This is a genomic window from Enterobacter sp. T2, from assembly GCF_010692925.1.
Classification (GTDB): domain Bacteria; phylum Pseudomonadota; class Gammaproteobacteria; order Enterobacterales; family Enterobacteriaceae; genus Enterobacter; species Enterobacter kobei.
Map to the genome: position 1 here is coordinate 2,345,685 of NZ_CP048736.1, position 115,343 is coordinate 2,461,027.

Here is a 115,343-nt window from a genome sequence, read left to right on the forward strand (position 1 = left end):
GATGATCATCACCGTCATCGGTACCATCAGTTTCAGCTTCTTATTGGCATGTTCGAGAAGCTCAAATTGTCCGGAGAAAGACACGCTGGTACCTGGCATCAGCTTCACGTTCTGACTGATGGCCGTCTTAATGTCGTTCACCACCGATACCATATCCCTGCCCCGTGCATCAATGTAAATCCAGCTGGCTGGCCGGGCATTCTCCGTTTTCAACATCGTGGGGCCGGAAACAACCTTAATATCAGCCACATCGCCCAGCGTGATCTGCTGTTTCATCGGCGTCAGGATAGGCATCTGTTTTAACGCATTCGGGCTGTTCCGGTAGTCCTGAGGATAACGAATATTGATCGGGTAGCGGGCGACGCCTTCCACCGTTTCACCTACCGTTGCGCCGCCAATGGCCGAAGAGACAAACAGCTGCACATCGCCCACCGTCATTCCGTAGCGGGCGGCTTTTTCCCGGTTAATATCCACATCAATGTAACGCCCGCCCTCCAGACGTTCCGCCAGAGCAGACACCACGCCAGGCACCGTTTTGGCGACCGCCTCGATGCGCTGCGCCGTGGCGTCGATATCAGACAGAACGGTACCGGACACTTTGATACCTATCGGGCTTTTGATCCCGGTGGAGAGCATATCAATGCGGTTACGAATAGGCGGAACCCACAGGTTAGCCAGGCCTGGCAAACGAACGGTGTTATCCAGTTCGTCAATAATCTTGTCAATCGTCATGCCGGGCCGCCACTGATCCTCTGGTTTGAGCTGAATCGTGGTTTCCACCATTTCAAGCGGTGCGGAATCCGTTGCCGTTTCTGCCTTACCTGTCTTGCCGAAAACAGACGCCACTTCAGGCACCGTTTTGATGAGTTTGTCCGTGGTTTGCAGGAGCGCCGCCGCTTCTGCCGGAGACACACCGGGCAAGGTCGAGGGCATATACAGCAGGTCGCCTTCGTTGATCTTCGGTAAAAACTCACCGCCAACCTGGCTCAGCGGCCAGATAACAGTGAAGATAGATAAGGCTGCAACCAACAGGGTGGCTTTTGGCCAGTGGAGAACCCTGATCAGCAGCGGATGATAGGCGTTAATCAGCAGTCGGTTCAGCGGGTTACTGTTCTCTGCGGGGATTTTTCCGCGGATCCAGAAGCCCATCAGGATGGGGATAACGATGATGGCGAGCATGGCCGCCCCCGCCATGGAGTACGTTTTCGTGAAGGCCAGTGGACCAAACAGTCGCCCTTCCTGTCCCTCAAGGGTAAAGATGGGAATAAACGATAAGGTGATGATCAGCAGGCTGATAAACAGTGCGGGCCCCACTTCCACAGAGGCATTGGTGATCACCTTCCAGCGGGTGGCATTGTCGATCTGCTCTTCCGGATGCTGATGATCCCACTCTTCCAGCCGTTTGTGCGCGTTTTCAATCATCACAATGGCCGCATCCACCATCGCACCGACGGCAATGGCAATGCCCCCCAGCGACATGATGTTGGCGTTCAGTCCCTGAAAATGCATCACAATAAAGGCAATACACAGGCCGAGCGGCAGAGAGACAATCGCCACCAGCGCAGAGCGGACATGCCAGAGGAACAGCGCACAGACGATGGCCACCACGATAAATTCTTCAATCAGCTTGCCGCTCAGGTTATCGATAGCTCTGTCGATTAACTGGCTGCGATCGTAGGTCGTCACAATCTCGACGCCTTCCGGCAGGCTGGCCTTCAACGTTTCCAGCTTATCCTTCACCGCCGTAATGACTTCACGCGCATTTTTGCCCGAGCGCAGGATCACCACGCCACCCGCCACTTCCCCCTGCCCGTTCAGCTCAGCAATACCGCGGCGCATTTCCGGCCCCGTTTGTACGCGAGCAACATCGCGCAGGTAAATCGGGACACCGTTCTCACTGGTTTTCAGCACGATATTATTGAAATCGTCTATCGTCTGTAGGTAGCCGCTGGCCCGGACCATATACTCTGCTTCCGCCATTTCAACCGACGATCCCCCTGCTTCCTGGTTCGACGACGCAAGAGCCTGCTTAACCTCCGGCAGGCTTATGCCGTACTGGGCCAGTTTTAACGGATTGACCTGGATCTGATACTGCTTAACCACGCCGCCAACCGATGCCACTTCAGCCACGCTGGGGATGGTTTTTAACTCAAATTTCAGGAACCAGTCCTGCAGAGAACGCAATTCTGCGAGATCGTGCTTACCGGAACGATCGACCAGCGCATATTCAAATATCCAGCCCACCCCCGTGGCATCCGGGCCGATTTGTGAACTCACGCCAGCAGGCAGTTTTCCCTGAACCTGGTTCAGGTACTCCAGTACGCGCGACCGGGCCCAGTACAAATCAGTACCGTCTTCAAAAATGACATACACATACGAATCACCAAACTGAGAAAAACCGCGCACCGTTTTGGCACCGGGTACCGACAGCATGGTGGTAGTGAGCGGATAGGTCACCTGATTTTCAACTATCTGTGGGGCCTGGCCAGGATAGCTGGTTTTGATAATCACCTGAACGTCAGACAGGTCGGGCAAGGCATCGACCGGTGTGTTGATGATAGTCCATGCGCCCCAGATGCTAAGAAACAGCGCCCCCATTATCACCAGGAAACGGTTGGCGACGGACCGCCGGATAATCCATTCAATCATCATCGTCCCCTTAATGACCTGAATGCGTGTTGTCTGCTGTTTCAGCGTGACGCATGCGCTCCAGCGCGCCGGTAATATTGGCCTCGGAGTCAATCAGGAACAGGCCGCTAACCACCACCGTCTCCCCTTCGTTGAGGCCGGAACCAATACCGGACTGCTGCTGAGATTCATGCAGAACGTGGATCGGTTTCGGCACAAAACGCCCCTCTTCATCGACGGTAATCACGCGCTGTTCCTTGCCGGTATCAATAACGGCCTGGGACGGGATCAACAGCATCTCCGGACTTTGCGTATTCAGTTTGAGATACGCATTCATGCCCGGTTTCAGACGCTCGTCTTTGTTGGAGACCTGCAGGCGCACCTGCAGCGTACGGGTGCTGGGATCCACGCTCGGCAGAAGGTTCCATTTTTCAACCGGGAAGGATTTATCAGGGTAAGCGGGTACTGAAATCTCAAACTGCGACGTGTCTTTCAGCAGATAAGCAATAGACTCAGGAACCGCCGCGCCGATCCAGACCGGATCCATCCCCTGAATTTGAGCGACCACCTTATCTTTTGAAATATTCATGCCGGTGCGCAGGTCAAACGCCGTGATCACCCCGTCAATGGGAGCCTTGATGGTAAATCGGGTCTGGATAGTTCGGGTCGACCGTAGCTTCTGAATATCTTCATCCGGCATCCCGGCCAGCCGAAGACGTTCAAGTACGCCTTTGATTTGCACAGGCGTTCCACCGGTACCGGATAACAGCAAAAACTCACTCTGCGCCTCTACCCAGTCAGGAATGGTGATATCAATCAGCGGCGTGCCTTTCCTGACATGGTCGCCGGTCGTCAACGGGTATACTTTCTCAACGAAACCTTCCGCCCGCGCCTGCACAATAACAAACTGATAGTCGTTATAACTGACATTGGCTGGGATCGTCTGGCTATAATTCAGCGTTCCGCGGGTGACTTTTTGCGTTTTTAACCCCAGGTTCTGGACCTGCGTGGGGTCAATGCGTATTCCGGCACCGCTTTTATCATCATTTTCATCCGCATATTTTGGCACCAGATCCATATCCATAAACGGTGATTTGCCAGGTTTATCGAATTTAACGTCTGGCTTCATCGGGTCATACCAGAAAAGTACCTTTCTTTCAGAAACCTGATTTTCAGGTTTTACAGAGGCGTGAATATGCTGCCATGCCGTGACGGATATCAGCCCTCCTGCAATAAGGCTGCTGACTATCATGGCAGCGTATTTTATTTTTAAAGATGCCATGCTACTTCTCGCTATTTAATGCTCTTCAGTAAAGAGATATTGCCCTGCTGGACAAACGAAAAATCAACGTGGCTACCGACTTTCAGGGCCGAAATACTCTCGTCAGCCTGAAGAAAGGTGAAGCGCATCGTCATCGCGGGCCAGCCCACCGCCGGGATAGCATCATGGGCAATAGTGACTTTTTTACTCGTGAGATCAATATCCTTGATAATGCCGGTCCCCTTAATAATCTGCTCTGAGGTTCCTTCACTGGCAATATTCATTCCTGCGTGCTGATGAACCTCGGCCTGAAGGCTGGCAGAAAACATTACGGCGATCGCACCGAGGACAACGGTTTTAAGTGAATTACGCATTTTTACTTTCCTGTTTAATTAAATGAATTTATTCGACCCAACCGCCACCCAGTGCGGTGAAGAGCGTAATTTCATTCACCTGTCGGGCATAAATAAGGTCGAGAAGAGTTTGCTGCGTGGAGAACAGAGAACGTTCTGCATCAAGCACTTCGATATAGCTCACCGCACCGCTGGAATATAACCCTCTGGCACGTTGCAGGGTGATATTTAGCGAATCAAGATACCGCTGCTGGGCATTAATTTGCTGGTTAATGCTTTCCCGCAGCGCGAGCGCGTCAGCAACCTGTTTAAAGGCGGACTGAATTTTTTGTTCGTAATTCACAACCGACTGCTGCTGGCGAATTTCAGCCAGCTTCAGGTTGGCTTTATTTCTGCCTGCATTAAACAGTGGGATATCAATTTTAGGGATAAAATTCCACATCCCACTGCCCGTCGTGAAAAGGCTGGAGAGTTCCGTGCTGCCCGTTGAAAGTCCGCTGGTCAGTGAAATGGACGGGAAAAAGGCAGCACGTGCCGCACCGATATTCGCATCGGCCGCTTTAAGCTGATACTCCGCCTCCATAATATCCGGGCGCTGCAGCAGTATCGCTGATGAAAGATGAGGCGGCAGCCTGACCGGCGCAATATCGCTGGCGTTCATGCCGCTGTTGCCCGGCAGTGCGCGATACGTTCCGAGGACCAGCTGCAGGGCATTATTGGCCTGCGCCAGCTCACCCTCTCTTTTGGCTATCTCTGCCTGAGTGCTTTCAATCTGCCCCCGGGCCTGCTCCAGCGCCAGGACGTTTGTGCTGCCGGTCACCAGCTGTTGCTCAACGAACGCGTAAGACTGCTGGTAATTCTTCAGCGTCTCCTGCGCAATACGGCGTTGTTTATAGGCCAGCTGCTGGTTGAAATAGCTCTGCGACACGTTAGAGATGAGCAGAATATGCACCGCTCGATGGGCTTCTTCGCTGGCAAAAAAGTTTTGTCGGTCCGCCTCGCTCATGTTCCTGAGCTTGCCGAAGAAATCGAGTTCATAGCTTACTGCAAGACCTGCGTCGTACTGCTGCGAGACAGGTTTGTCACTTTTCAGACCGCCGCTATAGGTGATACCCGAGGAGGCATTCAGCTGAGGATAACGATCCGCATCCGTCACCGTGAACTGCGCCCGGGCTTCTTCAACCTTCAGGGCAGCCATTTTTAAATCGCGGTTGTTTTCCAGGGCTTCGCTGATCAACCCAACGACCTGGGGGTCGACAAAAAAGTGACGCCAGCCGGTATCCTGATACCCCGCCACCGCAGGTGTCAGGCCATTTCGGGATAACGAAAACTGCTGGGGCACCGGTGACGCGGGTCGCTGGTACTCAGGCGTCAGCGAGACGCAGCCTGTCAGGAAAAATACCGTACTGATGCTAAGTCGTTTTAACAGGAACATAATGGTTCAAATGAAGTCCAGAGTATTTTTAGGGTCACTCTACTGAACGCATCCTGTTTGACGGGTGACAGGATAATGACAATGTTGTCATTTTTAACGTAAGTCATTGTTAACGGCCGCGAGCACAATAGAATGTCGTCAGCAGCCAGTCAGGGGAGCAAGATGAAAATACTGATCGTCGAAGACGAAATGAAAACCGGTGAATACCTCAGCAAGGGGCTGACTGAAGCGGGGTTTATCGTCGACCACGCTGACAATGGCCTCAACGGTTACCATCTCGCCATGACTGCGGAATACGATCTGCTGATTCTGGATATTATGCTTCCCGACGTGAACGGCTGGGATATTGTCCGCATGCTGCGTTCGGCCGGGAAAGGAATGCCCATATTGCTCCTCACGGCGCTCGGCACCATTGAACACCGGGTCAAAGGGCTTGAGCTGGGTGCGGATGATTATCTGATTAAGCCTTTTGCCTTTGCTGAACTTCTCGCCCGGGTAAGAACGCTGCTGAGGCGCGGAAATACGGTGATTGCGGAAAGCCAGCTTCAGGTGGCTGACCTGACGGTTGACCTCGTGTCGAGAAAAGTGAGCCGGGCGGGGAATCGCATCCTGTTAACCAGTAAGGAGTTCAGCCTGCTGGAGTTTTTCCTTCGTCATCAGGGAGAAGTGCTGCCCCGCTCCCTGATTGCCTCCCAGGTGTGGGACATGAACTTTGACAGCGATACGAACGCCATTGATGTGGCGGTGAAACGGCTTCGGGCAAAAATCGATAACGACTATGAACACAAGCTGATCCAGACGGTGCGCGGTGTGGGCTATATGCTGGAGGCGCCGGATGCGCATTAAGCCTTTCAGGCGCCCTTTTTCGCTGGCTCTTCGGCTGACCTTTTTTATCAGTCTCTCCACGATCCTGGCGTTTTTCGCCTTCACGTGGTTTATGGTGCATTCCGTTGAAAAGCATTTTGCTGAGCAGGACATCAGCGATCTGCAGCAAATCAGCACCGCGATGCACCGTATCCTCCAATCTCCTGCCGAACCCGAGCGGAAGAAAATCAGTAAACTCAACGAGTCGATCGCCAGTTACCGCAACGTTGCCGTTCTGCTTGTGGATCCGCAGGGAAATACCCTGTTCAGCTCGGCACACGGGGCAGCATTACGCCCTGCGATGAATACACCGGATTTTAACGTGCACCGTCGCACCCAGGATGTCTTTCTGTGGACGGTGGAGGACTCTTTTGCTTCCATGCACGCGGGGCCCGACATGAAAATGGACACGTACCGGATTATCGCCTCGTCAGGCACGGCGACATTGCAGGGCAAATCGCAGGACTACGTGATGCTGATTGGCCTCTCCATTAATTTTCATCTGCACTACCTGGATGCCCTGAAGAAGAATCTCTTCGCGATTGCCGCGGCAATCAGTCTGCTGATTATTGTTGTCATTCGTATTGCGGTTCGCCAGGGCCATCTGCCTCTGCGTAACGTCAGCACCGCCATTAAAAATATCACTTCAGAGAATCTCGACGCGCGACTTGAACCGTCCCGCGTGCCCGTTGAGCTGGAACAGCTGGTGATCTCTTTCAACCATATGATTGAAAAAATAGAAGATGTCTTTACCCGCCAGGCCAATTTTTCCGCCGATATCGCGCATGAGATCAGAACGCCTGTTACCAATCTGGTGACGCAAACGGAAATTGCGCTGAGCCAGAACCGTTCTCAGAAGGAGCTGGAAGATGTGCTGTATTCCAGCCTTGAAGAGTACAACCGAATGACCCGGATGGTCAGCGACATGCTGTTCCTGGCGCAGGCGGATAATAATCAGCTCATCCCGGACCGGGCGATCTTTGATTTGCGCGCTGAAGTCATGAAAGTGTTCGATTTCTTCGAAGCCTGGGCGGAAGAACGTAACGTCACGCTGAAATTTAACGGAATGCCCTGCCTGACAGAAGGCGATCCGCAGATGTTCAGAAGGGCGATTAACAATCTGTTATCCAATGCCCTGCGCTATACGCCTGAAGGAAAAGCGGTGACCGTCTCACTCCGAGAGCAGGAAAACAATGTTGAACTGGTGGTTGCCAACCCCGGCGCGCCGATCCCGGAAGAACATCTGCCAAGGCTGTTTGACCGCTTTTACCGGGTGGATCCATCAAGACAGCGTAAAGGCGAAGGCAGCGGCATCGGCCTTGCCATCGTGAAATCCATCGTCAGCGCCCATCACGGAAAAATCCGTGTGGAATCCGATGCGGTATCGACGCGCTTTATACTTTCCGTGCCGAAGAAAACCGTTTAAGCAGTCAGCGAACCGGCCGACATACTTCCAGCACCTTCTCCCTGAGCCACCGGTGCGCGGGATCCTTTTCCATGCGCGGATGCCACATCTGTGAGACGGTAATGCTCCGGGTTTTAAACGGCAGTTCAAAGACGTGTACGCGTTCTGACATGGGCTGATTGAGCAAATACAGCGCCGGGACCATGGCAATCAGATCGGAAGCCAGCGCCACGGATAACGCCGTCGGGAAACCGGGCACAACGCTGGCGACGTTACGTTTCATCCCGCGTTCCGCCAGCGCGTCATCGACAAAACCGTGTAACGAGCCGTCGGGCGAGGCCACCACATGCCCCCAGGAGATATAATCCTGCAGGCTAACTGACGGGCGCGAAGCCAGTGGATGCCCCTGGCGCACTGCGCCAACAAACCTGTCCTGAAACAGCCGTTGCAGACGTATTTCAGGCCCCATATTGCTCTGCACGCCGATTTCCAGATCGACAAGCCCCTCTCGCAGATAGCGCGATGTTTTTTCAGGTTTCGGGGAGAAACGGATACAAACGTCGGGGGCAACACTCGCGACTGCGGCAATAAGCAGTGGCCCAAACGCCACCACAAAACCGTCGTTGGCTCTGATGGTGAACAGGCGCGCCAGATTCTCGACCTTCAGCGTATCGCTGGAGGGCTGGAGCACCGCCCTCGCCTCGTGTACGGCGTTGCGGGCGCGATCCCGTGTGGCTTCCGCCCAGGGGGTCAGCACCATCTGACGACCCGCCCGAACCAGAATAGGATCGCCGGTGACCTCCCGCAGCCTGCTCAGGGTTCGGCTCATGGCGGAGGTGCTCAGGTTTAAGCGTCGCGCCGCGCCCGCCACGCTGGCTTCGGCCAGCAGGACATCGAGCGCGACAAGCAGATTAAAGTCAGGATCGGTCACGAGGAATCCTCAGATAAGGCGTTATATGCAACGATTAAGTGCAAATGCTGCGTCTTCCGCCCTGTATACCTGATGATTATAGTTTCGTCATTACTATTCTTTTCTGGAGTAACGACGATGACGCTATTTTCAAACCTGCCCGGCGATGAAGGTTTATCCGGGCATGAGCGCGCCCGGGTCCTGGCCGCCGTGATGACCACCACGCTGATGGGGGTCTTTGACGGAACGATGATCAACATCGCGCTCCCCTCCATGGCAAGCGCAATGCAGGTTCCTGCCAATGTTGCTGTCTGGTTCGCCAACGGTTATCTGCTGTCAGCGGCCATGACCCTCGCCATCTTTGCCGCGCTGGCGGCGCGCGTGGGCTATCGCCCGGTGTTTCTGACCGGGCTTGCCACCTTTACGCTTACCTCTCTCGGCTGCGCGCTGGCGAAGACCCCGGATGTGCTGATCGGAATGCGTATTCTGCAGGGCATCGGCGGCGCGGCCACCCTGAGCATCGCCCCGGCAATCCTGCGATCCGTTTTCCCCGGCAGACTGCTTGGCCGCGTTCTGGGGCTGCACGCCCTGCTTATTGCCTCCAGCACGGCGATAGCCCCGGTGCTGGGCGGAACGATTCTGAACGCGCTGAGCTGGCAGTGGCTGTTCGCCATTAACCTTATTCCAGGCTGCATCGCCCTGCTGCTGGCATGGCGCGCTTTACCGAAGGAATCAGCAGGTGATAAATCCTCCTTTGATGCGCCAGGCGCGGTGCTCTCCGCAACATTTCTGGGAGCCACGATCATGACGGCCAACAGTCTTCAGCGCGTCACGCAGCACATTAATCACGAAGCCATCGGCTGGGGACTTCTCGCGCTGATGAGCGCCCTCGCCTTTACCTGGCGGATTCGGCGGGCAAGTCACCCTTTATTGCCGCCCGTCATATTCAAAAACGGACGCTTTACCCTCGCTGCGCTAACCTCGCTGGCCTCGTTTGTGAGCCAGGGCATCACCTTTGTCGCGCTGCCGTTCCTGTTTCAGAGCGTGTATGGCTACAGTCCGGTGGTTTCTGCGCTGCTCTTTACCCCGTGGCCGATAGGTATTGTGCTAATTGCGCCGCACGCGGGGCGTTGGGCTGATACGATTTCCGCGCCGCTGATTTCGACCCTTGGGCTGATGATATTTGTCGGTGGGTTGGTTCTGCTGGCGACCCTGCCTGAAAGCCCATCCGTATGGAACATCTGCCTGCGCAGCCTGGTTTGCGGGATAGGGTTTGGCTGCTTCCAGAGCCCCAATAACCGGGAAATGCTCGCTAACGTGACGCGGGACTATGCCAGCTATGCCTCCGGCGTGTTGTCTATCGTCAGGACATTCGGCCAGTGTCTCGGCGCCGCTACGGTGGGCGTGCTGCTGGCGGCAACACCCGGCCAAAACCTTGATGACCGGATCGTGCATGTTGCGCTGTGGATCGCCGTCATAGCCTCGACGGGCGCCGTGTTGTTTAGCGCGAGCAGGCTGCGCCCGGCGGCGCTATGCTTGCACGGGCCTACAAGATAATATGCAATATATTGATTTTAATGAACAATGTAGGCCGGGTAAGCGCAGCGCCACCCGGCAAGAAAGGCGTCTCGTTTATTTACTCCAGCGCCAGCAGCGCAAAGCTCGCCAGCCAGTGCCCGCCGCTGTAGTGGCTGCCGACAACATGCTCTACGCTTGCCATCAGGTGTTTCGCCACCGAATCACGCAGCGCCTGCTGCGCCGGATGGTTTGCGGGAAGCGCTTTTGCGATATGCTTCATACACCAGGCGCGGCTCAGGTTTAACCCGTCCAGATGGGCAATTTTCGGGTCGGTACGGTCACTCACTTGCGCCGGGCTCATCAGGGCTGCAACGGCGCCTACCTCCGGCAGAAACGCGTCGAACCAGGCCGGGAAGTCCTCTGCCACCTTGCTCATCAGCAACGCTTCTGTCAGCGCACCGGAAATATACTCATCACCGCCCGGCTCGTAGTGCGCCGGGTAGCGCGTGTCGGCGAGATAAAACCGTTCCGCTGATGCCAGAATAGCCTGCTCAAGCCCGCTGTCCCCCACTGTACGCGCATAGTCGAGCGCCAGCGCCAGAGCAAACGCCGTGTTGTAATGCGTCCCGACGCGGATCGGATAGGTGAGCTTGCCGAGGTAATCCACCAGACGATTGCGAATATCCTGCGTTAACGGTTCAAGCGTCTGATACCAGCCTGCGGCCTGCGGCAGTGAAGACTGTTTCAGTTCCTGGGCCAGCGCCAGCAGCCAGCCGTAGCCATACGGGCGCTCAAACGAGGCGCGGAACGGCGCAGTAAAATAGACCAGTTCCTTAGCCACGTTCTCTTCGGTCAGGTGCTCGTCGAATAGCGCGACGATTTCATCCCGGCACGGCAATTCGGGATAGAGACGCACGCAGCGCAGCAGCAACCAGTAGCCGTGCACGGCCGAGTGCCAGTCAAAACAGCCGTAGAAAATCGGGTGCAGTTCGCGAGGCGGCAGAACATCACCATCATCATTCAGCAGATGCATGATGTGGTTCGGGTATTCCTGGCGCAAATAGGTTAAAGGCATTCGGGCAAACGCGTCAGCCTGTTGTTGCGTTAATTCCATAACCGCTCCTTAGCGAAAAACGAGGAAATACATTAAGAACACGTTCACCACCAGCAAGGTTAACGCGGTCGGGATCTGGATCTTGATCACCTGATATTTGTCTTTCAGCTCCAGCAGCGCGGCGGGCACGATATTGAAGTTCGCGGCCATCGGCGTCATCAGCGTGCCGCAATACCCTGCGTACATACCAATCGCCAGCAGCGGTGCCGGGTTACCGTGATGCACATTAATCAGGAACGGCAAGGCGATACCGGCACTCAATACCGGGAAAGCGGCAAAGGCGTTACCCATGATCATGGTAAACAGCGCCATCCCCACGCAGTAAATCACCACCAGCATGAAGCGGTTATCCGGGTTCACAAACAGGCTCACTACCTTTTGCACGGAGTCACCGGTATTGGCCGCCACGAATACCCCACCCAGCATGGCCAGCATCTGCGGCAGGATCACCGCCCAGCCGATGGTATCGACAAGACGGCGAGACTGGCGAATCGCGTGCAGCGGCGTGCCCTTCGTCAGCCACCAGCCGGTGAGGATCGCCGCGACGCAGGCCACGCACAGCGCCGCAAGGGTGAGCTGTTTCTGGTCGAGAAGATAAACGCCGCCAATCGACACGCCCTTCAGGAACAGCGTCCCGATCACCGTCACCACGGGGATCATCAGCGCGGGCAGGAACAGCCAGTTTTTGAGCCGGTTTGACGAGGCAACCCGTTCCTCGTCAGAGGCCATTTTGTAGTGCCCCTTTCCGACAAGACCAAAGCCCGCCAGCAGCGCGATAACGATAACGCTGCCGCCGATGATTCGGTACGCCAGCGATTTGCCGAGCTCCTGAACCATCAGATCACCGAACAGGAAAATCCCACCAAATAAAAACCAGAAAAGCGCGGTGGTGAAACGCTTCGGATTCGCACGATCGCGCAGGGTCATGACCACCAGCAACATTACGACGAAGCCAATCAGGTAGTACACGCGGTTAATGGTGATAAGCGTCATCATTGCGCGGCCCCCTGCGTTGCCTGCTCTGCACGCCAGGCCATCACGTCACGACGGATACTGGCATCCAGGCGCAGCAGGCGTGTCATATGAATAATCAATGCCGCAATGGCCGTCGGAATGGCCCACAGGCCGATATGCAGTGGTTCAATCCCCTGAATGCCGTTCTCTTTCAGGAACGCGTCAATCAGCAGCACTGCACCAAAGGCGATAAAAATGTCTTCCCCAAAGAAGACCGCGATATTGTCACACGCGGCGGCATGGGCTTTGATTTTGTCGCGGATATGCTGCGGCAGTTCACCATACTCGTTCAGAGCGGCCCCTTCAGCCATCGGCGCCAGCAGCGGGCGTACCGTCTGGGCATGCCCGCCCAGCGACATCAACCCCAGCGCGGCCGTGCCTTCACGGGCGACAAAGTAGAGCATCAAAATGCGCGCCGAGGTGGCGCTGGCGATCTTCGCGACCCAGGCCTGGGCGCGCTCTTTTAGCCCGTAATATTCCAGCAGACCAATGACCGGCAGGATCAGAATGAAGGTCGCGAGCGATCGGCTATTGACGAACTTCTCGCCAAAGGTCTCGAGCAGCATGCCGAAATCCATACCGACCAGCAGACCCGTCGCCAGCCCCGCCACCACGACAACCAGTAGCGGGTTGAAGCGCAGAGCAAAACCAATAACCACGATCGGTATCCCGATCAGCGGCAACAGCGTAGAACCGTCCATAACGTTTACCCTATCGAAAGTGAGCGTTGCGCGCCGACGGCTATTTTTTTAATTTGCGGCGAGCGATGTTGTGTTTTCGTCAGGCTTTGCAAAACCTGCGCTAAAAAGCTATATCTGAACCTCAAAAACATGTAAACAATTTATCAATAAAATGTTCTTATTTTATCGATGAGTTTACATTTCTGACTAAGGAACGTTATGACCTCAGAAAAGCGTGCTTCACCCCATCACGACGACATCAATGATGGCCGGATCGTCTCGTCCCGCCATCTGGTGTCCGAGCGCTGCGCGGAACTGTCAGAGCTGGAATACGCGCTGATCATGACCAGCAACGCGTTCAACAAATGGATGGTGCGCTGCATGACGGCTGCCGGCGAGCCCGATATGGGCGCCTTTGATGTCTCACTTCTGCACCATGTGAACCACCGCGACCGCAAGAAAAAGCTGGCTGATATCTGTTTTGTTCTCAACGTGGAAGATACGCATGTGGTGACTTATGCCCTGAAAAAGCTGGTTAAAGCAGGCTACGTGACAAGTGAGAAAGCGGGTAAAGAGCTCTTTTTCTCCACCACGGAGGAAGGTAAAGCGTTATGTATGAAATACCGCGACGTGCGGGAGGCGTGTCTGATCGCGATACATGCGGAGAGCGGCATTGCCGGAAAATCCATTGGCGAAACCGCGCAGCTGTTACGCACGATTTCCTCTCTGTACGACACCGCCGCCAGGGCGGCGGCATCACTGTAAACTCAGGGCCGTCGGAAAAGAGTAATGCTGCGTCCGGCCAGCTCGAATTCTACCGCTTCGGTGATCGCCTTCCCGGTCACGGCGTCATCGGCTGTAGACAGCTCCAGCACCCATCCCCCTTCACCAAACTGTGGGATATGGAATGCCACGCTGCCTTCAAACGGGTTGAACAGCATGAGCACATCGTGCCAGATCCCCTCTTCCTGTTTGAGATCGGGCCTGCTGATGGACACCCCGAGCGTCGAGCCCTCATCCCACTGCTCTGCCTGCTGCGGGCCGCCGCCGGCGTTAAACCAGCGGATCTCCAGCCCGTCGCGCCAGCTTTCACGACGCAATAACGGTTGCGCGGCACGAAGCGCAATCAAACGTCGGGTAAACTCGCGCAGCGCGGCGTCGTTCTCGGAGAGTCCTTTCCAGTCGATCCACGAGATCTCACTGTCCTGGCAGTAGCCGTTGTTGTTGCCCTTCTGCGTGCGGCCAAACTCATCGCCGGCCAGCAGCATTGGCGTACCATGGGAAAACAGCAGCGTGGTCAGGAAATTACGCTTCTGCCTTTCGCGGGTAGCAATAATATCCGGGTTCTCCGTCGGCCCTTCTTCGCCATAGTTGTATGAACGGTTATCGTTATGGCCATCATTATTGTCTTCCCCGTTGTCGGCGTTATGCTTCTCGTTGTACGACACCAGGTCATTCAGCGTAAAGCCGTCATGGGCGGTGATGAAATTAACGCTGGCCCAGGGGCGACGCCCGCGCAGATCGTACAAGTCACCGGATCCCAGCAGACGGGCGGCAAAGTCGTTAGAGACGTTGTCCCCCTTCCAGTACTCGCGTACGGTGTCTCGGTATTTGTCGTTCCATTCACCCCAGCCAGGCGGAAAACCGCCCACCTGATAGCCGCCGGGGCCGATATCCCAGGGTTCACCAATCAGCTTCAGTCGGGATAAAACCGGATCCTGGGTCATGGCGTCGAAAAAGCCGCCGCGCGGATCAAACCCTTCCGGCTCGCGGCCCAGTATTGTTCCCAGGTCGAAACGGAAACCGTCAATATGCATCGACTCCGCCCAGTAGCGCAGCGAATCCATCACCATCTGCAGCACACGCGGGTGAGAGGTATTGACCGTGTTCCCCGTTCCGGTGTCGTTGATGTAATACCGGTGCTGGTCAGGCAGTGTGCGATAATAGCTGTAGTTATCAATGCCTTTAAACGAGAGCGTGGGGCCAAGCTCATTGCCTTCCGCCGTGTGGTTATACACCACGTCGAGAATCACTTCGATGCCAGCATCATGATAAGCGCGCACCATATCGCGAAAGCCCTGGATCCCCGCCGGGCCGAAGTAGCGCGACGCCGGCGCAAAAAAGCCCAGCGTGTTATAGCCCCAGAAGTTTTTCAGACCGCGGTCGAGAAGATGTTGATCGTCCGGGAACCAGTGAACAGGGAGCAGCTCCACCGAGGTGATGCCGAGGCTTTTGATGTAGTCCACGGAGGCTTTATGCCCCATCCCCTCAAAGGTGCCCCGCAGTTCGGGAGGAATTGCCGGGTTCATCTGGGTAAACCCTTTTACGTGGCTTTCATACACCACGGTGTTCGGCCAGGGGATAGTGGGTCGGTTAGTGTCCTGCCAGTCACAGGCGTTCGGGTCGATAACCTTACATTTTGGCGTGAACGGCGCGCTGTCACGGGTATCAAAACTCAAGTCTAATTCGTCATGCCCCAGCGCATAGCCGAAATGGGCCTCGTTCCAGTCGATATCACCCACCAGTTCGCGGGCATAGGGGTCGATAAGCAGTTTATGCGGGTTGAAGCGATGACCGTTTTCCGGGTAATAGGGGCCGTAGACGCGATAGCCGTAAAGCGCACCGGGCTTCAGATCCGGCACATAGCCGTGCCAGACTTCGTGGGTATATTCAGGAAGCTCCAGCCGGGCGATTTCCGTTTTCCCGGAGGGGTCAAACAGACAGAGCTCCACCCGCTCAGCGTGAGCGGAGAACAGCGCGAAGTTGACCCCCTTCCCGTCATAGTTTGCACCCAACTGCTGGCCATGACCGGCCCGAATTTCAAACGTTGTATCCTTTGCCATTTTCGTTCTCCACGATTATTCGCAGGTAAGCAGAACCAGTACACATCCCTTTTCTGACGTTAAATCCAGCGTCTCTTGCAGCATGCGGCTTTCACCGCTGAACAGATCCCGATAGCGTTTTCCTGCCAGCGCCTCGGGTATCGCCACCGTGGTATTGCCCCACAGCGTGCGGTTATCGGTGATGCCAAAAACCAGTCGCGGCACGGCAACAATCAGCACCTCGCCGTCTTTCACCCGCGCATAGACAATCAGATGCTCCTCCCGCTCGCCGGACACTTTAAGCGGCAGCCAGTCGCCATAGCGAAACAGCCCGGGATAGTGTGGACGCAGACGCAGGAGCGTAGCGGTGACAAACTGCTTCACCCTTCCGTCCTGCCAGCACGCCGGGTTTTCAAACATACCGGCATTCGCCACGCTGAGGTTTTGCACCAGCGTCGGAAAGTCCGGCTCGCGGCGGTTATCCGGATCGACAAGGCTAACGTTAAGCGCCTCGCTGCCCTGATAGATATCCGGCACGCCGGGCGCCGTCAGCTTAATCACCGTCTGGCTGAGGCTGTTCATCAGTCCGGCGCGGATAAAGGGCCGCATGGACTCGCTGAAATCATGCAGAAACAGCGTGTTGTCAGGTGAAAGCAGGTGCCGGGCATAGCGCAGCACCACGCTCTCATAGCTCTCGTTGCTGTCGATCCAGTCTGTGCGCTGTTTCGCCTCGCGCAGCGCTTTTTCGAGGAAAGCGATAAAACGCGCCTCCAGCGAGGCAAGCCCGTCGGCGTCGTCCGGCGACAGCGTGGCCGGCCAGACGCCTGCCAGCGCCTGATAGATCATCCAGGTGTCGGCGGCGTTTGGCGCGGTACCGTCATTGAGAAACCGCACCTGGGTCTGGTTCATCTGGCGCCAGCGGGCCAGATTTTCGCCCCACTGTTCCGGGGCCTCCGTCAGGGTGTAAAGCCGGGCCCGGGCATCTTCCCCGCGCTTGGTATCGTGCGTGGAGGTGCCCAGCAGCGCATCGGGCTGACGGGCCAGACGAATGCGCATCTCCTGATGAAAGCGGGATAGCGAGAACGCGCGCGGCGTCGGGTCGGCGCCCACTTCATTAAGCGCCAGCTCCAGGTTATGACGAAAGAACAGCGTGTCTTCAACGGACTTCGCCATCAGCGGCCCAGTCAACTGCTGAAAGCGGGTTCTGAAAAGCGCGGCGGACTCGCGGCACTCTTCCGGCAAATCGCCGGTAAGAATGCGGACTATCAGGCTCAGGGCGGCTTCGGATGTCTCTACGCTGGCGACCACGCGGTTAAGCAGCGCGACATCTGGCGGGGTTAACCCCTCCCGGCTGCCGTAGGTGCGGTACACCGGAAAGGCGATAAGCAGCTCGCGTAACGCGTGGCGAATATCATCGCGCTGAAGCGCAACGTCATTGCGGCGGGCCAGATCGTCTGCAAGATTAAGCAGCGTGGTGAACTCGCCCTCAAAATTACGATCGGTCATCAGGCCTTTCGCATCGCGCAGTTCCGCGTGGCGATCGACCGTTACCCCCAGCGTCTCGTCGTGAATTTTTTCCAGACGCGACAGGTTATCGTCGTCGACCAGCACTTCCGCCAGCGAAGCGATAAATTCGTACCCGGTAGTACCGGAGACGGGCCACTCGGCGGGAAGCTGTTCTCCTTTAGCGAGAATTTTCTCGACCGTGATATAACAGTCCGGTCCGGTTGCCTGCCGCAGGCGCTGCAGATAGCCCAGCGGATCGGCCAGACCGTCGATATGGTCGATCCGCAGACCGTCCACCACACCCGCGTGAACCAGTTCAAGGATGAGGCGATGCGTATCGTCGAATACCGCGTCATCTTCAACCCGCACGCCCACCAGACCGGTAATCTCAAAGAAACGTCGCCACGAAAGCTGTTTCGGCGCTTCCCGCCAGGACATCAATCGCCAGCTTTGTGCTTCGTGCAGTTCCGCAAGGCTCTTATCCTCGCTGAACGTGCCCGGGTTGAGCGGATATGCGGTGTCATAATAGATCAGAGCGGCTTTGTTTGTGACAGTGTCACGTTTTAAGGTAATGGCTCCCTTCTCCAGCTCCGCCTCAAAGGTGTCCCCGAGAAACGGCAGCGTCAGCGGGCGAGACCCGTCGATATCGAAATAGCGGAAATAGCGGCTCTGCTGTCCGTACTCAATCACGTCCCGCCACCAGGTGTTTTCCAGAGAAGTCGACATATGGTTAGGGACAATATCCAGTATCAGCCCCATGCCGGCCTGCTTAAGCGCCGCGGACATGCGGTCGAAACCTTCGCGTCCGCCGATCGCAGGGTCTATTTCATTCGGGTTGGTGACGTCATAGCCGTGCGTGGAATCCGTTGTGGCAGTAAACACCGGGGAGGCATAAAGGTGGCTGATGCCGAGGTCTTTCAGATAGGGTACCAGCGCGACAACGCGATCGAAGGTCATGCCATTACGGAACTGTATACGGTACGTGGCGGAAGGGATCATAACGATGCTTCTCCATCAGCAAATCGAACGACAATACTGTTCGGCGGCAAAATGTCGGTTACCTCCGGCCAGGCGAAACGTGTCTCCCCCGAAAGAGCGGGCGGTTTGACAGATTTATTGCCGATATTGAGCGCCAGCGAAAGCGTTCCGGACGGGAAGCGCCAGCTTACGGCCACCATCCCGGGCGCCGTCCCGATCACCTTGCCCTCGACGCGACTTCCCTCATGCAAAAGCGGAACGATATATCGATGACGCAGCGTCAGCAGATGGCGCGTGAAGCGGAGCCACGTTTTGCCGTCGTCGGTGGCAATTTTATTCCAGTCAAGCTTTGAGCGGACAAAGGTGTTCACGTCATTCGGGTCCGGGACAGCGTCATCGTGCCCGGCATGGCCAGTAAACTCTTTTGCGCGCCCTTCCCGCACCGCGTCGGCCAGATCGCCGTGAAAATCGGTGAAGAACATGAACGGATGTGATTCACCAAACTCCTCGCCCATAAACAGCAGCGGGATATGGGGGGAAAGCAGCAGTGCAGCAAGCAGCACACGGGTTTTATTGGCGCCCGCGAGGGTGATAAGCCGCTCACCCTGGGCGCGATTCCCGGTCTGATCGTGGTTCTGAATAAAATCAACGAAGAACTGCGGTGGCTGTGTGTGACACTCCACCCCGCGGGACTGGCCGGTTTGCAGCGAAACCTCGCCCTGGTAGACAAACCCTTCTGCCAGCGCCCGGGCGAATTTTTTCTCTGGTTCAAACGCAAAATCCTGGTAGTACGCGTGCGTCTCACCGGTGGCAAACACGTGAGCCGCGTTGTGGAAATCATCATTCCACTCAGCGGTAAACAGCGGCGTATTGCCGTGCTCATCACGCGGATGCAGGAAAATGACGTTGCGGCTGTCTTCCGTGGTCAGGTGAACATGACGGTTCGGGATCGCCTCACGGATCTTCTCTGCAATTTCCTGGAGAATATGCGTCTTCGAGCTGTCTTTAATCTGGTCGATGGCATCAAAACGCAGGCCGTCCAGGCGGTACTCGGTCAGCCAGTAGAGCGGCGCATCGGTAATGTAATGTCTTACCGGCTCGCGCTCGTAGGCGATCCCGTTGCCCCAGGGCGTCATCCGCTCTGTATCGAAAAAGGCAGGCGACAGCAACGGGAGATAGTTGCCTTCCGGGCCGAAGTGGTTGAGTACGATATCCAGCACCACGGAAAGCCCAAGACCGTGCGCGGCATCGATTAACGCGTGGAAATCCTCTGGCGTACCGTATGCGGCGTGCGGAGCATAAAGTAACACACCGTCGTATCCCCAGCCGCGGGATCCGCCAAACTGAGACACGGGCATAACTTCAAGCTGGGTAATACCCAGTTCTGCCAGGTAAGGGAGTTTTTCAATCGCGGCCCGGAAGGTCCCCTCCGGGGTAAACGTGCCGATGTGCAGTTCATAGATAACCGTCTCTTCCCACGGCCGCCCTGACCATTCCCGGTTAACCGGCTGATAACGTCGGGGATCGATAACGATGGAGGGGCCGTTAACGTCTCTCGCCTGTGCGCGAGACGCGGGATCGGGCACCGTCATGCCGTCCTGCAGGACAAACTGATACTCTGTGCCGTGCGTAACGCCCGGAACGTCTGCCTGAAACCAACCGTTACCCACTGCCGTCATCGGCACGTCGGTGACGGCCAGACGTAGCGTAAGCGCTTTCTGTCCTTCTGCCCAGACGCGAAAACGTACAACGTCATCGGAAATAAACTCAGCACCCCACTGCTTTTGAAATGTCCTGAATTCCATTCATTGTCCTCGAATGACCCACATTTTACGCGGAACGAAGTACAAGCTTAGTTCAGGATTAAAAGTGTGTTGGCTCAGCGGATTTAACCGCTTCGTCTATTCTTTATGAACTCACTCACTACCGGGAATATTATGCAGATTCGAAAAGGATTAAATACCGACCTCGTACGCCTCGAATGTTGTGACTTCTCTTTCACCGTTAACCACATTGCTCGAGAACCTTTTCTCCATTGTGATTTGCATATTGAAGCTATCGCTGAGCCCTGGATAAAAACCTACGAGCTCGATATCCAGACACTTGAAAATCATTGTGTTAACCCGGACGCCATATTTCTTGTTGCAGAAACGAACGAGGGTGAAATAGCCGGCTTTATTACTGCATCAATTGGCTGGAATAAGTTTATCTCGGTGGATTACATAGCCGTAGATCGTACGAAACGCAGAACCGGCGCAGCACAAAAATTGATGGCCGCCGCGCACGTGTGGGCGCGAAGCGTAAACGCGCCGGGACTGCGGCTTGAAACCCAAAATGTGAACGTCTCGGCCTGTCTGTTTTACCGAAACTACGGTTTCACCCTGGGCGGATACGACCGTTATCTGTACAACGCTTTACCGGAAAAAGACGAAGTTGCCCTGTTCTGGTATTACATGCTGGTGTAGCGGAAACTCGCTGCTCTACGGCCGCTATGAGTAAGATGAGCACTTTCAAAGGAGACGCGTATGCTTACCATGAAAAAACTTGCTCTTTCCACGCTGATGTCCAGTTCACTGCTTTTCTACCCTGTGCTGCAGGCTTCGGCAGAAACGCCCCAGCACGTCGTTAAACAACCGGCGGGCGGTTACCGCGTGCAGGTCGGCGATGTCATTGTCACGTCTTTTACCGACGGAACCGTCGCGCAGGATCTGCATAAGCTGCTGCGCCGGACAACGCCGCAAAAGATTGATGCGCTGCTCGCGAAAAATTTCCAGACCAACCCGGCCGAGGTCTCCATTAACGCGTTCCTGATTGCGATCCCCGGGCATAAAATTCTGGAGGATACCGGCTCGGGCCAGCTCTTTGGTCCTGATGCGGGTGGACGCCTGGTTGAAAGCCTCGCCACGCAAGGGGTTAAACCCGAGGACATTACTGAAGTCCTGCTGACCCACGCCCACTCCGATCACGCGGGCGGTCTGGTCAAAGACGGCAAGGTGGTATTCAGCAACGCACGCGTTTTCGTTGGCAAACCCGACGTCGACTTTTTCTTTAACGACGATAATCAAAAGAAAACCGGCTACGGCAAGAACTACTTTGACGTCGCGCAGAAGACCTTAAAGCCCTATCTTGACGCCGATAAAGTGGTGCCTTTTAGCGGCACGGCTGAGATTCTTCCGGGGCTGACCGGCACGGTTCATCCCGGCCATACGCCGGGTTCAGCCTTCTACACGCTGACAAGCAAAGGCGAGAAGATCACCTTTGTCGGCGACATCATTCATGCCGGGGCGGTCCAGTTCCCGCAGCCTGGTGTGACCATCACCTACGATGAAGATCAGAACAAAGCGGCAAGCGTGCGCGAACAGGCGTTTGCGGACTTTGTGAAAAACAGAGACCTGATTGCCGCGCCCCATCTGCCGTTCCCGGGTATCGGCTATGTCACCAAAGGTGAAAACGGTGGCTATGCCTGGGTTCCCGTTACCTATACCAACCGGGACGCCAGCAGCGTGAAATAAGCGGATGACGCCGTCAGGTGTGCTCGAGGGTCACCAGAAATTTTTTAAGCACTTCTGAGCGAATAATTCGGTGGCACACCAGCGTCAGTTCGCTTTCCCTGAGACGGTCGAGAATGTCCACGTAAACGACATTCTCGACACTCACTGCCTTTGCTGACGCAGGCAGCAACGCCAGACCAAATCCCGCGGAGACCAGGCTTATCACCGTGGGAACATCCGTCGCATTCTGCACTACGTCCGGCTGGAAACCCGCCCCGCTACAGACGTCATAAAAGTACTGCTCCAGCCCCATGCCCTCCGGATCGCGCAGCGAGATCCATTTTTCATCCTTCACTGACGCGAGCGTCAGAGCGGAAGAGTCGGCCAGAGGATGCTGGCGATACAGCGCCAGCACCGTTTTTTCTGAGGTGAACGGCCGGCTTTGCAGATCGTCAGGCAGCGATGGCAGCGGTGCCCGAATAATCGCCACATCCAGCTGGTTACTTTGCACGGCGGCATAGAGCGTCTGCACATTGCCCGTCATCAAAGACATGGTTATCGCTGGCCAGCGGCTGTGCATCTGGCGCAGTGCAGCGGGCAGCTTACCGTCGAACATCGCACTCGACACGCATCCCAGGTTTAACACCCCCTGCTCGCCTCTCGCCGTTTGCCTGGCGTCCAGCACCGCCTGCTCAGTCAGGGAGATGGCGAGCCTGGCCTTCACCAGAAACGCGTCGCCCGCGGGCGTCAGGGTTAAGCGACGGTTCGCCCGGCTAAAGAGCGTGACGCCTAAACGTTCTTCAAGCGCCTTTATCTGCTGGCTCAGCGCCGGTTGCGCCATGTTTAAACGCTCGGCGGCACGGTGCATGTGGAGTTCTTCGGCAACGACAATGAAATGGCGCATCTGACGAAACTGCACGGGAGACTTCCTTTTTTGATAATAAATTTATTATTAATTTAACAGTAATGATGCAATTGATGCTATGGGTCATTGTCGTAAAAATGGAGGTATTCAACCGAGGGAGGAAAATATGGAAAATCCAGTCAACGATCTCAGAAGTGCCATCGCCTTACTGCAGCGCCACGAAGGCCAGTATATTGAAACCGATCATCCCGTCGATCCTAACGCAGAGCTGGCAGGTGTGTATCGTCATATTGGCGCGGGCGGTACGGTAAAACGCCCGACCCGCACGGGGCCGGCCATGATGTTCAACAGCGTGAAGGGCTATCCGGGCTCGCGCATTCTGGTGGGCATGCACGCCAGCCGTGAACGCGCGGCACTTTTGTTAGGCTGTGCGCCTTCTGAACTGGCAAAACATGTCGGTCAGGCGGTGAAAAAACCGGTCGCACCCGTTGTCGTCCCGGCCTCGCAGGCCCCTTGTCAGGAGCAGGTCTTCTACGCTGACGATCCGGACTTCGATCTGCGCAAACTGCTTCCAGCACCAACCAATACGCCGATTGATGCAGGCCCGTTCTTCTGCCTGGGACTGGTGCTGGCAAGCGATCCGGAGGACAGCTCGCTGACGGATGTCACCATCCACCGCCTTTGCGTGCAGGAGCGCGATGAGCTATCCATGTTCCTGGCCGCCGGTCGCCATATTGAAGTCTTTCGCAAAAAAGCGGAAGCGGCCGGAAAACCGCTGCCGGTGACGATCAACATGGGGCTCGATCCCGCTATCTATATCGGCGCGTGTTTTGAGGCCCCCACCACACCGTTTGGTTACAATGAGCTGGGCGTCGCCGGGGCGTTGCGCCAGCAGCCGGTCGAGCTGGTACAGGGCGTGGCGGTAAAAGAGAAAGCCATCGCGCGGGCGGAAATTATCATTGAAGGCGAACTGCTTCCCGGCGTGCGCGTAAGAGAAGATCAGCATACCAACACCGGCCACGCGATGCCGGAATTCCCGGGCTACTGCGGTGAGGCGAATCCGTCTCTGCCAGTGATCAAAGTGAAAGCGGTGACCATGCGCCACCAGGCAATCCTGCAAACGCTGGTGGGCCCCGGAGAAGAACATACCACCCTGGCCGGTTTGCCGACGGAGGCCAGCATCCGCAATGCGGTGGAAGAGGCGATTCCGGGCTTCCTGCAAAACGTCTATGCACATACCGCGGGTGGCGGTAAATTCCTGGGTATTTTGCAGGTGAAAAAACGCCAGCCGTCAGATGAAGGACGCCAGGGCCAGGCAGCACTTATCGCTTTAGCCACCTATTCGGAGCTGAAAAACATTATCCTTGTCGATGAAGACGTGGATATTTTCGACAGCGACGACATCCTGTGGGCGATGACCACCCGCATGCAGGGTGATGTCAGCATCACCAATATTCCGGGGATCCGCGGCCACCAGCTGGATCCGTCTCAGTCGCCGGATTACAGCACCTCAATTCGCGGAAACGGCATCTCCTGCAAGACCATCTTTGATTGCACGGTGCCGTGGGCGCTGAAGGATCGCTTCGAGCGCGCGCCGTTTATGGAGGTGAATCCGACACCGTGGGCGCCTGAGCTGTTTAAAGACAAAAAGTAAACGAACGTTCCTCTTTCTTCACCCCTCGGGGTGAAGAATTTCACGCTTAAATTGCCGCTTCCCCTGCTTTCTTGTACCCTTTCATCGGTAACTCCACCCCCACAAAAAATGAGACATCCGGACACCTATGACTGCACACATTTCTAACGATCCTTTGCATGGCGTCACGCTGGAGATGATGGTCAACGCCCTGGTGGCGAAATATGGCTGGAGCGAGTTGGGTGACCGCATCAAAATTAACTGTTTCAGAAAAGATCCCAGCGTTAAATCGAGCCTGAAATTTCTGCGCCGTACCCCGTGGGCACGCGCGGAGGTCGAAGCCCTGTATCTGGATTCCCTCCACGACGAGGGACATAAAGAACAGGAGGCGCCCGCCTTTAATCCCTGGGCTAACAGTCGGATTATCAAGAGCTAATACGCAAATGACGCGACACGTAAAACGGATCGGTGCGCTGGCTGGCTGCGCACTTTTACTTGTAAGCTGCTCCTCAAAACCACCAAAATCATTAGTTACCCCGCTCCCCACCGTCAGCAAACCGACCCAACAGGCAAACGAGCCGATGCGCGGGATCTGGCTTGCGACCGTCTCTCGCCTCGACTGGCCGCCGGTGGCCTCGGTGAATGGCTCCAGCGCTGACCAGCGCATCGCAATGCAAAAGCAGGCGCTTATCGCCAAGCTCGATAACCTTAAACACCTTGGGATTAACACGGTATTTTTCCAGGTAAAGCCGGACAGCACGGCACTCTGGTCATCAAAAATATTACCGTGGTCAGATATGCTGACGGGCAACATCGGCGAATATCCGGGATACGATCCGCTTCAGTTTATGCTGGATGAAGCGCACAAGCGCGGTATGAAAGTCCATGCCTGGTTCAACCCGTACCGCGTGTCGACCAACACGAAGCCGTCAACCATCGCTGCCCTGAACCGGACGGCGTATCAGACCCCGTCGAGCGTCTATGTCCAGCACCCGGAGTGGGTACGCGTCTCGGGCGATCGCTTCGTACTCGATCCCGGCATTCCGGAAGTGCGCGACTGGATAACCCGTGTCGTCACGGAAGTCGTGGCGAACTACCCGATAGACGGCGTGCAGTTTGATGATTACTTTTATGCTGAATCACCGGGATCCGCGCTGAATGATTCTCAGACTTACCGGCAGTACGGACAGGGATTTGCCTCTAAGGCCGACTGGCGAAGACACAACACGCATCAGCTGATCGTCCAGGTTTCCCGCGCGATAAAACAAACCAAACCCGACGTTGAGTTTGGCGTCAGCCCGGCTGGCGTGTGGCGTAACCGCTCCTTTGACCCGGCAGGCTCGGACACCCGGGGTGCCGCCGCCTATGATGAATCCTACGCCGATACGCGTCAGTGGGTGCAGCAGGGCCTGCTGGACTACATCGCCCCGCAAATTTACTGGCCCTTCTCCCGGGATGCCGCGCGCTATGACGTGCTGACCAAATGGTGGGCCGACGTCGTGAAGCCGACCCACACGCGTCTGTACATCGGCATCGCGTTCTACAAAGTGGGCGAACCGTCGAAAAATGAGCCGGACTGGACGGTTCAGGGCGGCGTGCCGGAACTGAAAAAACAGCTCGATCTCAATGATTCACTGCCCAACGTCAACGGCACCATCCTGTTCCGGGAAGATTACCTGAACAAGCCGCAGACGCAGCAGGCGGTCAACTATCTCAAAGGACGCTGGGGTAGCTAACCGGACGGCCGGGCAGAAACGTCCTGTTTCTGCCTGCGTTCTTTACGGCTTCGGCCCGAACATCGCTTCAAGCTGCTGCGCGTCCGGCATCCCGACAACCTGCTGCAGCTCGTTTTCCGCGTTCATATAGTAAATGGCCGGGGTGGCGTTGGCCCCCAGACTGTCCATCAGCGCCTGGTGTTTCTGCAGGATCGCTACCGTTTCGCGAGACCCTTCCCCCTCAGGCTTCGGTAACTTTTTGCCACCGGAGAGCTCGTACTCGCGCCAGGCCGAGACCGGATCTTTCGCATTCAGGATCGCGGCAGCGTTACGTCCGCTGTTAGGGTTAAGAAACGCCACCAGCAGCGTATTCAGCTGGACCTTGCCCGCCTTGACCCACGGCTGCGCCTCTGACCAGAACTGCTTGCAGTACGGACAGAACGGATCGGCGAAGACGAAGACTTTGCGCGGCGCGTTATCCGCCCCTTCCTTCAGGGGATGCGCCGCGTTGAGCGTCTTCCACATTTCGCGTCCCATCGGGGCATAGATCTCTTTCTGGAAATACCCCTCGCTGAGGTTTTTCCCTTTGTCATCGTACAGATAGCCCGAAATCACGTGCTTGCCGTTCGGGGTTAAAAAGAGCGTCACCCCCATGTCCTGATATTGCCCCAGCCAGGCCGGCGCGCCGCCGGGAGCATCCAGCTTCTTGATGATTGTAATGTTCTGCTGCTCACTGAAGTGCTTAACCACATCCGGTATAGCGTCAGCAGCCTGGACCAGCCCTGAGGTCGCCAGTGCCGAAAGTAACAGTAATTTTTTCATATCCCTCTCCGGTTTATCGGGGGCATCACGCCCCCTTCAGGTTAGCGGTTTTTCAGCGCGTCGCTGACGATTTCATCGAACTGTTCAAAAGGCACCCAGCCGGGCAGCAATCCCTCACCAATCAGCGTGGCGGGCGTACCCTGAATGCCCATTTTTTCCGCGACAAGCATGCTGCGCTTGATCGTCATCAGACTCTCCTCATCAGGCGTGGTAACGCTGACCCCTGCCCGTTTTTGCGCTTCCTGAATGCTGGCGTCATCGTGGTACCCCTTTTTGGCCATCAGGGTATGGTTCAGTTTCATAAACGCCCCGGGATCCTGACGCCAGAGCGTGAGCGCATCGCGCGCGGCGGTCAGCGAACTTTCCGAGCGGTAAGGTAAAAACTTAAACACCACGGCGACATCGGGATGTTTTTCTACGATCTTCTCCAGATAGGGGTCGAATTTCTTGCAGTACGGGCAGTTGTAGTCGGTAAACACCACCAGGGTGAGTTTCGGATTTTTCGCGCCGATACGCGGGGAATTCGGATCGTTAAACAGAAAATCTGCGATCATCTTCTGCGCACGTTGCTCCTGATCTGGCGTCAGCGGCTGAGCGGCCATCACCTGAGCCGAGGCCAGCAGGAGCATCAGCGTGATAAGGAATTTTTTCATAATACGTTTAGCCTTTTGCATTGTTCAGGGTGGTGACCAGGGTGCGTTTATCCAGCAGCGGTGAGAGGATTTCGCCCTCCGGCAGACCAGGGCCATATACCGCATTAAACGGAATAGCGTAGCGGTTTCGCTTCGCCAGAAAATCCGCGATAAAGGCGGACGGCTGGCTCCAGTCACCGCGCAGCGCCACTACGTCCGGCTGACTCAGCGCGGAAATGATGTCTGGCTGATTCAGGACCCGATGCTCGTTAACTTTGCAGGTCACACACCAGTCCGCCGAAATATCCACAAACACCCGTTTCCCCTGAGAAAGCGCCTGCTGGATGGCGTCTTCACTCAGTGGCTGCCACGGGATGGTCTCAGCGATATGTTGCGCCGGAGCGTCCGGCGGCGAGGTAAACACTCCGCGCAGCTGATACCCGCCAAACGCCGACAGCGCGATGACCACGATCCAGAACAACGGCGAGGAGGTTTGCCCCTTCAACGCGAACAGCACCAGCGCGACAACAATCAGCACCAGCACCACGATCTGACTCACCATTGCCCCCAGATGCAGGCTCAGCAGCGTCGCCAGCCAGAGGCTGGAGGCCAGCATCATCAGGCCCAGGATCGCTTTAAGCGTGTTCATCCAGCGGCCAGGCTTCGGCAGCAGCATGGCCGTTTTGGGCACCAGGGCGACAAACAGCCACGGCAGGCTCATGCCCACGCCGAGCATCAGGAAGATGAGCCACAGGGCGTGCAGCGGCGCGCCAAGGGCAAAGGCAACTGCGGTACCGAGGAACGGTGCGGAGCACGGCGTGGCCAGCAGCGTAGCAAACATCCCTTCGCAGAAACTGCCGCCAAGCCCCGCCCCGCCTGCCGTAGCCAGTCGCCCGGTAGCGGCAGAAGGCAGCAGCATCTCAAACGTTCCAAACAGGTTCAGCGCAAAGAGGAAGGTCACGGTAACCATCAGCCCGATAAACCACGGGTTCTGGAACTGAATGCCCCAGCCCAGGGACGCCCCGGCCAGCTTCAGCCCGGTGACCATGGCGGCCAGCAGCATAAAGGAGGTGAGGATCCCGGCGCTGGTTGCCAGGAAGCGCAGCCTGATGACGCGTCTGTCCGAACCCGCCTGCAGAATACTGTTAAGCTTCATTCCCATCACCGGCAGCACGCACGGCATCAGGTTGAGGATCAGCCCGCCCAGCAGGGCAAAGAGCACCATTTTGCCCGTCCCGGCTGGGGCGGAAGGCTCGGCGGGCGTAGCGCCAACGGTCATCGTGGTTTGCTGTGCGTCACTGCCATTGGTCAGCACAAATGACAGCCTCTTTCCTTCCAGCGACGTGGGCTTATCGCCCCATTCGTCGGTGACGGGCACCGTGACCCGAAGCGTATTGCCATCGTGCTTAATGGCCGGCTCGCCGGGCAGAATATCCCCCTCCAGCGGGTCAAAGTAGATCCCCGGATTATCCCATTTCCCGTCGGTCGTTCCCGTCACCACCAGGTTGCCGTCAGAGAGCCAGGCGGACAGATCGGCGGAAACGCCAGACGTGCCCGGCACGGCCTGCATCGCGCGGTCAAAGGCGTGATGGAAACCGTCATCCACCGGCTGCGTAAAATCGAGGTGCAGCGGGTAGTCCGTCAGCAGACAAACGTTACTGCACGTGGAGAGCGTGAGCGTGCCGTCGAGCGTATCGCCCTTCACGCCGTCGAGCACGATGGGGATCGTGACCTTATCGTGATAGCCCTGCGTGGTCATACCGGAGATATCGAATCGCGACGGTACCGGCCAGGACCAGCTATCCGTAACGCCCTGCGGCCAGGTGATTTTTGGCGCGACGCCACCCTCCCCCGGCGACCGCCAGTAGGTTTTCCAGCCGGGCTTTAGCTCAACGGTGAGCAGGCCTGTAATGTGCGTTTGTTCCCTTTCCGCCTGAAAGCGGATGCGGGCGTGATCGTTTTGTGGGGAGACCAGCCAGCCGGTGTCCGCCGCATGGACAATTCCGATGCAGGACAGCCACAGGAAGACGAATCCCCTGAAGAGGTTAACCATGTTTTACTCCGTGAACAGTGAAAAATTATCGTGTGATGACGATGATTTTCATTCACGGAAAACGCAGTTTTTAAGGTGTATTCGGGGAGGCGGTGCCTGAACGGGCTGTTCCACGGGCGCAAATGCCCGCCCTTGCGTAAACAGCTGCAGCAGCGCGAAGAAGATAATAATGGCCGGTAGCGCGCCGTCGAAGAACAGTGGCTGCGCGCAAAGCAGGGAGTGCGCGCCTAGCTGACAGGGTGAAGGCCCAGACTCCCCGGCGTTGCTTTGCGACGGGGCGTCTGCACTCAGGGCGATCTGCGGCTCCAGTCCCTGTAAAAAATGGTTGAGCATGACCGCACGCTGCACGAGGCAAAGCGCCATCGCGAGACAGGTAACGATCAAAAGCCATTTTCCGAGGAGCTGACGGTTGCGCATAACATTCCAGAGTGACAAGACGCCCCGATCATAAACGATAGTGATGAATCTACAAGTACCGGAAGTGTAAGGTTTTGTCTGAGGCCGCTATTCGCCCGTCAGGGCATCATAGATATCCCGCAACCGCGTGCGCAGAAACAGCACCGCCTTGTGCTTGCGGGATAACAGCGCCTGTTCGCTGGCCCCCGTCTCCTCTGCCAGCATTTTAATGCTGTAGCCGTGAAGCTCGGTCTTTTCAAACACCTCGCGCTGCGGCGGCGGCAGTTCAGACAGGGCCTGCCCCAGCTCTTCCCACAGCAGCGTTTTGAGATACTCCTCTTCCGGCGTCTGCGGGACACCGAACAGGGTTTCGGCCAGCTCGTCCTCCGGGAAGCCCTCCTCCTCTTCATCCGTAAAATAGCCGGAGAGCGACACCTCGCGTTTCTTACGCGCCCGGTCGGTCATCTCGTTACGCGCCGCGCGGAACAGCCAGGCGGCGACGTTTTCGACCGGCTGCTCCACCTTCATCAGCTGATAGGTCACTTCCTGCAAAATGTCGTCGGCGTCGTCGCGCACGGACGTTCGTCCGCGAATGAAGGCCTTCAGCCGGGCACGGCAGGCGTTGAGCGGCGACATCAACAGGGATCCGCCCACCTCTCCGGCTTTCATCTCGCTCACTCTGCGTCCGGCGCTTTTGGCGTAGCGTCATCGCGCTTATCGTCACGATGACCGTGCCAGCCGCAGTGGCCGCGCCCGTGGCGACCAAAGCCTTCGCGGCGCTGCTGAATAAACGCCTCGCGCTGCTCGGGCGTCATGTTCATCCAGCGCTCGTGCATCCGGCGGTGTGCGCCAAACATGCCGGGACGGAAGCCCAGTCCGCCAAACAGAATGCGGCTCAGCACCAGAATGCCCAACGCCTGCCAGAAACCAATGGCTTTCACGCCAAGGATTGCCGGGAGCAAGGCGTTCCACAGGGACATCACCAGCAGGCCGAGCACGATGAAAATCACCGCGCCGATGACTAAGCCCTTGCCCATACGGTGACGACCAAATCCGCGCCCGTGACCTCTGCCGTGCAGTTCAAAATCTCTCATGGTGTTTACCTCGTTTATTGTAACTGATTATGGCTTGTGATGAGGTAGACGGATAAGGGAGGGAAATATTGCTGAGGGGAATGAAATAATTTTACGGATGCGCAATCGCAGCGAGTGCCCGGCGGCGCTAACGCTTGCACGGGCCTACAGATTTCGTAGGCCGGGTAAGCGTCAGCGCCACCCGGCAGATTCAAAGAATTACGCCTGCACCGGCAACCTAAAACTCGAAATACTCCGTGAAAGCTGCTGCGCCTGCTCTTCCAGCGAGGCAGCCGCCGCAGCGGACTGCTGCACCAGCGCGGCGTTCTGCTGGGTCACGCCGTCCATTTCGGTCACCGCCTGCCCGACCTGGCCGATCCCACGGCTCTGCTCTTCCGAAGCCACGGAGATCTGCTCCATCAGCGTATTCACTTTGTTCACCGATGAAATAATCGAGTCAATCACCTCGCCCGAGCGGTTGACCAGCTCCGCACCGTTTTTCACGCTGGAAACCGACTGCGCAATCAGACTTTCAATGTCTTTGGCTGCCACCGCGCTTTTCTGCGCGAGGGTGCGTACTTCACTGGCCACTACCGCAAAACCGCGGCCCTGCGTACCGGCGCGCGCCGCTTCCACCGCTGCGTTCAGCGCCAGAATGTTGGTCTGGAAGGCAATGCTGTTAATCACGCTGGTAATGTCTTCGATGCGCTTCGAATTCGCCGCGATGGTATTCATCGTGTCGATCACCTCGCGGGTCACCGCTTCGCCGGTATGGGCATTGTGCACCGCATCCTGCACCAGTTTTCCGGCCTGATACACGTTATCGGTATTGTTCGCCACCGTCGCGCTCAGCTCTTCCATGCTTGCCGCCGTCTGGGTCAACGCGGAAGCCTGCTGCTCGGTACGTGATGCGAGGTCGATATTGCCGGAGGCAATCTCCTGCGCCGCGTGCGTCACGGTGTGGCTCGCATCGCGCACCTGAGCAATAGTGGCCAGCAGTGCCTGACGCATCTGCTCCATCGAGCCCATCAGGTGGTCGATTTCATTATGCGAACTCCCCTTCACCGGCACCGGAATGTCGAGCTTGCCCGCGGCGATCTGGCTGCAGTGCTCGCGCGCCAGGTTGACCGGTGCAAAGACGAAGCGCTTCATGAAGAGGCTGACGGCAACAATCACCAGCACAAACAGGAAGGCGATAACGGCAATCATCACCAGGCCGGAGACGAAATTACTGCTCGCGTCTTCGTTCAGGCTTTTGGCGTATTTCTGGTGGACGGAAAGGACCTGGTCGAGAACGATTTCGTACTGGCGGTCGAGGCGGGAAACTTCCGGGATCAGCGCGTTAAATTTAGCAACATCATGTGCCTCGGCGGCATCGATCAGCGGCGCCAGCCCCTGGTTACGGTAGTTTTGCCAGGCATCCTGATAGGCACTCACCAGCGGCGCTTCATCCGTGAGTCGCGGCGAAGCCATAAAGGCCGCAAAGGCGTGGTCCGCTTTGGTCAGCGCCTCTTTCACGGCGGCAAGCTTCGCCGCCCCGTCTGCCGAGTTGCCCGCTTCCACCATCTTCACATACTTCATCACGCGAACGCGCAGCGTACGGCTATGGTTGATGGGGTCAATAATCGACAGCACAACCTGGATCTCTTTGTTGACGTTATCCAGGGAATTATTACTTTTAATGATGAGGCCAACGCTGGTGACGGTGCTGACCACAAAGAACAAAAGCAGTGAGAACAGGACAATCAGGGATGACTTTTTCAACGACATAAACCAATACCTCAAGGAGAATTATTCCTTATGGTTATCGGCGCATCCAAAACTTAAATTAATTAAAGTTATTGATGTATCGAACGAGGCTATACCGCTGACTTATAGCGCCGCTGCAGGGAGGCATTGAGCTTGCGCTGCAACGGCTGCGGCGTCTCCCCTTCGATCAATTTGCCAATCAGATCAAAGCAATGCCACGCCAGCTGGCGATTGTCCTGGCGAATGGTATCCACCGGGATCGTCAGCGAATCGTAGAGATAGTGATCGTCAAAGCTGGCTAATCTGATATCACTTTGCATCAGGTTATGTTGACCCATATAGCGCAGTACCCCTTCCAGCAGCCCGCAGGCGGCGGTGAACAGGGCTTTCGGTGGGCGTCCCAGACGGGCGCAGAGTTCGGCGAACATTTCGTAGCCGGAGCTCGGGTGGTAGTTGCCGTGAATGATCCACTCGGGGCGCAGTTCCACACCGGCCGCTCGCAGACCTTGCTTAAACCCTTCCAGACGGTCGCGAGTCGGAGAAAGGCGCGGCTGTCCGCCCAGAAAATAGAATTCATCCGGATGCTGGCGGGCAATATCCGCCACCAGTTCCGTCGTTGGGGTGATGGAATCGGTGATCACCAGCGGCAACGTGCTGTCGTTCATATGGCGATCAAAAAGCACCACGGGCAGCTGCTCGCTGAGTTTCAGGTAGTCCGCATCATTAAGCATGCTGGAGGCGACAATCAGTCCGTCGACCTGACGCGCCACCATGTTATTGACGACCACCGTCTCCTGCCCCGGATTTTCATCGCTACAGGAGATCAGCAGTTGGACACCCGCCTCGCGGCACAGCGTTTCCAGCTCGTGAGAAAAGACGGCAAAGCCGTAGTTGGTGATCTCCGGCACCACCAGACCAATGGTGTGGCTACGGTTATCGCGTAGTGACCGGGCGTGAATGCTGGGCTGATAGTGGTGCTCTTTCGCAATCGCCAGCACGCGTTCACGCGTCTCTTCCGCCACGCGAAGCTCTTTGCTGCGCCCGTTCAGGACCAGGCTGGCGGTGGCTTTTGACACACCCGCCAGCTCCGCGATGTCTTTAATGGTGACGCGTTTTGTTTTTCTCACAACGACTTAGATCCGGCTGCCAAAACCCTCATTCTATCATGCAGGCGCGCAGCGACCAGTAGCGTAATGTGATATCGGACGCACCTTCGAAGCGCACCCAGGCCGGATGGTCAGGAAAATAGCGGCTGCTCATCACCCCTTCGCCATGATTGATGAAAATTTCAACGCTGGAGCGGTCGCACAGGACGCGTAAATGGTGGACGTCCCCCTGCCAATAGCGGGTCAACGTCTCACCAGTTTTCAGGCTCGCGCGTTCCAGCCGCACGCCCTGCTCATCAACCGTGAGGCGCAGCGCGCCCGCAAAATCGACGTTCACCTGCGAGGCGCTTAACTCAAACTCCAGTCGCGCGGCATCCAGAACGGGCGCATCGCTGGCACGTCCCTGCCAGTGCTGCTCCTCTTCACGCAGCGCCGCCAGCTCACGCACCGGAGTCTGCCAGAGCTTGCCGTCGCGATACTGCAATTCGCGCGGGCAGGTCATCTGGTGCATCCAGCCGTGCGACCGCGTCGGCTGAAGCATCTCTTCCCCGTCCGGTACGCCCATCCAGCCAATCAGAATGCGTCGTCCATCTTCCGCCAGCGTCGTTTGCGGGGCGTAAAACTCAAAGCCCGCGTCAAGCTCGTGCAGCTCGCCGTGCGCAAACGTGCCGCGTTCATAGCTAAACGCCCCACTCATCCAGGCGGCCGGATAGGTGTTGAGATAGCGATACGGCTCGCGCGCCAGCCCCTGCGGACAGCAAATCAACACGTGCGTACCGTCGAGCGCGAACAGATCCGGGCACTCCCACATATAACCTGCGTCCTTCAGGCCGTTGACCCCGTGACCAGCGATTTCACCGCAGGAAGCCCAGGCATGTAAATCAGCGGATTTAAACAGCAGCACTTTGCCGCGCTTTTGCAGATCCTGCGCGCCCAGCACCATGTACCACAGCCCGTCGTGTTGCCACACTTTCGGGTCACGCACGTGACCGGTGTAGCCCCCCGGCAGCGCCAGCACCGGCCCCTGCTTTTTAAAGGTGCCGTCCGGCTGTTCCTCGGCCAGGCACTGCCAGGCGGTACGGCTGCCGTCATCGAACTTCACGTTGCCGGTATAGCACAGCGTCAGCACGCCCTGGTTATCCACGGCGCTACCGGAGTAGCAGCCGTTGCGGTCATACTCTTCGTCGGGCATCAGCGCCAGCGGCTCATGCTGCCAGTGGACCAGGTCCGCAGAACTCCAGTGCCCCCAGCATTTAAAACGATGCTCACAGTCCAGCGGATTCCACTGATAGAACAGATGGTAGCGACCGGCAAACCAGATAAACCCGTTGGGATCGTTCATCAGCCCCGTCACCGGTGCGGCGTGCCATTGCGGATAATGGCTGTCAGCCTGCGCGCGCGGCTGCCCTTTCATAACGGCCTGCAGAATCGCAGGCCAGCGGGAAGGTAACGTCATTATTCAGAGTCCGTTTTATATTTCAGCAGCAGCGAGACGGTAAACGCCACGCCGAAGGCAATCACCATGCCGATAATATAGTTGAGCAGCGAGCTGGCCTGCACGATGGCCATACCCGGAATGGCGGTCAACCCGACGGCAGTCATGTAGACATGCACAGAGACCACCCAGGCGCCCCCCACCGCGCCACCAATCAACGCGGCAATAAACGGCTTAACGAAACGCAGGTTGATACCAAAAATGGCCGCCTCGGTGATGCCCAGCATCGCAGAGAACGCCGACGGTAACGTAATGGCTTTGATTTTGGCATCGTTGGTTTTGAACCACACCGCCAGACAGGCACCGCCCTGCGCCACGTTCGCCATGGCCCAGATCGGCAGCAGGAAGTTCACGCCAATCGACGGGTTGCCCAGCAGCCCCGCTTCAATCGCGTGGAAGCTGTGGTGAATACCGGTGATCACAATCACCGAATACAGTCCGCCAAACAGCAGCCCGGCCAGCCAGCCCGCGTGGGCGATAAGCGTGCTCAGGATAAAGGAGATACCATCCCCTAAGGCGCGTCCCGCCGGACCAATAATCAGCAAGGCGATAAAGCCAGAGATCACAACGGTGAGGAACGGCGTCAGGATCAGGTCCAGCGCATCCGGAATCACGCGGCGCAGGTTTTTCTCCACGATGCTCATAAACCAGACGGCCAGCAGCACCGGAAATACCGTGCCCTGGTAGCCAATCATCGCGATCTCCAGGCCGAAGAAGTTCATGGTGTGGAAACCGGACGCCACGCCCCAGGCGTTAGTCAGCGCCGGATGGGTCAGGATGCCGCCCAGCGTCGCGCCCAGGTACGGGTTACCGCCAAACTCCCGCGCGGCGGTAAAGCCGATCAGGATCGGCAGAATGATAAACGCCGCCGAACTGCACATGTCCAGCATGATATAGATAGCGTTGTCCGCATTGACCCAGCCGTAGGTTTTCACCATGCCGAGCAGACCCATCAGCAGGCCGGACGCCACAATCGCAGGAATGATCGGCACAAAGATATTGGAGAGCAGACGCGCTATGCGCTGGAACGGGTTCAGCTTGCGCGCCGCCAGGTCCGCCGCCTCAGACTTGCTGGACTCGCTAATCCCCGCCGCCTGAATAAACGCGGCGTAGACTTTATTCACCACGCCCGTACCAAAAATCACCTGCATCTGCCCGGCGTTACGGAAACAGCCTTTAACGCCGTCGACCTTGCCGATCGCCTGTTGATCGGCCAGCGCGTCATCAACCAGCACCAGACGAAGACGCGTTGCGCAGTGCGCCGCGCTGGCGATATTTTCCTTGCCACCCAGCAGCGGAATAAGCTCGCGGGCGATTTGATTAAAATCCATAGATACCTCTGCCTGACTTCTTTTTTATGATGTGCGAAACGCCCCCGCCAGGCGGGAGCGTGATGGGTTAAAACCAGGTTTCCATCTGGACCCCAAAGTTCCATTCCCCGCCGGCGTTGAAACCGCTGCTGCCAAAGGCATCATCGCTGGCGTAATTATCCAGTTTGCTGCTCCAGTCCATCCAGGTGGCGAACAGGCGAAGCTCCGGGCGGCTGAAGAAATCGCCGATTTTGCTCGCTTTTAACGTCGGAGCAAAGGTCAGCTTGTAGAAACTGCCGTTGACGGCGTTTCGGTCTTTATAACCTTCCGGGTTTAAGTCCATATACTGATAGCTTCCCTCAAACGCCAGCGCGAAATTCTGGGTCACCTCTTTAATCAGGCGGGTGTTGAGCGTGACCCACTCATAGCTGTCGCCTTTGACGTAGCGATCTTTACTACTCTGCGCCAGAACGGCAGGCGCAACGCTCCAGCCACCGCCAATTGGCGTGACACCGTAACTTGCAAAGCGCCAGGTATCCGCCTCGGACAGCAGTGCGCCATCCGAGCCGATGCTTTTCACTTCCGCCCCCAGCCCGTGACCATACAGCAGCGCGGTTTTGGCCGTGCCTTCCCGCAGGCCGTAGAAGCTCTCGTTGTGCAAGCCCACCAGGGCATGAACGCCCGTGTTAGCGGCATCCGTTTTGATGAGATCGCCGTTCGCGTCTTTACGATCGTCATTATCTTTAGCCCGCAGGCCGCTCACCATCAGCTGGAGCGGTCCGGCGAAGTGGTTCATGCTGAGGATATAGTTCTGAACGTTATTGTCGGTCTGCTCCACGCTGCCGAAGTTGCGGCCATAGAGGGAGAAGTTACTGCGCAGCGAATCGTTCCATTTCACGTCGTAGACGCCACCACCGGTACCGGCCAGGAACACCACGTCGGAATCCAGCCAGTGAATATCAAAGTTATCGCGGTCGAAACGTTTACCTGCCCAGAAGGTACTGCCCTTCAGCGCGCCGGTGAAATCAGGGAGATTGCCCAGCTCGGCAAAGGCCTGACGAATATTGAGATCGCTGGTATCAGCTGACCAGTCGTTATAGGTTCTCTGGCCGTCGGCCAGCATCGCTTTAAAGCGCGTCGTCGCCCCGTTATCCAGGGTCTGTTTGTGCTCCAGGTTCAGCTCAACGTAGGTGTCGGCTTCATTGCCCAGACGCCCTACTGCACCACCGGTTTCGCCGGCTGGGGTCAGATAAGGACCGCTTTTGCTGCTGGAGGCCGCGTCATTCATCAGCAGGCCGGAACGAGCGTAGCCGTGGAACTCAAACCCGCTGCTTTGATCCGCTTTCTTCTCCAGCGCAGTGGTGCGCTGCGCCACCGCCTGGGTTGTCGACTGCGTCTGCTGCTGCGCGGCAACGAGCTGCTGCGTTTTTTGTTCTGCTTCCGTGGCGCGTTTCTCCGCCCTCTGCGCGCGCGTCTCTGCGTCCTGAAGGCGTTGTTCCATTGCGGCAAGCCGCGCTTCGATACTTGTCATATCCGTTTGGGCAAAAACAGAGGTACTTCCGGCCAGCATGCCTATCATCACGGCAAGTCTGCGTTTTTTATACATTTTGTCGCATCCCTCAAAGAAGTCATTAAACGTGCTAAATTGCTAAACCGGTTTAGGTTGCTGATACTAAACTGGTGAATTTTGGATCGGCAATCTTTTTTGCTAAACCGTTTTAGTAAGTGTGATCGGGGCGACAATTCAGGCCGTCGACCGACGGCCTGTAAAGGGAGAAATTAAAGGTCGTGCTGCCAGGGCAAGGCGGTCATCGCCCCTTTCGCAGTGGTGGCTAGCGCGCCGCAGCGCTGGGCTAAGGTGATGGCGGGAACCAGTTCAAGACCGGCGGCCAGCCCGTAGAGCAGTCCGGCGACGAAGGCATCCCCCGCGCCGGTGGTATCGACACACTTAACCGGGGTTGCCGGATAGTGGTTCACGGTGCCTTCATGCCAGGCAATAACGCCCTCTTTACCTTGCGTGACGAGCACCCGCCGCGCCGGACAGCGGCGCATGAGTGCAGCCAGACCGGCGTGCACCTGCTCCTCGCCGGTTAAAAATGCCAGTTCCTCGACGGAGAGTTTCACCACATCAGCACGTTGCAGCGCCTCTTCAAGGCTGCGACGAAGTGCGGTTTCATCCGGCCAGAGATCCGGGCGTATATTGGGGTCAAAACTGACGTAACCGCCCGCCTTCCTGATGGCATCCATTGCCTGAAAGGCCGCACTGCGGCTGGGTTCAGCGCTTAGCGCGATGGAGCAGACGTGCAGCCATTCACCCTGACTGAAGGTAGGCAGATCGGCAGGTTCCAGAAACAGATCGGCGCTCGGGCGCACCATAAAGGTAAACGAACGTTCGCCCTGTTCGTCGAGATCGACCACGACCGTTGAGGTGCGGTGTGCCGGGTCAAGGCGCATCCACTGCACATCGACCCGCTCGTCAGCCAGTGTGTGAGCCATAAAGCGCCCGAAAGGATCGTCTCCAACTCTGCCGATAAACGCGCTACGCCCCCCCAGGCGGGCAATACCGACCGCAACGTTTGCCGGGGCGCCACCCGGACATTGCAGTAATCTCCCTTCTCCATCAGGCAGCAGATCCACCACCGCATCACCCAGTACCCAGATTTTTTCCATGTGAACCTCGAAGCTAAACTATGTTAAACCGTTTTAGCTATTTAAGCACAGGCAGGACGACGGGGAAATAACGCGAGTGGAAAATTGCCTTAACGCGCCAGGTGCGGCCAGTGAATATCACCGACGCCGTTAAGCAGCGGGCGGGCAAACAGGAAGCCCTGGAAGCGGCGGATCCCGGCAGATTCGAGCCAGCACCACTCCTCTATTTTCTCGATACCTTCCGCCACCAGGGTGATTTCGAGATCGGAGCAGCAGCTAATAATCGAGCGTACAATCGCCTGTTTCGGACCGCTCAGGTGAATATCGCTGATAATCTCGCGGTCAATCTTAATTTTATCCGGCTGGAAGCGCGTCAGCAGAGAGAGACCGGCATAGCCGGAACCAAAATCATCAATCGCCATGCCAACCCCCTCACCGCGAAGTTGTTTAATGGCGCTGTTGAACTGATTCAGTCCGGATATCATCTCGTTTTCAGTGATTTCCAGCACCACCTGCTCTGGCTGAAGCCCGTGTTTTTTAATCTCACCGACCAGAAATTCCACTGCGCCAGGGACATTCACCAGCGACATCGGCAACAGGTTGACCGCAATTTTGTGGCTGCCAATCCCCAGCTTTTCCGCCAGCGCAAAGGCATAGGCTTTCGTCTGGAGATCGACCTGATAGAGGGTGTCCGGGTCAAGGGCGCGGAAGAACTGCTCCGGACTGCCGCCGTCATTGCTGCGGATAAGGGCTTCAAGGGAGCTGATCTTACCTTCCGAAGGCTCAACAATCGGTTGAAGCGCAAATTGACAGGTTTGCCCGGCAATCAGGCCCAGAGATTCGCCAAAGGGTAAGGTTTCGGGTTCGAGCGCCCACTTTGCCGGATCGTAACGTCCACCCGACGGGTTCGGACGCTTATCAGTAATAAACGTCTGAATAAATTTGAATACGCGGTCATCGGAGGCCAGGTAACTGTCGAGTTTGCTGTAACGCAGCACCGATTGCAGCACCTCTTTCGGCGACTGCGTCTGCAGATCGAACAGCAGCATCCCGACGTTTTCAAATCGTCTGCGCGGGCCATAATCCCGCATCAGTTCAACCACTCCGCTGTGCCGCTTGTCATCACGGATTTTATTGAACAGCCTGACCACGCCCTCTTCGGAACCTTCAAGAATTTGCAGAACGTCATCCCCTTTAGAGAGGAGCACACCGGTTATATTCAGCTTCGCGTTACGGCGTCTGGCGCGCTCCACCACCTCCCGGAGTTCGGTTGACGGGTGGGATAAATTCAACTGGCTTCGGTAAATGAGAGTCGTCAGCACAAAACGGGTTCCGATGAGAGAGGTGCCTTGAAGGTATTATTTAACATACTTAATCATTGCGACCTAACATATTCACACAACAGAAGAACGTTACTTTTTCTCATCCCCGATTCGGCTGTTGATCCTCTCCTCCATGTAGCCGTAGAACGGGTTTGAGGTGACCCGCATAAGCGCCTCTTTCCCGACGCTCAATACAGAGGTTTCCCCCCAGAGCGCTATCGTCCCCAGGCTAATGCCGTAGCGGTTTTTCACGTCAGGCTCCCGGCCATAGAGATCGTCATTCGGCGGGAACGGCACCGCAACGTGCGACAGGGAATAGACATCCTGCGGCCAGGACTGCCCAAGCGGCACGACCGTCTCGTGAGTGCTTCCTGCCGGGGTGATTTTCGCTACCGTTGAGAAACTGTGTTCATTCGCATTGGTAATAATCGTGACAGTGTAACGTCTATCGGCAGTAGGCAGCAGCGCTGAGGTGGCCGTCCAGGACGAGGGCTTGAACAGCGGACGGAAGCTCGCCGCCTGGTTGATATCAAATACCACCAGCTCGCTGCCATTTGCCGGAAGCTGATCAAACAAGCCGTTCACCACCGCGCGGGTGCTGACGGTGGAATCCATCACCGACTGGAATGCCAGAACCGGCGGCAGCGTTGCCAGCCTGTTTTCCCGCGCCTCCCGGCCAATCTGCTCCTGCAGCGCCTTCGTCAACAGCCACGACTGGCGGGCGGCGTTCACCGGGAACGAGTTGTATTTATACGGGTTATATTCCGGGGAAATATTCAGCCACGCCGCTTTGGCAAACGCCGGGAGCAGCGCCGGTAACCCGGCGAAACCGGCGAATCGCGCGAATGCCGTCACGCCGATCATCGGCGACAGCAGCACCAGCTGCTGCGGTTTACGCAGCGATGGCGCGTCAAGTGCATCGAGGGCATATTTCATCGCCAGCGCCCCGCCGTTGGAGTAGCCCACCAGATGCAGGGGCACATTTTCTCCCGCCAGACGCGTCGCTTCCCGAACGGCAAGGCGCGTCGCCGCCAGCCACATCTCCCAGTCAACGTCCGTCAGCGCGCCAGGCGCGGTGCCGTGTCCGGGCAGGCGCGGAACCACGGCCACAAAGCCGTGGGCCTGATAATTCTGAGCAAGATGTCTGACGCTATAGGGTGAATCCGTCAGTCCATGAAGCAACACCACCGCGCCGCGCGGCTTTCCGGCTGGCATGAGTACAAAAGAGCGGTTGGCATCCGGTGAAAACTGACCCGGCCAGACCAGGCTCTGGCGGTAATAGCGGTTTAGCGGCGTTTGTTCCTCATGCTCTGTTTTTGCCGTCACCGCGGTATTAAGATCGGCGAAAATGGCATTTTCGCGGGCAACATACCCGGCAAAGTCGGCGCCATCGAGCTCGCGTACGGACATCTCATCTGCCCGCCAGGTATGCCAGAGATGCAGTTCAGGCCCCTGCTGCGAGAGATAGACCCGCACTGCCAGCAGGACGACCAGTACGATCCCCACCACCATCGCTATTTTCTTAACAAGCACCATCAGATGCTCGCTGACTCGCCAGGGCCAATTCGCCATGCCGGGATCCCTTTCATGTCTACTGTGTTTCTATCTTATCAAAAATGTGATCGGGCTGACGTATTCACCAAATTCATACGTGCAGATTCTGTCACTGCACCAAAAGTGAACTACGCTGCACAAATGTTGATCATCCGTTAACTAAATATTGCATGAAGTTTACAGCAGAGCAGGCATTCCCTCGCCTGTGTTCCTGGCACGCGTCATGCATTGTTAACGAGGTAACACAAGATCGGCTTTTGACAGCGTGTTAACAGCGAGGCGGTATGACGACGAAACCTGAGATGTTGAGCCGTATCGAAACGATGTTTAGCCAGTTCACGCCCAGCGAAAAACGGGTCGGAAGCTGGTTGCTTGCCCACGCCGCGCAGATACCGTTTGAAACGGCTGAAAGCGTCGGTCAGGCGAGCGGGACGAGCGGGATCACCGTGGGACGCTTTCTGCGCAAGCTGGGCTACCGCAACCTGGAGGATGTCAAAAAGAGCCTGCGCGATCCGTATCAGCCCTGGGGTATGAACGAACGTCTGGACTCCTGGCAACAGCAGCGCCCCCTGCCCAACCGCCTTCAGCACGCCCTTTCGCTGGAAGTGGACGCCATCACGCAGGTGTATCAGCTCGCGCAAACGGACGTCTTCCGCCAGGTCGTACACAACCTGGCCCATGCGGATGCGGTGTTTGTGCTGGGGATCCAGTCCACCCGCGGGATCGCCAACGCCTTCTTCAGCCACCTTGAGTACCTGCGCCCGCGCGTGAGCTATTCGGAGGGGGCATCCGGAAGCTGGGTGGAATCCCTCAACTCGGGGTTTTCGCACCCTTATGTCGTGCTGACCGATACGCGCGCCTACTCCGCGATGGCCCGCCAGTACTGCCGCGTCGCGAGCGAAAAAGGCATTCCGCTGGCCTTAATCACCGACATCTGGTGTCCGTGGGCGCGGGATTATCCGATGGACTTACTGCAGGTGAAAACCGATACCGGTCATTTCTGGGATTCACTTGCCCCCGTGAGCTGTTTGTTCAACCTGCTGCTGTCGGGCGTGGTGGAAGCGTTGGGTGATGCGCTCCCGGCACGTCTGGCGGTAAACCGGCAATTACAACAAGAGTTTGGTCAATTCGAACGCTAAAGGAGCGGAGCTATGCCCGAAGAGAGTGAACTGATTGATGTGGCGAAGACATTTCCCACGCTGCATATCGATCTGAAGTACGCCACTGCCGACAACATCACCGGTCGCCCGATCTACCAAGAGGCGCTGTGCCTGCTGCATACCGACGCCGCCACCGCGCTGGCAAAAGCCATCAGCATTGCCACGCTGGCCGGGCTGAAGCTGGTGGTGTACGACGCCTACCGACCGCAGCAGGCGCAGGCCCAGCTGTGGGATGCCTGCCCGAACCCGGAGTATGTGGTCGACGTGGCGATTGGCTCCAATCACAGTCGCGGCACGGCCATCGACGTCACGCTGATGGACGAACACAATACCGTGCTGGATATGGGCGCCGGTTTTGACGAAATGCACGACCGCTCGCATCCGTATCACCCTTCCGTACCGCCGCACGCCCAGCGCAACCGTCTGCTGCTGAATGCCATCATGTTCGGTGGCGGTTTTGTCGGTATCAGCAGCGAATGGTGGCACTTTGAACTGCCGAACGCCGCCAGCTACCCGCTGCTTGATGACCGTTTTGCCTGTTTTCCCCTGACGCACACCCCTCTTTAAACCTGGAGCACTGCCATGAAAACATCGCTTCTCACGACCCTGATCGCCGCCACGCTGGTAATGAACGCTCCGCTGGCGCTGGCTGCCGTCCCGAAAGACATGCTGGTGATTGGTAAAGCCGCCGACCCGCAAACGCTCGACCCTGCCATCACCATTGATAACAACGACTGGACCGTCACCTATCCGTCCTATCAGCGTCTGGTCAAGTACAAGCCAGGCTCTACCGAGGTGGAGGGCGATCTCTCGACAGGCTGGAAAGCGTCCGACGACCAGAAAGAGTGGACCTTTACCCTGGCGGATAACGCGAAATTCTCCGACGGCACGCCGGTCACCGCCGAAGCGGTAAAACGCTCTTTTGAACGCCTGCTGAAGCTCGGCCAGGGGCCGTCTGAAGCCTTCCCGAAAGATCTGAAAATTGATGCTGTAGATGACCATACGGTGAAATTCACCCTCAGCCAGCCGTTTGCCCCCTTCCTTTACACGCTGGCAAATGACGGGGCATCCATCATTAACCCGGCAGTGCTGAAGGAAAATGCCGCGGACGATGCGCGCGGTTTCCTGGCGCAAAACACCGCCGGTTCCGGGCCGTTTATGCTCAAAAGCTGGCAGAAAGGCCAGCAGCTGGTGCTGGTGCCTAACCCACACTGGCAGGGTGAAAAACCGCACTTTAAGCGTGTATCGGTAAAAATTATCGGAGAGAGCGCCTCCCGCCGATTGCAGCTTTCCCGCGGCGATCTGGACATTGCCGACTCCCTGCCGGTCGATCAGCTCTCGGCCCTGAAGCAGGAAGGAAAAGTCGCCGTCGCGGAATACCCGTCCCTGCGCGTGACCTATCTCTACCTCAACAACAGCAAAGCGCCGCTCAATCAGGTGGATTTACGTCGAGCCATTTCATGGGCGACGGACTACCAGGGCATGGTGAAGGGCATTCTGAGCGGCAACGGCAAGCAGATGCGCGGCCCGATCCCGGAAGGCATGTGGGGCTTTGACGCCACGGCGATGCAGTACAGCTTCGATGAGGCCAAAGCGAAAGCGGCCCTGGAGAAGGTCAAAGACAAGCCCGCCAGCCTGACCTTCCTTTACTCGGATAACGATCCGAACTGGGAGCCTATCGCCCTCTCAACCCAGGCCAGCCTCGGCAAGATCGGCATTAACGTCAAGCTGGAGAAACTGGCGAACGCCACCATGCGCGACCGCGTCGGTAAAGGCGATTACGACATTGCGATCGGTAACTGGAGCCCGGACTTTGCCGACCCCTATATGTTCATGAACTACTGGTTCGAATCAGACAAAAAAGGGCTGCCGGGCAACCGTTCATTCTATGAAAACAAAGAGGTCGACTCGCTGCTGCAGGCCGCGCTGAAAACCACCGATCAGGCAGAACGCACCAAAGATTACCAGCAGGCGCAAAAAGTGGTGATTGACGAGGCGGCCTACGTTTATCTGTTCCAGAAGAACTATCAGCTGGCGATGAACAAAGAGGTTAAAGGCTTCACCTTTAATCCGATGCTTGAGCAGGTGTTCAACATCGCCACCATGAGTAAATAACGAATTCGCCGGGGGAAAGTGTATGACGTTCTGGAGCATCGTGCGCCAGCGCTGCTGGGGATTACTCCTGGTGGTGGCCGGTGTCTGTATCATTACCTTTATTATTTCACACATGATCCCCGGCGATCCGGCCCGTCTGCTGGCCGGAGACCGTGCCAGCGACGACATCGTGCAAAATATCCGCCAGCAACTGGGGCTGGATCAGCCGCTGTATATCCAGTTTGGTCGCTACGTCGATGCTCTCGCCCATGGCGATCTCGGCACGTCCATTCGTACCGGACGTCCGGTTGCACAAGACCTGAAGGCCTTTTTCCCTGCCACGCTGGAGCTGGCCTTTTGCTCCCTGCTACTGGCGCTGGTCATCGGCGTGCCGTTGGGGATTTTGTCGGCGGTCTATCGCAACCGCTGGCTGGATCATCTGGTGCGATTAATGGCGATGACCGGCATTTCCACACCAGCCTTCTGGCTCGGTCTGGGCGTTATTGTGCTTTTCTACGGGCACCTGCAGATCCTGCCGGGCGGCGGCAGACTGGACGACTGGCTCGATCCGCCGACGCACGTCACCGGGTTTTACCTGCTGGATGCCCTGCTGGAGGGCAACGTCGAGGTCTTTCTCAATGCGCTTCAGCATCTGATTTTACCCTCGCTGACGCTGGCGTTTGTTCACCTGGGCATCGTGGCGCGTCAGGTGCGTTCCGCGATGCTGGAGCAGCTTAGCGAGGACTACATCCGCACGGCGCGCGCCAGTGGCCTGCCTGGCTGGTATATCGTCCTGCGTTACGCTCTGCCCAATGCGATGATCCCGTCGATTACCGTGCTCGGGCTGGGGCTGGGCGATTTGCTGTACGGTGCAGTACTGACCGAAACCGTCTTTGCCTGGCCGGGGATGGGAGCCTGGGTGGTGACGTCCATTCAGGCGCTCGATTTCCCTGCGGTGATGGGCTTCGCTGTCGTCGTCTCTCTGGCCTACGTATTGGTGAATCTGGTGGTCGATCTGCTTTATCTGTGGATTGACCCGCGAATTGGGCGCGGAGGTGCCGAATGATGTTAACGCAGGAAACGCCCGTCCCGGTTAAAACGGCCAGACAACGTATCAACTGGGCAAAACTGTTCTGGATGCTGCGTCAAAGCCCACTCACGATGGTGGGCGGCGTGATTATGATTGCGATGCTCCTGGTGATGGTGACCTCACCGTGGATTGTGCCGCATGACCCGAACGCGCTGGATCTGACCGCCCGTCTGCAGGCACCGTCCGCACAACACTGGTTTGGTACCGATGAAGTGGGACGCGATCTGTTCAGCCGCGTCCTGGCAGGCAGCCAGCAGTCGATCGCCGCCGGGCTGGCGGTGGTGGTGATTGCAGGCGGCATTGGCTCGCTGCTGGGCTGTTTGTCCGGCGTACTGGGTGGGCGCGGTGACGCCATCATCATGCGGGTGATGGACATCATGCTCTCTATACCCTCTCTGGTGCTGACCATGGCGCTGGCTGCCGCGCTCGGCCCGAGCCTGTTTAACGCCATGCTGGCGATCGCCATTGTCCGCATTCCGTTTTACGTCCGTCTGGCGCGCGGCCAGACGCTGGTGGTCCGCCAGTTTACCTACGTGCAGGCCGCCCGCACGTTTGGCGCATCGCGCTGGCATTTGATCCGCTGGCATATTTTGCGCAATGCCCTGCCGCCGCTGATTGTGCAGGCTTCGCTGGACATTGGTAGCGCTATTCTGATGGCCGCGACGCTGGGGTTTATTGGCCTGGGTGCACAGCAGCCGACCGCAGAATGGGGGGCGATGGTGGCCGTTGGCCGTAACTACGTTCTCGACCAGTGGTGGTATTGCGCCTTTCCCGGTGCGGCCATTTTGATTACCGCCGTGGGTTTTAACCTGTTCGGTGACGGTATCCGCGACCTGCTGGATCCGAAGTCAGGAGGGAAACAGTCATGACCGAATCGGTATTACGCATTGAAGACCTGCACCTGAGCTTCCCGATTTTTCGCGGTGAGGTCCACGCGCTGAATAACGTCTCGCTGGAGATCAAAAGGGGTGAGATCGTCGGCGTGGTGGGCGAATCGGGATCGGGGAAATCCGTGACCGCAATGCTCGCCATGCGGCTGCTGCCGGAAGGCAGCTACCGGATCCATCAGGGCCAGGTGATGCTACTGGGTGAAAATGTCCTCGCGGCATCTGAGAAACAGCTCCGCAAGTGGCGCGGCGCCAGAGTGGCGATGATTTTTCAGGAGCCGATGACCGCCCTCAATCCGACGCGACAGATTGGCAAACAGATGGTGGAGGTGATCCGCCAGCATCGGCCACTTTCCCGGCAGGAGGCGCAACAAAAGGCGATTACCCTGCTGGAAGAGATGCAAATCCCGGACGCGCACCAGGTGATGGCGCGTTATCCGTTCGAACTCTCCGGCGGCATGCGCCAGCGGGTGATGATCGCCCTTGCCTTCTCCTGCGAGCCGGAGCTGATCATTGCCGACGAACCGACCACCGCACTGGACGTTACCGTCCAGCTGCAGGTACTGCGCTTGCTGAAGCATAAGGCGCGGGCCAGCGGCACCTCTGTGCTGTTTATCAGCCATGATATGGCCGTGGTATCCCAGCTCTGCGACAGAATGTATGTGATGTATGCCGGTAGCGTGATAGAGAGCGGCGCCACGCAAACGCTGATCCATGCCCCTGTTCATCCCTACTCCATTGGCCTGCTGAAGTGTGCGCCGGAGAACGGTCAGCCGCGCGATCTGCTTCCGGCCATCCCCGGCACCGTCCCCAACCTCAGCCAGCTTCCGCAGGGATGCGCATTCCGCGATCGCTGCTTTGCCGCCGGGGCGAAATGCAGCGAAACCCCGCGCTTACACCCCCATGGCGCAGAAGGCCAACAGGCCGCCTGCTGGTATCCGCAACAGGAGAAACCCCATGTCTGATGTGCTGCTGGAACTGGATAGCGTACACGTAAACTTTGCGGCACGTAAAAACTGGCTGGGCCGCGTCACCGAGCAGGTGCATGCGCTCAACGGACTCGATCTGCAGATCCGCCGGGGAGAAACGCTGGGCATTGTCGGGGAATCCGGCTGCGGTAAAAGCACGCTGGCCCAGCTGCTGATGGGCATGCTTAAGCCCAGCGCCGGGGCATACCAGCGGGTAAACCACGCGGGCGGCATGCAGATGGTGTTTCAGGACCCGCTCTCGTCGCTCGATCCGCGCTTGCCGGTCTGGCGCATCATCACCGAGCCGGTGTGGGTGCAAAAACGCAGCCCCGAACGGGAACGCCGACAGATGGCGGAAAACCTGGCGTTGCAGGTTGGCATTCGTCCGGAATATCTCGACCGGCTACCGCACGCCTTTTCCGGCGGCCAGCGCCAGCGCATCGCCATCGCCCGGGCTCTCTCGTCCGATCCGGACATCATCGTGCTCGACGAACCGACCAGCGCGCTGGATATCTCCGTGCAGGCGCAAATCCTCAATCTGCTGGTGACCCTGCAACAGCAGCGTAATCTGACTTATGTGTTAATTTCGCATAACGTCTCGGTGGTCCGACACATGAGTGACCGCGTGGCGGTAATGTACCTCGGGCAGATTGTGGAGCTGGGCAGCGCCGCCCAGGTGCTGGGGGAACCGCGCCATCCTTATACCCGTCTGTTGCTCGATTCGGTTCCCCGCACCGGTGAACCGCTGGATGAAACGCTGGCGTTACGCAAAACGGAGCTTCCCGGAAACCGTCACCTGCCCAAAGGCTGCTTTTTCCGCGACCGTTGCCCGCTGGCCACGCAGGGGTGTGAAGATCCCCAGGCTTTACAGCCCTCTCACGAGGGCCGTCACGTTCGCTGCTGGCGCAACCTGGGTTAGATTTGCGCCATCCCGCCGTCCACAAACAGCTCGGTGGCGTTAATAAAGCTGGCCGCATCGGAGGCCAGAAACGCCACCGCTTTCCCTACTTCACCCGGCGCGCCTAAACGTCCGAGCGGGACCTGCGCGGCCAGCGCATCGTACAGCCCCTGACGGTGTTCTTCCGGCACCAAATCACCGAGACCCGGGGTTTTGATTGGGCCCGGACTCACCACGTTGACGCGGATCCCGCGGCCCTGCAAATCCAGCGCCCAGGAGCGGGCAAAGTTGCGAACGGCGGCCTTACTGGCGCTGTAGACGCTAAAGTTTGCCGTCCCCTTAATGGAGACCGTCGAGCCGGTCAGAATAATCGACGATCCGGCGGATAAGAGCGGCAGCGCCTTCTGCACCGTAAAGAGCACGCCGCGGACGTTAGTACCGAAAATACGGTCAAACTGCTCTTCGGTGATCGCGCCCAGCGGCAGCATATCACCGCCCCCCGCATTGGCGAACAGGATATCCAGACGGCCTTCCTCTTTTGCAATCCGGGCATAAACCTCATCCAGATCGCCGAGTTTAGAGACATCCGCACGAATGCCCACTGCCGTTGAAGCAATTTCAGCCACCGCCGCGTCCAGCTCGGCCTGACGACGTCCGGTGATGTACACCTTCGCCCCCTGAGCCGCCAGCTCCTGCGCCGTGGCAAGACCAATACCGGTGCTGCCCCCGGTTACCAGTGCAATTTTTCCTGAAAGAGTCGTGTTCATGTCATTTACCTTTTGTTGGGTTTGATTTGCGCGCTTTCGCTCGCGTTGAACAAACTTTAGCCCTTGCAGCATTAATGAAAAATGGGCAAAAATGAAAATGACTATTCACATACAGAAATAATCAGAGGGCCTGATGGACCAGTTAATGGCAATGCGTGCCTTTACGCGGGTGGTGGAATCCGGCAGTTTTACGCGCGCGGCGGATTCGCTGAATATGCCGATAGCCACCCTGAGCAAACTGGTGAAATCTCTCGAAACGCATCTTGAGATCCGCCTCCTGCACCGCACCACCCGCCGGGTCGTCACCACGCCTGAGGGGGCGGAATACTATGAAAAAGCACTCAGGGTGCTGATTGATATCGAAGATATTGACACCTCTTTTCGCGTTTCTCGCGCGACGCCAAAGGGGCATCTGCGCGTCGACATCGGCGGCTCCACCGCCCGCGACGTACTCATCCCCCTGCTACCAGATTTCATGCAGCGCTACCCGGATATCCGGATCGATCTTGGGGTGGCCGACCGGCCCGTAGACTTAATCAGCGGTAACGTAGACTGTGTTATTCGCGGCGGCCCGCTGAACGACTCAACACTTATTGCCCGACATCTCGGCAATGCTGAAATGGTTACCTGCGCGACGCCGGGTTATCTGAAGAATCATGGCGTCCCGGCCTATCCGCAGGAGCTGCGCAACGGCCACAAATTGATAAGCTATCTCTCTCCGGTCACCGGGCGGGCCTTTCCGTTTCGCTTCAGACAGGATGGCGAGGCGCTGGAAATCAGCATTCCACACTATCTCGGCGTCAATGAAAGCAATGCCCATCTCGCTGCTGCCGCGGTGGGACTTGGGATTGTTCAGACTTTTGAGTATTCGGCAAAGCACTATTTGCAGACGGGAACATTGACGGCAATCCTGAGCGACTGGCGCCCTGCTGCCTATCCGTTTCATGTGGTTTACCCCCAAAACCGGCATTTAACGCACCGCCTGAAGGTATTTATTGCCTGGCTGGCGGAGGTATTCCCCGCCGCGCTGAAGGGATAGCCGGGCGCGAGCCCGGCTGGGGCTTAGTTGAGTTTGTAATCGAGCGTGATGTCGGCTTTCAGCAGCTGCGACACCGGGCAGCCTGCTTTCGCTTTCTGAATGATGCCGTCAAACTGCTGAGGCGCGATGCCGGGAACAGTCACCTTGCTTTTCAGCGCAACCTTTGTGATAGCAAAACCGCCGTCGGTTTTATCCAGCGAGACGTCTGCAGTGGTATCAATGGAATCGGCGGTATAGCCCGCCTCACCCAGCATCAGCGAAAGCGCCATCGAGAAACAGGCGGCGTGTGCCGCGCCAATCAGCTCCTCAGGGTTGGTCCCCTTTTCACCCTCAAAGCGGGTGTTAAAGCCATAAGGCTGCTGATTGAGAACGCCGCTCTCGGTAGAAACCGTTCCTTTCCCGCGTTTAATGTCGCCAGACCAGTGTGCTGAACCGTGCTTATGAATAGTCATTCTTGCTCTCCTTTTGGCTTACAAAGGGTTAAGTATAGAAGGCTACTCAGATTCTGCGGCGAAGACAGAAGAGTCTTAGCCACTGAACACATGTTGCGCCAGTGCATCAAGGAATGCGCGCAGTGCGGCAGGTTGATATTCCCGGGACTGGTAAATGCCATGGATGGCAAGCGGTTTCGGCTCCAGCACGCTCAGAACCGGCACCAGTAATCCCTGCGCCAGCGCGTCAGATGCCTCACGCTCCGGCAACATGGCGATACCGCAGTGGTTAATCGCGGCGTCCATCAACAGCGATGAGATGCTGGCGCTCAGGTTGCCGCTGACGGCCACGCTCAGGCTTTCACCTTCCGGCGTAAGAAAATGCCAGGACTGCCCGGCGAAAAAGCTGTAGTGCAGGCAGTTATGCTGCGCTAAATCTTCGGGACTGACGGGCGTTCCGTGCTGAGCAAGATAGTCCGGCGAGGCGCAAAGGACTGAACGACACTCCCCCAGTCGGCGGGCGATCATGCCCGGTTCGGGGGTGTCGGTAATGCGCACAGCGACATCAATACGCTCCCCTACCAGGCTCACCGGGTGGTTGTTCACATCCAGCTCGATGCGCAGCTGCGGGTAGCGCGCGAGCAGCCCGGGGAGCACCGGCGCAATCAGGTGCATGGCGGTAAAGTGTGCACAGGCGACCCGCAGCGTGCCTGACGGCAAATCTTTCTCCGACTGGCCCTCAATCTCCTGCGAGAGCTGCGAAAGCGTCCGCGTTTTCTGCAACACTTTTTCGCCGGCTGCCGTCAGCGTCAGCTTGCGCGTGGAGCGGTTAACCAGCCGTGTTCCCGCCCACTTTTCCATTTGTTCCAGGTAGCGGCTCACCATCGGTCGCGAGATCCCCAATGCGCGGGCCGCCGCGCTCAAACTTCCCAGCTCGCATATCCGGTTGTAGACCTGAGCGGCAATAACGCGATCCATATACGCTCCATTTGCTCGATTTATGAAACTAAGCATGTCTTGTTTCAGGAATTCTGGCAAATACGAATATCCGTACAATAGAGACTTTCCTGAACCACAGAGACATGATGATGAAGCTTACTCGCCTTGCACTGCTTTGCGCCCTTTTCACACCGGCTGTTTTTGCCGCGCCGTTGACGATTGAAACGTATAACCCGCAGGAAAAAGGCATTTTCGCGGTCTCTTCCACGCTGGTCTCTGGCCCGAAAGAAGCCGTTCTGTTTGACGCTCAGTTCAGCGTGAAAGATGGCGAAGCGCTGGTGGAGAAAATTCGCCGCAGCGGTAAAACGCTGAACAAGATTGTGATCACTTCCGGCGATCCGGATTTCTATTTTGGTCTGCAACCGCTGGTAAAAGCCTTCCCGAATGCCAAAGTGGTGGCCACGCAGCAGGTGGTTGACCATATTAAGGCCACCAAAGACGCCAAACTCGCCTTCTGGGGCCCGCAGATGAAAGACGGCGCGCCAACGACGCTGGTCGTTCCGCAGGTGCTCGCCTCAACCACGTTTATGGTTGACGGGGAAAAGATCGACATTGAACAACCAGACAGTTACGCGGCTTACGTGTGGATCCCGTCTGCGAAAACGATCCTCGGTGGCACCGGTGTCTCCTGGGGTATTCACGTCTGGACGGCAGATACCCAGACGCCTGCTCGCCGCCAGCAGTGGCAGCAAACCCTGGACAATATGGCTGCGCACAAACCTGAACGCGTGATCCCGGGTCACTATCTTGGGACTCCGCCTGCCGGAACGGGCGCGATTGATTTTACGCGTGGCTACCTGCAGCATTTTGAACAGGCTTTATCCGCACACAAAGACTCCGCGGGCGTTATCGGCGCGATGAAAAAACAGTACCCGGATCTTGCCGAAGAGAGCTCCCTGGAATTAAGCGCCAAAGTAAATACCGGCGAAATGAAGTGGTAAGTTAAAAACGGCTCCTGCTATATTTCCCCCATAGCAGGAGCACCGCCCAAATATCCTCGTTGCCCAACGTCCATTTATCCCCACGTTTTAAAAGTGCATAAAAGCATGCACTTATGACATTTTCGTTTCTAAGATGAATCTTAGCCACAACGGGTAAAATATTTGCCATTCTGTTTATGAATTACATTTTTTGCGAGCCGTACCATTAAACAGACAACGACACGGAGGCAGCATGTTTACTTATTACCCGGCTAATACTACAGCAGCACAACCTGAGCTCGTTAACGCGATTGCGCAGGGTCTTCACGCCGAACACGGTGCTGTGACTGAAGATGACATTTTGATGGAACTGACCAGGTGGGTGGAATCCACGGATAATGACATCCTCAGTGACATCTACCAGCAGACCATTAACTACGTCGTCAGCGGGCGAAACGCACCTTTGTAAAAACCTGCTAAGCTGGATCTGCAACCTAAGGGGTTACATTTCGTTTGCGTAAGCAAACTGGTCCTTAAAACTATCAACAGGATTGAGGAGTTAACATGAAATCGAACCGTCAGGCACGCCACATTCTGGGACTGAACTACAAGCTTTCTAATCAGCGTAAAGTGGTGATTGAAGGCGACCACGTAACGCAAGTCACTCACGCCACCGGCAGAAAACGCCACGCGGGCAAGTAAGTTCCAGACTGAGACAGAGAACACCATCGGCAAAACCGATGGTGTTTTTGTTTATGTGTTGCGGTAATTAATATTCAGCTCCTTTATAATACCGCCCGACCGCACCCCATCGCACAGGCCAGAAAGATGACAAACAGCAGTGTCAGGGACGGATCTTCAAAAAAAGAGTGAGTGACATGGACAACAAACTGAAAAAACATCGTTCCTTATATATCCCTTATGCCGGACCGGTTTTACTCGAATTCCCCCTGCTCAACAAAGGTAGCGCCTTCAGCATGGAAGAGCGCAGCAGCTTCAACCTGCTGGGTTTACTGCCCGAAGTGGTTGAAACCATCGAAGAACAGGCAGAGCGCGCGTGGATCCAGTATCAGGGCTTCAAAACCGAAATCGACAAGCACATCTACCTGCGCAACATTCAGGACACCAATGAAACCCTCTTCTACCGCCTGGTGCAGAACCATCTGGAAGAGATGATGCCGGTGATCTATACCCCGACCGTGGGTGCTGCCTGCGAGCGTTTCTCTGAGATCTACCGTCGCTCCCGCGGGGTATTCATTTCTTACCAGAACCGTCACAACATGGACGATATTCTGCAGAACGTGCCTAACCACAACATCAAAGTCATTGTGGTCACTGACGGCGAGCGCATTTTGGGTCTGGGTGACCAGGGCATCGGCGGGATGGGTATTCCGATCGGTAAGCTGTCACTGTACACCGCCTGTGGCGGCATCAGCCCGGCGTATACCCTGCCGGTGGTGCTGGATGTGGGTACCAATAACCAGCAGCTGTTGAACGATCCCCTGTATATGGGCTGGCGTCATCCGCGTATTACCGACGAAGAGTACTACCAGTTTGTCGACGATTTCATCCAGGCCGTGAAACACCGCTGGCCGGACGTGCTGCTGCAGTTCGAAGACTTTGCGCAGAAGAACGCGATGCCGCTGCTGAACCGCTATCGCGATGAGATCTGCTCCTTTAACGACGATATCCAGGGCACCGCAGCCGTGACCGTGGGTACGCTTATCGCCGCCAGCCGCGCAGCCGGCAGTCAGCTGAGCTATCAGAAAATCGTCTTCCTCGGGGCAGGCTCCGCAGGATGCGGTATCGCCGAACAGATTATTGCCCAGACGCAGCGTGAAGGCCTGAGTGAAGAGCTGGCCCGCTCCCGCGTGTTTATGGTTGACCGTTTCGGCCTGCTGACCGACGGTATGCCGAACCTGCTGCCGTTCCAGACCAAACTGGTGCAGAAACGCGAGAACCTGAAAAACTGGGATACTGACAACGAAGTCCTCTCCCTGCTGGACGTGGTGCGCAACGTGAAGCCGGATATTCTGATCGGCGTTTCCGGACAAACCGGCCTCTTCACGGAAGAGATTATTCGTGAGATGCACAAGCACTGCGAGCGCCCTATCGTGATGCCGCTTTCCAACCCGACCTCCCGCGTGGAAGCGACGCCGCAGGACATCATCGCCTGGACCGAAGGTAACGCGCTGGTTGCGACCGGCAGCCCGTTCGATCCGGTGGTATGGAAGGATAAAACCTATCCGATTGCCCAGTGCAACAACTCCTATATCTTCCCGGGTATTGGTCTGGGCGTGATCGCCTCCGGCGCGTCTCGCATTACCGATGAGATGCTGATGTCCGCGAGCGAAACCCTCGCGGGCCACTCGCCGCTGGTCAATGATGGTGAAGGGCTGGTACTGCCTGAGCTGAAGGACATCCACAAGGTGTCGCGCGCTATCGCGTTTGCGGTAGGTAAAATGGCGCAGCAGCAGGGCGTGGCAGTGAAAACCTCTGCCGACGCGCTGCAGCAGGCTATTGACGATAACTTCTGGAAGCCTGAATACCGCAGCTATCGCCGTACCTCGATTTAACTCTGCGACCCAATCGCCCGGTGGCGCTTCGCTTACCGGGCCTACGGGGGCCCTCCCTGTGGGCTCAGGAATCCCAGTAATTTTTATACCGGAAGCGATGAAGGTTGCTTCATGAAAATGAATGAGTTACAGCGACGCCCTGGTCCGGCTGTAAATCGCCGAAGCGTTTCCGTAGGGCCGGGGCGAGGCGCAGGGATGCGCCGAGAGGGCGTGGCCTGCAGGGATGCAGGCTCATGCCCGACCCGATAGCCTGAAGGAATAAGCTGAGGGCACCGCGAAGCGGCGATTTACCGCCGGGAGCCCGGGTCGCCAGGGTGGTGGCGATTGAGCCACCCTGGCACGTTCACCGGTCGTGTCGTTACAGAGTAGCAAGGAACATAAAGTGAACGGAATGACCACCAAAGCCGGATGTTCCCCCTCACCCCAGCCCTCTCCCTCAAGGGAGAGGGGGTAGTCTGTGCAGGTATTATTTGGTGGGGATTCCTCAGCCCTACGGGTGAGGGCATCAGACCGCACCATCGAATCCCACTAGCCAAACCCCCTTTCCCCCGCTACACTCCTTTCATCCATTAACATACTGAATATATAAGGAGGCCAATTATGCTGTACTGTGAAATTTTCAATGTTTCACATACATTTGGTGATCGCACCCGCTCAAGCGTTATCGGTATCGTGCTGCGATAACTTCTGCTTGAGCGAAGACACCAACCCCTGAAATCCCTTCTCTCGGGCTTACTGAGTTATCGTCAGCGATGTTTGACGAGGCATAAATATGCCTGTAACTCTTGGGTAAGCAACAATGAGCACTTTACTCACTGCACAATCTTTACGTGTTGATACGGCGTTTGGCACGCTCTTCGACTCCCTTTCTTTTACGCTGAAAAAAGGCGACCGCATTGGCCTGCTGGGCGATAACGGCTGCGGAAAAAGTACGCTTTTAAAGGTGCTGGACGGCACAGAATCCCCCGCCGCCGGTACGGTAGCGCTGGCCGGGCACTGCCTGATGGCGCGCGTTGAGCAACATCTTCCGGACGCTATTTTCCCGCTGACCATGCTGGATGCCGTACTCGCACAGCTGCCTTTAGCTGAGCGCGATAGCCTGCGCTGGAAAGCCGAAACGCTGCTGGCCGGCATGGGCTTTACCCCGCAGGATATGACGCTGCGCTCCGCCACGCTGAGCGGCGGGCAACACACCCGGCTGCTGCTGGCGCGGGCGTTGATTCACGAGCCGGATCTGCTCCTGCTGGATGAACCCAGTAACCACCTCGATTTGCCGACCATGCTCTGGCTGGAACATTTTTTACAGAACTGGTCAGGCAGCTTCGTGCTGGTCTCGCACGACCGACAGTTGCTGGATGCCGTCACAAACGGCAGCTGGATCCTGCGCGATAAAACGCTGCACTACTTTGCCCTTCCCTGCACGGCCGCACGCAAGGCGCTTGAAGCAAAAGATGAAAGCGACGCGCAGCGCCACAAGGCGGAGCAAAAGGAGATCGATCGCGTGACCGCCAGCGCGAAGCGGCTGGCGACCTGGGGCAAGGTTTACGATAACGAAGACCTGGCCCGGAAAGCCAAACAGATGGAAAAACAGGTCGAACGGCTGAAGGAGAGCCAGACGGCGCTTACGGCTGGCAGCCAGTGGACGTTAACCCTGCGCGGCGATGCGCTTCGCGCCGACCGACTGCTGGAGATAGAAAACCTCGGCGTGCCGCCTGCGCCGGGGCTTTCTGAGCTGTTTAACATCGACATCGCGCGTCTGAAAAGCGGCGATCGCGTGGCGATTGTGGGTCGTAACGGCTGCGGAAAATCGTCTCTGATGAAGCTTATCTGGCGCTGTTTTAGTGATGAGCAGAGCGATACGGGGCTGAAACTTCATCCACGCGTGTCAGCTGGCTATTACGATCAGACGCTGAACCAGCTGCCGGATGACGCCACGCTGTTTGACGCGCTGGAGCCGTTCGCGCCCGACCCGCAACACAGAAAAATGGCGCTCATCAGCGCCGGATTTCCGTGGGCGCGTCACGGACAAAACGTCAGTACGCTCAGCGGTGGCGAACGCTCTCGACTGCTGTTTGTCGGCCTGACGCTTGCCCGCTATAGCCTGCTGATGCTCGATGAGCCGACCAACCATCTCGACATGGAGGGCAAAGAGGCGCTGGCGCAAACCCTGCAGCAGTTTGAGGGCGGCGTCCTGCTGGTCAGCCACGATCGTCAATTAATTAGCCAAAGCTGCAACCGTTTCTGGTTAATTGAAGAGGGAAAGCTGAGCGAATGGCATGATGCAGAATCGGTATTCGAGCGGCTGCGTGAAAGCGCGGGACTGGTAACATCCCCAGCTCCCGTCGACGCCACGACCATGCCTGTATCCCCCTCTGACGATCTGCTTGAACGGCTTGTCGCGCTGGAAACATTGCTGGAAGACGATCTCGCGCGGAAGCCAAAGCATCAAAAACCGCAGCTACAGGCACAATGGCGTAAAGAAATTAAGGAGATAGAAGCACAGCTGTAACGCTGCGCCCGGCGAGCCTCTCGTCGGGCCAGTATTTTCCCCCTTAATTATTAGAGGAACATCCTTTTCTTAATCTGAAATCACCTTAAATGATGACATTATGTTGCGGGCACCTTGCATTACAGCGCTTAAGCATTAATCCTTGAGGAGTATTACACCTGCTATGCAGATACTCATCATGAACAAGGAGATACACATGAAGGCTGCTGTTGTTACTCAGGATCATCAGGTTAACGTTACCGAAAAAACCTTGCGCCCGCTCAAGCACGGGGAAGCCCTGCTGAAGATGGAATGCTGTGGCGTATGCCATACCGATCTTCACGTAAAGAACGGTGACTTTGGCGATAAAACCGGGGTGATCCTGGGCCATGAAGGGATTGGCATCGTCAAAGAAATCGGCCCTGGCGTGACGTCGCTGAAGGTCGGCGATCGCGCAAGCGTAGCCTGGTTCTTTGAGGGCTGTGGTCACTGTGAATACTGTAATACCGGCAACGAAACCCTGTGCCGCGATGTAAAAAATGCCGGTTACTCCGTTGATGGCGGCATGGCGGAAGAGTGCATCGTCACCGCCGACTACGCGGTAAAAGTACCGGATGGCCTGGATTCTGCTGCCGCCAGCAGCATCACCTGCGCAGGTGTCACCACTTACAAAGCGGTGAAGATCTCAGGTATTAAACCGGGCCAGTGGATTGCCATTTATGGTCTGGGTGGACTGGGCAACCTTGCGCTGCAGTATGCTAAAAACGTCTTTAACGCCAAAGTCATCGCGCTGGATGTTAATGACGAACAGCTGAAGCTTGCCGCCAGCATGGGTGCGGATTTGACCATCAACTCCCGCAGTGAAGATGCCGCTAAAATTGTGCAGGAAAAAACCGGCGGCGCACATGCTGCTGTCGTCACTGCCGTCGCAAAAGCGGCCTTCAACTCCGCGGTGGATGCCGTGCGCGCCGGTGGTCGCGTGGTCGCGGTTGGTCTGCCACCGGAAGCGATGAGCCTGGATATTCCGCGCCTGGTGCTGGACGGCATTCAGGTGGTGGGTTCACTGGTTGGTACCCGTCAGGATCTGCAGGAAGCGTTCCAGTTTGCGGCGGAAGGTAAAGTGGTACCGAAGGTGACAATGCGTCCAATCGAAGATATCAACGCCATCTTCAAAGAGATGGAACAGGGTCAGATCCGTGGCCGTATGGTGATTGATTTACGCTCATAAGCGCTCATCATTTATCACCGCTCCCGAAAGGGAGCGGTTTTCATACAGCCGTACGAGCCTTAACGTGTGACTGTCTTGTCCGCAGATATCCGTACAACAGCAATGCGCTCATGGCCGAGAACGAGAGTATCGCCGCTGGTAGCGTGACGTAACGCCAGCTAAAGCCAAGGGTAATCATCATCCCGCCAAAGTACGCGCCAATCGCACTGCCGAGATTAAATGCCATCTGTCCCCCTGCCGCCCCCAGCATCTCACCGCCCTTCGCATTTTGCAGAAGCAGGATTTGCAGCGGCGCAGAGAGCGCAAACAGCCCGGCACAGCAGATAAAGCCCATGACCAGCGAGGCCGTTTTCTGTTCGCCAGTGGCAAAAAGCAGCAGCAGTGAGGCGACAATCACCATATCGGTGGTGGCGGCAATGCGCAGCGGGCTAAAGCGACCAGAGAGTTTACCGCTTAACAGATTGCCCAACACCATCCCAAGACCCATCAGCATCATGATGGCGGTCATCACCCCTTCCGAAAAACCAGAGACGTTAACCATAAAGGGCTTAACGAAGCTGAACCACGCAAACACACCGGCGTTACCAAACATAGTGGCGGCAAAAATCAGCCACGGTTCTGGTCTTTTCAGAAACTGGAACTGCTCGGTCAATTTGATTTCTGATCTGTCATGGAGGTGTGGCACCCAAAGGATAACCGACAGGATCACCAGCGCATCGAACACGGCAATCAGGAAAAAGGTATAGCGCCAGCTAAATGCGTGCCCCAGCCAGGTACCCAGCGGGACACCGACCAGGTTAGCCACGGTCATACCGGCGATCATCCCGGCCACGGCAACCGTTACCTTTCCCGGTGGTGCTATTTTAGAGAGGATAATCGCCCCGACGCCAAAAATGGCCCCGTGCGGAAAACCAGAAATTAAACGCCCCAGCGCCAGCCAGAAATAGGACGTGGAGAAAGTAAACAGAGCATTGCCGACAGCGCACATTGCCACCAGGAACAACAGCGTGGTTTTTAACGAGAACTTGCCCGAAAAGAGCGCCACAATAGGGGCACCAATCACCACGCCGAAAGCATAAAACGAAATCATATTCCCGGCCGAGGGAATAGAAATGCCGGTATCGTGCGCCAGTTCGGTGAGCACACCCATAATGCCAAATTCAGCCATCCCCAGGCCAAACGTGCCAAGCGCCAACGAAAAAATTGTCTTTTTCATACCACGACCACAGGTTAAAAACTCGCGACGGGCATTATTGAACAAACTTGTATGGTGAGCCAGTTCAAATCAGCTGGCTGACACGTTAATCCATTAATTCAGGTGGATTACACTTCATAGTGCGGCCTCGCTTTTTCCCGCGCCGGACAACCTGAGGATGACAATCATGGGAAGCAAGAAGAAAACCAGTGTCGCTGTTGATGTCGAAAAAAATGCACCGCTGAAAACCAAAGAGTACGAAAAAGAGCTTCGCCGTCTCCACGTTGAACTGGTGAAGCTCCAGCAGTGGGTCGTCGCCAAAGGATTAAAAGTGTGTATCGTTTTTGAAGGGCGCGATGGCGCCGGTAAAGGCGGCACCATAAAAGCGATCACCGAGCGCGTCAGCCCGCGCGTTTTCCGCGTTGTTGCCCTTCCCGCCCCCACCGAGAAAGAGAAAACCCAGCTCTATTTTCAGCGTTATGTTCCCCATCTGCCCGCTGCCGGGGAGATCGTGATATTCGACCGAAGCTGGTACAACCGCGCGGGCGTCGAGCGGGTCATGGGGTTCTGCACGCCGGAACAGGTGGAGAAGTTTCTCGACGGTACGCCGGTGATGGAAAAAGCGATGGTTGATGCCGGGATTATTCTGCTGAAGTACTGGCTTGAGGTGACACCCAAAGAGCAGGAACGCCGTTTACGTGACCGTATTAACGACGGTCGTAAAATATGGAAGCTCTCACCGATGGATATTAAATCGTTTAACCTGTGGGATGAATATACCGTAGCGCGCGATGCCATGTTTGCGGCAACCGATACCGCCTGGGCACCGTGGTATGTGGCCCGTTCGGAAGATAAGAAACGCGTGCGGCTGAATATTATTTCGCATCTCCTGACGAAGATCCCGTATAAAGAAATTCACGTTGAAAAGGTGGAATTACCGAAACGTAAAATTGGCAAAGTGAAACCGACGAAATACCCGTTCCGTTATGTGGAAGAGCGGTTCTGATATCATTCTTGTAGGCCCGCGCAAGCGCAGCGCCGCCGGGCAAAGCCGACGGCGCAGGTCTTACTTCATCCCTTCCGTACTTTCCTGTTTCGCTTCCAGTCGTTCCACATCGCGATACCAGCGCGGGTGATGTTTCTGCGCCCAGCGACGACTCACCTTCCCTTCAATCATCCCTTTAATCGACCCCTTCACCCAGAACGCCATATACATATGGATCAAAATGGCATGGATCAGAATAATGGCTGAGGTGGCGTGGATCAGCAGCGCGTAGCGCACCACCTGAATCGGGAAATACGAGGCAAAATACGGACGCCAGATAATGACGCCCGTCACCAGCAGCACAAAAATCATGCTCATGATGGTCCAGAACATCATCTTTTGTCCGGCATTATATTTGCCTACTTTCGCCACTTTATGCTCGTTGCCCTTCAGCACTTCGACAATTCCTTTTAGCCACGGAATGTCCTGCTTATCCGGGATATTGTGATGGACGAAGCGCACGAACATAAACATCAGCACCACGAAAATCAGCACGCCGAAGAACGGGTGCAGAATGCGTCCCATCTGCGGGGTGCCGAAAGTTTCCGTCAGCCACTGGAGCGTAGGGAAGAAGAACGAGATGCCGGAGACCGCCACCAGGAAGAAGCAAATGACCACCGTCCAGTGACAGGCGCGGTCGACAAACTTCGTGCGCACGATCATTTTCGACTTACTCATGATGCTCCTCCTCGTCGTCATCCACCTCTTTATTTGGCCCGATACCAATGTAGTGATAAATCAACCCGGCAAAGGTGGCGATAAAGCCCGCTGCAGAGAGCGGTTTGAGCGCCCCTTTCCACAGGTTGATTGAGGTGTCGATCGCCGGATCTTTCGGCAGATTGTGATACAGCTCCGGCTGGTCGTTATGGTGCAGCACGTACATAACGTGCGTACCGCCCACGCCCTGCGGGTTATAAATACCCGCCTTGTCGTAGCCGCGCGCTTTGAGTTTGTCCACCCGCGCCTGCGCCACATCAAGCATCTCTTTCTTAGTGCCGAAGTGAATCGCCCCGGTCGGACAGGTTTTCACACAGGCAGGCTCCTGCCCGACGCTCACGCGGTCCACGCACAGTGTGCATTTATAGACCCGGTTATCCTCTTTATTGAGGCGCGGAATATTAAACGGACAGCCCGCGATGCAGTACCCACAGCCGATGCAGTTGTCCTGCTGGAAGTCGACGATCCCATTGGCATACTGAATAATCGCCCCCGCGGACGGGCACGCCTTCAGACAGCCCGGATCCTCACAGTGCATGCAGCCGTCTTTACGGATTAACCACTCCAGCTTGCCGTTCTGCTCGGTCTCGCTAAAGCGCATCACCGTCCAGGATTTGGCGCTCAGATCCGCCGGATTATCGTAGACCCCGACGCAGTGCCCCACCTCGTCGCGGATATCATTCCACTCCGAACAGGCCACCTGGCAGGCTTTACAGCCCACGCAGGAAGAGACATCGATAAGCTTAGCGACTTCTGCCTTATAGTCCCGCGCACGAGGCGCGGGGGTAATCGGGTTGGTCGCGGAGCGTTTAATAATGTCTTGTGTTTCCATCGCCATTTAATCGCTCCTTACGCTTTCTCGATGTTGACCAGAAACGCTTTGTATTCCGGCGTTTGCGAGTTGGAATCGCCAACGTTTGGCGTCAGGGTATTGGCGATGTAGCCTTTCTGCGCCACCCCTTCAAAGCCCCAGTGCAACGGAATACCGACCGTCTCCACCTGCTGACCATGAACGTTCAGGCTCTGCAGACGACGGGTCACCACCGCCACCGCGCGGATAAAGCCACGCTTGCTGCTCACCTTCACGCGGTCACCGTTGGCAATCCCCTTCGCTTTCGCCAGCGTTTCGCTTATCTCCACAAACTGTTCCGGTTGGGCGATGGCGTTAAGCCGCGCGTGCTTGGTCCAGGTATGGAAATGCTCGGTCAGGCGATAGGTTGTACCCACATACGGGAATTTGTCCTTTTTGCCTAAGCGCAATTCGTCGTCTTCATAGATCCGCACCACCGGGCTGGAGACCACGTTCGGGTGCAGCGGGTTAGTGCCGAGCGGCGTTTCCATCGGCTCGTAGTGTTCCGGGAATGGCCCTTCTGCCAGCTTGTTGAGCGCAAACAGGCGACCCAGCCCTTCCGGCTGCATGATAAACGGCCCGGTGTTGCTGCCCGGCGCGGCGGTGTTGTAGTCCGGGATATCATTCCCTGCCCACTTCGAGCCGTTCCACTGGATCAGCATGCGTTTTGGATCCCACGGCTTGCCGTTCACGTCGGCGGAGGCGCGGTTATACAGCACGCGGCGGTTCAGCGGCCACGCCCAGGCCCAGCCCAGCGTATTGCCCAGCCCGGACGGGTCGGCGTTATCGCGGTTCGCCATCTGGTTACCCTGCTCCGTCCAGCTGCCGGTGTAGATCCAGCAGGAAGATGCCGTGGTACCGTCATCACGCAACAGCGCGAAGCTGTTCAGCAGCTGGCCTTTTTTCGCCACCAGGCTACCGTTGGCATCATAAATATCCGCCAGCGCAACGCCGTTGTTCTCTTTCGCCACTTCTTCTGACTCTGGACGATCCGGCTGCTTATAGTTCCAGCGCATTTTCAGCAGCGGCTCAGCGCCTTTACCGCCCGCGGAGCGATACATTTCGCGCAGACGATGGTAAATCCCGGCCAGGATCTCACCGTCATTCCGCGCTTCACCCGGTGCCTCCTGGCCTTTCCAGTGCCACTGCAGCCAGCGACCGGAGTTCGCAATGGAGCCATCCTCTTCCGCAAAGCAGGTGGACGGCAGGCGGAACACCTCGGTCTGAATCGACGCCGGATCGACATCGTTCGCTTCACCGTGGTTCTGCCAGAAGGTCGAGGTTTCGGTCACCAGCGGGTCGATTACGACCATGTACTTCAGCTTGCTCAAGCTGCGAACGACTTTGTTCTTGTCCGGGAAGGACGCTACCGGGTTAAAGCCCTGGCAGATATACCCCGTGACGTTACCCTTATCCATCATGTTGAAATACTTAATGACGTCGTACGCCTGATCCCACTTCGGCAGCCACTCGAAGCCCCAGTCGTTCTCTTTCTGCGCTGCGTCGCCGTAGAAGGATTTCATCAGGCTGACGTAGAACTTCGGATAGTTGCTCCAGTAGTTCACCTGATCCGGCAGCGTCGCTTTTGGCGTGTTGGCCTCAAGATACGTTTGCAGATTTGCCTGCTTTTCCGACGGCAGCATCAGGTAACCCGGCAGGCTGGTGGAGAGCAGGCCGAGGTCGGTGAGCCCCTGAATATTGGAGTGACCGCGCAGCGCATTCACGCCGCCCCCTGCCATTCCCATGTTGCCGAGCAGCAGCTGGATCATCGCCATGGTGCGGATGTTCTGCGCACCCACGGTGTGCTGCGTCCAGCCCAGCGCATACAGGAAGGTCGTTGTTCTGTCTGCCGCACTGGTGGAGGCCAGCACTTCGCACACTTTCAGGAAGTCCGCTTTCGGCGTACCGCAGATGTTCTCCACCACGTCCGGCGTATAGCGGGAAACATGCTGCTTCAGCAGGTTCCACACGCAGCGCGGGTGCGTCAGTGTTTCATCGCGCATTGCATAGCCGTTTTCGTCGAACTGATAGTTCCACGAGGACTTGTCATACTGGCGTTTTTCCGCGTCATAGCCGCTGAACAGCCCGTCGTCGAAGGCAAAGTCATCCCGCACCAGCAGGTTTGCGTTGGTGTAGTGCTTAACGTATTCCGCGTTAATTTTGTTGTTTTCGATCAGGTACAGCAGTACGCCGGACAGGAACGTAATGTCCGTGCCGGAGCGGATCGGCGCATAGATATCGGCCACCGAAGCCGTGCGCGTAAAGCGCGGATCGACGACGATCAGCGTCGCATCGTTGTTGTTTTTCGCTTCCATCGCCCAGCGGAATCCCACCGGATGGGCTTCAGCGGCGTTACCGCCCATTACCACCACGACGTTAGCGTTTTTGATATCAACCCAGTGGTTGGTCATCGCACCGCGACCAAATGTTGGAGCAAGACTTGCTACCGTTGGTCCGTGTCAGACGCGCGCCTGGTTATCAACCGCCAGCATGCCGAGAGAGCGCACAAATTTTTGCGTCAGCATGCCGGTTTCATTACTGGCCGCAGAGGCACATAACATACCGGTGGAAAGCCAGCGGTTGACCGTCACCCCCTCTGCATTCTTTTCAACAAAGTTGGCGTCGCGGTCGGCTTTCATCAATTTTGCAATACGGGAGAAGGCCTCATCCCAGGAAATACGCTGCCATTTGTCCGAGCCTGGCGCACGGTATTCCGGATAACGCAGGCGGTTTTCGCTGTGAACGTAGTCCAGCAGACCCGCGCCTTTCGGGCATAACGCCCCGCGGCTCACCGGATGATCCGGGTCCCCTTCAATATGATAAATCGCTTCTCTGGCGTTCTTCGCGCCATCACCCAGGCTGTACATCAAAAGCCCACAACCCACGGAGCAGTATGTGCAGGTGTTACGGATCTCTTTCGCGCGCAGCAGTTTATAGTTGCGTGCCTGAGCCAGCGCCATTTTAGGAGCGAATCCCAGCATAGCGGCTGTTGTTCCGGCCATACCGCCCGCGCAGATTTTAAAAAATTGTCTGCGGCTGACGTCCATTGTTGTCCTCGTGTTCAAATAAGACTTCGCGCCGCAAACTAACAGCAAAACCCCTTTTTTTTTTGCGTCAAATCAAGGTCGCGTGACTTCGCCCTCTTAATGGTCACCGCTCGCGCCTTCAAATAATCCTTTAGGGTTAAACACATGCGAGAATAATTCGCAACAGCGTCAGGATTAATGCTATATCTTTTTCCTTTGATTTTTTTAGCGATGAAGACGTAATGGACAGAAAGAGAGCAACGCTTATCGGGCTGGCAGCGATTCTGTTGTGGAGCACAATGGTGGGCCTGATTCGTAGCGTGAGTGAGGGGCTGGGGCCCGTCGGCGGTGCGGCGATGATATACACCCTCAGCGGATTATTGTGTCTGGTAACGGTGGGATTTCCTGATATTAAACGCTTTTCACCCAGGTATCTTATTGCCGGCAGCGTACTTTTTGTCAGTTACGAAATTTGCCTTGCCCTGTCGTTAGGCTATGCCGCCACGCGAGCGCAGGCCATTGAAGTGGGGATGGTCAATTATCTCTGGCCGAGCCTGACGATCGTCTTTGCTATTTTGTTCAACGGACAAAAATCAACGCTGTGGGTTATCCCCGGCTTAGTCATTGCACTGCTCGGTGTCTGTTGGGTATTAGGGGGTGAGCAAGGATTACACCCTGATGAAATAATACGCAATATTGTATCGAATCCACTCAGCTATACACTGGCTTTTGCCGGAGCATTTATCTGGGCCGCCTACTGCACGGTAACCCGTAAATTTGCTAACGGGCAAAACGGCATTACGCTGTTTGTTTTGCTGACGGCACTGAGCCTGTGGGTGAAATATGCGCTGAGCGATCAGCCGGAAATGGTCTTCACTGTTCCGGTTGTCGTGAAACTCGTTATGTGTGGTGTGTCGCTAGGGTTAGGTTATGCCGCCTGGAATGTTGGCATTTTGCACGGTAACGTCACGGTGCTGGCCGCCGTATCCTATTTTACTCCCGTACTCTCTGCCGCGCTTGCCGCCGTGCTGCTGAGTTCCCCCCTCTCTTTCTCGTTCTGGCAAGGCGCGCTGATGGTCTGCGTCGGGTCATTGCTTTGCTGGTACGCCACTAAAAAATAATTCCGAATCAACTGTCGGGTAATATTCATCCCGACAGCAAAAAATTAACATAAATTTAATATTTGGACGCGCGTTACGCTATTCTCCAGTTCGGTAGAGCACGCGTTTAACTTCTGTTTATATTACCCACTTGTCGTAAATTTGCGTCTCTTGATATTGACATAAACTGACACCGCCATGTGATTAATTGCCGCCAAATACTCACAATATTAATAGCACAAAGTGCAATAGTATGTTTCTGTGTGTTTCTGTCTAATCAACGGAATTTTCGTACAATTAAGGGCGCAAGGCCGCCTTTTTCGGTTAAATACACTCTGCCACCTCAACCAAAAGAACGGCATTACCGATAATTAACATATTTTATAACAACCCAATGAAACTATATTGACGAAAATAAACCCCACCCAAAATTGATTAAATACTCATCATTTCAGGCTATTTTTAGGCCATTTATCCGATCTTGATCACACTAAATGAAATTATTATTAATATTTTGAAACTTATTATTGAAAGAGGACTACAAGATTTTTAAAAATAACGTGCCATTGACGAGCAGCCTCGTTTAAAACTCGTTCAAAGTGGCTCAGGAAATACCTAAGAAAATTATAAGGAATATTTAAGATGAAACTTAAATTAGTTGCAGTGGCAGTGACTTCCATGTTGGCAGCAGGCGTTGTAAACGCGGCTGAAGTTTATAACAAAGACGGTAACAAGCTGGATCTGTACGGTAAAGTAACAGGTCTGCACTATTTCTCTGATGACGCTGGCAACGACGGCGACAAAACTTACGTTCGTCTGGGCTTCAAAGGTGAAACTCAGATCAACGATCAGCTGACCGGTTACGGCCAGTGGGAATATGAGTTCAAAGGCAACCGTTCTGAATCCCAGGGCACTGACGGCAGCAAAACGCGTCTGGCCTTCGCAGGTCTGAAATTCAACGAATTCGGTTCTTTCGACTACGGTCGTAACTACGGTGTTGCTTACGATATCGGCGCATGGACTGACGTTCTGCCAGAGTTCGGTGGTGATACCTGGACGCAGACTGATGGCTTTATGACTGGCCGTACGACTGGCGTTGCAACCTACCGTAACACCGACTTCTTCGGTCTGGTTGACGGTCTGAACTTCGCTGCTCAGTACCAGGGTAAAAACGATGACCGTAACATCACCGAAGCGAACGGTGACGGCTGGGGTCTGTCTTCTACCTATGAAATGGACGGTTTCGCTGTTGGTGCCACCTACGCGAAATCTGACCGTACTGACCGTCAGGTTGCTGCAGGTCGCGTAGCCAATACCGTTAACGCTGGCGGTGAAAACGCAGAAGTTTGGGCTGCTGGTCTGAAATACGATGCGAACAACATCTACCTGGCAACCACCTACTCTGAAACCCGCAACATGACCAACTTCGGTGACGGTTATATCGCGAACAGAGCTCAGAACTTCGAAGTTGTTGCTCAGTATCAGTTCGACTTCGGTCTGCGTCCATCCATCGCTTACCTGAAATCCAAAGGTAAAGATCTGGGTTCATACGGCGACCAGGATCTGGTTGAATACGTTGACGTTGGCGCGAGCTACTACTTCAACAAAAACATGTCTACCTATGTTGATTACAAAATCAACCTGGTTGACGACAACAGCTTCACCAAAGCAACTGGCGTTGCTACCGACAACATCGTTGCTGTCGGCCTGACCTACCAGTTCTAAGATTTGTCACGCTAAAAAGCCAGCCCATGTGGCTGGCTTTTTTTATACGGATTTCTGGCGTCAAAAAGGAGAACGCCATGCACCTGTTCAAAGGACGCTGCTTATGCGGAATGAGTCAGTTCAGCGTGAGCCTCAACCATTTTGATGTATATGCCTGTCACTGTACGCAATGCCAGAAGTGGTCAGGCGGCATTGCCATGTATCTTGAGACGCAGGGCGAGCCCCTTGTGGAGCAAGATTCCATTGCTCCGTCTCATTTCGCCTCATCCGCACGCGGAGAACGCTGGTTTTGTCCAGGCTGCGGCTGCCCGCTGTGGTTCAAACTGACCGCAACGGCGCGCTATTTTATTCCCTGGACGCTGCTTGAGATGAGCGAAGATGAACGACGCCGGCTGGTACTTGCCGCAGAAATCTATACTGAAACCCAACCCGCGTTTTTTGGCCTGACCGGGCAATACGCACGCTATAGCGGTTCAGAAATTGAAGCACGAGATGAACACTGCCTGCTAACGCCCTAAACTGCTGCCCGGCCAGCCTGCGCACCAGGCTTGTCTACTGCTTTGGCACCTTCGCCAGGCTAAACCACATTCCTGCCGCCAGCAGCAACAACATGACCCCCGCACTCCCCAGCGCCACGCTGTGGGAGGTAATAAACGCACTTTTCGCCGCCTCCGTCACCGAAGCCGCCAGTGCTGGCGTGAGATCCTGCGCCACCTTCATCGCCTCGCCGATGGATGACGAGGCTTTGTCGACGAGAGACGCATTCAGCCCCTGCGGCAAATCAATCGACGCAGAGAAACTGCGGGTCAGCAGCAGACCAAAGATAGCGATCCCAAGCCCGGCCCCCAGTTCATAAGACATGGTTTCAATCGCCCCGGCAGCGGCGGCCTTTTCTTTCGGCGCGGCGGCCATGATTGCAGAGGTCGAGGCCAGCAGCGCGCTGGCGGCGCTGAAGCCCAACAGCACCATCAGGCTCCACGCCTGCCACTGCTGCGTGCTGAAATCGAGCATCGAGAGGCCAATGAAACTGACCGCGCTGAGCCCCATGCCACCCGCAGCGACAATGCGTAGCCCCAGACACCCCACCAGTACCCCGGCGATCGGCCCGCTAAACCCGCTCGCCACCATGACCGGAAGCATAAACATGCCCGCTTCAAATGGCGTAAAGCCGTGAACGAATTGCAATTCCTGCGCCATCAGCAGCTCAAAGCCCACCAGCGCGATCATCGCCGTCATCGCCATCACCACACCGCTGAGAATGATGCGGTGACAAAACAGGCGCATGTCGATCATTGGCACGCGGGCGCGCAGTTGAATACGCACGAAAATCAACAGCATCACAGCCCCGGTAAGCAACGTACAGGCTACCAGCCACGGCGACAGCACGCCTTTCAACGCGGTTTTGGCGCTGTAGACCAGCAGCAGGATCGCAACAATCAGCATGATGGCATGGCTGATATTCAGCGGCTGCTCAGGACGCCCCTGTTGACGGGGTACAAAACGCGCGGCCAGCGACACCACCACCAGCACGATCGGGACGTTGATCAAAAACACCGCTCCCCAGTAGAAATGCTCAAGCAGGATACCGCCAATCAGCGGACCAAATGCCGCCCCACCTGAACCCACGGCCGCCCAGACGCCAAGCGCGATATTACGATCCCGCGCGTCGGTAAACAGCGTGCGGATCCCGGCCAGCGTGGCCGGAATGATCATTGCCGCACCGATTGCAAGCGAGGCGCGCGCCGCAATCAGCCACCCGGCTGACGGCGCAAAAGCTGCCGCCAGGGACGACACCCCGAACAGCATGCTGCCGATCATTAACAATCGTTTAAACCCCATGCGGTCACCGAGTGCGCCCATCGGCAGCACCATACCCGCCATCACTAGCGAGTAGATGTCGATAATCCACAGTAATTCGTTACCGCTGGCGCCCAGCGTCATGCTCAATGTCGGCGCCGCCACGTGCAGCACCGTCGCGTCGATCGCGACCGGGATATAAACCAGCACGATAATCACTAACGCTAACCACTGACGAAACATAAATTTCCTTTTCATTTTAAACATGGACACATGTCCAGGATGCGATCCTACGTAAAGTTGAACGAGTGTCCAGCTTTTTGTTACACTCGTTTCATTCCCATTGAGAGTGAGTAAACATGCGATATCTGAGCAAGGATGAACGGCGGGAAGCAATCTTACAGGCCGCCATGCGCGTGGCGCTCGCCGAGGGGCTGGCGGCGATGACGGTGCGGCGCATTGCGACTGAAGCGGGCGTCGCTACCGGGCAGGTTCATCACCACTTTGCCTCCGGCGGTGAGTTGAAATCGCTGGCATTCGTTCGCCTGATCCGCGAACTATTAGATGCCGACGTAGCGGATGAACGTGCCACCTGGCGGGAACGGTTGCACAGCATGCTCGGCAGCGACGACGGTAAGTTTGAGCCTTATATCCGACTGTGGCGGGAAGCGCAAATTCTCGCCAGCCGGGATCCCGAGATCAAAGCAGCTTATGTCCTGACCATGGAGATGTGGCATCACGAGACGGTGGTTATTATCCGTGCCGGGGCGGAAGCAAGGGCATTCACACTCACCGATCGGGCGGAAAATATTGCCTGGCGTTTGATAGGGCTGGTTTGCGGCCTGGATGGGATCACCGTATTAAATATGCCGGAAATGGACGATGCGGCACTAAATAAACATCTCGACAAACTTATCGCGCTGGAATTGTTTTAATACTCCTTCCGGAGTATTAATTCCCGCAACACTTACAATTGGTAACATATTAAGCGCTCCGCAATTTCCATTCTCACCTCAGGGGCGCGCTTTTTTATCTATCCTTTCAGATGTATCCCAAAACATCCAATAAATCCAACAGCAAATTCTCACTCATCTTTTTGTTTTTACTTCTTTTTTCTTTCCATTAAGGTAAGCAAGAGGGCGCTATGTCGCAACAAAGTGAAAAGAATAATCCGTATCTGTTGAGTAACTGGAAACCTGAAAACGCGCAATTCTGGGAGAATAAAGGAAAACATATCGCACGAAGAAATCTATGGATTTCTGTGGCTTGCCTGCTATTAGCGTTTTGCGTCTGGATGTTATTTAGCGCCATCGCCGTCAACCTGAATAAAGTCGGATTTAATTTCACCACCGATCAGCTTTTTATGCTAACAGCATTACCTTCTCTCTCCGGTGCGATATTGCGCGTCCCCTACTCGTTTATGGTACCGATATTCGGTGGGCGTTACTGGACGGTATTGAGTACCGTCATCCTGATTATCCCCTGCGTGTGGCTGGGAGTTGCCATTCAAAACCCCGCGACGCCGTACTGGATCTTTATCATCATCGCCCTGCTCTGCGGTTTTGCTGGCGCTAACTTCGCATCTAGCATGGGCAACATCAGCTTTTTCTTCCCGAAATCCAGACAGGGCAGCGCGCTGGGCATCAACGGCGGGCTGGGCAACCTGGGCGTCAGCGTGATGCAGCTGGTTGCGCCGCTGGTCATTTTCCTCCCGATGTTCACCTTCCTCGGCGTGCACGGCGTGCCACAGGAGGATGGCTCGACGATGTGGCTGGCAAACGCGGCCTGGATCTGGGCCCCCCTCCTGCTGCTGGCAACCATTGCGGCGTTTTTTGGCATGAACGATATTGCCAGCTCAAAGGCCTCCATCGCCAGCCAGCTTCCGGTCCTGAAACGTTTTCACCTCTGGCTGCTAAGCCTGCTCTATCTGGCGACCTTCGGCTCGTTTATCGGTTTCTCGGCGGGCTTTGCCATGCTGTCGAAAACCCAGTTTCCGGACGTGAACATCCTGCACCTCGCCTTCTTTGGTCCCCTGATCGGCGCGCTGGCCCGCTCGGCGGGCGGGATGATCTCCGACAAACTGGGCGGCGTGCGGGTGACGCTGATCAACTTCGTCTTTATGGCGATTTTTAGCGCCCTGATTTTCCTGACGCTTCCGGGCTCCGGTTCAGGCAGTTTCTTCGCCTTTTATCTGGTGTTTATGGGGCTGTTCCTCACTGCCGGGCTGGGCAGCGGTTCCACCTTCCAGATGATTGCGATTATTTTCCGCCAAATCACCCTCGACCGCGTCAAAAAGCAGGGCGGCACGGACGAGCAGGCGCAGCATGAAGCGGTGACCGAAACAGCGGCCGCGCTGGGCTTTATCTCTGCCATCGGCGCCGTGGGCGGCTTCTTCATTCCCAAAGCATTTGGCACCTCGCTGGCGATGACCGGATCGCCGGTCGGGGCCATGAAAGTGTTCCTCGTGTTTTACATCGTCTGTGTTCTTGTCACCTGGCTGGTGTACGGCCGCAAATCGTCACAAAAATAATAACGACCTCTTTGCCGGAGCGGGATGTACCCCCCTCCGGCCATGCTATCGAAGCAGGAGAAATGTCATGAGCAAACTGTTGGACCGCTTTCGTTACTTCAAAACAAAAGGCGACAGTTTCGCCGATGGCCACGGGCAGGTGTATCACACCAACCGCGACTGGGAGGACAGCTATCGTCAGCGCTGGCAGTTCGACAAGATTGTGCGCTCCACCCACGGCGTGAACTGTACCGGCTCCTGTAGCTGGAAGATTTATGTCAAAAATGGCCTGGTGACCTGGGAAACCCAGCAAACCGACTATCCACGCACCCGCCCTGACCTGCCAAACCACGAACCGCGCGGCTGCCCGCGTGGCGCAAGCTATTCCTGGTATCTCTACAGCGCCAACCGTCTCAAATACCCGCTGGTGCGCCGCAGGTTAATTGAACTCTGGCGAGAAGCGCTGGCGCAGCATACCGATCCGGTGCTGGCCTGGGATGCCATTCAGAACGATCCGCAGAAAGCGCAGAGCTACAGGAAAGCGCGCGGAAAAGGCGGTTTTATCCGCTCAAACTGGAAAGAACTGAACCAGCTGATTGCCGCCGCCAACGTCTGGACCATCAAAAATTATGGCCCCGATCGCGTCGCCGGTTTTTCCCCTATCCCGGCGATGTCGATGGTCTCTTACGCCGCCGGGACCCGCTATCTCTCGCTGCTGGGCGGCACCTGCCTGAGCTTTTACGACTGGTACTGCGATCTGCCTCCGGCCTCCCCAATGACCTGGGGTGAGCAGACCGATGTGCCGGAATCAGCAGACTGGTATAACTCCAGCTACATCATTGCCTGGGGCTCGAACGTGCCGCAGACGCGTACCCCGGACGCCCACTTTTTCACTGAGGTGCGCTACAAAGGCACCAAAACCGTCGCCATTACGCCGGACTTCTCGGAAGTCGCGAAGCTGAGCGACCAGTGGCTGGCGCCTAAACAGGGCACCGACAGCGCTCTCGCCATGGCAATGGGCCATGTGATCCTTAAAGAGTTCCACCTTGATAACCCGAGCGACTACTTCCTCAACTACTGCCGCCGCTACACCGACATGCCGATGCTGGTCCTGCTGGACGAACAGGCCGATGGTCGCGTCGTACCGGGGCGGATGCTGCGGGCCTCAGACCTTGTCGACGGGCTGGGTGAAGCCAATAATCCTGAATGGAAAACGGTCGCCTTTGATATTGCCGGGAACCTGGTAGTGCCAAACGGTTCCATCGGCTTCCGCTGGGGAGAAAAAGGCAAATGGAACCTGGAGCCCCGGGCGGCAGGCCATGAAAGCGAGCTGACCCTCTCCCTGCTGATTACGCACGATAGCGTCGCAGATGTCGCCTTCCCCTACTTTGGCGGTAATGAGAACCCGCATTTTCGCAGCGTGAAGCAGGAGCCGGTGCTGACGCGCCGCGTGCCGAGCAAAACCCTGACGCTCGCCGACGGTCGCGAGAAACGGGTGGTCAGCGTTTACGATCTGGTGCTGGCGAACTACGGCCTCGATCGTGGTCTGCAGGACAGTAACGCTGCAGACAGCTATGACCAGATCAAAGCCTACACTCCCGCATGGGGAGAGCAGATCACCGGCGTACCCGCGTATCTGATTGAAAAAATCGCCCGCGAGTTTGCCGACACGGCGCACAAAACGCACGGGCGGTCGATGATTATCCTCGGTGCCGGGGTGAATCACTGGTACCACATGGACATGAACTACCGCGGGATGATCAACATGCTGGTCTTCTGCGGCTGCGTCGGGCAGAGCGGTGGCGGCTGGTCGCACTATGTGGGCCAGGAGAAACTGCGTCCGCAAACCGGCTGGCTGCCGCTGGCCTTTGCGCTGGACTGGAACCGCCCGCCACGTCAGATGAACAGCACGTCATTCTTTTACAACCACGCCAGCCAGTGGCGCTATGAGAAGCTGACTGCGCAGGAGCTCCTCTCCCCGCTGGCGGATGCCACCCAATTCACCGGGCACCTGATCGACTTCAACGTTCGCGCCGAGCGCATGGGCTGGTTGCCCTCGGCCCCGCAGCTCAACCTGAACCCGTTGCACATTAAGGCACGTGCCGATGCGGCGGGCATGACGCCGCAGGACTACACCGTTCAGGGGCTAAAATCGGGTGACGTTCGCTTCGCCTGCGAGCAACCCGATAACGGCAAGAACCACCCGCGTAACCTGTTTGTCTGGCGCTCTAACCTTCTTGGCTCGTCCGGGAAAGGTCACGAGTACATGCTGAAATACCTGCTCGGCACCGAGAGCGGCATTCAGGGTGATGATTTGGGTTCCACAGACGACGTGAAGCCTGAAGAGGTCGAATGGCAAACCGCTGCCATCGAGGGCAAGCTCGATCTGCTGGTGACGCTCGACTTCCGCATGTCCAGCACCTGTCTGTTCTCCGATATCGTCCTGCCGACTGCCACCTGGTACGAAAAAGACGATATGAATACCTCGGACATGCACCCGTTTATTCACCCGCTCTCCGCCGCCGTCGATCCGGCGTGGGAATCGCGCAGCGACTGGGAGATCTACAAAGGCATCGCCAGGGTCTTCTCCGAGGTGTGCGTCGGTCACCTGGGCACCGAAACCGACGTGGTTCTGCAACCGTTGCAGCACGACTCTCCGGCGGAACTCTCTCAGCCGTTTGATATCCAGGACTGGCGCAAAGGTGAATGCGATTTGATCCCCGGCAAAACCGCGCCAAACATTGCGGTCGTTGAGCGAAACTACCCGGAAACTTACGAGCGCTTTACGTCTCTTGGCCCCCTGATGGACAAGCTCGGTAACGGCGGAAAAGGCATATCGTGGAATACCCAGAACGAGGTCGATTTCCTCGGCAAGCTCAATTACGTCAAGCCCGACGGCCCGGCAAAAGGTCGTCCGCGGATTGAAACCGCCATTGACGCTTCAGAGGTGATCCTCGCCCTCGCGCCGGAAACCAACGGTCAGGTGGCGGTTAAGGCCTGGCAAGCGCTTGGGGAGTTGACCGGACGTGACCACACGCATCTGGCGCTGAACAAAGAAGACGAGAAAATTCGCTTCCGCGACATCCAGGCGCAGCCGCGCAAAATCATCTCCAGCCCAACCTGGTCCGGTCTTGAGAGCGAGCATGTCTCCTATAACGCGGGTTATACCAACGTTCATGAGCTAATCCCCTGGCGCACCCTTTCCGGTCGTCAGCAGTTGTATCAGGATCACCCGTGGATGCGTGCTTTCGGGGAGAGTCTGGTGGCCTACCGTCCGCCGATTGATACCCGTAGCGTGAGCCATATGCGCGAGATCCCGCCGAACGGCTTCCCGGAAAAAGCGCTTAACTTCCTGACGCCGCATCAGAAATGGGGCATTCACTCCACCTACAGCGAAAACCTCCTGATGCAGACCCTGTCGCGCGGCGGGCCGATTGTCTGGATAAGCGAAACCGACGCGCGTGAGCTGGGCATTGAGGACAACGACTGGATCGAAGCCTTTAACGCTAACGGCGCCCTCACCGCCCGCGCGGTAGTCAGCCAGCGCGTGCCGCCGGGCATGACCATGATGTACCACGCTCAGGAGCGCATTCTGAACATTCCGGGCTCTGAAGTGACCGGCCGGCGCGGGGGGATCCACAACTCCGTTACCCGCGTCTGCCCGAAACCGACGCACATGATCGGCGGCTATGCGCAGCTGGCGTACAGCTTTAACTATTACGGCACCGTCGGCTCGAACCGCGACGAATTCATCATGATCCGCAAAATGAAAAACATTAACTGGCTGGATGGCGAAGGTCGGGATCAGGTACAGGAGACGAAAAAATGAAAATACGCTCACAGGTTGGCATGGTTCTGAATCTCGATAAATGCATCGGCTGCCACACCTGCTCGGTCACCTGTAAGAACGTCTGGACCGGGCGTGAAGGCATGGAATATGCGTGGTTCAACAACGTCGAAACCAAGCCGGGCATTGGCTATCCAAAAAACTGGGAAGACCAGGATGAGTGGCAAGGCGGCTGGATCCGAGGGATCCACGGCAAACTGACCCCGCGTCTCGGCGGCAAAATGGGCGTTCTGTCGAAAATTTTCGCTAACCCTGTTCTGCCGCAAATTGACGATTACTATGAACCCTTCACCTTTGATTATCAGGACCTGCATCGCGCCCCGGAGGGGGATCATCTCCCTACCGCTCGCCCTCGCTCGCTGATTGACGGCAAGCGGATGGATAAAATCGTTTGGGGGCCTAACTGGGAGGAGCTGCTGGGCGGTGAGTTCGAAAAGCGCGCCCGCGACCGCAACTTTCAGAAGATCCAGAAGGAGATGTACGGCCAGTTTGAAAATACCTTCATGATGTACCTGCCGCGCCTGTGCGAGCACTGTCTGAACCCGAGCTGCGTCGCCACCTGCCCGAGCGGTGCCATCTACAAGCGCGAAGAGGACGGCATTGTGCTGATTGACCAGGACAAGTGCCGCGGCTGGCGTTTGTGCATTAGCGGTTGTCCGTACAAGAAAATCTACTTTAACTGGAAGAGCGGTAAATCCGAGAAATGCATCTTCTGCTACCCGCGCATTGAGTCCGGCCAGCCGACCGTTTGCTCAGAAACCTGCGTCGGGCGCATTCGCTATCTCGGCGTGCTGCTGTACGACGCGGACCGCATTGAAGAAGCGGCCAGCACCGAGCACGAAACCGATCTGTACGAACGTCAGTGCGACGTGTTCCTGAACCCGCACGATCCGGCGGTCATCGAAGAAGCGCTGAAACAGGGCATTCCGGCGAACGTCATTGAGGCAGCGCAAAAATCGCCTGTTTATAAAATGGCGATGGACTGGAAGCTGGCTCTGCCGCTGCACCCGGAATACCGCACACTGCCGATGGTCTGGTACGTGCCACCGCTGTCACCGATTCAGTCCTACGCGGATGCCGGCGGCCTGCCGCAGAGTGATGGCGTACTGCCTGCTGTCGAAAGCCTGCGCATCCCGGTGCAGTATCTGGCAAATATGCTTAGCGCAGGTGACCCAGGCCCGGTGCTGCGTGCTCTGAAACGTATGATGGCGATGCGCCACTACAAACGCTCCCAGACCGTGGAAGGCGTAACCGATACTCGCGCCATCGAAGAAGTCGGCCTGACCGAAGCGCAGGTTGAGGAGATGTACCGCTATCTGGCTATTGCGAATTACGAAGATCGCTTCGTGATCCCCACCAGCCACCGTGAAATGGCGCGCGACGCGTTCCCGGAGAAAAACGGCTGCGGCTTCACCTTTGGTGACGGTTGCCACGGCTCCGACACCAAATTCAACCTCTTCAACAGTAGCCGCATCGATGCCATCAACATTACCGAGGTGCGCGAACATGGGGAGGGAGAATAATGCAGATCCTCAAGATCGTCGCGCTGCTGATTGAGTATCCCGATGACACGCTGTGGGAGAACCGTGATGAAGCGCTCTCGTTGATTGCGCAGGACGCGCCCATGCTGCTGCCGTTTGCCCGACAGCACCTGAGCGCCCCGCTGCTGGATAAACAGGCCGAGTGGTGTGAAGTGTTCGAACGCGGGCGCGCGACTTCGCTGCTGCTGTTCGAGCACGTTCACGCCGAATCCCGCGATCGCGGCCAGGCGATGGTTGACCTGATGAGTCAGTATGAAAAAGCGGGCCTGGTGCTGGACTGCCGTGAACTACCGGATTACCTGCCGCTCTATCTGGAATATCTCAGCATCGTAACCGACGACGAAGCGCGTGAGGGATTGCAGAACGTCGCGCCAATCCTCGCCCTGGTTGGCGCTCGTCTGAAACAGCGCGGCGTGGCGCATTATCAGCTGTTTGACGCCCTGCTCGCCCTCGCCGGAAGCCGCCTTTCAAGTGACAGTGTCACTAAACAGGTGTCAGGCGAGAAACGCGACGACACCCGCCAGGCGCTGGATGCCGTGTGGGAAGAGGAACAGGTGAAGTTTATCGAAGACAACGCCACATCGTGCGACAGCTCGCCGATGCAGCACTATCAACGACGCTTTAGCCAGGACGTCGCGCCGCAGTACGTGGACGTCAGTGCCGGAGGCCCAAAATGACACATTACCTGAACGTGTTTTTCTATGACATTTACCCCTACATCTGCGCCACCGTTTTTTTCCTCGGCAGCTGGCTGCGTTACGACTACGGGCAGTACACCTGGCGCGCCTCGTCGAGCCAGATGCTCAGCAAACGCGGTATGAACTGGGCCTCTAACCTGTTTCACATCGGGATCCTGGGGATTTTCTTCGGCCACCTGTTCGGCATGTTAACCCCGCACTGGATGTATGCCTGGTTTTTGCCCGTCGCGGTTAAACAGCAGTTGGCCATGATTGCGGGCGGGATTTGCGGCGTGCTGACACTCATCGGTGGGTCAATGCTGCTGATCCGCCGCCTGTTCAACCAGCGCGTGCGTGCAACGTCCACCACGCCGGATATCATCATCATGAGTATCCTGCTGATCCAGTGCATTCTTGGGCTGTCGACCATTCCGTTCTCCGCTCAGTATCCGGACGGAAGCGAGATGATGAAGCTGGTCGGCTGGGCACAGGGGATCGTGACGTTTAAGGGCGGCTCGTCGGAGATGTTAAGCGGCGTGGCACCGATCTTCCGCGTACATCTGGTGCTGGGAATGACGATCTTCCTTATCTTCCCGTTCACCCGCCTGGTCCACGTCTGGAGCGCGCCGTTTGAGTATTTTACCCGGCGGTATCAGGTGGTGAGATCGCGCCGCTGAGTGTGTCGGGTGGCGGCTACGCCTTACCCGACCTACGTTCGAACCCTTCCAGGCCCGGTAAGGCGTAGCCGCCACCGGGCTATAAGGTCAGAACGGAGTGCTTCCGCTTATGATTGAAACAACTAACATCAGAACTAAAACCGCAATGATGAGACCAAAAGCCAGTAACGCCGCATGAAAAGCGATCGTGGCCCCGGAAAAAAAGAGTGCCCCACTCACGGTCCATTTGTTCTCTTTACGCAGACCACTAATGAAAGCAAGTCCAAGGGACAAGACAGACAACACTATTCCGCTGGCGATCAGTAACTGGTCGATATCTACCGGTTTCTTTTTCGTCTCAACGATCGGCTGCTCTCCTTTTAAACCAGCCATTATTCCTTTTTTTACTGCCGAAACCTTTTCAGCCACAACAACTTCAAGTGCTGTCGACTTTGAAGAAAACGGACCGAGGGTGAACTGAGCTAAGGAGAGAAGCAGCGCAATAACACCGAGCAACATTCCCAAAGAACTAAATTTATTCCGAATCAAGATTTCCATATCAGTATGCCTTTTATGTTGGCGGGTGGCGGCTGCGCCTCACCCGACCTACGTTCGAACCCATGTAGGCCCGGTAAGGCGTAGCCGCCACCGGGCTATTTTCCTGCCTGCGGATGCGTATCAAACCCCGCCATCACCGCCGTCAATTCTGCTAGTGTAAAGCCGTGCTTCGGATCGTCAACCCCAAGACCAAACCGCGACTGCATCAGCTGATACAGCGCCTCTGCATCCGGCAAATGGATCTGCTCCTCCACATGGCCATTCTGCCAGTGGGTGAAGTTGAAGTTGGTCAGCGTCAGCTTACCGCCGTCCGGCAGATGGCGGCACATCAACAGATGATGGCGGAAATGCGATTGCGGCCAGTGCGCCGACCAGAAGTTCCCCATAACATAATCACTGAAATATTGCGTCGTCAGGTCAAAGTGATACATCGACTGCCAGTGTTCATGATGGCGGAACTGCAGCACCCAGTCGTTCCCCTCGCTCAGCAGACGATACTGCCCGTGCGGCGTTTCCTGTTCTTCGTTAGCCAGCAGACGAATCGGCGCCGTCAGCGTCTGGCCGCCAAACCCAACGTCAGCAATCCAGCGTTCACCGTTAAGCTCGACCAGCAGCAGGCGGTGCGTACGCGGCGGCATCTGCGACGGATTCGCCAGGACCACGCGCCCGAGCACGCTGCGCACCGTAAACCCGACGTCACGCAAGACTCGCTCAAAAAGGCCGTTTTGCTCAAAGCAATATCCCCCACGGCGCGCGGTCACCAGTTTGTCCTCCAGACATTGATCTTCGAGATGAATTTCGCGCGGCAGGACGACATCAATATTTTCGAATGGAATGGCGCAGTTGTGGTGTAAATGCAGCGCGCGCAGGGTATCGATATCTACCCGTGTGGGTTGCGTCCAGCCGATACGCGCGAAATAGCCAGTCAGAAATGGGGACATGCATCAGTTTCCTTTGAGGGTGATGTTCTGTTTATAAACTAATTTTGCGCATTCATTTTGATTTACGTGCTTTTTCGCCATACTCATCGTGTAGATGAGGAGATCCTATGAGCCACTTTCGCCCTGTTGAATTGCGTCATGCCAGCCGCCTGCTGAACCACGGTCCTACCGTACTGATTACCAGTCGGGACGAATCTCTCGACAGACGCAACGTGATGGCCGCCGCATGGTCAATGCCCGTGGAGTTTGAACCGCCGCGCATCGCTATCGTGGTGGACAAAAGTACCTGGTCGCGCGAGCTGATTGAGCGCAGCGGGAAGTTTGGGATTGTCATTCCCGGCGTAGCGGCGGCCAACTGGACTTACGCGGTCGGCAGCGTCAGCGGGCGCGACGAGGACAAATTCAACTGCTACGGCATTCCGGTCGTAAACGGCCCTGAACTCGGCCTGCCGGTTATCGAAGAAAAATGTCTGGCGTGGATGGAGTGCCGGTTATTACCCGTTACCTCCGCAGCGGAAAAATATGACACATTGTTTGGCGAAGTGGTTTCGGCGGCAGCAGATGAGCGCGCGTTCGTCGCCGGACGCTGGCAGTTTGACGGGGATAAACTGAATACGCTGCATCATCTTGGGGCCGGGACGTTTGTGACGAGCGGGAAGATGGTGAAGGCTCTGGATTGAAAAACCCTCTCCCCATAAGAGAGAGGGTTGACGTACTACTTCGCGCGCTTCGAAATAATCTCATCCGCAACATTCCGCGGTGCTTCCGCAAAATGATGGAACTCCATCGTATACGTCGCGCGTCCCTGGGACATCGAGCGTAATGTCGTGGCGTAGCCAAACATCTCGGCCAGCGGCACGTCAGCGCGGATAATCTGGCTGCCGTACTGCTCTTCCATGCCCTGCACCATGCCGCGTCGGGAGGAGAGATCGCCCATGATGTTACCGGCGTACTCTTCCGGTGTTTCCACCTCCACGTGCATGATCGGCTCAAGAATCACCGGATCCGCCCTGCGAGCGCCCTCTTTGAAACCAAGGATTGCCGCCATGCGGAACGCCATCTCAGACGAGTCGACATCGTGGTACGAGCCAAACGTCAGCGTCGCTTTAACATCGACAACCGGATAGCCCGCCAGCACACCGCTGTTCATGGCCTCCCGCAGCCCTTTCTCAACGGACGGGATATACTCGCGTGGCACCACGCCGCCCTTTGTCGCATCCTCAAACGTAAAGCCACTGCCAGGTTCTGTCGGCTCCAGGCTCAGGACAACATGGCCGTACTGCCCTTTACCACCGGACTGACGGACAAACTTACCTTCGATATCCTTCACCGCCTTACGCAGGGTTTCACGGTAGGTCACCTGTGGACGACCAATGTTCGCCTCGACGCCAAACTCACGCTTCATACGGTCGACGATAATCTCCAGGTGTAACTCACCCATTCCGGAAATAATGGTCTGACCGGACTCTTCGTCAGTATGCAGACGGAACGACGGATCTTCCGCTGCCAGACGCTGCAGCGCGATCCCCATTTTCTCCTGATCGCCTTTGGTTTTCGGTTCGATCGCCAGCGAGATAACCGGATCCGGGAACTCCATGCGTTCAAGCGTGATGACGGCGTTCGGGTCGGTCAGCGTATCACCGGTGGTCACGTCTTTCAGCCCAACGCAGGCCGCGATGTCCCCGGCGCGCAGTTCATCCACCTCGTGACGGTCGTTGGCGTGCATCAGCACGATACGCCCGATGCGCTCTTTTTTTCCTTTCACCGGGTTATAGACCGCATCACCTTTACGCAGCACGCCAGAGTAAACGCGGATAAAGGTCAGTTGCCCGACATACGGGTCGCTCATCAGCTTGAATGCCAGGGCGGAGAACGGCTCATCATCGCTCGGATGACGCTCCGCGTGCTGCCCTTTTTCATCCACACCATCAATGGCCGGCACGTCCAGCGGGGACGGCATCAGCTCAATCACCGCATCAAGCATACGCTGCACGCCTTTGTTTTTGAACGCGCTGCCGCACAGCATCGGTTGGATTTCGCCAGAAATGGTGCGGATACGCAGGCCTTTAATCATGTCCGCTTCCGTCAGATCTCCCGTTTCAAGGTACTTATCCATCAGCTCATCGCTGGCTTCCGCCGCGGCTGAGACCATTTTTTCCCGCCATTCCTGGGCGGTACTGACGAGATCGTCCGGCACGGGTGCATAGGTAAACACCATGCCCTGAGTGGCATCGTCCCACAAAATGGTGCGCATCTTGATGAGATCCACCACGCCAGTGAAGTGCTCTTCCGCGCCAACCGGAATCACAATCGGCACCGGGTTGGCCTTCAGGCGTTCCTGCATCATCCGCACCACGCGGAAGAAATCTGCCCCTGGACGGTCCATTTTGTTTACAAACGCAATGCGAGGAACTTTGTATTTGTTCGCCTGACGCCAGACGGTTTCCGACTGTGGCTGCACGCCACCCACGGAGTCATACACCATGACCGCGCCGTCGAGCACGCGCATGGAACGTTCGACCTCAATGGTGAAATCCACGTGCCCCGGGGTGTCGATGATGTTGATCCGGTGCGGTTCAAACCCTCTGTCCATGCCTGGCCAGAAGCAGCTGACCGCCGCGGAGGTAATCGTGATCCCGCGCTCTTGCTCCTGTGCCATCCAGTCAGTGGTTGCCGCGCCATCGTGTACTTCACCCAGCTTATGGCTCATCCCGGTATAAAACAGGATGCGCTCAGTGGTGGTTGTTTTACCGGCATCGATATGCGCGGAGATACCGATGTTGCGATAACGTTCGAGAGGGATGGGTCGGGGCATACTATTTCCTTAAGTCTTTCTGACTTGTCTGTGACGACCGGGATGGTCGTGTATTCGTTCGTTTGCTATAATAGTCCTATTGTACGAGTATTATCGAACTATTTTTTACGGGTTGACCTATTGTTGATATAGCTCAATCTGACGCCATACGCAGGAAAACGATGATCCCTAACCACCCTGAAACTGAACAAATACTGCTGGAAAATGTGCTGTTTGCTCTCGGCAACCCGCTCCGGCTGTCAATTATCCGCCGACTTGCCGACGGCGGCGAACTCAGCTGTAACGCGCTGCGCCCGGAAGATGTGGTGAAATCCACCATGACCCACCACTGGCGCGTATTGCGGGACAGCGGCGTCATCTGGCAGCGTCCGCAGGGACGAGAAAACATGATTTCTTTGCGAAGAGACGATCTGGATACCCGTTTTCCAGGGCTGATGGAGATACTTTTGCAGGCTAAATGATAAGAGTACTTCTGGTTTAATGCCCCTTAAAATTTAAGGGGCACACGGACAGCGAAGGGATTTATCTTACGTGCATACGATATTCAATCATCCCGCTTTTTTTCGCAATCCAGTCGTACAATCGTTGCGCGCGATAATTGGCTTCATGCGTATGCCAGTAAAGATGGCTGGCGTGATGTTTTCTTGCTTCTCTCTGCACATATTCTATTAACTGTTTGCCCGTGTGTTTGCCCCTTGCTGCATCGCTGACATATAAATCTTCGAGGTAGCAATAATCGCTCTCGGACCAGGTTGAACGGTGAAAAAGATAATGCGCAAACCCCACCACCTCTCCATTGCATCGTGCCACTACGCAGAATACTGGCTCAACGGGGCTGAAAAATCGTTGCCAGGTTCGTTCAGTCACAGCCCCGGACAGATCGACGTTGTAAAATTCCTGATATTTTCTCCATAGTGGCATCCAGCTTTCAAAATCACGTTCTTTAACTGCCTCAATGGTCACGCTCGTATTATTCATATTGCCTCTGTGCTTATTCCGTATTTGTTTCAGGAAGAGTGTATTCGCTGAATGGCCCGTTTTGCCCCGCCAATTCTCATCACAAAGGCAGACCAATTTTTCATCCTGCTGCATGCAATATTGCTTTAGAATCAAGGGACACAGAGGGAAAAGTGGACAACATAATGTTTAAGCACGCGCAGCTTGAAACGGTTAAGGCATGGATTATCGACCCTGCAAACGGTTCACTACCGCTTCATGAAAGGATCCAGAGAGCGATACGCACATTGATACTTGAAGGGACCTTATCGCACGGTAAGGCGCTTCCTGCTTCACGTGCGCTGGCTACCTCATTGAATGTTTCGCGGGATACGGTTGAAGCAGCCTATTCCAGCCTGCATGCAGAAGGTTTTATTGAGCGGCAAACAGGCAGAGGGAGCTTCGTCTCTTCCAGCGCCCGGTTTTTAAAACCACGTTCCCGACAGCATCCGCCAACCGCGGAAACACGAAAAGCAAAACTTAGCGCCCGTGGAAAGGTCATCTATGAAAGTGGCGGGATCCGCGAGTTTTCTTCGCCACGTCCGCTGGCGCCCGGTATCCCCGAAACCCGCCTGTTCCCCATTCCAACCTGGGAGCGTCTTCAGCGGCAGGTCCTGAAGGAATATCAGCACAAGATACTGGAGCAAAGTCCACCGCAGGGCATGGAGCGCTTACGGCGGGCCATCGTGGAATATGTCAATCTTGAGCGCGGGACACGTGCGAGTGCAGAACAGGTGATCGTTCTGACAAGTTCTCAACAGGCGCTAGCGCTCTGTTCACACGTGCTGCTGGACAACGGGGAGAGTATTGTCATTGAAGATCCCACCTATCAAGGGGCACACAAAGCGTTTAAGGCTGCCGGACTGCACCCTGTCCCGGTTCCTCTTGATGAAAAAGGCATATCCGTTGACGCACTTAATTCGCTAACCGAACCTGCCAGAGCTATCTACCTTACGCCTTCTCATCAGTATCCAACCGGGGTGACGCTCTCTCTTGACCGACGACTGGCCGTCATTGACTGGGCAAACCGTCACGCCGCCTGGATCATTGAGGATGACTATGACAGTGAGTTTCACTATGAAGGAAAGCCTATGGCCTGCCTTCAGGGGCTGGATGCTTACAACCGGACAATTTATATCGGCACGTTCACCAAGTCGCTGTTCCCCGGGCTACGTATTGCGTACATGATCGTCCCCTCAGAACTGACCGAACCCTTTACCATGGCCAGGACATTAATGGACGGCCATACCGCATCAATAACTCAACTGACGCTGGCTAAATTTTTGGAGGGTGGCCATTTTGGTGCCTATATTCGCAAGATGAGGAACGTTTATGTTGCTCGTCGCGACAAACTGGCCAGCCTGATGGACGAGTATCTTTCTGATTATGTTGTGTACACAACGCCAGCGGGTGGCATGCAGATGCCTTGCCACCTGAGGCACGGGCTATCCGAGAAGGACATTGCCACCGCGGCCCGTCGCGCTGATATTGATATATTAGGACTTACCGGCTTATATGCAGGCAGCCCGGTATCCACCGGTTTTTTAATGGGATTTGCCGCTTACACCGAAAGAGAAATAGAAGACACGGTAAAAAAGCTGGCCGCAATTTTCCGGTCATGTTGTTATCTCTCGCCACTGTAGATACTCGACAGCAGCCCTGGTGGCCTGCGGACTATGCGCCGTACCGCAGGCCCTCACCGCATGGTGAGGGCAGGATGCTCCCTTAGTGCTGGACGCCCGAGCGGTCAGTAAGCTCGTCGGCGGAGAGAATATCCGCTCGCGATGCCACGCTCTTGCGGCGGGCGTACCTGTCCGGCTGGCCTTCCGGGCGCGTTTTGAAGCGTCGGTGGAGCCACATATACTGCTCCGGTGCCATCAGCACGGCTCGCTCGATAGCCCTGTTCATCTGCGTTGCAACCGTCTCTTTGTCAGCACCCTGCAACGACGCGCTGATATCCTCAAGAATAATCAGTTCGTAACCGGTTCCGTCCGCCCTGCGACGCGGCACGAACGGAATCACGGCGGGCTGAGCGCTTTTTACCAGCATATAGCTTCCTGCCGTAGTTGCGGCATCCGGGACAGCAAAGAAGGGTGCAAACACGCTGTTAGTCTTGCCATAGTCGTGATCCGGGGCGTACCACAGAATCTCATTCTGCTTCAGGGCGCGGATCATGCCTTTTAAATCATGACGGTCCAGCATGGTTTTATTAGAACGCAGACGCCCGCGCGTCTGAAGCCAGTCCAGCAACGCATTATTATTCGGACGATAAACCCCAATCCCCGGGTTGAGCATGCCAAAAATCCGCGCGCCCAGTTCAAGGGTGAGAAAATGCATGCCAACCAGCACCACGCCCTTTCCTTGCGCCCTGGCCTGCTCCATATGCTCATACCCGCGCACGGTAAAGCATTTACGCACCCGCCACTCGGGCCAGAACCACGCCATGCCGGTTTCAATTACCCCCATCCCCACGGATTCAAAGTTACGCTGCAGCAAGGCTTCACGCGCCTCTGCTTTCATCTGCGGGAAGCATAGCTCAAGGTTGCGGCGGGCAATCGCCACGCGGCGAGGGAGAAGGCGCATAGCCAGCCGCCCGAGGCGATGTCCAATTCTGAATAACAGCGGATAAGGCAGTAGCATAATGAGCCATAGCGCGGCGATGCCTGTCCAGCTTAGCCAGTATCGAGGATGGAAAAAGGCAGGTGAAAACCGGGGTAATTTTGTCATGAGAAAATTATCCTTTAACGTTGCTGTCCTTAATTGATTCTGTTGTCGATCTTTCCTAAGGATTTATAAAATGTCAGTCAGGAACGTAAAGTGTACCGGATAAGATTAAACTTATTTTTATCGTTTTTTGCGGAAAGAAGGCTGGAGAGGCAGACAAAGCCGGGTAAGACGAAGCGGCCACCCGGCATAAAACTTACATTGAATATCCCGGTTTCTTAATCAGGTCATCCATCTTCGGGGCGATCTCGGTATCCCAGACCTGGGCTTTCCAGTCTGCTTCCTGAACTTCATTCAGCGCTACCGAAATGGAACGGTCTTTACTGTTAAGATGGCGCGTAATCACTTCGGCAATATCGGCCGCCAGCGCGGTTTTTTGTTCGTCGTTGAGATCGCGGGGAAAGTATTTGATATCTACGTGTGGCATATGCAGGTTTCCTGTTGTGGTTGAGCGCTTCACGTTATCAGATAATAGTATTTGCCTTTAACACCTTGTGCAGTTCTGGCAGCTGACAGACGGTATCGGCGATCGCCGTAAATTTCGGGGTATTGGCAGCAAACCAGTCGTGACGAGGCCCCCAGGTGCGCGCCACGGCAATATACACATCCAGCAGCGTCAGTCGTTCTCCCAATGCAAACGGCGCGGCTTTAAGCTGACTTTCGAACCATAAATAGAGGGATTTCCGGTACGCAATGCAGTTTTTCTGCAACTGTTCCGGTGCGTCGGGCGCCCAGCGTTCGGGATAATCTGCAAACGTAAAAGTGGGATAGACGTTAGCCACAAACCAGATAAGCAAACGCTGAAACTGCTGGCGTTCGGCCTGCCCCACGGGCGGCGCAAGATCGGGACAGCGGTCGAGTACCATCAGGGCAATCGCCGCCGTTTCGGTCATGATGGCGCCATTTTCCAGCGCCAGCGTGGGCACCTGACACAGCGGATTGAGCTTTTGCAGCAACTCACGCTGCGGACCAGGCTGTTCAAACCCGTCCACGTTCACAAACTGATAAGGGATATCGGCCAGGGTCAGCATCACTTCACTGATTGCCGAGCCCCAGCCGGGTACGCCATAAAGTTTCATCATGTTGCCCCCTCAGGGATGAAAACCCTAAGTGTAGAGCACCATTAGTAGGTTATCCCAGGCGGGTTGACCTCCGACTGCGTGACCGCTTCGCCCTGTTCACCCCAGCGCGCCAGCACCTTCTGGTACTCACCCCGCGCAATCGCCCCGTCCAGCGCGGCCTGCAGAGCGTACACCAGCCCATTCCCCTTTTTCGTGGTCGTGGCGACAAAGGCTTTCTTTGGGCCTAACCCCACGACGCGCGTTTCTCCGGTGAGCGCCGCTTTCCAGGACGAAACCGACTGCGGACCAAATAACACATCCGCCCGGCCAGACTGAATATAGAGATTGCCCGAGGCATCGTCGTGGAGATAGACCGGCAGCGCAGGTTCGCGTCCCGCCTTTTTGTTCTCCTCGTTCCAGCCCAGCAGGATGCGCTCCTGATTGGTCCCCGAGCCGACAATCACCTTTTTCCCGGCCAGATCTTCCGGGTTTTTGATCGACTGAATCTCGCTGGTGGATTTCACCGAGAACGCCAGCGAATCGACGCGGTAGGTCGCAAAATCAAACTTCTCTTTACGCTGTTCGGTCACCGCAATGTTCACCAGCGCCACGTCGTAGCGTCCGGAGGCGATCCCCAGCGGCCAGTCTTCCCACGCCGTCGGTATCAGCTTCAGCTTGAGCCCCAGGCTACCCGCCAGCAGGCGGGCGATATCCGGATCGCTGCCGATGCGCGTGCGATTGTCGCTGGCCAGCAGCGCCAGCGGTGGAGAGTTCAGCATGGAAACGGCAACCGTAAGCGTTCCCGGCTCAACGAACCTGTAGTTTGCGGGGATCTTCGCCACCGCCTGCCGATCCACCGTCACCGGCAGCGGCTGCTCGTTGGCCTGCACATCAATCCCGGCGTGGCTCACCGTCGTGAAGATCAACCCAACCAGACATCCATATTTCATCTGCGCTCCTTACAGCACTTTAGAGAGGAACTGGCGCGTTCGCGGGTGCGACGGACGGTTTAAAACGTCGTCGCTGTTGCCCTGCTCCACAATTTTCCCGTCGACCATAAATACCACCTGATCCGCCACTTCCCGGGCAAATCCGATCTCATGCGTGACCACCACCAGCGTGGTGCCAGAGCGGGCCAGCTTTTTGATGACGTCCAGGACTTCCCCCACCAGCTCCGGATCCAGCGCCGAGGTAGGCTCGTCAAACAGCATTACGCGCGGACGCAGCGCCAGCGCACGGGCAATGGCAATGCGCTGCTGCTGGCCCCCGGAGAGATGGCGGGACCAGGCGTCCGCTTTATCCCTCAGCCCCACCACATCCAGCAGGCTATATGCCCTTTCCACCGCCTCTTTCCTGCTGAGCTTTTTATGCGCGATGGGCGCCTCAATCAGATTTTCCAGCACCGTGAGATGCGGAAAGAGATTGAAGTTCTGAAACACGTAACCCACGTTGACGCGCTGCTTGAGGATCTCGTTCTCTTTCAGTTCGTAAAGCCTGTCACCCTGACGACGGTAGCCAATGTAGTCCCCGTCGATCTGGATGAAGCCTTCGTCGACGCGCTCCAGGTGGTTAATGGTGCGTAGCAGCGTCGATTTACCCGAGCCGGACGGCCCGAGGATCACCGTTACGGAGCTCGGCGGGATCTCAAGCGTGACGTTGTCGAGCGCTTTATGGCGGCCAAAATATTTACTGACGCCGGTAATTGAAATATGTCCTTCAGGAGAGGCTTGCATGGACGGGCTCCTGTGCTGGCGTGGTGGTGACAGCGCGGCTACGACGGGTGGCGCTGTTCTGGTTCACGGCGGAGCGGCGTTCGCTGCGGGCGAGCCCGCGCTCAACACCATACTGGATAGCGGACAGAACGGTGGTGATCGCCAGGTACCACGCGGCACCGACCATCAGCAGCGGGATCACCTCCTGCGTGCGGTTGTAGATCATCTGGATGGTATAGAACAGCTCCGGCATCGCCAGGACATACACCATCGCCGTACCCTTGGCGAGACTGATAATTTCATTGAACCCCGAGGGCAATATGGTACGCAGCGCCTGCGGCAGAATGATCCGCACCGTGCGACGCCATGCGGGCAGGCCGAGCGCGGCGGCAGCCTCATACTGGCCGTGATCGACCCCGAGGAATCCGCCACGAATGATCTCGGCGGTATAGGCACTCTGAACGAGGGTTAACCCCACCACCGCGGTAGAAAATTGCCCGAGCACGTTGATGGTTTCAAAACTGCCCCAGGTGATGCGGGTGAACGGTACGCCGATCGAGAGCGTGTCGTAGAGATAGGAGAAGTTGTAAAGGATGATCAGCACGACTATGAGCGGCAGCGAGCGGAACAACCAGATGTATCCCCACGCCAGGCTGCTTAACAGCCAGGAGGAAGAGAGTCTCGCCAGGGCCAGCAGGCCGCCAATCACCACGCTCAGCGCAGTGCCGATCAGGGTCAGCAGCAGGGTCTGCCCGACACCTGCGAGGATCACCGGGTCAAAGAACCAGCGGGCAAACACCGCCCACTCCCAGCGCGGGTTAAAGGCCACGGACTGGATCACAACGGCCAGGATAAACAGGGCCACCACGGCGCCGACGGTCCGCAGCGGATAACGCGCCGGGACCACCTTAATGGTTTCAACGTTGCTCATCGTCGTTCCTCATGCGGTTTTACTGAACGCTTCACGTACCAGCGTTTTGGTGAAACGCAGCCGACCGTCAAACGGCGGCTGGCTGTACTCTTCCGGGTCACGGGTGAGATCGAACTGCGGCTGGTATCCCTGGCTGAGATAGAGCCGCACCGCTTCCGGTTGACGAAAACCGGTCGTCAGGTAGATCTGGCTGTAACCCGCCAGCACCGCCCTGCGCTCCAGTTCCTGCACCACGCGGGCAGCAAGCCCCTGCTGACGCAGGGATTTGTCCGTCCAGATGCGTTTAATTTCGGCGGTCCGTTCATCAAAGGGTTTGTACGCACCGGTGGCGATAATCTTCTCGTCACGTTCCAGCACGATAAACAGCCCCTGTGGCGCTAAATACCACGCCGTGAGCTCAACTTCCGCGTCCTTAGAGAAGTAGTCGCCGTAGCGGGCGGCATATTCACCGAACAGTCCCTCGATAATCGGCTGCAGTTCGGCATCTTCCGGCGAAACATCACGAAATTGTTCACGCATAGCGCCTCCTTAATCTCCCAGACCTGCCGGGTTCACCTCGGAATGAGCAATGCGCTCAACCCCTTCTCCCCAGCGGTTTAGCACTTTGTCGTAATCGCCGTTTTTGATTACGCCATTAAGCGCGGTTTGCACCGGCTCGACCAGGCCGCTGCCTTTTCTCAGCGTGACCGCGATGTGCGCCGCTTTCGGCCAGCCGCCGTCCACGCTGCCGACGAGTTTGGTTTTGCCGTTGAGCGCCGCTTTCCACGCGCCTATCACGTTCGGGCCAAAGTAGGCATCCGCGCGCCCGGACTGCAGCGCCAGCGTTTGCGCCGCATCGTCTTTGGTGTAGATCGGAGTAAAGGGTTTCAGCCCTTTCCTGAGGTTCTCGGCATTCCATGCCAGCAGAATGGCTTCCTGATTGGTACCGGAGCCCACAATAATCCTGAGCCCGGCGATGTCCTCTGCTTTTTTAAGCGAGGTAATCGGGCTGGTCGATTTCACGTAGAAACCGAGGGAGTCCTTACGGTAGGTGGCAAAATCAAACTTCTCTTTGCGCGCTTTGGTGACGGTAATATTACTGATGGCGGCATCGTATTTTCCGGACGCCACGCCCAGCGGCCAGTCTTCCCACGAGGTCGGCACCACGTTCAGCTCCAGCCCGAGGCTGTCAGCCACCAGGCGAGCGACGTCGACCTCGCTTCCCAACAGCGTTTTGTTGTCATCGGAGAAAACCGTGAGCGGCGGTTGATTCAGCCCCGCCACCGCCACGGTAAATTTCCCGGGCACGGCAAAGCGATAATCCTTCGGTAGCTGCGCCACCGCATCACCGTTTTTGACGGTGTTGATCGGCGTTTTATTGGCCTCAATACTCACGCCAGTGCCGTTAATCGTGACATTCTCTGCCCGGACGACAGGGGTAAAGGCCAGCGCGAGCGCCAGAATAAGCGATGTTTTCTGCATAGCGGTGTTCTCGTTTATTGTTGTGTGAACGTGTTTTTCGGTTGATCCAGACCTAAGCTGTCGCGCAACGTGGTGCCGGGATAGTCGGTACGGAACAGCCCGCGGGCCTGCAAAACGGGCACTACCTGGTCAACAAAGCGCGGGAAGGTATCCGGCGTGCCGCCCTGAATGATGAAGCCGTCTGCGGCATAGCCTTCAAACCAGGCCTGAAGGCCGTCTGCAACCTCTTCCGGCGTGCCGGAAAAACGCGGGCGCGGCGACGCGGCTTCCAGCGCCACCTGGCGCAGGGTTAAGTTGCGTTCGTGGGCGTTACGCTTAATTTCATCGGTGGTGCTGCGGAAGCTGTTTTTGCCTAGATCGCCGATATCCGGGAACGGCTCGTCGAGCGGATACTGGCTGAAATCGTGATGCTCAAAATAACGTCCGAGGTAATTAAGGGCGTCGTTAATCGACATCAGCGCCGCCGTAGTCTGGTACTGGTTTTCCACGTCTTCGGCATCGTTGCCAACGATGACGCTGACGCCCTGGAAAATATGCAAATCTGACGCGCGCCGACCGTTCGTTTCCAGCTGCTGCTTCACGTCGCGATAAAACGCTTTTGCTTCTTCGAAGGTGTCATGGTGGGTAAAAATGGCGTCGGCATGTTTTGCCGCCAGTTTTTTCCCGTCATCCGACGCACCGGCCTGAAAGACAACCGGACGTCCTTGCGGCGTGCGACCAATATTGAGCGGCCCGGCGACCTGGAAGAAATCCCCGTGATGATTCAGAGGGTGCAGTTTAGCCGGGTCAAAAAACTGACCGCTCTCTTTATTACGGATAAAAGCATCCTCTTCCCAGGAGTCCCAAAGTCCTTTCACCACGTCCAGATACTCATCGGCAATGCGATAGCGCAGCGCATGTTCCGGGTGTTTTTCGCGGGAAAAGTTCTTCGCTGAACCTTCCAGCGGCGAAGTCACCACGTTCCAGCCAGCGCGTCCGTTGCTCAGGTGGTCGAGGCTGGCGAACTGCCGTGCCGTGGTAAAGGGCTCGCTGTAGGAGGTGGATAAGGTTCCCACCAGCCCCAGTCGCGAGGTAATACTTGCCAGCGCGGATAACACCGTTAAGGGCTCAAACCGGTTTAAAAAATGCGGGATCGATTTTTCGTTAATATAAAGACCGTCGGCAACGAATAAGAAATCGAGTTTGCCCTCTTCCGCTTTTAATGCCGTCTCTTTAACGAAATCAAAATTGATACTGGCATCCGCGACGGCCGCCGGATGACGCCAGGCGGACATATTTCCGGATGCGCCATGCAAAATGGTCCCGAGCCGCAGTTGACGATGTGCAGACATATTTACCTCATGATTAATCAGACGTGTTGCAGGGCGTGTTCCGCAAGCTGGGCAAAATAGCGGGCAGCGGGTTCAATTAAGGCTTCATCCGGATTAAATGCCGGGTGGTGTAAACCAAACGGACTGTTGCTGCCGATGCTGACAAACGCGCCGGGTACAGACTGGAGATAAACTGCGAAATCTTCTCCGCCCATATGTAGCTCGGCGTGATGGGTTTCATACCCCGCTTCACGGGCGACCGAGGTGGCGAAATCGGCCCAGCGTTGGTCATTGACCAGCGCAGTGGGCCCGGCAAACCAGGTGATATCAATCTGCGCGCTAAAGGCACTGGCAAAACCGGCCGCAATTTCCCCCACGCGGGCCTTCACGTTCTGCTGCACTTCCGTGCGGTGGGTGCGTAGCGTACCTTCCAGCTCAACGCTTTCCGGCAGCACGTTCCAGGTGTTGCCCCCGGCAATGCGCGTCACGCTCAGCACCACCGAATCCAGCGTATTCACATTGCGGCTGGCGACGCTTTGCAGCGCGGTCACCAGCTGGCTGGCCAGGAGAATAGCGTCGTTGCCTTCATGCGGGCGCGCGGCGTGCGCGCCTTTACCGGTAATGCGGATCGCGAAGCGGTCGACGTTGGCATAGAACGGCCCGCCACGGGTCGCGAACTTCCCCACCGGCAGGCCGGGCTCGTTGTGCATCCCAAAAATCGCGCTGACATCCTGCAGGGCACCGGCCCGCACCATGCTCTTCGCCCCCCCAAAGTTCTCTTCGGCTGGCTGAAACAGGATACGCACCCGCCCCTTAAGCGAGGCTTCCCGCGCTTTCAGTTTTAACGCTGCACCGAGGATCACGCTGGTATGGATATCGTGTCCGCAGGCATGCATCACGCCGGGCTGCTGCGAGCTAAACGGCACGCCGCTGCGCTCCTCAATGGGCAGGGCATCAATGTCTGCCCGCAGCGCGATCAGTTTGTTACCGGTCCCGATCTCCGCCACCACACCGGTCGGCAGGTCGTAAGGCAGCGGCGTGATGCCCGCGGCTGACAGCCACCGGCGCAGGCGCGCCGTCGTTTCCACTTCCTGGCCGGACAGCTCCGGGTTCTGATGCAGCTCGCGACGCCAGGCAATCAGTTGTTCACCAAAGCTCATACGGTAACCTCCGTGTTCAGACGCGCCTCGGCCAGCAAACGCAGGGACTGCACGCGCGTTGCCCCCTCCGCAACCGGCGTGTCGATGATAAATTCGTCGATCCCCCACTGCGCGTGTAGCGCGTTCAGCTGTTCCAGCACCGACTCCGCCGTCCCCGCCAGCAGCGACTGGGCGCGACGGGCGATGCGCACCAGCTCGCTCCCGGCCTGACGCGCAAAGGCATAGGCCTGATCCTCGCTGGCGACGGTCACGCGCTGACCGTTTGCCAGCTCAACACCCCACACTTCGACCTTCTGCGCCAGGGCTTCGGCCTCAACCTGGGTCGGTGCGATAATCGCCTGCACCGCCACTATCACCTCCCGCGCGCTGTTCTTACGCCAGGTCGAAACCACCTCGCGTAACAGTTCCGGGTCTCCGTTCAGATGCGCGGCAAAGACAAAGTGCCAGTCGAGTGATGCGGCGAGCAGCGCGCTTTCCGTGCTGGCGCCCAGCAGAAAACCCTGTGCAGGTACCGGCGGCAGCGGCGTGGCGCGAACGGCTTCCTCCGCTGAGTGGTTTTCAGGGCGGATCCAGCGATCGAGCTGGGCCAACTGTTCGGCAAAGCTGCCCTTTTCCTGCTGATCCAGCCCCTGCTGCAGCGCGCGGGTCGAGAGCGGTAATCCGCCAGGCGCTTTTCCGACGCCAAGATCCACGCGGCCGGGCGCCAGCGCGGCCAGCACGTTGAAATTCTCGGCGACTTTATACGGGCTGTAGTGCTGGAGCATGACGCCCCCGGAACCGACCCGGATGCGCGTTGTTTGCCCGAGGATCCAGGCAATCAGCAGCTCCGGCGAGGGACTGGCAAGCTGAGGGGTATTGTGGTGTTCGGCAATCCAGAAGCGGTGATAGCCCAGATTTTCTGCCTGCTGCGCCAGCGCTAACGTACGCGCCAGTGCATCGGCAGCCGTTTCGTTTTCAGCGATGGGGCTTTTGTCCAGAATGCTGATTCGCCATGACATGTTGCGTTCTCGTTTGACTTAACATGTCGACATTATTAAGGGCGTATTTCACCACTGAGAAACAATTAATTTACATTTAGTTTTCTGGAAATCAGATATACAGCGCCCTGCTAGGGGTGAGTTTTCAGCGAAGCAATCAGCGCATCCGCCTCCTGGCGACGGGTGATGCGAACAAACTGAATGTGGGCGTATTGCGGGTTTTTCATATCAGCGTCGTAACGCTCGCGGTTAATGCGCCAGGTTTTAAGGGTCCAGATGATGATGGATTCCCGGCTGAAAAATGAGCGGCGGAAGCTTTCGCAGTTTCCTGTGCCAGGCCACAGTTCCTGTTGGTGCCATGCGCGTTTAAACGCGCGCGTCACCGCCTGCCAGAGGGTACGGACAAAACCGCAGTCCACCCACACGACCAGATCAACCTCACGCCATTTCACCGGGCGCGTGCGGTTGTAGTTGCCATCAAGCACCCAGCCGGGTGTGGCAGCGAGCGTATTTTCCAGCGTCTCCAGTAGCTCCTCATCGGGCGTTCCCTTCCACTCAGAACGCCAGTAGAGCCTGTCCATCTCAATATAAGGGAGCGACAGTTCCGTCGCGATGCGCCGGGCAAGCGTACTTTTTCCGCTCCCGCTGGTACCGATAATATTGATTTTCACCGTTCCGCCTGGCCATGCTGAAGAAAACATTTCGGATCATATCGTTTTATTTTTGTTAATGAAATGCCCGTGACGCGCTGCCTCATTGCGCGCTACCTCAACGTAATTATTAAGGATTTCTGATGATTAAAGCAGCACTTCACTATTAGTTCTGTCTAAAAACTCGCCACGATTCAGCGTGTTGTAATCCTCATCTGCTCTGACCACACGATTTCCTTCGACCTGCATCACTTTCGACACGGTTATATTTTGCGTCGCTTATGAATTGCAGGTAGGATGCCTCGCCATGTTTCGCCTTATCCATACGCAGAATGACTGAGAAGGCGACATGTGTTTGCGCAGAAGCAATCGTTTGTATCGCTCTCTGCCAGGCAGGACTATCACGATAATGGTTCAGACAGGCAAACAGGTAACTCAATGAAAACAAGCAATAAAAGCGCAGCCGATCATCACGCTGCTAAACGTCGCTGGTTGAACTCCCACGAAGAGGGCTACCACAAAGCGATGGGCAACCGTCAGGTGCAAATGATCGCCATCGGCGGCGCTATCGGAACAGGTCTGTTTTTAGGTGCTGGTGCGCGTCTGCAAATGGCTGGCCCGGCTCTCGCCCTGGTGTATCTGGTGTGCGGGATCTTCTCTTTCTTCATTCTTCGCGCACTGGGTGAACTGGTGCTGCATCGTCCGTCCAGCGGGAGTTTTGTTTCCTACGCCCGTGAATTCCTCGGTGAAAAAGCGGCCTACGTGGCAGGCTGGATGTACTTCGTCAACTGGGCGATGACCGGTATCGTCGATATCACCGCCGTTGCGCTCTACATGCACTACTGGGGCGCGTTCGGTGACGTGCCGCAGTGGATCTTTGCCCTTGGTGCGCTGGCGATTGTCGGCACCATGAACATGATCGGCGTGAAGTGGTTCGCCGAAATGGAGTTCTGGTTTGCGCTGGTAAAAGTGCTGGCGATTGTGATTTTCCTGGTCGTCGGGACCGTGTTCCTCGGCAGCGGTAAGCCGCTGGATGGCAATGCCACCGGCTTCCACCTGATAACCGATAACGGCGGTTTCTTCCCGCACGGTCTGCTGCCTGCGCTGGTTCTGGTTCAGGGCGTCGTGTTTGCCTTTGCCTCTATCGAACTGGTGGGTACCGCAGCGGGTGAATGTAAAGACCCGCAGACCATGGTGCCGAAAGCCATTAACAGCGTGATCTGGCGTATCGGTCTGTTCTACGTTGGTTCCGTGGTGCTGCTGGTTCTGCTGCTGCCGTGGAATGCCTATCAGGCTGGTCAGAGCCCGTTTGTCACCTTCTTCTCTAAGCTCGGCGTGCCTTACGTTGGCAGCATCATGAACATCGTGGTACTGACGGCGGCACTCTCCAGCCTCAACTCCGGCCTTTACTCTACCGGTCGTATCCTGCGCTCTATGTCGATGGGCGGTTCTGCGCCGAAGTTCATGTCGAAGATGAGCAAGCAGCACGTACCGTATGCCGGTATTCTGGCGACCCTGGTAGTGTATGTCTTCGGTGTATTCCTGAACTATCTGGTGCCGTCTCAGGTTTTCGAGATCGTTCTGAACGTGGCCGCACTTGGGATTATCGCCTCCTGGGCCTTTATCGTGGTTTGCCAGATGCGCCTGCGTAAAGCCATTAAAGAAGGCAAAGCCGCAGACGTCAGCTTTAAGCTGCCGGGCGCACCGGTGACCTCATGGCTCACCCTGCTCTTCCTGTTTAGCGTGCTGGTACTGATGGCGTTCGACTACCCGAACGGTACCTATACCATCGCCACCATTCCGCTGCTGGCCGTATTGCTGATCGCAGGCTGGTTCGGCGTACGTAAACGCGTTCACGAAATTCACAGCACCGCGCCGGTTCATCCTGATGATGAAAAACACGACGCACCGCTGGTGGAAGAGACCTCGCGTTAATAAAAAAGCCGGGTGGCGGCTTCGCCTTACCCGGCCTATATCTTATCGTTTTTGTAGGCCCGGTAAGCGCAGCGCCACCGGGCAATTCCCACATTAGAGTGCAATACGAATCACATCATCAGGCTGAGTGGCTTCCTGCTGGCGAGTGGATTTTTGTTTCACCGTCACGTACAGGATTTTGCCATCGGCAGACAGCGCCAGGCTATTCGGGTAGACAGGCGTGTCGAAAGTTTTTGTCACCTTATAAGACTTCGCGTCAATCACGCTCACTTTACCGGCTTCACGGTGCGTCACGTAGGCTTCATTGCGAGCCGGGTTAAACAGAACCGCCAGTGATTCAGGCGCCGCAATTTTCTCAATCACGCTGCCGTCTTTCAGGCTCACCACCAGCACTTCCGGCTGTTTTGAGTCGGTCAGGAAGGCACGCTGACCGGCGGTGTCCAGGCTCAAATTCAGGTAGAAGTGTTCTTTGCCGTCGTCCTGCACTTTTTTGCGGCTGAGGATGGTGTGGGTGGCGGTATCAATGGTGACCAGCTCGCCGTCCGCATTCGTTGTATACAGGCGTTTCGCCCTGGCATCAAGCGCCAGCCCGGTGCTGTAGGTACCCGTATTTGCGATGGTTCCTTTCAGCTTCAGCGTGGCGCCATCCACCACCCAAATCACGCTCTCTTTGCCCACCCCGGTGATGTAAATCGTGTTGCTCGCGTCATCCGCCACCAGCTGTCGCGGCTGCAGCGGTTTCACCGTTTCGCTGCGCTGGCGACTATCGAGCACCAGACGCCCTTTCACGTCGCCCGTTTTCGCATCAATGGCCGTCACCGCACCGTTGATCGTGTTACCCAACCACAGGGTTTGCGTCGCGCCGTCGAGGGTTGCACCAAAAGGTTTGAGATCGCTATGAATGGCCTGCGTGACCTCCAGCGTGGCAGGATCAAGACGATAGATAATCCCACCCTTGTCAGTTTTACGGCTTTGCGACGTCGCAACCCACAGCGCATTCTCCTGCTGGCTGACCGCCATTTCATAGGCACCTTTACCCACTGCTTTACGCAGCATCTCTTCGGCGGCATGCACCTGGAAGGTTCCGGCAAACAGTAAAGCGGCAGACAGCAGAGAGGTGCTCAGTCGCGGTGAGCACAGATGGCGTAAAGACATAACAATTCCTTTTTTGAAAAATGGGAGTACGGCTGACATCGCTTCCGGCTGGCAACGTCATGGCGTCGCCGTTATGATAATGAGAATAGTAATCATTAATGAATTAAAAGTGGAGTTTTTCTTTCCCTTCTCGCCTTTCATTAACGCAATGTGCGGTTATAGTTTTCAAAACATTTACAAAACCTTTAACATGTATGGACATGTTCCATTTGGTTCGTTTACACACCACAACCGGTTTTACTCATGAAAATCATTTCTGCCCGTAAGGCATCTCTCCCGCTGCTGCTGGTCCCCGTTGTTTTTGTGCCGCTTAGTGCGATCGGCGCAGAGGAACAAACCATGATCGTCAGCGCCACGCCGCAAACCGTATCAGAGCTTGATACCCCGGCGGCGGTCAGCGTCGTGAATGGCGATGATATGCGTCATGCCACGCCACGCATTAACCTCTCTGAATCGCTTGGCAGCGTTCCAGGGCTGCAAATCCAGAACCGGCAGAACTATGCCCAGGATCTCCAGCTTTCAGTGCGTGGGTTTGGTGCCCGATCAACGTTTGGCGTGCGCGGCATTCGCATGTATGTCGACGGTATCCCTGCCACCATGCCGGACGGACAGGGCCAGACGTCTAACATCGATCTCTCCAGCATTGACAGCGTTGAAGTGCTGCGTGGCCCCTTCTCTGCCCTGTACGGTAACGCCTCTGGCGGCGTGATTAACATGACTACCCAGACCGGGCAGCAGCCACCGACCCTTGAGGCGAGCAGCTATTACGGCAGTTACGGTACATGGCGCTATGGAATGAAAGCCACCGGCGCCATGGGGGACGGAACGCATGCGGGAGACGTGGATTACACGGTTTCGACTACCCGCTTCACCACCAAAGGCTTCCGCGACCACAGCGGCGCGCGGAAGAATCTGGCTAACGCCAAACTGGGTGTACGCATTGACGACGCCAGCAAGCTGACGCTGATTTTCAACAGCGTGGACATGAAAGCCAACGATCCGGGCGGGCTGAGCTATCAGGAGTGGCAAAACAACCCACGTCAGTCTCCGCGCGGCGATCAGTACAACACGCGCAAGACCATCAAGCAGACCCAGGCCGGTCTGCGCTATGACCGCCAGCTTAGCGCTCAGGACGATCTGAGCGTGATGATGTATGCCGGTGAGCGTGAAATGACGCAGTATCAGTCGATTCCTTATCAGCCGCAGCTGCGACCTTCTCACTCCGGCGGCGTGATTGATATGCAGCGCCACTATCAGGGCGTTGATACCCGCTGGACGCACCGTGGTGAGCTGCTGGTGCCGGTCACCTTCACCACCGGTCTGAACTATGAAAACATGAGTGAAGATCGTCGCGGGTACGAAAACTTCGTGATGAACAACGGCGTGCCGGATTACGGCGTTAAAGGCGATAAGCGTCGTGATGAACGCAATCTGATGTGGAACGTCGATCCTTATCTGCAAACCAGCTGGCAGTTAACGCAGAAACTTTCCGTCGACGCGGGCGTGCGCTACAGCTCGGTCTGGTTCGATTCCAACGACCACTATGTTACGCCGGGGAACGGCGATGACAGCGGTGACGCGAGCTATCACAAATGGCTCCCGGCAGGCTCGGTGAAATATGCGGTGACGGACGCGTGGAACCTCTATGCGGCCGCAGGACGTGGCTTCGAAACGCCGACCATCAACGAACTTTCTTATCGCGCCGATAATCAGGGCGGCCTGAACATCGGCCTGAAACCTTCCACGAACAACACCTATGAAGTGGGCAGCAAAACCCGCATCGGTAATGGTCTGCTGACGGCAGCGCTGTTCCGCACAGACACAGATGATGAGATCGTGGTCGATGCCAGCGCTGGCGGTCGTACAAGCTATAAAAATGCCGGGAAAACCCGCCGTCAGGGGGTAGAAGTCTCTCTCGATCAGCAGTTTGCTGAGAACTGGAAGCTGAAAATGGCGTGGACATACCTGGACGCCACCTACCGCACCAACGTCTGCGGCGATGCTGACTGTAATGGCAACCGTATGCCGGGCATAGCCCGCAATATGGGCTTCGCGTCGTTTGGCTGGCAGCCAGAAGAAGGCTGGTACGCGGGTTCTGACGTGCGCTATATGAGCGACATCATGGCTGATGACGAAAACACGGCGAAAGCGCCGTCGTACACGGTGGTTGGGCTCAATACCGGGTATAAATTTAACTATGGCAACTGGGGGATGGACGTCTTTGGCCGCGTAGATAACCTGTTCGACAAAGAGTATGTCGGCTCCGTTATTGTTAACGAATCGAACGGGCGTTATTACGAGCCCGCACCTGGCCGTAACTACGGTGTTGGTCTGTCGGTCTCTTATCGCTTCGAGTGAGAAAAAAAGTAAAGTTTATTTTATAAATGAAATAATGCTCCTGATGGCAATAAGCCATCAGGAGTTATTCACCAGATAAATAATTAGGTGCGGGATATAGTCGCTCTGCTAAATAATCTCTTAGTTAAAATATTGTCGCTGTAAAAGCGTATTCGCTTCATCAATCAACTTATCAATGGCCTTCTGGCTGGCATCAACATCTCTTCTCTCAAGGGCTGAAAGCAGCTCGTCATAGTGATAAGTCGACACTTTGATGTCATCAAGCTCACGGTGAAGATAGTTAATACACGGGCCGATGCGCACCCATAGCTGTTCAATCAACGCATTCAGCGTCGGCATTTCGGCATACTGATAAAGCGTAAACCGGAAGACACGATTCGCATGGAGCGCCTGCTGGACGTTCCCGTTGCGCATGGCCTCATGAAATACGTCCGACAATTTGCGCAACGTCTCCAGCTTTTGCTCAGACATATTCTGACAGGCCGCGGCGACTGCCATGGGCTCAAGCTGTTTGCGAATGGCGTTAATTTCGTTATAACGATCCAGCGTGACCTCTGGCACCAGAAAGGCCTGCGCGGGCGTAGCGTGTAACGCCCCTGCCGACACCAGACGCAGCAGCGCTTCGCGGACCGGCGTAATACTGGTTCCCAATTTATCGGCAATCTCTTTCGTAATCAGCCGTGCGCCAGATTTGAGGGAGCCTGTAATTAATGCTCCTTTCAAACTGAGTTCAACTTGCATGGTAAGACTGATCCTTTGGGCTTTTTCTAAGTGATCCAAATCAAGCATGTTCAATTCCTGTAGCTAAAACTTAATGCTATTTTTAAGCGTCGGTTTAATAAAACGACGCTGCTTCGATATATCCTGTATCGTCATGCCTGGTGGTGGGAAGTACGTAAAAACAGCAAAAAAAGCAAACTGTGATTTTTTATCGGCTTCGGGCGCATCCGGGATGATGGCGCGAAAAACCATGTCCGTTAATTAAAGACAATATATCGTATCTTCACAAATAAATATGGCGGGAAACCCCGCCATCATGCTTTTTATTTATTGTCACCCGCGACGCGAATCACGACTTTGCCGAAATTTCGACCTTCCAGCAGGCCAATCAGCGCCTCGGGCGCGTTCTCCAGCCCATCCGTGACCTGTTCACGATAGTGAATTTTACCTTCCTGCACCCAGCGCCCCATCTCGTCCTGGAACGCCTTAATGTGGTGGCCATAGTCCTGAGCGATAATGAACCCCTGCATCCGAATACGTTTCTTCAGAATGGTGCCCATCAGCAGCGGCAAGCGATCCGGTCCTTCAGGCAAGCCCGTCGCATTGTAGCCACTCACCAGGCCGCAAACCGGCACGCGCGCAGAGGTATTCAGTAGCGGCAGTACGGCGTCAAAGACTTTCCCCCCGACGTTTTCATAATAGACATCAATCCCTTTCGGGCAGGCGTGCTTCAGCTGGTCGGCAAAATCCGCCGCGTGGTGATCGAGACACTGATCAAACCCAAGAACATCAACGGCATGACGGCACTTTTCTGCCCCACCGGCAACGCCCACTACCCGGCAACCTTTGATTTTGCCAATCTGCCCAACGGTGGCGCCAACCGGACCTGTCGCCGCAGCAACCACCAGCGTTTCACCCGCTTTCGGTTGTCCGATATCCAGTAACCCCATATAGGCGGTAAAACCAGGCATACCCAGAACACCCAGCGACCAGGAAGGATGAGACGGATTGTCGCCCAGCTTGACCAGGCCGCTGCCGTCCGAAAGTTCATATTCCTGCCAGCCGCTGTAGCCCAGCACCCATTCACCGGGTTTGAAATCGGGATGGTTTGACTGCTCAACGCGGCTGACCGTTCCCCCGACCATCACGGCACCCACCTCTACCGGAGGGGAATAGGATGGCGCATCGCTCATGCGACCCCGCATATACGGATCCAGCGACAGCCAGACGGTACGAAGCAACAGTTGCCCCTCAACGGGCGCGGGAACAGGTTGTGTTTCCAGACGGAAATTTTCCGCGACCGGCGCGCCCTGTGGACGAGAAGCCAGCACCCAGCGGCGATTTTGCGAAACAGCGTGATTCATCAGGATCTCCTTCTGCTACAAATGTCATTACAGCCTGGCTCATGAACGGCGTTATCGCTTCCTTTACGAGCCCGACTGGTTAAGCCGTACAACCAGATAGACACAGCTTTCATTCGTTTCGTTGATGAAACGGCAGTCATTTGGCGGCCCAAGTTCAAGACAGTCACCGGCCTGCATCTCGTGGCGTGTGTCGCCTTCCTGAAACACCAGCTCGCCGGACTGCAGCCAGATGAGCTGACGAGCCAGCGCGTAAGACGATGCGGGCATCGGCACATCGCTCCCGGCAGGCAGTTCTACCTGAACAAGGTCGATGGGCAGATCGGTACGGGGAGAAACATGACGGCGGAGATAGTGCGTTTGCGGGTCGCGCCAGACAGGCTGGTTGGCAAGGCGCAGGAGTTTACCTTCCTGCATCTCCGCGCGTGCAATCAGCGTGGACATGCTGATGCCAAACGCGCCGGACAGGCGGGCAAGAAGAGTCGCTGTCGGGCTGCTGTCTCCCCGCTCAATTTTGTGGATCATCGCGCGCGAGACCCCTGCCCGGTCAGCCAGCTCGCTCAGGGACCATCCGCGGGACTCGCGTTCAAGACGAATTCTTGCACTAATTCGTTGATTCATTGTGTCTGTTATTGTGTTCATGACGTCATACTATAGTGTATGAATGGCATTTCAATGGGGTTCTGATAACAAAAAAATAGGGCTTATGGCGTAGCGCCCGGACGATGCAGTTGTGTAATATCGTATCTACAACGTAATACTATAGTGAACAACACACAGAGGGAACATCATGATCGTTCGTCATGCCTGCAAAGAAGACTGCGCTGCGATAGGAGAGATCTATAACCACGCGGTGCTGCATACTGCCGCGATCTGGAACGATAAAACCGTCGATACCGATAACCGTATCGCGTGGTTTGAGGCTCGTACACTTGCAGGCTATCCGGTTCTGGTGAGCGAGGAAAACGGTGTTATTACCGGATACGCCTCTTTCGGTGACTGGCGAGCCTTTGATGGTTTCCGCCATACGGTAGAACATTCGGTCTATGTCCATCCGGATCATCAGGGCAAGGGGATTGGCCGCACGTTAATGAAAGCGCTGATTAACGAGGCCCGCACCATCGGTAAACATGTGATGGTGGCCGGTATTGAAGCGCAAAATCAGGCCTCCATTCACCTTCATGAAACCCTCGGTTTCGTGACTACCGGACAAATGCCGCAGGTGGGAACCAAGTTTGGCCGGTGGCTGGACTTAATCTTTATGCAGCTGCAGCTTGACGAGCGCAGCGACCCGGACGCTATTCCATGAATCAATCACTGACGCTGGCATTTCTGGTGGCGGCGGGGATCGGTCTGGTGGTACAGAATACCTTGATGGTGCGCATCACCCAATCCTCCTCCACCATTCTGATCGCGATGCTGCTCAACTCGCTGGTCGGCATCGTGTTGTTTGTCAGCATTCTGCTGCTGAAACAGGGCGTCGCCGGGTTTAGCGAGCTGGCCGCAACGGTGCGCTGGTGGACGCTTATTCCGGGACTGCTGGGTTCGTTTTTCGTCTTTGCCAGTATCAGCGGATATCAGAACGTTGGCGCAGCGACCACCATCGCCGTACTGGTGGCCAGCCAGCTGATCGGTGGGCTGGTGATGGACGTTCTGAGAAGCCATGGCGTTCCACTCCGCGCCCTGGCGGGCCCGGTGTGCGGTGCGGTGATGCTGGTTGTCGGAGCCTGGCTGGTCGCACGACGCCAGTTTTGAGGCTACAGAATCGTGCCGCCTTTGGTCAGCTGTTCCTGCCGCGCGTCCATTTCTTCTTTATGCTGCTTACCGTGATGCGAAATCGCGGTACGCAGACGCTGCTGCTGGGTATAGCGTTCTTCCCGGCTGAGCTCGGCATCATCGCTCAGTTCAATCAGCAGTTCGTTCATATGGGCAATCACGCTCTCGTCGATGGCGGCATCCACGCGGGCGATCACGTCGTTTAAATGTGACATTGTCACTCCTCCTCACGTGCCCGGTGGCGCTACGCTTACCGGGCCTACGGGTGCAAAATGTAGGCCGGGTAAGGGGTAGCCGCCACCCGGCAATAAAATGCTTAGTTCAGCTTCGCTTTTGAAAAATCACTGCCCATCAGGCTCACGCTGTACCCGGTCACGTTGCTGCGGGTCGCATAGAACGTTTTGCCGTTTGCCAGTGCGATCCACGGAGCCTGCTGGTAGAAAATCTCCTGCGCCTGGCCATAGAGCTTCGCACGCTCAGCCGGATTGCTGGTCAGCTTCGCTTTTTGTACCAGGGAATCATAATCTTTATCGCACCAGCGTGCGGCATTTGACCCGGTTTTAATGCTGTTGCAGCCCAGCAGCACATCGGCAAAGTTGTCCGGGTCGCCGTTATCGGACATCCAGCCAAACAGTGCGGAATCATGTTCGCCTTTACGCATTCCGGAGAGATATTCGCCCCACTCGTAAGAGACGATTTTTGCCTTTACGCCCACCTTCGCCCAGTCGCTCTGGATCATCTCCGCAATGCGACGCGAGTTTGGATTATACGGACGCTGAACCGGCATTGACCATAGCGTAACGTCTGCGCCCTTCTCCAGCCCGGCCTGCTTCAGCAGCGCTTTCGCTTTTTCCGGATCGTAGCTGTAATCCTTCAGATCGTTATTAAAGCCCATCATATTGGGTGGGATCGGCGATTTTGCCACCGTCCCCGACCCCATAAAGACCGCGTTAACGATAGCCTTTTTGTCGGTCGCGTAGTTCAGCGCCTGGCGCACCAGCACGTTATCAAACGGTTTTTTCTCGGTGTTAAACGCCAGATAGCCGACGTTCAGCGCATCAACCGAGTGCAGCGTCAGGTCTTTGTTCTTCTTAATCACCTCAAACTGCACCGGAGACGGCGCGGGTATAATCTGGCATTCGTTGGTCTGCAGTTTCGCCAGACGCGTCTCCACATTTGGCGTGATGGAGAAGATCAGATGTTTGGTCGGCACCTCGCCATCCCAGTAGTTCGGATTAGCGACGTAGCGGATCAGTGAATCCACTTTGTACTGCTGCAGCACATAAGGACCGGTACCGATCGGCCAGGTGTCCACGTTTTCAGGCGTACCTTTTTTCAGCATCGCATCGGCGTATTCTGCGGAGAGAATCGAGGCAAAATCCATCCCCCAGTCGGCCAGGAACGCGGCGTTGGGTTCACTCAATGTGAACTGAACGTGGTAATCGTCGACTTTTTTGACGTCCTGAATCAGCTTATCAAGACCCACGTCGTTAAAGTATTCATAGTTACCCTGGGACACGTTGTGGTACGGATGCTTAGGGTCTTTCTGACGCATAACCGAGAAAATAACGTCATCGGCGTTAAAGTCGCGGGTCGGCTTGAAGTATTTGTTGCTGTTGAACTTCACCCCTTTGCGCAGGGTAAAGGTATAGGTCTTACCGTCCGGTGAAATCGTCCAGGATTCCGCCAGCGACGGAACCGGCGTGTTTTTCACCGGGTCGAAATTGATCAGGCGGTTGTACAGTACCTGAGAACTGGCGACAAAAGAGGGGCCGGAACTGGCGATTTGCGGGTTGAACGACTCGGGTGACGCTTCAGAACAGTAAATTAAGGTGTCGTTGTTTGCCGCCCACGCGGCACCGGCTGGTAAAAGCGCGCTCAGCGCAAGGGCGAGCAGTGTTTTCCCTGTAGACATGGTTATAACCCTGACAGTTTTATTATATAGGACAGTAATAACAGCACAGCCGTTATGACCTGGCAAATAACGAAACACTATCAGGTTATTCTAAAGCCGCGTTTTTTGCTGGTTTTACGGTCAGCATCCGAAAAGATGATTTGCCTTAAGTGCCATTATCCGTCAAGCACAACCGTCACTTTCTATGCCGCAAGAAATCGGCCCTTTTAGCGTCTCTTCCTCCGTTTGTTTTCTTCCTCGTTTCGTTAAAGTAACGGCGTGAAGAAGTATATGGGATCAAATCGTGGCTAAAACTCTTTTACGTAGCGGTAACCTGGATGATTTTCAGGCCGTGGGCGGCGGCGGACAAGCCGTTTTTGAATCAGCGTTACAAATTCGGGAAGCGCTCCGGTTGCGCAAACAACAGGCTATCGTTGACTGTCTGGCGATTCCGCAGGTCAACGACAGCGGCGACCGCGTGGACTGGTACTCCCCGGTGGAGGGAAACGTCACCAGCTGGAAAGCGGCTGATGAGAACGACCGCTATCGCGCCCTGCGCTATCTGGAAAACACCCTTGCGAGCGTAGAGTCGTTAAGCAAGAAATGCCTTCAGTCGCCGAAAACAGCGCAACAGCTCTTCGGCTCGCTGCTGTCGAAAGCATTTCAGTTCCCTGGGGAAAATTTCGTTTTTCTCGTCGACGGAAAACCGCTCCTGTGCTTCTGGGGTTTTGTAAACCTGAATGAAAATGCGCGTGACGATGTCCTCGACTGCCTGCGTGAATCGCTGATCCCTGAGCCCGCCCCTGTTGTGATTGAAGATCCTGAGCCCGAGCCCGAGCGGGTGCCCGAACCGGCCATCACCTTTGATAAAGCTGACGAGCCGCTGATTGCCCCGGTCGCCGCGATACGGATTACGCCGGAAGACCTGTATGCGCCCGAGTCCGCACCGGTTGTTGCGCAACCTGCGCCTGAACCCGCACCTTTCGTCATCACGAAGAAGCGTCGCGTTCCCCTTTGGACGCTGCCTGTCGCGGCGGTGATCGTTGCCGCTATTGCCGCCCCGCTGATGTGGCCAAAACCGGCCCCTTCTGCAGAGCCCGCGCCTGCGCCGGTCCCTGAGCCCGTGGCTATCGCCCCAAAACCGATCAAAGCCGTTGAGCCACTGGCGATGAATTTACCCCTGCATCAGGCTGAGGTGGTGGCGAGCAAAGAAAAAGAGCCTGAACCCGCTCCCGTGGTGATTGTCGCGATCCCGAAAGATGCCATGGTGATGGAGGCCGGTCAGGTGAAAGCCGGATCGACACGCTTCCTGAACGGTACCTGGCGCGCGATTCTCGACGTGAAAGACCCGGTCACCGGCAAGCCACCGTCAATGCGCTATCAAATCCAGAACAATAAAGGTTTCGCCCGCATAGTCCATGGCGACAATATTGTCTGCCGCGCGGAGATCTTCTCCGGGCTACACAGCAATGGCGAGCTGATGATCAAGAGTCGCGGCACGGCCCGCTGCACCGACGGTTCCCGCTACCCGATGCCGGAAGTCGCCTGTAAAGCTGGCACCAGCGATATCGCAGAATGTCGCGCCCGTTATGATGCCAACACCGTCGTCCCCCTGACGTTCAAGAAAGCAGGTGCCTGATCCTATGCTGGTAAATCTTTGCGACTATAAACAAAGCGTTACGCTTATTGCCAACAGCGGCGTGCAATTCCTCGATTTCGGGCTGACGCCGCAGGACACCGCCAGCCACGGGCGCTTCGTACGTAAAACCGCCAACGGCCCTCTTTTACGCCTCGATTTCGATCTGGTTAACGGGCGCTATACCGTGCCGGGAACGCACGGCGGCCAGCCTGAAGTGGTTAAACCGGAAACGACTATCCCGCTGCAGCAGTCCCTTGCGGTGCTGGACGGCGTCTGGCTTCCCGTCCCATTCCTGCGTTTCAACCCGCCGCGCACCTTTGTGGAGGGGCCGGATAACTGGGCCCGCGTGCAGGTCCGCAAGCTCGACACCCCCGACACCGCAGGCAATACGCACCGCGTGACCCTCGCCCTCGACAGCCAGATTGCGGAACATGCCACCTCCGCGCTGTCGCCGGTTGAAAACGATATTCTGAACGGCACCCGTTTCGCGCTGGCCTGGCGCGATAGCGAGGTTGAAAGCTTCCTCGACCAGACCTGGATTGACGGCTGGCTGCGTGAAGCATTTACCCAGTATGCTGACGGCGTTGAAAACCGCTCTGAACGTGACCTGCATCAGGCGATGCGTAGCTTTGAATATCAGGCCCACTGGCTAAACCTGCTGACCATGCTCGGTGAACAGCTCACCGTGCCGGAAGTGAAATTTGTTACCCATACCCTCAGTACGCCAGCGATTCCGGTCGACCTGATCCTCGACGTCGGTAACACTCACACCTGCGGCGTCATTATTGAAGACCACGGCGATGCGAACGATGGACTGCGGCAGACCGCCGAGTTACAGGTTCGTTCATTGAGCGAGCCGCAATTCCTCAATGAGCCTCTGTTTACCAGCCGTCTCGAGTTTTCCGAAGCACGCTTTGGCAAACAGCACTTCTCGGTTGAAAGTGGCCGCGAAGATGCGTTTGTCTGGCCGTCGATCGTTCGCGTGGGTGATGAAGCCCGCAAGCTGGCGATGCAGCGTCTGGGAACCGAAGGGAACAGCGGCATCTCCAGCCCGCGTCGCTATTTGTGGGATGAAACACCGGTGGTGCAGGACTGGCGCTTTAGTCAGATGAACGGCAAAACCCAGCGTGAGCCGCTTGCCACGGCGTTCCCGCTGATGAACCTGATGAACGATGACGGTGAACCGCTGTTTACGTTACCGCAGGACGAGCGACTGCCGGTCTTCTCGCCGCAGTACAGCCGCAGCACCCTGATGACGCATATGCTGTGCGAGCTGCTGGCGCAGGCGCTGGGTCAGATCAACAGCGTCGCCACCCGCCTGCGTCTGGGCTTCCCTGCCTCGCCACGCCAGCTGCGCACCCTGATCCTGACCCTGCCCTCGGCAATGCCAAAGCAGGAGCGCGAGATTTTCCGTCGCCGCATGTTCGAAGCCATCGCCATCGTCTGGAAAGCGATGGGCTGGCACCCGCAGGATGAGGATTTTGCCACCCGCAAACAGCAGGAAAAAAGCGTGGTGCCGGTCCCTGAAATCCAGATGGAGTGGGATGAGGCCAGCTGTGGTCAACTGGTCTGGCTGTATAACGAAGCGATCTCCCATTTTGGCGGCCAGACGGAAGCCTTCTTTGCCTCGCTCGCCCGCACGGATCGTGAGCCTGAGCCTGGTGTGCAGCCCGGCCGCGCATTGCGCGTCGCGTCTATCGACATCGGTGGCGGCACCACGGATATGGCGATCACCCATTATCAACTGGATGACGGCTCCGGTAATAACGTCAAAATCACGCCGCAGTTGCTGTTCCGCGAAGGGTTTAAAGTGGCGGGCGATGATACCCTTCTGGACGTGATTCAGCGCTACGTGCTGCCCGCCCTGCAAACGCAGCTGCAGAAATCCGGGATTGCGGACGCCTCGCTGCTCATGGCGTCGCTGTTCGGCGACTCCGGGCGTATTGATACCCAGGCCGTGCTGCGCCAGCAAACGGCGCTACAGCTCTTTATGCCGATTGGCCACGCCATTCTTGCCGCGTGGGAATCCAGCGACGTTGACGATCCGCTGGCTGGCCTGCATGCCACCTTTGGCGATCTTCTGCCGCAGAAACCAACCCGCAACGTCATGAATTATCTGCAGCAGGCGATTGATCATGCCCTGCCTGCGGGCTCAGAAGCGTTCGACCTTTTCGCCGTACCGCTGCACGTCAATTTCCGCGAGATGCAGGATGCGATGCTGGCCGGTCAGTTTACGCTGACCTCTCCGCTTCACGCAGTCTGTGAAGCGATTTCCCACTACAGCTGCGATATTCTGCTGATTACCGGTCGCCCTGGCTGCCTGCCAGGCGTTCAGGCGCTGATCCGTCACCTGCAGCCGGTGCCGGTCAATCGCATCGTCTGGCTGGATAAATACCAGGTACATGAGTGGTATCCGTTCAGTCAGCAGGGGCGCATTGGTAACCCTAAATCAACCGCCGCCGTGGGTGCCATGCTGTGCAGCCTGGCGCTCGACCTGCGTCTGCCGCGCTTCAACTTTAAAGCCGCGGACATTGGCGCGTATTCTACCGTGCGTTATCTCGGCGTGCTGGATAACACCGTTAATACCCTGCGTGAGGAAAACGTCTGGTATCAGGATATCGACCTCGATAAGCCGGGCGCAAAACTCGACGCACGCCTGCACTTCCCGCTACGCGGCAACGTCACCCTCGGCTTCCGCCAGCTGGCGAACGCACGCTGGCCTGCCACGCCGCTTTATACGCTCAGCATCAATTCGGCTGAACTGGCGAAAGCGATTGCCGGTGACGGCGTGCTGAACGTGCGGCTTAAGCTCTGCGGCGGCAGCAAGCAGGAAGGTCCTGAATCCTTTGAACTGAGCGATGCCTGGCTACAGGACGGCACACCGGTAGCGCCTGACGCCTTAACCTTCAAACTGAATACTCTGGCCGATCGCCGACACAGCGGCAGCCACTACTGGATCGACAGCGGGAGCGTATACCTGAAATGACAGCGACGACCACCACCACTCAGGCGTTAATCGGGTGGATTAATGAGACGCGCATGAATGCCCCTGTGCTGGACAACGATGCTGACGCCCTGCTTGCCCGCATCAACGCGGCGCAGGCGCGAGAGCAGGCTATTGAACGTGCCCTGACCCGCCAGAGCAGCATTGGACTTTACGGTCATTCGCAGAGCGCAAAAGCACACCTGCTGCTGTCGCTGTGCGGCAGCGGTAATGGACGGCTAAACGTTACGCTAGGCCAGCGCACCTTTGACTATTTTTCGCATATCAATCCGGGTCATGCCCTGACCAACATGGCCGTCCGCTTTACCCGGGAAAACCGGGAGGTGGTTGATGAGGCGTTTCCGCTACGTCTGAGTCTGATCACCGAGGCCGAGCTGGTACAGCTGTTTATTGCCCGCACGACGCTGCATCCGCAGATGCGCGCAGTGGATAAGGCGGTCATTGAGACCCGTCTTGAGAAATGGCGTGGCCTGCGTCAGCCGCAGGGCGTACCGGGTATCACGGCGCAGGAAGTGGGTGCCATCGCCCGCTTCTGGCAGTGCACAATACCCGCTGCGAAACAGCAAATTGATGATGCCCTGTGGTATGAGCTTGCCCAACTGGTGCCTTCACTTGATCTCAGCACCCGGGCAAGCGTCTGGTCGCTGCTGTGGGGTGAGCAACAGGAATTCACCCAACAGTGGCTGAAGCTCGCCCATGTTCTGCATCAGACCAGCCATGCCAGCGAGCTTGCTGCTCCGCTGAGTCTGCTGGTAGATAGCTTTGGCTTGCCGGGTGAAGGGTTCCTGACGCATGGCACCTTAACCCAGCAGGACGCACAGGAGACGCTGCTGCATCCGCTGAATAACGGCGACATGCTCAACGCCATCAGCCTCCCGGTTGACGTGCTGGCCTTCCTGACCCGCGAGCTGGTTCTGCCGGTTGAGAGTGGTGCGCTGGATAACGTTGATATCATTGATATTCCGGTCTTTGAAGACAGCAGTGCCGATCCGTTAGCGCAGGCAAAATGTCAGTGGTTGCTCGACCATTACCGCCAGCAGCTACAGCCTGACGTGCTGGTTATCTGCAATGCGACAGCGCAGCACGAGCAGACGGCCAAAAAAGCAAAAGTGTTAATGAGCTGGGTCAAAGAGACGCAGCCTGCTGAAGAGTCTGCCCTGCCGGGGCTGGTGTGGGCGATTACCCCGCATGACGCCCGCTTTACCACCCGCCAGAATCTTGATGAAGCCGTACAGCATCTGCTCGGTAAACCGGGTTTACGCTGGGGCACGCTGCAGGCGCTGGATAGCCACAGCATGCAGCGCGTCATTGAGTGGTTGTCTCAGGCCACGCTCCCTGCGCAGCGGCAGAAGCGCCTTGGAACGCTGAAAAGCTTGCTTCGCCAGGAGCTTTCGGCGCTAATGCGCAGTTATCTCGCCCCGCTGGTTGAGGAACCGGCTACCCGACGCGCACAGGCCGAAAACATGGTGCGCACCCTGCAAAGCAGTGCCGCCCGTCACGGCGAGCTGCTTGAAGGATTGATACCGCCGATGAAAGCGTTTGAAACGCTGCTCGCCGTCCAGCAACCGCGCGAGGAGCAGGTCAATGGGCTGTTTACGGATACCATTGATCTGTTTACCGAT

The 115,343-nt window shown here is 56.4% G+C and carries 99 protein-coding genes (2 of these 99 cut by a window edge); 43 read left to right on the plus strand and 56 right to left on the minus strand.

All coding sequences use genetic code 11. The features are described from left to right. The 4 genes in view from silA to G0034_RS11320 are tightly spaced (at most 28 nt apart) and all read right to left on the minus strand, a layout consistent with a single transcriptional unit that may run on beyond the window. On the minus strand, positions 1–2,649 hold the 5' portion of the coding sequence (silA, locus tag G0034_RS11305; protein ID WP_179121329.1) for a Cu(+)/Ag(+) efflux RND transporter permease subunit SilA. It extends 492 nt beyond the left edge of the window; the window shows 2,649 of its 3,141 coding nt (coding positions 1–2,649); the start codon lies at positions 2,647–2,649; the stop codon falls past the left edge of the window. A 10-nt stretch (positions 2,650–2,659) separates the two neighbouring features. Next, positions 2,660–3,910 (minus strand): efflux RND transporter periplasmic adaptor subunit, encoded by a 1,251-nt coding sequence (locus tag G0034_RS11310; protein WP_179120870.1) that lies wholly within the window; start codon positions 3,908–3,910, stop codon positions 2,660–2,662. Positions 3,911–3,921: 11 nt separating this feature from the next. Beyond that, entirely contained in the window at positions 3,922–4,263 is a 342-nt protein-coding gene (cusF, locus tag G0034_RS11315; protein WP_179120871.1) for a cation efflux system protein CusF, read from the minus strand. Positions 4,264–4,291: 28 nt separating this feature from the next. Beyond that, on the minus strand, positions 4,292–5,677 hold the full coding sequence (locus G0034_RS11320; RefSeq protein ID WP_179120872.1) for an efflux transporter outer membrane subunit: 1,386 nt from the start codon (positions 5,675–5,677) through the stop codon (positions 4,292–4,294). Between the two features lie 162 nt (positions 5,678–5,839). Between G0034_RS11320 and G0034_RS11325 the strand changes: the two genes are divergently transcribed. Together G0034_RS11325 and G0034_RS11330 are read left to right on the plus strand one after the other, a co-directional pair. Continuing rightward, entirely contained in the window at positions 5,840–6,523 is a 684-nt protein-coding gene (locus tag G0034_RS11325; RefSeq protein WP_014883860.1) for a copper/silver response regulator transcription factor, read from the plus strand. Next, entirely contained in the window at positions 6,513–7,967 is a 1,455-nt protein-coding gene (locus G0034_RS11330) for a Cu(+)/Ag(+) sensor histidine kinase (RefSeq protein ID WP_088126738.1), read from the plus strand. Before G0034_RS11325 ends, G0034_RS11330 begins: the two co-directional genes overlap by 11 nt. A gap of 4 nt (positions 7,968–7,971) precedes the next feature. On the opposite strand, the gene G0034_RS11335 is transcribed toward G0034_RS11330, so the two are convergent. Next, positions 7,972–8,877, minus strand: a complete 906-nt coding sequence (locus tag G0034_RS11335; RefSeq protein ID WP_014883862.1) for a LysR family transcriptional regulator — start codon at positions 8,875–8,877, stop codon at positions 7,972–7,974. A 117-nt stretch (positions 8,878–8,994) separates the two neighbouring features. Between G0034_RS11335 and G0034_RS11340 the strand changes: the two genes are divergently transcribed. Next, positions 8,995–10,413 carry an MFS transporter gene (locus G0034_RS11340; protein WP_179120873.1) on the plus strand — a complete coding sequence of 473 codons (1,419 nt, stop codon included), beginning with the start codon at positions 8,995–8,997 and terminating at the stop codon, positions 10,411–10,413. Between the two features lie 79 nt (positions 10,414–10,492). Here the strand turns inward: G0034_RS11340 and G0034_RS11345 are convergent, their stop codons facing one another. The 3 genes from G0034_RS11345 to G0034_RS11355 are packed head-to-tail and all read right to left on the minus strand — an operon-like array spanning position 10,493 to position 13,203. Next, positions 10,493–11,488, minus strand: a complete 996-nt coding sequence (locus G0034_RS11345; RefSeq protein ID WP_088126736.1) for a DUF2891 domain-containing protein — start codon at positions 11,486–11,488, stop codon at positions 10,493–10,495. A gap of 9 nt (positions 11,489–11,497) precedes the next feature. Next, on the minus strand, positions 11,498–12,484 hold the full coding sequence (locus G0034_RS11350) for a DUF979 domain-containing protein (protein ID WP_023330441.1): 987 nt from the start codon (positions 12,482–12,484) through the stop codon (positions 11,498–11,500). Continuing rightward, positions 12,481–13,203, minus strand: a complete 723-nt coding sequence (locus tag G0034_RS11355; protein ID WP_014883866.1) for a DUF969 domain-containing protein — start codon at positions 13,201–13,203, stop codon at positions 12,481–12,483. The genes G0034_RS11350 and G0034_RS11355 overlap by 4 nt, the downstream gene beginning before the upstream one ends. Before the next feature lie 198 nt (positions 13,204–13,401). Here G0034_RS11355 and G0034_RS11360 point away from each other — a divergent pair, with 198 nt between their 5' ends. After that, the gene (locus G0034_RS11360; protein WP_014883867.1) at positions 13,402–13,947 is read left to right on the plus strand and encodes a winged helix DNA-binding protein; all 546 of its coding nucleotides are present in this window, start codon (positions 13,402–13,404) and stop codon (positions 13,945–13,947) included. A 2-nt stretch (positions 13,948–13,949) separates the two neighbouring features. Here the strand turns inward: G0034_RS11360 and glgX are convergent, their stop codons facing one another. Genes glgX through treZ form a run of 3 tightly spaced genes read right to left on the minus strand, consistent with a single transcriptional unit; the run spans position 13,950 to position 20,293 of the window. Continuing rightward, positions 13,950–16,025: a glycogen debranching protein GlgX gene (gene glgX, locus G0034_RS11365; RefSeq protein WP_179120874.1), complete on the minus strand. Its 2,076-nt coding sequence runs from the start codon at positions 16,023–16,025 to the stop codon at positions 13,950–13,952. Positions 16,026–16,040: 15 nt separating this feature from the next. Next, positions 16,041–18,509, minus strand: coding sequence for a malto-oligosyltrehalose synthase (treY, locus tag G0034_RS11370; RefSeq protein ID WP_179120875.1), 2,469 nt, complete (start codon positions 18,507–18,509; stop codon positions 16,041–16,043). Further along, positions 18,506–20,293 (minus strand): malto-oligosyltrehalose trehalohydrolase, encoded by a 1,788-nt coding sequence (gene treZ, locus G0034_RS11375; protein WP_179120876.1) that lies wholly within the window; start codon positions 20,291–20,293, stop codon positions 18,506–18,508. Before treZ ends, treY begins: the two co-directional genes overlap by 4 nt. A gap of 132 nt (positions 20,294–20,425) precedes the next feature. Here treZ and G0034_RS11380 point away from each other — a divergent pair, with 132 nt between their 5' ends. Both G0034_RS11380 and G0034_RS11385 read left to right on the plus strand, forming a co-directional pair. Continuing rightward, positions 20,426–20,953 carry a GNAT family N-acetyltransferase gene (locus G0034_RS11380; RefSeq protein WP_023337318.1) on the plus strand — a complete coding sequence of 176 codons (528 nt, stop codon included), beginning with the start codon at positions 20,426–20,428 and terminating at the stop codon, positions 20,951–20,953. Positions 20,954–21,013: 60 nt separating this feature from the next. Next, positions 21,014–22,000: an MBL fold metallo-hydrolase gene (locus tag G0034_RS11385; RefSeq protein ID WP_179120877.1), complete on the plus strand. Its 987-nt coding sequence runs from the start codon at positions 21,014–21,016 to the stop codon at positions 21,998–22,000. A 13-nt stretch (positions 22,001–22,013) separates the two neighbouring features. Here G0034_RS11385 and G0034_RS11390 read toward each other — a convergent pair whose 3' ends face one another. Continuing rightward, a complete protein-coding gene (locus G0034_RS11390; protein ID WP_023330447.1) occupies positions 22,014–22,898 on the minus strand; it encodes a LysR substrate-binding domain-containing protein in 885 nt (294 codons plus the stop codon). A 112-nt stretch (positions 22,899–23,010) separates the two neighbouring features. On the opposite strand from G0034_RS11390, the gene G0034_RS11395 reads away from it, so the two are divergent. From G0034_RS11395 to G0034_RS11405, 3 genes are all read left to right on the plus strand, one after another. Further along, complete coding sequence (locus G0034_RS11395; protein WP_176261053.1) at positions 23,011–24,498, plus strand: UbiD family decarboxylase; 1,488 nt, start codon at positions 23,011–23,013, stop codon at positions 24,496–24,498. Between the two features lie 127 nt (positions 24,499–24,625). Next, entirely contained in the window at positions 24,626–24,913 is a 288-nt protein-coding gene (locus G0034_RS11400) for a VF530 family protein (RefSeq protein ID WP_014883875.1), read from the plus strand. Positions 24,914–24,920: 7 nt separating this feature from the next. Further along, positions 24,921–26,213 carry a glycoside hydrolase family 10-like protein gene (locus tag G0034_RS11405; RefSeq protein ID WP_014883876.1) on the plus strand — a complete coding sequence of 431 codons (1,293 nt, stop codon included), beginning with the start codon at positions 24,921–24,923 and terminating at the stop codon, positions 26,211–26,213. A gap of 42 nt (positions 26,214–26,255) precedes the next feature. On the opposite strand, the gene dsbG is transcribed toward G0034_RS11405, so the two are convergent. The 14 genes from dsbG to G0034_RS11475 all read right to left on the minus strand — a co-directional run bounded on the left by dsbG (position 26,256) and on the right by G0034_RS11475 (position 42,371). Further along, complete coding sequence (gene dsbG, locus G0034_RS11410; protein ID WP_179120878.1) at positions 26,256–27,014, minus strand: thiol:disulfide interchange protein DsbG; 759 nt, start codon at positions 27,012–27,014, stop codon at positions 26,256–26,258. A gap of 41 nt (positions 27,015–27,055) precedes the next feature. Further along, positions 27,056–27,667: a DsbA family protein gene (locus tag G0034_RS11415; RefSeq protein ID WP_179120879.1), complete on the minus strand. Its 612-nt coding sequence runs from the start codon at positions 27,665–27,667 to the stop codon at positions 27,056–27,058. A 7-nt stretch (positions 27,668–27,674) separates the two neighbouring features. Continuing rightward, positions 27,675–29,699 carry a protein-disulfide reductase DsbD family protein gene (locus G0034_RS11420; RefSeq protein WP_014883879.1) on the minus strand — a complete coding sequence of 675 codons (2,025 nt, stop codon included), beginning with the start codon at positions 29,697–29,699 and terminating at the stop codon, positions 27,675–27,677. A 48-nt stretch (positions 29,700–29,747) separates the two neighbouring features. Then, positions 29,748–30,116: a hypothetical protein gene (locus tag G0034_RS11425; RefSeq protein ID WP_014883880.1), complete on the minus strand. Its 369-nt coding sequence runs from the start codon at positions 30,114–30,116 to the stop codon at positions 29,748–29,750. Between the two features lie 87 nt (positions 30,117–30,203). Then, positions 30,204–30,764: an RNA polymerase sigma factor gene (locus G0034_RS11430; protein WP_078309863.1), complete on the minus strand. Its 561-nt coding sequence runs from the start codon at positions 30,762–30,764 to the stop codon at positions 30,204–30,206. Positions 30,765–30,769: 5 nt separating this feature from the next. Then, positions 30,770–31,189: a hypothetical protein gene (locus tag G0034_RS11435; RefSeq protein ID WP_023292366.1), complete on the minus strand. Its 420-nt coding sequence runs from the start codon at positions 31,187–31,189 to the stop codon at positions 30,770–30,772. A 198-nt stretch (positions 31,190–31,387) separates the two neighbouring features. Continuing rightward, complete coding sequence (locus G0034_RS11440) at positions 31,388–32,938, minus strand: methyl-accepting chemotaxis protein (RefSeq protein ID WP_179120880.1); 1,551 nt, start codon at positions 32,936–32,938, stop codon at positions 31,388–31,390. Between the two features lie 89 nt (positions 32,939–33,027). Next, the gene (locus G0034_RS11445; RefSeq protein WP_047027019.1) at positions 33,028–34,044 is read right to left on the minus strand and encodes a LacI family DNA-binding transcriptional regulator; all 1,017 of its coding nucleotides are present in this window, start codon (positions 34,042–34,044) and stop codon (positions 33,028–33,030) included. 28 nt (positions 34,045–34,072) lie between these two features. Beyond that, on the minus strand, positions 34,073–35,479 hold the full coding sequence (locus tag G0034_RS11450) for a sucrose-6-phosphate hydrolase (protein WP_023330454.1): 1,407 nt from the start codon (positions 35,477–35,479) through the stop codon (positions 34,073–34,075). Beyond that, positions 35,479–36,849, minus strand: coding sequence for a sucrose-specific PTS transporter subunit IIBC (locus G0034_RS11455; RefSeq protein ID WP_014883886.1), 1,371 nt, complete (start codon positions 36,847–36,849; stop codon positions 35,479–35,481). Before G0034_RS11455 ends, G0034_RS11450 begins: the two co-directional genes overlap by 1 nt. Positions 36,850–36,916: 67 nt before the next feature. Then, positions 36,917–38,434, minus strand: coding sequence for a carbohydrate porin (locus tag G0034_RS11460; RefSeq protein ID WP_023338338.1), 1,518 nt, complete (start codon positions 38,432–38,434; stop codon positions 36,917–36,919). Between the two features lie 173 nt (positions 38,435–38,607). After that, a complete protein-coding gene (cscK, locus tag G0034_RS11465) occupies positions 38,608–39,498 on the minus strand; it encodes a fructokinase (protein WP_023338339.1) in 891 nt (296 codons plus the stop codon). An 89-nt stretch (positions 39,499–39,587) separates the two neighbouring features. Next, entirely contained in the window at positions 39,588–40,799 is a 1,212-nt protein-coding gene (locus G0034_RS11470; protein ID WP_179120881.1) for a diguanylate phosphodiesterase, read from the minus strand. A 90-nt stretch (positions 40,800–40,889) separates the two neighbouring features. Next, entirely contained in the window at positions 40,890–42,371 is a 1,482-nt protein-coding gene (locus tag G0034_RS11475; protein WP_179120882.1) for an alpha/beta hydrolase, read from the minus strand. A 266-nt stretch (positions 42,372–42,637) separates the two neighbouring features. Here G0034_RS11475 and G0034_RS11480 point away from each other — a divergent pair, with 266 nt between their 5' ends. From G0034_RS11480 to G0034_RS11510, 7 genes are read left to right on the plus strand one after another with little or no spacing between them, the layout of a single operon-like run. Then, a complete protein-coding gene (locus G0034_RS11480) occupies positions 42,638–43,492 on the plus strand; it encodes a MurR/RpiR family transcriptional regulator (protein WP_014883891.1) in 855 nt (284 codons plus the stop codon). 12 nt (positions 43,493–43,504) lie between these two features. Then, positions 43,505–44,080: a D-alanyl-D-alanine dipeptidase gene (ddpX, locus tag G0034_RS11485; protein WP_014883892.1), complete on the plus strand. Its 576-nt coding sequence runs from the start codon at positions 43,505–43,507 to the stop codon at positions 44,078–44,080. A gap of 15 nt (positions 44,081–44,095) precedes the next feature. After that, on the plus strand, positions 44,096–45,628 hold the full coding sequence (locus tag G0034_RS11490; RefSeq protein ID WP_063614296.1) for an ABC transporter substrate-binding protein: 1,533 nt from the start codon (positions 44,096–44,098) through the stop codon (positions 45,626–45,628). A 22-nt stretch (positions 45,629–45,650) separates the two neighbouring features. After that, the gene (locus G0034_RS11495) at positions 45,651–46,673 is read left to right on the plus strand and encodes an ABC transporter permease (RefSeq protein ID WP_179120883.1); all 1,023 of its coding nucleotides are present in this window, start codon (positions 45,651–45,653) and stop codon (positions 46,671–46,673) included. Next, positions 46,670–47,566, plus strand: coding sequence for a D,D-dipeptide ABC transporter permease (ddpC, locus tag G0034_RS11500; protein WP_023330458.1), 897 nt, complete (start codon positions 46,670–46,672; stop codon positions 47,564–47,566). The genes G0034_RS11495 and ddpC overlap by 4 nt, the downstream gene beginning before the upstream one ends. After that, a complete protein-coding gene (locus G0034_RS11505) occupies positions 47,563–48,549 on the plus strand; it encodes an ABC transporter ATP-binding protein (protein WP_032636453.1) in 987 nt (328 codons plus the stop codon). The genes ddpC and G0034_RS11505 overlap by 4 nt, the downstream gene beginning before the upstream one ends. After that, a complete protein-coding gene (locus tag G0034_RS11510; RefSeq protein WP_032636451.1) occupies positions 48,542–49,471 on the plus strand; it encodes an oligopeptide/dipeptide ABC transporter ATP-binding protein in 930 nt (309 codons plus the stop codon). The genes G0034_RS11505 and G0034_RS11510 overlap by 8 nt, the downstream gene beginning before the upstream one ends. Here G0034_RS11510 and G0034_RS11515 read toward each other — a convergent pair. Then, positions 49,468–50,217, minus strand: a complete 750-nt coding sequence (locus G0034_RS11515) for an SDR family NAD(P)-dependent oxidoreductase (RefSeq protein ID WP_023337325.1) — start codon at positions 50,215–50,217, stop codon at positions 49,468–49,470. The two genes, G0034_RS11510 and G0034_RS11515, sit on opposite strands and share 4 nt — an antisense overlap. Positions 50,218–50,350: 133 nt before the next feature. On the opposite strand from G0034_RS11515, the gene G0034_RS11520 reads away from it, so the two are divergent. After that, on the plus strand, positions 50,351–51,256 hold the full coding sequence (locus G0034_RS11520; RefSeq protein WP_023337326.1) for a LysR family transcriptional regulator: 906 nt from the start codon (positions 50,351–50,353) through the stop codon (positions 51,254–51,256). A gap of 23 nt (positions 51,257–51,279) precedes the next feature. On the opposite strand, the gene G0034_RS11525 is transcribed toward G0034_RS11520, so the two are convergent. Next, the gene (locus G0034_RS11525) at positions 51,280–51,708 is read right to left on the minus strand and encodes an OsmC family protein (protein ID WP_014883900.1); all 429 of its coding nucleotides are present in this window, start codon (positions 51,706–51,708) and stop codon (positions 51,280–51,282) included. A 75-nt stretch (positions 51,709–51,783) separates the two neighbouring features. After that, positions 51,784–52,665 (minus strand): LysR family transcriptional regulator, encoded by an 882-nt coding sequence (locus G0034_RS11530; RefSeq protein ID WP_014883901.1) that lies wholly within the window; start codon positions 52,663–52,665, stop codon positions 51,784–51,786. 110 nt (positions 52,666–52,775) lie between these two features. Between G0034_RS11530 and G0034_RS11535 the strand changes: the two genes are divergently transcribed. From G0034_RS11535 to adhP, 6 genes are all read left to right on the plus strand, one after another. Next, on the plus strand, positions 52,776–53,627 hold the full coding sequence (locus G0034_RS11535) for a Vmh family MBL fold metallo-hydrolase (protein ID WP_032636450.1): 852 nt from the start codon (positions 52,776–52,778) through the stop codon (positions 53,625–53,627). Between the two features lie 232 nt (positions 53,628–53,859). Continuing rightward, entirely contained in the window at positions 53,860–54,075 is a 216-nt protein-coding gene (gene bdm / locus G0034_RS11540) for a biofilm-dependent modulation protein (protein ID WP_014883903.1), read from the plus strand. A 95-nt stretch (positions 54,076–54,170) separates the two neighbouring features. Beyond that, positions 54,171–54,308, plus strand: a complete 138-nt coding sequence (sra, locus tag G0034_RS11545; protein ID WP_032636448.1) for a stationary-phase-induced ribosome-associated protein — start codon at positions 54,171–54,173, stop codon at positions 54,306–54,308. Positions 54,309–54,484: 176 nt separating this feature from the next. Further along, positions 54,485–56,182, plus strand: coding sequence for an NAD-dependent malic enzyme (locus G0034_RS11550; RefSeq protein ID WP_014883904.1), 1,698 nt, complete (start codon positions 54,485–54,487; stop codon positions 56,180–56,182). 799 nt (positions 56,183–56,981) lie between these two features. Then, positions 56,982–58,691 (plus strand): ABC-F family ATP-binding cassette domain-containing protein, encoded by a 1,710-nt coding sequence (locus tag G0034_RS11555; RefSeq protein ID WP_045268184.1) that lies wholly within the window; start codon positions 56,982–56,984, stop codon positions 58,689–58,691. Between the two features lie 196 nt (positions 58,692–58,887). Further along, entirely contained in the window at positions 58,888–59,898 is a 1,011-nt protein-coding gene (gene adhP / locus G0034_RS11560) for an alcohol dehydrogenase AdhP (protein ID WP_023330465.1), read from the plus strand. A 40-nt stretch (positions 59,899–59,938) separates the two neighbouring features. Here adhP and araJ read toward each other — a convergent pair whose 3' ends face one another. After that, positions 59,939–61,114: an MFS transporter AraJ gene (araJ, locus tag G0034_RS11565; RefSeq protein WP_045133992.1), complete on the minus strand. Its 1,176-nt coding sequence runs from the start codon at positions 61,112–61,114 to the stop codon at positions 59,939–59,941. 166 nt (positions 61,115–61,280) lie between these two features. On the opposite strand from araJ, the gene ppk2 reads away from it, so the two are divergent. Further along, a complete protein-coding gene (ppk2, locus tag G0034_RS11570) occupies positions 61,281–62,099 on the plus strand; it encodes a polyphosphate kinase 2 (RefSeq protein ID WP_179120884.1) in 819 nt (272 codons plus the stop codon). Positions 62,100–62,159: 60 nt separating this feature from the next. Here the strand turns inward: ppk2 and fdnI are convergent, their stop codons facing one another. From fdnI to fdnG, 3 genes are read right to left on the minus strand one after another with little or no spacing between them, the layout of a single operon-like run. After that, a complete protein-coding gene (gene fdnI, locus G0034_RS11575) occupies positions 62,160–62,816 on the minus strand; it encodes a formate dehydrogenase-N subunit gamma (protein WP_014883910.1) in 657 nt (218 codons plus the stop codon). After that, positions 62,809–63,693 carry a formate dehydrogenase subunit beta gene (fdxH, locus tag G0034_RS11580; RefSeq protein WP_023330472.1) on the minus strand — a complete coding sequence of 295 codons (885 nt, stop codon included), beginning with the start codon at positions 63,691–63,693 and terminating at the stop codon, positions 62,809–62,811. The genes fdnI and fdxH overlap by 8 nt, the downstream gene beginning before the upstream one ends. A gap of 11 nt (positions 63,694–63,704) precedes the next feature. Beyond that, positions 63,705–66,752, minus strand: a complete 3,048-nt coding sequence (gene fdnG / locus G0034_RS11585; RefSeq protein ID WP_179120885.1) for a formate dehydrogenase-N subunit alpha — start codon at positions 66,750–66,752, stop codon at positions 63,705–63,707. A 221-nt stretch (positions 66,753–66,973) separates the two neighbouring features. On the opposite strand from fdnG, the gene yddG reads away from it, so the two are divergent. The 3 genes from yddG (at position 66,974) to G0034_RS11600 (ending at position 70,074) form a co-directional block, all read left to right on the plus strand. Continuing rightward, on the plus strand, positions 66,974–67,852 hold the full coding sequence (gene yddG / locus G0034_RS11590; protein WP_179120886.1) for an aromatic amino acid DMT transporter YddG: 879 nt from the start codon (positions 66,974–66,976) through the stop codon (positions 67,850–67,852). A gap of 621 nt (positions 67,853–68,473) precedes the next feature. Further along, the gene (gene ompC, locus G0034_RS11595) at positions 68,474–69,556 is read left to right on the plus strand and encodes a porin OmpC (protein WP_014883915.1); all 1,083 of its coding nucleotides are present in this window, start codon (positions 68,474–68,476) and stop codon (positions 69,554–69,556) included. Positions 69,557–69,633: 77 nt separating this feature from the next. Beyond that, on the plus strand, positions 69,634–70,074 hold the full coding sequence (locus G0034_RS11600) for a GFA family protein (protein WP_014883916.1): 441 nt from the start codon (positions 69,634–69,636) through the stop codon (positions 70,072–70,074). A 34-nt stretch (positions 70,075–70,108) separates the two neighbouring features. Here the strand turns inward: G0034_RS11600 and G0034_RS11605 are convergent, their stop codons facing one another. After that, positions 70,109–71,596: an MFS transporter gene (locus G0034_RS11605; RefSeq protein ID WP_179120887.1), complete on the minus strand. Its 1,488-nt coding sequence runs from the start codon at positions 71,594–71,596 to the stop codon at positions 70,109–70,111. A gap of 116 nt (positions 71,597–71,712) precedes the next feature. Between G0034_RS11605 and G0034_RS11610 the strand changes: the two genes are divergently transcribed. The 6 genes from G0034_RS11610 (at position 71,713) to narI (ending at position 80,604) form a co-directional block, all read left to right on the plus strand. Further along, complete coding sequence (locus G0034_RS11610) at positions 71,713–72,288, plus strand: TetR family transcriptional regulator (RefSeq protein ID WP_179120888.1); 576 nt, start codon at positions 71,713–71,715, stop codon at positions 72,286–72,288. A gap of 209 nt (positions 72,289–72,497) precedes the next feature. After that, on the plus strand, positions 72,498–73,883 hold the full coding sequence (locus G0034_RS11615) for a NarK family nitrate/nitrite MFS transporter (RefSeq protein WP_179120889.1): 1,386 nt from the start codon (positions 72,498–72,500) through the stop codon (positions 73,881–73,883). 67 nt (positions 73,884–73,950) lie between these two features. Further along, positions 73,951–77,691 carry a nitrate reductase subunit alpha gene (locus G0034_RS11620; RefSeq protein ID WP_179120890.1) on the plus strand — a complete coding sequence of 1,247 codons (3,741 nt, stop codon included), beginning with the start codon at positions 73,951–73,953 and terminating at the stop codon, positions 77,689–77,691. Next, positions 77,688–79,232, plus strand: coding sequence for a nitrate reductase subunit beta (narH, locus tag G0034_RS11625; RefSeq protein ID WP_032636429.1), 1,545 nt, complete (start codon positions 77,688–77,690; stop codon positions 79,230–79,232). Before G0034_RS11620 ends, narH begins: the two co-directional genes overlap by 4 nt. After that, positions 79,232–79,927 carry a nitrate reductase molybdenum cofactor assembly chaperone gene (narW, locus tag G0034_RS11630; RefSeq protein ID WP_179120891.1) on the plus strand — a complete coding sequence of 232 codons (696 nt, stop codon included), beginning with the start codon at positions 79,232–79,234 and terminating at the stop codon, positions 79,925–79,927. Before narH ends, narW begins: the two co-directional genes overlap by 1 nt. Further along, positions 79,924–80,604, plus strand: coding sequence for a respiratory nitrate reductase subunit gamma (narI, locus tag G0034_RS11635; RefSeq protein WP_014883923.1), 681 nt, complete (start codon positions 79,924–79,926; stop codon positions 80,602–80,604). The genes narW and narI overlap by 4 nt, the downstream gene beginning before the upstream one ends. 87 nt (positions 80,605–80,691) lie before the next feature. On the opposite strand, the gene yidI is transcribed toward narI, so the two are convergent. Both yidI and nhoA read right to left on the minus strand, forming a co-directional pair. Further along, positions 80,692–81,141 (minus strand): inner membrane protein YidI, encoded by a 450-nt coding sequence (yidI, locus tag G0034_RS11640; protein ID WP_179120892.1) that lies wholly within the window; start codon positions 81,139–81,141, stop codon positions 80,692–80,694. Between the two features lie 95 nt (positions 81,142–81,236). After that, the gene (gene nhoA / locus G0034_RS11645) at positions 81,237–82,082 is read right to left on the minus strand and encodes an N-hydroxyarylamine O-acetyltransferase (protein WP_063666498.1); all 846 of its coding nucleotides are present in this window, start codon (positions 82,080–82,082) and stop codon (positions 81,237–81,239) included. A gap of 107 nt (positions 82,083–82,189) precedes the next feature. Here nhoA and G0034_RS11650 point away from each other — a divergent pair, with 107 nt between their 5' ends. Continuing rightward, positions 82,190–82,762 (plus strand): flavin reductase family protein, encoded by a 573-nt coding sequence (locus G0034_RS11650; RefSeq protein ID WP_023330480.1) that lies wholly within the window; start codon positions 82,190–82,192, stop codon positions 82,760–82,762. A 35-nt stretch (positions 82,763–82,797) separates the two neighbouring features. On the opposite strand, the gene fusA is transcribed toward G0034_RS11650, so the two are convergent. Continuing rightward, positions 82,798–84,897: an elongation factor G gene (fusA, locus tag G0034_RS11655; RefSeq protein ID WP_032636425.1), complete on the minus strand. Its 2,100-nt coding sequence runs from the start codon at positions 84,895–84,897 to the stop codon at positions 82,798–82,800. A gap of 161 nt (positions 84,898–85,058) precedes the next feature. On the opposite strand from fusA, the gene G0034_RS11660 reads away from it, so the two are divergent. After that, a complete protein-coding gene (locus tag G0034_RS11660; protein ID WP_023330483.1) occupies positions 85,059–85,358 on the plus strand; it encodes an ArsR/SmtB family transcription factor in 300 nt (99 codons plus the stop codon). Between the two features lie 61 nt (positions 85,359–85,419). Here the strand turns inward: G0034_RS11660 and G0034_RS11665 are convergent, their stop codons facing one another. Beyond that, positions 85,420–85,875, minus strand: a complete 456-nt coding sequence (locus G0034_RS11665) for a GNAT family N-acetyltransferase (protein WP_023337343.1) — start codon at positions 85,873–85,875, stop codon at positions 85,420–85,422. 164 nt (positions 85,876–86,039) lie between these two features. Here G0034_RS11665 and pdxR point away from each other — a divergent pair, with 164 nt between their 5' ends. Next, the gene (gene pdxR / locus G0034_RS11670; RefSeq protein ID WP_179120893.1) at positions 86,040–87,536 is read left to right on the plus strand and encodes a MocR-like pyridoxine biosynthesis transcription factor PdxR; all 1,497 of its coding nucleotides are present in this window, start codon (positions 86,040–86,042) and stop codon (positions 87,534–87,536) included. A gap of 82 nt (positions 87,537–87,618) precedes the next feature. On the opposite strand, the gene G0034_RS11675 is transcribed toward pdxR, so the two are convergent. From G0034_RS11675 to G0034_RS11730, 12 genes are all read right to left on the minus strand, one after another. Next, positions 87,619–88,620, minus strand: coding sequence for a Kdo(2)-lipid IV(A) acyltransferase (locus G0034_RS11675; protein ID WP_179120894.1), 1,002 nt, complete (start codon positions 88,618–88,620; stop codon positions 87,619–87,621). Positions 88,621–88,813: 193 nt separating this feature from the next. Continuing rightward, complete coding sequence (gene pptA / locus G0034_RS11680; RefSeq protein ID WP_014883932.1) at positions 88,814–89,044, minus strand: tautomerase PptA; 231 nt, start codon at positions 89,042–89,044, stop codon at positions 88,814–88,816. A gap of 37 nt (positions 89,045–89,081) precedes the next feature. Continuing rightward, positions 89,082–89,699 carry a glutathione S-transferase family protein gene (locus tag G0034_RS11685; protein ID WP_179120895.1) on the minus strand — a complete coding sequence of 206 codons (618 nt, stop codon included), beginning with the start codon at positions 89,697–89,699 and terminating at the stop codon, positions 89,082–89,084. A gap of 41 nt (positions 89,700–89,740) precedes the next feature. Beyond that, positions 89,741–90,628 (minus strand): transporter substrate-binding domain-containing protein, encoded by an 888-nt coding sequence (locus tag G0034_RS11690; protein WP_179120896.1) that lies wholly within the window; start codon positions 90,626–90,628, stop codon positions 89,741–89,743. 9 nt (positions 90,629–90,637) lie between these two features. Then, a complete protein-coding gene (locus tag G0034_RS11695; RefSeq protein ID WP_179120897.1) occupies positions 90,638–91,411 on the minus strand; it encodes an amino acid ABC transporter ATP-binding protein in 774 nt (257 codons plus the stop codon). Further along, positions 91,395–92,321 carry an amino acid ABC transporter permease gene (locus tag G0034_RS11700; protein ID WP_032636418.1) on the minus strand — a complete coding sequence of 309 codons (927 nt, stop codon included), beginning with the start codon at positions 92,319–92,321 and terminating at the stop codon, positions 91,395–91,397. The genes G0034_RS11695 and G0034_RS11700 overlap by 17 nt, the downstream gene beginning before the upstream one ends. 9 nt (positions 92,322–92,330) lie before the next feature. Then, complete coding sequence (locus G0034_RS11705; RefSeq protein ID WP_023330489.1) at positions 92,331–92,840, minus strand: GNAT family N-acetyltransferase; 510 nt, start codon at positions 92,838–92,840, stop codon at positions 92,331–92,333. 9 nt (positions 92,841–92,849) lie between these two features. Continuing rightward, complete coding sequence (locus G0034_RS23640; RefSeq protein WP_045268196.1) at positions 92,850–93,782, minus strand: ABC transporter substrate-binding protein; 933 nt, start codon at positions 93,780–93,782, stop codon at positions 92,850–92,852. 14 nt (positions 93,783–93,796) lie between these two features. Continuing rightward, on the minus strand, positions 93,797–95,113 hold the full coding sequence (locus G0034_RS23645; RefSeq protein ID WP_179120898.1) for an LLM class flavin-dependent oxidoreductase: 1,317 nt from the start codon (positions 95,111–95,113) through the stop codon (positions 93,797–93,799). A gap of 17 nt (positions 95,114–95,130) precedes the next feature. Further along, a complete protein-coding gene (locus tag G0034_RS11720; protein ID WP_045268198.1) occupies positions 95,131–96,252 on the minus strand; it encodes an amidohydrolase in 1,122 nt (373 codons plus the stop codon). Further along, entirely contained in the window at positions 96,249–97,250 is a 1,002-nt protein-coding gene (locus G0034_RS11725; RefSeq protein WP_179120899.1) for an LLM class flavin-dependent oxidoreductase, read from the minus strand. Before G0034_RS11725 ends, G0034_RS11720 begins: the two co-directional genes overlap by 4 nt. Positions 97,251–97,360: 110 nt before the next feature. Beyond that, entirely contained in the window at positions 97,361–97,900 is a 540-nt protein-coding gene (locus tag G0034_RS11730; protein ID WP_063666479.1) for an AAA family ATPase, read from the minus strand. 417 nt (positions 97,901–98,317) lie between these two features. Here G0034_RS11730 and ansP point away from each other — a divergent pair, with 417 nt between their 5' ends. After that, a complete protein-coding gene (ansP, locus tag G0034_RS11735; RefSeq protein WP_179120900.1) occupies positions 98,318–99,814 on the plus strand; it encodes an L-asparagine permease in 1,497 nt (498 codons plus the stop codon). A gap of 93 nt (positions 99,815–99,907) precedes the next feature. On the opposite strand, the gene yncE is transcribed toward ansP, so the two are convergent. Further along, on the minus strand, positions 99,908–100,969 hold the full coding sequence (gene yncE / locus G0034_RS11740) for a 7-bladed beta-propeller protein YncE (protein ID WP_063666476.1): 1,062 nt from the start codon (positions 100,967–100,969) through the stop codon (positions 99,908–99,910). 243 nt (positions 100,970–101,212) lie between these two features. Here yncE and pqqU point away from each other — a divergent pair, with 243 nt between their 5' ends. Further along, positions 101,213–103,327, plus strand: a complete 2,115-nt coding sequence (gene pqqU, locus G0034_RS11745) for a TonB-dependent receptor PqqU (protein ID WP_014883945.1) — start codon at positions 101,213–101,215, stop codon at positions 103,325–103,327. Positions 103,328–103,447: 120 nt separating this feature from the next. Here the strand turns inward: pqqU and G0034_RS11750 are convergent, their stop codons facing one another. From G0034_RS11750 to G0034_RS11760, 3 genes are all read right to left on the minus strand, one after another. Beyond that, complete coding sequence (locus tag G0034_RS11750) at positions 103,448–104,116, minus strand: GntR family transcriptional regulator (RefSeq protein WP_179120901.1); 669 nt, start codon at positions 104,114–104,116, stop codon at positions 103,448–103,450. Positions 104,117–104,370: 254 nt separating this feature from the next. Further along, on the minus strand, positions 104,371–105,411 hold the full coding sequence (gene curA / locus G0034_RS11755) for an NADPH-dependent curcumin/dihydrocurcumin reductase (RefSeq protein WP_179120902.1): 1,041 nt from the start codon (positions 105,409–105,411) through the stop codon (positions 104,371–104,373). 63 nt (positions 105,412–105,474) lie between these two features. After that, positions 105,475–106,050 (minus strand): helix-turn-helix domain-containing protein, encoded by a 576-nt coding sequence (locus G0034_RS11760; RefSeq protein WP_014883947.1) that lies wholly within the window; start codon positions 106,048–106,050, stop codon positions 105,475–105,477. 148 nt (positions 106,051–106,198) lie between these two features. Here G0034_RS11760 and G0034_RS11765 point away from each other — a divergent pair, with 148 nt between their 5' ends. Both G0034_RS11765 and G0034_RS11770 read left to right on the plus strand, forming a co-directional pair. After that, positions 106,199–106,717 (plus strand): GNAT family N-acetyltransferase, encoded by a 519-nt coding sequence (locus tag G0034_RS11765; protein WP_179120903.1) that lies wholly within the window; start codon positions 106,199–106,201, stop codon positions 106,715–106,717. Further along, positions 106,714–107,163, plus strand: a complete 450-nt coding sequence (locus tag G0034_RS11770; RefSeq protein WP_014883949.1) for a DMT family transporter — start codon at positions 106,714–106,716, stop codon at positions 107,161–107,163. Before G0034_RS11765 ends, G0034_RS11770 begins: the two co-directional genes overlap by 4 nt. A 2-nt stretch (positions 107,164–107,165) precedes the next feature. On the opposite strand, the gene G0034_RS11775 is transcribed toward G0034_RS11770, so the two are convergent. Both G0034_RS11775 and G0034_RS11780 read right to left on the minus strand, forming a co-directional pair. Continuing rightward, entirely contained in the window at positions 107,166–107,399 is a 234-nt protein-coding gene (locus G0034_RS11775) for a YdcY family protein (protein ID WP_014883950.1), read from the minus strand. A gap of 101 nt (positions 107,400–107,500) precedes the next feature. Beyond that, positions 107,501–109,099, minus strand: coding sequence for an ABC transporter substrate-binding protein (locus G0034_RS11780; protein WP_014883951.1), 1,599 nt, complete (start codon positions 109,097–109,099; stop codon positions 107,501–107,503). Positions 109,100–109,382: 283 nt separating this feature from the next. Here G0034_RS11780 and G0034_RS11785 point away from each other — a divergent pair, with 283 nt between their 5' ends. The 3 genes in view from G0034_RS11785 to G0034_RS11795 are tightly spaced (at most 4 nt apart) and all read left to right on the plus strand, a layout consistent with a single transcriptional unit that may run on beyond the window. Then, positions 109,383–110,717 (plus strand): SrfA family protein, encoded by a 1,335-nt coding sequence (locus G0034_RS11785; protein WP_179120904.1) that lies wholly within the window; start codon positions 109,383–109,385, stop codon positions 110,715–110,717. 4 nt (positions 110,718–110,721) lie between these two features. After that, positions 110,722–113,703 carry a virulence factor SrfB gene (locus G0034_RS11790; RefSeq protein ID WP_023330500.1) on the plus strand — a complete coding sequence of 994 codons (2,982 nt, stop codon included), beginning with the start codon at positions 110,722–110,724 and terminating at the stop codon, positions 113,701–113,703. After that, positions 113,700–115,343, plus strand: the 5' portion of a protein-coding gene (locus G0034_RS11795; RefSeq protein WP_100124682.1) for a virulence factor SrfC family protein. It continues 531 nt past the right edge of the window; only the first 1,644 of its 2,175 coding nucleotides appear in the window; the start codon lies at positions 113,700–113,702; its stop codon lies beyond the right edge, outside the window. Before G0034_RS11790 ends, G0034_RS11795 begins: the two co-directional genes overlap by 4 nt.

What these genes read in the sequence shown, in the direction of transcription:
- G0034_RS11510 (WP_032636451.1), top strand. Translation starts at nt 48,542, where the DNA reads ATGTCTGATGTGCTGCTGGAACTGGATAGCGTACACGTAAACTTTGCG.
- treZ (WP_179120876.1), bottom strand. Translation starts at nt 20,293, where the DNA reads ATGGAATTCAGGACATTTCAAAAGCAGTGGGGTGCTGAGTTTATTTCC.
- cusF (WP_179120871.1), bottom strand. Translation starts at nt 4,263, where the DNA reads ATGCGTAATTCACTTAAAACCGTTGTCCTCGGTGCGATCGCCGTAATG.
- yidI (WP_179120892.1), bottom strand. Translation starts at nt 81,141, where the DNA reads ATGGAAATCTTGATTCGGAATAAATTTAGTTCTTTGGGAATGTTGCTC.
- G0034_RS11660 (WP_023330483.1), top strand. Translation starts at nt 85,059, where the DNA reads ATGATCCCTAACCACCCTGAAACTGAACAAATACTGCTGGAAAATGTG.
- G0034_RS11520 (WP_023337326.1), top strand. Translation starts at nt 50,351, where the DNA reads ATGGACCAGTTAATGGCAATGCGTGCCTTTACGCGGGTGGTGGAATCC.
- G0034_RS11525 (WP_014883900.1), bottom strand. Translation starts at nt 51,708, where the DNA reads ATGACTATTCATAAGCACGGTTCAGCACACTGGTCTGGCGACATTAAA.
- fusA (WP_032636425.1), bottom strand. Translation starts at nt 84,897, where the DNA reads ATGCCCCGACCCATCCCTCTCGAACGTTATCGCAACATCGGTATCTCC.
- G0034_RS11515 (WP_023337325.1), bottom strand. Translation starts at nt 50,217, where the DNA reads ATGAACACGACTCTTTCAGGAAAAATTGCACTGGTAACCGGGGGCAGC.
- G0034_RS11615 (WP_179120889.1), top strand. Translation starts at nt 72,498, where the DNA reads ATGTCGCAACAAAGTGAAAAGAATAATCCGTATCTGTTGAGTAACTGG.
- G0034_RS11475 (WP_179120882.1), bottom strand. Translation starts at nt 42,371, where the DNA reads ATGGCGAATTGGCCCTGGCGAGTCAGCGAGCATCTGATGGTGCTTGTT.
- dsbG (WP_179120878.1), bottom strand. Translation starts at nt 27,014, where the DNA reads ATGAAAAAATTACTGTTACTTTCGGCACTGGCGACCTCAGGGCTGGTC.
- narH (WP_032636429.1), top strand. Translation starts at nt 77,688, where the DNA reads ATGAAAATACGCTCACAGGTTGGCATGGTTCTGAATCTCGATAAATGC.
- G0034_RS11490 (WP_063614296.1), top strand. Translation starts at nt 44,096, where the DNA reads ATGAAAACATCGCTTCTCACGACCCTGATCGCCGCCACGCTGGTAATG.
- G0034_RS11665 (WP_023337343.1), bottom strand. Translation starts at nt 85,875, where the DNA reads ATGAATAATACGAGCGTGACCATTGAGGCAGTTAAAGAACGTGATTTT.
- G0034_RS11620 (WP_179120890.1), top strand. Translation starts at nt 73,951, where the DNA reads ATGAGCAAACTGTTGGACCGCTTTCGTTACTTCAAAACAAAAGGCGAC.
- fdnI (WP_014883910.1), bottom strand. Translation starts at nt 62,816, where the DNA reads ATGAGTAAGTCGAAAATGATCGTGCGCACGAAGTTTGTCGACCGCGCC.
- G0034_RS11505 (WP_032636453.1), top strand. Translation starts at nt 47,563, where the DNA reads ATGACCGAATCGGTATTACGCATTGAAGACCTGCACCTGAGCTTCCCG.
- G0034_RS11535 (WP_032636450.1), top strand. Translation starts at nt 52,776, where the DNA reads ATGAAGCTTACTCGCCTTGCACTGCTTTGCGCCCTTTTCACACCGGCT.
- G0034_RS11770 (WP_014883949.1), top strand. Translation starts at nt 106,714, where the DNA reads ATGAATCAATCACTGACGCTGGCATTTCTGGTGGCGGCGGGGATCGGT.
- G0034_RS11415 (WP_179120879.1), bottom strand. Translation starts at nt 27,667, where the DNA reads ATGAAAAAATTCCTTATCACGCTGATGCTCCTGCTGGCCTCGGCTCAG.
- G0034_RS11690 (WP_179120896.1), bottom strand. Translation starts at nt 90,628, where the DNA reads ATGAAATATGGATGTCTGGTTGGGTTGATCTTCACGACGGTGAGCCAC.
- G0034_RS11325 (WP_014883860.1), top strand. Translation starts at nt 5,840, where the DNA reads ATGAAAATACTGATCGTCGAAGACGAAATGAAAACCGGTGAATACCTC.
- G0034_RS11435 (WP_023292366.1), bottom strand. Translation starts at nt 31,189, where the DNA reads ATGAGAGATTTTGAACTGCACGGCAGAGGTCACGGGCGCGGATTTGGT.
- narW (WP_179120891.1), top strand. Translation starts at nt 79,232, where the DNA reads ATGCAGATCCTCAAGATCGTCGCGCTGCTGATTGAGTATCCCGATGAC.
- G0034_RS11775 (WP_014883950.1), bottom strand. Translation starts at nt 107,399, where the DNA reads ATGTCACATTTAAACGACGTGATCGCCCGCGTGGATGCCGCCATCGAC.
- G0034_RS11320 (WP_179120872.1), bottom strand. Translation starts at nt 5,677, where the DNA reads ATGTTCCTGTTAAAACGACTTAGCATCAGTACGGTATTTTTCCTGACA.
- G0034_RS11380 (WP_023337318.1), top strand. Translation starts at nt 20,426, where the DNA reads ATGCAGATTCGAAAAGGATTAAATACCGACCTCGTACGCCTCGAATGT.
- pdxR (WP_179120893.1), top strand. Translation starts at nt 86,040, where the DNA reads ATGTTTAAGCACGCGCAGCTTGAAACGGTTAAGGCATGGATTATCGAC.
- cscK (WP_023338339.1), bottom strand. Translation starts at nt 39,498, where the DNA reads ATGGAAAAAATCTGGGTACTGGGTGATGCGGTGGTGGATCTGCTGCCT.
- G0034_RS11460 (WP_023338338.1), bottom strand. Translation starts at nt 38,434, where the DNA reads ATGTATAAAAAACGCAGACTTGCCGTGATGATAGGCATGCTGGCCGGA.
- G0034_RS11480 (WP_014883891.1), top strand. Translation starts at nt 42,638, where the DNA reads ATGACGACGAAACCTGAGATGTTGAGCCGTATCGAAACGATGTTTAGC.
- G0034_RS11720 (WP_045268198.1), bottom strand. Translation starts at nt 96,252, where the DNA reads ATGAGCTTTGGTGAACAACTGATTGCCTGGCGTCGCGAGCTGCATCAG.
- G0034_RS11350 (WP_023330441.1), bottom strand. Translation starts at nt 12,484, where the DNA reads ATGATGACGCTTATCACCATTAACCGCGTGTACTACCTGATTGGCTTC.
- yncE (WP_063666476.1), bottom strand. Translation starts at nt 100,969, where the DNA reads ATGTCTTTACGCCATCTGTGCTCACCGCGACTGAGCACCTCTCTGCTG.
- G0034_RS11605 (WP_179120887.1), bottom strand. Translation starts at nt 71,596, where the DNA reads ATGTTTCGTCAGTGGTTAGCGTTAGTGATTATCGTGCTGGTTTATATC.
- G0034_RS11330 (WP_088126738.1), top strand. Translation starts at nt 6,513, where the DNA reads ATGCGCATTAAGCCTTTCAGGCGCCCTTTTTCGCTGGCTCTTCGGCTG.
- G0034_RS11405 (WP_014883876.1), top strand. Translation starts at nt 24,921, where the DNA reads ATGACGCGACACGTAAAACGGATCGGTGCGCTGGCTGGCTGCGCACTT.
- yddG (WP_179120886.1), top strand. Translation starts at nt 66,974, where the DNA reads ATGGACAGAAAGAGAGCAACGCTTATCGGGCTGGCAGCGATTCTGTTG.
- G0034_RS23640 (WP_045268196.1), bottom strand. Translation starts at nt 93,782, where the DNA reads ATGCAGAAAACATCGCTTATTCTGGCGCTCGCGCTGGCCTTTACCCCT.
- curA (WP_179120902.1), bottom strand. Translation starts at nt 105,411, where the DNA reads ATGAATCACGCTGTTTCGCAAAATCGCCGCTGGGTGCTGGCTTCTCGT.
- G0034_RS11430 (WP_078309863.1), bottom strand. Translation starts at nt 30,764, where the DNA reads ATGAAAGCCGGAGAGGTGGGCGGATCCCTGTTGATGTCGCCGCTCAAC.
- G0034_RS11695 (WP_179120897.1), bottom strand. Translation starts at nt 91,411, where the DNA reads ATGCAAGCCTCTCCTGAAGGACATATTTCAATTACCGGCGTCAGTAAA.
- G0034_RS11440 (WP_179120880.1), bottom strand. Translation starts at nt 32,938, where the DNA reads ATGTCGTTGAAAAAGTCATCCCTGATTGTCCTGTTCTCACTGCTTTTG.
- fdxH (WP_023330472.1), bottom strand. Translation starts at nt 63,693, where the DNA reads ATGGCGATGGAAACACAAGACATTATTAAACGCTCCGCGACCAACCCG.
- G0034_RS11400 (WP_014883875.1), top strand. Translation starts at nt 24,626, where the DNA reads ATGACTGCACACATTTCTAACGATCCTTTGCATGGCGTCACGCTGGAG.
- G0034_RS11600 (WP_014883916.1), top strand. Translation starts at nt 69,634, where the DNA reads ATGCACCTGTTCAAAGGACGCTGCTTATGCGGAATGAGTCAGTTCAGC.
- G0034_RS11700 (WP_032636418.1), bottom strand. Translation starts at nt 92,321, where the DNA reads ATGAGCAACGTTGAAACCATTAAGGTGGTCCCGGCGCGTTATCCGCTG.
- G0034_RS11780 (WP_014883951.1), bottom strand. Translation starts at nt 109,099, where the DNA reads ATGTCTACAGGGAAAACACTGCTCGCCCTTGCGCTGAGCGCGCTTTTA.
- G0034_RS11420 (WP_014883879.1), bottom strand. Translation starts at nt 29,699, where the DNA reads ATGGTTAACCTCTTCAGGGGATTCGTCTTCCTGTGGCTGTCCTGCATC.
- G0034_RS11385 (WP_179120877.1), top strand. Translation starts at nt 21,014, where the DNA reads ATGCTTACCATGAAAAAACTTGCTCTTTCCACGCTGATGTCCAGTTCA.
- G0034_RS11340 (WP_179120873.1), top strand. Translation starts at nt 8,995, where the DNA reads ATGACGCTATTTTCAAACCTGCCCGGCGATGAAGGTTTATCCGGGCAT.
- G0034_RS11760 (WP_014883947.1), bottom strand. Translation starts at nt 106,050, where the DNA reads ATGAACACAATAACAGACACAATGAATCAACGAATTAGTGCAAGAATT.
- ompC (WP_014883915.1), top strand. Translation starts at nt 68,474, where the DNA reads ATGAAACTTAAATTAGTTGCAGTGGCAGTGACTTCCATGTTGGCAGCA.
- narI (WP_014883923.1), top strand. Translation starts at nt 79,924, where the DNA reads ATGACACATTACCTGAACGTGTTTTTCTATGACATTTACCCCTACATC.
- G0034_RS11425 (WP_014883880.1), bottom strand. Translation starts at nt 30,116, where the DNA reads ATGCGCAACCGTCAGCTCCTCGGAAAATGGCTTTTGATCGTTACCTGT.
- G0034_RS11395 (WP_176261053.1), top strand. Translation starts at nt 23,011, where the DNA reads ATGGAAAATCCAGTCAACGATCTCAGAAGTGCCATCGCCTTACTGCAG.
- sra (WP_032636448.1), top strand. Translation starts at nt 54,171, where the DNA reads ATGAAATCGAACCGTCAGGCACGCCACATTCTGGGACTGAACTACAAG.
- ddpC (WP_023330458.1), top strand. Translation starts at nt 46,670, where the DNA reads ATGATGTTAACGCAGGAAACGCCCGTCCCGGTTAAAACGGCCAGACAA.
- G0034_RS11345 (WP_088126736.1), bottom strand. Translation starts at nt 11,488, where the DNA reads ATGGAATTAACGCAACAACAGGCTGACGCGTTTGCCCGAATGCCTTTA.
- ansP (WP_179120900.1), top strand. Translation starts at nt 98,318, where the DNA reads ATGAAAACAAGCAATAAAAGCGCAGCCGATCATCACGCTGCTAAACGT.
- adhP (WP_023330465.1), top strand. Translation starts at nt 58,888, where the DNA reads ATGAAGGCTGCTGTTGTTACTCAGGATCATCAGGTTAACGTTACCGAA.
- G0034_RS11360 (WP_014883867.1), top strand. Translation starts at nt 13,402, where the DNA reads ATGACCTCAGAAAAGCGTGCTTCACCCCATCACGACGACATCAATGAT.
- G0034_RS11790 (WP_023330500.1), top strand. Translation starts at nt 110,722, where the DNA reads ATGCTGGTAAATCTTTGCGACTATAAACAAAGCGTTACGCTTATTGCC.
- G0034_RS11650 (WP_023330480.1), top strand. Translation starts at nt 82,190, where the DNA reads ATGAGCCACTTTCGCCCTGTTGAATTGCGTCATGCCAGCCGCCTGCTG.
- G0034_RS11450 (WP_023330454.1), bottom strand. Translation starts at nt 35,479, where the DNA reads ATGACGTTACCTTCCCGCTGGCCTGCGATTCTGCAGGCCGTTATGAAA.
- G0034_RS11610 (WP_179120888.1), top strand. Translation starts at nt 71,713, where the DNA reads ATGCGATATCTGAGCAAGGATGAACGGCGGGAAGCAATCTTACAGGCC.
- ddpX (WP_014883892.1), top strand. Translation starts at nt 43,505, where the DNA reads ATGCCCGAAGAGAGTGAACTGATTGATGTGGCGAAGACATTTCCCACG.
- G0034_RS23645 (WP_179120898.1), bottom strand. Translation starts at nt 95,113, where the DNA reads ATGTCTGCACATCGTCAACTGCGGCTCGGGACCATTTTGCATGGCGCA.
- G0034_RS11765 (WP_179120903.1), top strand. Translation starts at nt 106,199, where the DNA reads ATGATCGTTCGTCATGCCTGCAAAGAAGACTGCGCTGCGATAGGAGAG.
- G0034_RS11355 (WP_014883866.1), bottom strand. Translation starts at nt 13,203, where the DNA reads ATGGACGGTTCTACGCTGTTGCCGCTGATCGGGATACCGATCGTGGTT.
- treY (WP_179120875.1), bottom strand. Translation starts at nt 18,509, where the DNA reads ATGATCCCTTCCGCCACGTACCGTATACAGTTCCGTAATGGCATGACC.
- pqqU (WP_014883945.1), top strand. Translation starts at nt 101,213, where the DNA reads ATGAAAATCATTTCTGCCCGTAAGGCATCTCTCCCGCTGCTGCTGGTC.
- G0034_RS11725 (WP_179120899.1), bottom strand. Translation starts at nt 97,250, where the DNA reads ATGTCATGGCGAATCAGCATTCTGGACAAAAGCCCCATCGCTGAAAAC.
- ppk2 (WP_179120884.1), top strand. Translation starts at nt 61,281, where the DNA reads ATGGGAAGCAAGAAGAAAACCAGTGTCGCTGTTGATGTCGAAAAAAAT.
- G0034_RS11675 (WP_179120894.1), bottom strand. Translation starts at nt 88,620, where the DNA reads ATGACAAAATTACCCCGGTTTTCACCTGCCTTTTTCCATCCTCGATAC.
- G0034_RS11555 (WP_045268184.1), top strand. Translation starts at nt 56,982, where the DNA reads ATGAGCACTTTACTCACTGCACAATCTTTACGTGTTGATACGGCGTTT.
- G0034_RS11550 (WP_014883904.1), top strand. Translation starts at nt 54,485, where the DNA reads ATGGACAACAAACTGAAAAAACATCGTTCCTTATATATCCCTTATGCC.
- glgX (WP_179120874.1), bottom strand. Translation starts at nt 16,025, where the DNA reads ATGGCAAAGGATACAACGTTTGAAATTCGGGCCGGTCATGGCCAGCAG.
- G0034_RS11530 (WP_014883901.1), bottom strand. Translation starts at nt 52,665, where the DNA reads ATGGATCGCGTTATTGCCGCTCAGGTCTACAACCGGATATGCGAGCTG.
- G0034_RS11455 (WP_014883886.1), bottom strand. Translation starts at nt 36,849, where the DNA reads ATGGATTTTAATCAAATCGCCCGCGAGCTTATTCCGCTGCTGGGTGGC.
- bdm (WP_014883903.1), top strand. Translation starts at nt 53,860, where the DNA reads ATGTTTACTTATTACCCGGCTAATACTACAGCAGCACAACCTGAGCTC.
- pptA (WP_014883932.1), bottom strand. Translation starts at nt 89,044, where the DNA reads ATGCCACACGTAGATATCAAATACTTTCCCCGCGATCTCAACGACGAA.
- araJ (WP_045133992.1), bottom strand. Translation starts at nt 61,114, where the DNA reads ATGAAAAAGACAATTTTTTCGTTGGCGCTTGGCACGTTTGGCCTGGGG.
- G0034_RS11495 (WP_179120883.1), top strand. Translation starts at nt 45,651, where the DNA reads ATGACGTTCTGGAGCATCGTGCGCCAGCGCTGCTGGGGATTACTCCTG.
- G0034_RS11685 (WP_179120895.1), bottom strand. Translation starts at nt 89,699, where the DNA reads ATGATGAAACTTTATGGCGTACCCGGCTGGGGCTCGGCAATCAGTGAA.
- G0034_RS11310 (WP_179120870.1), bottom strand. Translation starts at nt 3,910, where the DNA reads ATGGCATCTTTAAAAATAAAATACGCTGCCATGATAGTCAGCAGCCTT.
- nhoA (WP_063666498.1), bottom strand. Translation starts at nt 82,082, where the DNA reads ATGTCCCCATTTCTGACTGGCTATTTCGCGCGTATCGGCTGGACGCAA.
- G0034_RS11750 (WP_179120901.1), bottom strand. Translation starts at nt 104,116, where the DNA reads ATGCTTGATTTGGATCACTTAGAAAAAGCCCAAAGGATCAGTCTTACC.
- G0034_RS11705 (WP_023330489.1), bottom strand. Translation starts at nt 92,840, where the DNA reads ATGCGTGAACAATTTCGTGATGTTTCGCCGGAAGATGCCGAACTGCAG.